Source organism: Fictibacillus terranigra, assembly GCF_030412265.1.
In the GTDB taxonomy this organism is placed as follows: domain Bacteria; phylum Bacillota; class Bacilli; order Bacillales; family Fictibacillaceae; genus Fictibacillus_C; species Fictibacillus_C terrinigri.
Window position 1 is genome coordinate 1,371,438 of the sequence record NZ_JAUHLN010000001.1, and the last position, 115,343, is coordinate 1,486,780.

Annotated in this window: 116 protein-coding genes, 1 other RNA gene, 7 pseudogenes, 1 riboswitch and 3 other annotated features (1 of these 128 only partly in view); of the genes and pseudogenes, 95 read left to right on the forward strand and 29 right to left on the reverse strand. The window is 42.1% G+C overall.

Annotated features, from left to right (window positions below; translation table 11 throughout):
- The 9 genes and pseudogenes from QYF49_RS06845 to yajC all read left to right on the forward strand — a co-directional run.
- A pseudogene (locus QYF49_RS06845) lies at window positions 1-430 on the forward strand (hypothetical protein); the annotation flags it as partial.
- Window positions 312-1,412, forward strand: a complete 1,101-nt coding sequence (locus tag QYF49_RS06850; protein ID WP_290398842.1) for a phosphotransferase — start codon at window positions 312-314, stop codon at window positions 1,410-1,412. The pseudogene QYF49_RS06845 and the gene QYF49_RS06850, both read left to right, overlap by 119 nt.
- Window positions 1,413-1,499: 87 nt before the next feature.
- Window positions 1,500-2,087 carry a YhcN/YlaJ family sporulation lipoprotein gene (locus tag QYF49_RS06855; RefSeq protein ID WP_290398843.1) on the forward strand — a complete coding sequence of 196 codons (588 nt, stop codon included), beginning with the start codon at window positions 1,500-1,502 and terminating at the stop codon, window positions 2,085-2,087.
- A 171-nt stretch (window positions 2,088-2,258) separates the two neighbouring features.
- On the forward strand, window positions 2,259-2,852 hold the full coding sequence (gene ruvA, locus QYF49_RS06860; protein WP_290398844.1) for a Holliday junction branch migration protein RuvA: 594 nt from the start codon (window positions 2,259-2,261) through the stop codon (window positions 2,850-2,852).
- A 13-nt stretch (window positions 2,853-2,865) separates the two neighbouring features.
- Window positions 2,866-3,864, forward strand: a complete 999-nt coding sequence (ruvB, locus tag QYF49_RS06865) for a Holliday junction branch migration DNA helicase RuvB (RefSeq protein WP_290398845.1) — start codon at window positions 2,866-2,868, stop codon at window positions 3,862-3,864.
- Window positions 3,864-4,061 (forward strand): DUF2905 domain-containing protein, encoded by a 198-nt coding sequence (locus tag QYF49_RS06870; RefSeq protein ID WP_290398846.1) that lies wholly within the window; start codon window positions 3,864-3,866, stop codon window positions 4,059-4,061. Before ruvB ends, QYF49_RS06870 begins: the two co-directional genes overlap by 1 nt.
- A 21-nt stretch (window positions 4,062-4,082) precedes the next feature.
- Window positions 4,083-5,117, forward strand: coding sequence for a tRNA preQ1(34) S-adenosylmethionine ribosyltransferase-isomerase QueA (queA, locus tag QYF49_RS06875; RefSeq protein WP_290398847.1), 1,035 nt, complete (start codon window positions 4,083-4,085; stop codon window positions 5,115-5,117).
- A 4-nt stretch (window positions 5,118-5,121) separates the two neighbouring features.
- Window positions 5,122-6,264, forward strand: coding sequence for a tRNA guanosine(34) transglycosylase Tgt (tgt, locus tag QYF49_RS06880; RefSeq protein ID WP_290398848.1), 1,143 nt, complete (start codon window positions 5,122-5,124; stop codon window positions 6,262-6,264).
- A gap of 33 nt (window positions 6,265-6,297) precedes the next feature.
- Complete coding sequence (gene yajC / locus QYF49_RS06885; RefSeq protein ID WP_290398849.1) at window positions 6,298-6,561, forward strand: preprotein translocase subunit YajC; 264 nt, start codon at window positions 6,298-6,300, stop codon at window positions 6,559-6,561.
- A gap of 81 nt (window positions 6,562-6,642) precedes the next feature.
- Here yajC and QYF49_RS06890 read toward each other — a convergent pair whose 3' ends face one another.
- On the reverse strand, window positions 6,643-7,005 hold the full coding sequence (locus tag QYF49_RS06890; protein ID WP_290399070.1) for a TIGR04086 family membrane protein: 363 nt from the start codon (window positions 7,003-7,005) through the stop codon (window positions 6,643-6,645).
- A gap of 205 nt (window positions 7,006-7,210) precedes the next feature.
- Between QYF49_RS06890 and QYF49_RS06895 the strand changes: the two genes are divergently transcribed.
- A complete protein-coding gene (locus QYF49_RS06895) occupies window positions 7,211-7,879 on the forward strand; it encodes a DUF421 domain-containing protein (RefSeq protein WP_290398850.1) in 669 nt (222 codons plus the stop codon).
- Between the two features lie 26 nt (window positions 7,880-7,905).
- Here the strand turns inward: QYF49_RS06895 and spoVB are convergent, their stop codons facing one another.
- Window positions 7,906-9,459 (reverse strand): stage V sporulation protein B, encoded by a 1,554-nt coding sequence (gene spoVB / locus QYF49_RS06900; RefSeq protein ID WP_290398851.1) that lies wholly within the window; start codon window positions 9,457-9,459, stop codon window positions 7,906-7,908.
- 137 nt (window positions 9,460-9,596) lie between these two features.
- Here spoVB and QYF49_RS06905 point away from each other — a divergent pair, with 137 nt between their 5' ends.
- From QYF49_RS06905 to QYF49_RS06955, 11 genes and pseudogenes are all read left to right on the forward strand, one after another.
- Window positions 9,597-9,842, forward strand: coding sequence for a post-transcriptional regulator (locus QYF49_RS06905; RefSeq protein ID WP_290399071.1), 246 nt, complete (start codon window positions 9,597-9,599; stop codon window positions 9,840-9,842).
- Window positions 9,843-10,015: 173 nt separating this feature from the next.
- Window positions 10,016-12,221: pseudogene (secDF, locus tag QYF49_RS06910) on the forward strand (protein translocase subunit SecDF).
- Window positions 12,222-12,282: 61 nt separating this feature from the next.
- Window positions 12,283-14,613 carry a single-stranded-DNA-specific exonuclease RecJ gene (recJ, locus tag QYF49_RS06915; protein ID WP_290398852.1) on the forward strand — a complete coding sequence of 777 codons (2,331 nt, stop codon included), beginning with the start codon at window positions 12,283-12,285 and terminating at the stop codon, window positions 14,611-14,613.
- A gap of 30 nt (window positions 14,614-14,643) precedes the next feature.
- Complete coding sequence (locus QYF49_RS06920) at window positions 14,644-15,156, forward strand: adenine phosphoribosyltransferase (protein ID WP_290398853.1); 513 nt, start codon at window positions 14,644-14,646, stop codon at window positions 15,154-15,156.
- A 158-nt stretch (window positions 15,157-15,314) separates the two neighbouring features.
- A complete protein-coding gene (locus QYF49_RS06925; RefSeq protein ID WP_290398854.1) occupies window positions 15,315-17,495 on the forward strand; it encodes a RelA/SpoT family protein in 2,181 nt (726 codons plus the stop codon).
- Window positions 17,496-17,518: 23 nt separating this feature from the next.
- Window positions 17,519-17,962, forward strand: a complete 444-nt coding sequence (dtd, locus tag QYF49_RS06930) for a D-aminoacyl-tRNA deacylase (protein WP_290398855.1) — start codon at window positions 17,519-17,521, stop codon at window positions 17,960-17,962.
- Window positions 17,963-18,020: 58 nt separating this feature from the next.
- Window positions 18,021-18,194 (forward strand): RNA polymerase subunit sigma-70, encoded by a 174-nt coding sequence (locus QYF49_RS06935; RefSeq protein WP_290399072.1) that lies wholly within the window; start codon window positions 18,021-18,023, stop codon window positions 18,192-18,194.
- 68 nt (window positions 18,195-18,262) lie between these two features.
- Window positions 18,263-18,500 (forward strand) — a binding site (T-box leader).
- A gap of 76 nt (window positions 18,501-18,576) precedes the next feature.
- Complete coding sequence (gene hisS / locus QYF49_RS06940) at window positions 18,577-19,845, forward strand: histidine--tRNA ligase (RefSeq protein ID WP_290398856.1); 1,269 nt, start codon at window positions 18,577-18,579, stop codon at window positions 19,843-19,845.
- A 14-nt stretch (window positions 19,846-19,859) separates the two neighbouring features.
- The gene (gene aspS / locus QYF49_RS06945) at window positions 19,860-21,647 is read left to right on the forward strand and encodes an aspartate--tRNA ligase (RefSeq protein WP_290398857.1); all 1,788 of its coding nucleotides are present in this window, start codon (window positions 19,860-19,862) and stop codon (window positions 21,645-21,647) included.
- A gap of 89 nt (window positions 21,648-21,736) precedes the next feature.
- Window positions 21,737-21,914, forward strand: a non-coding RNA gene (gene ssrS, locus QYF49_RS06950) — 6S RNA.
- A gap of 250 nt (window positions 21,915-22,164) precedes the next feature.
- Window positions 22,165-22,932 carry a tRNA threonylcarbamoyladenosine dehydratase gene (locus tag QYF49_RS06955; protein WP_290398858.1) on the forward strand — a complete coding sequence of 256 codons (768 nt, stop codon included), beginning with the start codon at window positions 22,165-22,167 and terminating at the stop codon, window positions 22,930-22,932.
- Window positions 22,933-22,970: 38 nt separating this feature from the next.
- Here QYF49_RS06955 and QYF49_RS06960 read toward each other — a convergent pair whose 3' ends face one another.
- Together QYF49_RS06960 and QYF49_RS06965 are read right to left on the reverse strand one after the other, a co-directional pair.
- Window positions 22,971-23,726 (reverse strand): RsfA family transcriptional regulator, encoded by a 756-nt coding sequence (locus tag QYF49_RS06960; protein ID WP_290398859.1) that lies wholly within the window; start codon window positions 23,724-23,726, stop codon window positions 22,971-22,973.
- A gap of 116 nt (window positions 23,727-23,842) precedes the next feature.
- Entirely contained in the window at window positions 23,843-25,177 is a 1,335-nt protein-coding gene (locus tag QYF49_RS06965; protein WP_290398860.1) for an AAA family ATPase, read from the reverse strand.
- 278 nt (window positions 25,178-25,455) lie between these two features.
- On the opposite strand from QYF49_RS06965, the pseudogene QYF49_RS26095 reads away from it, so the two are divergent.
- The 26 genes and pseudogenes from QYF49_RS26095 to QYF49_RS07095 all read left to right on the forward strand — a co-directional run bounded on the left by QYF49_RS26095 (window position 25,456) and on the right by QYF49_RS07095 (window position 48,308).
- Window positions 25,456-25,968 (forward strand): annotated as a pseudogene (locus QYF49_RS26095) (YczE/YyaS/YitT family protein).
- 15 nt (window positions 25,969-25,983) lie between these two features.
- Window positions 25,984-26,403: a cysteine metabolism transcriptional regulator CymR gene (cymR, locus tag QYF49_RS06975; RefSeq protein WP_290399073.1), complete on the forward strand. Its 420-nt coding sequence runs from the start codon at window positions 25,984-25,986 to the stop codon at window positions 26,401-26,403.
- 26 nt (window positions 26,404-26,429) lie between these two features.
- Window positions 26,430-27,569: a cysteine desulfurase family protein gene (locus tag QYF49_RS06980; RefSeq protein WP_290398861.1), complete on the forward strand. Its 1,140-nt coding sequence runs from the start codon at window positions 26,430-26,432 to the stop codon at window positions 27,567-27,569.
- Between the two features lie 38 nt (window positions 27,570-27,607).
- A complete protein-coding gene (mnmA, locus tag QYF49_RS06985; protein WP_290398862.1) occupies window positions 27,608-28,732 on the forward strand; it encodes a tRNA 2-thiouridine(34) synthase MnmA in 1,125 nt (374 codons plus the stop codon).
- Window positions 28,733-28,830: 98 nt separating this feature from the next.
- A complete protein-coding gene (locus QYF49_RS06990) occupies window positions 28,831-29,472 on the forward strand; it encodes a tetratricopeptide repeat protein (RefSeq protein ID WP_290398863.1) in 642 nt (213 codons plus the stop codon).
- Window positions 29,473-29,497: 25 nt separating this feature from the next.
- Entirely contained in the window at window positions 29,498-31,798 is a 2,301-nt protein-coding gene (recD2, locus tag QYF49_RS06995; protein ID WP_290398864.1) for an SF1B family DNA helicase RecD2, read from the forward strand.
- A 44-nt stretch (window positions 31,799-31,842) separates the two neighbouring features.
- Window positions 31,843-32,313: a PRC-barrel domain-containing protein gene (locus QYF49_RS07000; protein ID WP_290398865.1), complete on the forward strand. Its 471-nt coding sequence runs from the start codon at window positions 31,843-31,845 to the stop codon at window positions 32,311-32,313.
- A gap of 23 nt (window positions 32,314-32,336) precedes the next feature.
- Window positions 32,337-32,534, forward strand: coding sequence for a hypothetical protein (locus tag QYF49_RS07005; RefSeq protein WP_290398866.1), 198 nt, complete (start codon window positions 32,337-32,339; stop codon window positions 32,532-32,534).
- Between the two features lie 36 nt (window positions 32,535-32,570).
- A complete protein-coding gene (locus QYF49_RS07010) occupies window positions 32,571-32,735 on the forward strand; it encodes a hypothetical protein (RefSeq protein WP_290398867.1) in 165 nt (54 codons plus the stop codon).
- Window positions 32,736-32,790: 55 nt separating this feature from the next.
- A complete protein-coding gene (locus tag QYF49_RS07015; protein ID WP_354005802.1) occupies window positions 32,791-33,903 on the forward strand; it encodes an AI-2E family transporter in 1,113 nt (370 codons plus the stop codon).
- A 26-nt stretch (window positions 33,904-33,929) separates the two neighbouring features.
- Window positions 33,930-34,147, forward strand: a binding site (T-box leader).
- Between the two features lie 99 nt (window positions 34,148-34,246).
- Window positions 34,247-36,883 (forward strand): alanine--tRNA ligase, encoded by a 2,637-nt coding sequence (gene alaS / locus QYF49_RS07020; RefSeq protein ID WP_290398868.1) that lies wholly within the window; start codon window positions 34,247-34,249, stop codon window positions 36,881-36,883.
- An 84-nt stretch (window positions 36,884-36,967) separates the two neighbouring features.
- Window positions 36,968-37,240, forward strand: coding sequence for an IreB family regulatory phosphoprotein (locus tag QYF49_RS07025; protein WP_053357741.1), 273 nt, complete (start codon window positions 36,968-36,970; stop codon window positions 37,238-37,240).
- Window positions 37,240-37,668, forward strand: a complete 429-nt coding sequence (gene ruvX / locus QYF49_RS07030) for a Holliday junction resolvase RuvX (protein ID WP_290398869.1) — start codon at window positions 37,240-37,242, stop codon at window positions 37,666-37,668. Before QYF49_RS07025 ends, ruvX begins: the two co-directional genes overlap by 1 nt.
- Before the next feature lie 10 nt (window positions 37,669-37,678).
- On the forward strand, window positions 37,679-37,972 hold the full coding sequence (locus QYF49_RS07035) for a DUF1292 domain-containing protein (RefSeq protein WP_290398870.1): 294 nt from the start codon (window positions 37,679-37,681) through the stop codon (window positions 37,970-37,972).
- 168 nt (window positions 37,973-38,140) lie between these two features.
- Window positions 38,141-39,268, forward strand: coding sequence for an endolytic transglycosylase MltG (mltG, locus tag QYF49_RS07040; protein WP_290398871.1), 1,128 nt, complete (start codon window positions 38,141-38,143; stop codon window positions 39,266-39,268).
- A 62-nt stretch (window positions 39,269-39,330) separates the two neighbouring features.
- Window positions 39,331-39,987 carry an O-methyltransferase gene (locus QYF49_RS07045; RefSeq protein ID WP_290398872.1) on the forward strand — a complete coding sequence of 219 codons (657 nt, stop codon included), beginning with the start codon at window positions 39,331-39,333 and terminating at the stop codon, window positions 39,985-39,987.
- A gap of 23 nt (window positions 39,988-40,010) precedes the next feature.
- Complete coding sequence (gene udk / locus QYF49_RS07050; RefSeq protein ID WP_290398873.1) at window positions 40,011-40,652, forward strand: uridine kinase; 642 nt, start codon at window positions 40,011-40,013, stop codon at window positions 40,650-40,652.
- A 165-nt stretch (window positions 40,653-40,817) separates the two neighbouring features.
- Window positions 40,818-41,294 (forward strand): transcription elongation factor GreA, encoded by a 477-nt coding sequence (gene greA, locus QYF49_RS07055; protein ID WP_290398874.1) that lies wholly within the window; start codon window positions 40,818-40,820, stop codon window positions 41,292-41,294.
- 95 nt (window positions 41,295-41,389) lie between these two features.
- Window positions 41,390-43,123 (forward strand): peptidoglycan D,D-transpeptidase FtsI family protein, encoded by a 1,734-nt coding sequence (locus tag QYF49_RS07060; protein WP_290398875.1) that lies wholly within the window; start codon window positions 41,390-41,392, stop codon window positions 43,121-43,123.
- 87 nt (window positions 43,124-43,210) lie between these two features.
- A complete protein-coding gene (locus tag QYF49_RS07065; protein ID WP_290398876.1) occupies window positions 43,211-43,861 on the forward strand; it encodes a YrrS family protein in 651 nt (216 codons plus the stop codon).
- A 178-nt stretch (window positions 43,862-44,039) separates the two neighbouring features.
- Window positions 44,040-44,687, forward strand: a complete 648-nt coding sequence (locus tag QYF49_RS07070) for a class I SAM-dependent DNA methyltransferase (RefSeq protein ID WP_290398877.1) — start codon at window positions 44,040-44,042, stop codon at window positions 44,685-44,687.
- Between the two features lie 25 nt (window positions 44,688-44,712).
- Window positions 44,713-45,417 (forward strand): 5'-methylthioadenosine/S-adenosylhomocysteine nucleosidase, encoded by a 705-nt coding sequence (mtnN, locus tag QYF49_RS07075; protein WP_290398878.1) that lies wholly within the window; start codon window positions 44,713-44,715, stop codon window positions 45,415-45,417.
- Window positions 45,410-45,877 carry an S-ribosylhomocysteine lyase gene (locus QYF49_RS07080; protein ID WP_290398879.1) on the forward strand — a complete coding sequence of 156 codons (468 nt, stop codon included), beginning with the start codon at window positions 45,410-45,412 and terminating at the stop codon, window positions 45,875-45,877. Before mtnN ends, QYF49_RS07080 begins: the two co-directional genes overlap by 8 nt.
- 14 nt (window positions 45,878-45,891) lie before the next feature.
- Window positions 45,892-46,815, forward strand: coding sequence for a PLP-dependent cysteine synthase family protein (locus QYF49_RS07085; protein WP_290398880.1), 924 nt, complete (start codon window positions 45,892-45,894; stop codon window positions 46,813-46,815).
- A gap of 1 nt (window position 46,816) precedes the next feature.
- A complete protein-coding gene (locus tag QYF49_RS07090; protein WP_290398881.1) occupies window positions 46,817-47,950 on the forward strand; it encodes a bifunctional cystathionine gamma-lyase/homocysteine desulfhydrase in 1,134 nt (377 codons plus the stop codon).
- Between the two features lie 121 nt (window positions 47,951-48,071).
- Window positions 48,072-48,308, forward strand: coding sequence for a YrhC family protein (locus QYF49_RS07095; RefSeq protein WP_290398882.1), 237 nt, complete (start codon window positions 48,072-48,074; stop codon window positions 48,306-48,308).
- 49 nt (window positions 48,309-48,357) lie between these two features.
- Here the strand turns inward: QYF49_RS07095 and menA are convergent, their stop codons facing one another.
- Window positions 48,358-49,248 (reverse strand): 1,4-dihydroxy-2-naphthoate octaprenyltransferase, encoded by an 891-nt coding sequence (menA, locus tag QYF49_RS07100; protein ID WP_290398883.1) that lies wholly within the window; start codon window positions 49,246-49,248, stop codon window positions 48,358-48,360.
- Between the two features lie 556 nt (window positions 49,249-49,804).
- Between menA and QYF49_RS07105 the strand changes: the two genes are divergently transcribed.
- The 3 genes from QYF49_RS07105 to QYF49_RS07115 all read left to right on the forward strand — a co-directional run bounded on the left by QYF49_RS07105 (window position 49,805) and on the right by QYF49_RS07115 (window position 50,515).
- Window positions 49,805-49,954 (forward strand): hypothetical protein, encoded by a 150-nt coding sequence (locus QYF49_RS07105; protein ID WP_290398884.1) that lies wholly within the window; start codon window positions 49,805-49,807, stop codon window positions 49,952-49,954.
- A gap of 130 nt (window positions 49,955-50,084) precedes the next feature.
- Window positions 50,085-50,234 carry a YrzI family small protein gene (locus QYF49_RS07110; protein ID WP_290398885.1) on the forward strand — a complete coding sequence of 50 codons (150 nt, stop codon included), beginning with the start codon at window positions 50,085-50,087 and terminating at the stop codon, window positions 50,232-50,234.
- 110 nt (window positions 50,235-50,344) lie between these two features.
- The gene (locus QYF49_RS07115) at window positions 50,345-50,515 is read left to right on the forward strand and encodes a hypothetical protein (RefSeq protein WP_290398886.1); all 171 of its coding nucleotides are present in this window, start codon (window positions 50,345-50,347) and stop codon (window positions 50,513-50,515) included.
- Between the two features lie 2 nt (window positions 50,516-50,517).
- Here QYF49_RS07115 and QYF49_RS07120 read toward each other — a convergent pair whose 3' ends face one another.
- Window positions 50,518-51,246, reverse strand: coding sequence for a TPM domain-containing protein (locus QYF49_RS07120; RefSeq protein ID WP_290398887.1), 729 nt, complete (start codon window positions 51,244-51,246; stop codon window positions 50,518-50,520).
- The gene (locus tag QYF49_RS07125) at window positions 51,246-51,812 is read right to left on the reverse strand and encodes a LemA family protein (RefSeq protein ID WP_290398888.1); all 567 of its coding nucleotides are present in this window, start codon (window positions 51,810-51,812) and stop codon (window positions 51,246-51,248) included. Before QYF49_RS07125 ends, QYF49_RS07120 begins: the two co-directional genes overlap by 1 nt.
- Before the next feature lie 157 nt (window positions 51,813-51,969).
- On the opposite strand from QYF49_RS07125, the gene QYF49_RS07130 reads away from it, so the two are divergent.
- A complete protein-coding gene (locus QYF49_RS07130; protein WP_290398889.1) occupies window positions 51,970-52,173 on the forward strand; it encodes a CsbD family protein in 204 nt (67 codons plus the stop codon).
- A 175-nt stretch (window positions 52,174-52,348) separates the two neighbouring features.
- Window positions 52,349-53,644 carry an alpha/beta hydrolase gene (locus QYF49_RS07135; protein ID WP_290398890.1) on the forward strand — a complete coding sequence of 432 codons (1,296 nt, stop codon included), beginning with the start codon at window positions 52,349-52,351 and terminating at the stop codon, window positions 53,642-53,644.
- A gap of 42 nt (window positions 53,645-53,686) precedes the next feature.
- Here the strand turns inward: QYF49_RS07135 and QYF49_RS07140 are convergent, their stop codons facing one another.
- Window positions 53,687-55,075 carry an amino acid permease gene (locus tag QYF49_RS07140; RefSeq protein WP_290398891.1) on the reverse strand — a complete coding sequence of 463 codons (1,389 nt, stop codon included), beginning with the start codon at window positions 55,073-55,075 and terminating at the stop codon, window positions 53,687-53,689.
- Window positions 55,076-55,147: 72 nt separating this feature from the next.
- Window positions 55,148-55,384 (reverse strand) — a binding site (T-box leader).
- Between the two features lie 161 nt (window positions 55,385-55,545).
- Here QYF49_RS07140 and QYF49_RS07145 point away from each other — a divergent pair.
- Window positions 55,546-55,836, forward strand: a pseudogene (locus QYF49_RS07145) (carboxymuconolactone decarboxylase family protein); the annotation flags it as partial.
- Between the two features lie 4 nt (window positions 55,837-55,840).
- On the opposite strand, the gene QYF49_RS07150 reads toward QYF49_RS07145, so the two are convergent.
- Window positions 55,841-56,314 (reverse strand): CBO0543 family protein, encoded by a 474-nt coding sequence (locus QYF49_RS07150; RefSeq protein ID WP_290398892.1) that lies wholly within the window; start codon window positions 56,312-56,314, stop codon window positions 55,841-55,843.
- A gap of 432 nt (window positions 56,315-56,746) precedes the next feature.
- Window positions 56,747-56,862, forward strand: a riboswitch (SAM riboswitch).
- A gap of 73 nt (window positions 56,863-56,935) precedes the next feature.
- On the opposite strand from QYF49_RS07150, the gene QYF49_RS07155 reads away from it, so the two are divergent.
- Both QYF49_RS07155 and metC read left to right on the forward strand, forming a co-directional pair.
- Window positions 56,936-58,054 (forward strand): methionine biosynthesis PLP-dependent protein, encoded by a 1,119-nt coding sequence (locus QYF49_RS07155; protein WP_290398893.1) that lies wholly within the window; start codon window positions 56,936-56,938, stop codon window positions 58,052-58,054.
- Window positions 58,047-59,225, forward strand: a complete 1,179-nt coding sequence (metC, locus tag QYF49_RS07160; protein WP_290398894.1) for a cystathionine beta-lyase — start codon at window positions 58,047-58,049, stop codon at window positions 59,223-59,225. The genes QYF49_RS07155 and metC overlap by 8 nt, the downstream gene beginning before the upstream one ends.
- Window positions 59,226-59,350: 125 nt before the next feature.
- Here the strand turns inward: metC and QYF49_RS07165 are convergent, their stop codons facing one another.
- The gene (locus tag QYF49_RS07165; protein ID WP_290398895.1) at window positions 59,351-59,515 is read right to left on the reverse strand and encodes a hypothetical protein; all 165 of its coding nucleotides are present in this window, start codon (window positions 59,513-59,515) and stop codon (window positions 59,351-59,353) included.
- 60 nt (window positions 59,516-59,575) lie between these two features.
- Window positions 59,576-59,752 carry a hypothetical protein gene (locus QYF49_RS07170; protein ID WP_290398896.1) on the reverse strand — a complete coding sequence of 59 codons (177 nt, stop codon included), beginning with the start codon at window positions 59,750-59,752 and terminating at the stop codon, window positions 59,576-59,578.
- Window positions 59,753-59,920: 168 nt separating this feature from the next.
- Here QYF49_RS07170 and QYF49_RS07175 point away from each other — a divergent pair, with 168 nt between their 5' ends.
- From QYF49_RS07175 to QYF49_RS25690, 3 genes and pseudogenes are all read left to right on the forward strand, one after another.
- Window positions 59,921-60,424 (forward strand): YhcN/YlaJ family sporulation lipoprotein, encoded by a 504-nt coding sequence (locus QYF49_RS07175; protein ID WP_290398897.1) that lies wholly within the window; start codon window positions 59,921-59,923, stop codon window positions 60,422-60,424.
- A gap of 166 nt (window positions 60,425-60,590) precedes the next feature.
- On the forward strand, window positions 60,591-62,027 hold the full coding sequence (bcaP, locus tag QYF49_RS07180; protein ID WP_290398898.1) for a branched-chain amino acid transporter BcaP: 1,437 nt from the start codon (window positions 60,591-60,593) through the stop codon (window positions 62,025-62,027).
- A gap of 33 nt (window positions 62,028-62,060) precedes the next feature.
- Window positions 62,061-62,144 (forward strand): annotated as a pseudogene (locus QYF49_RS25690) (DNA mismatch repair protein MutT); the annotation flags it as partial.
- A gap of 103 nt (window positions 62,145-62,247) precedes the next feature.
- Here the strand turns inward: QYF49_RS25690 and QYF49_RS07185 are convergent.
- Complete coding sequence (locus QYF49_RS07185; RefSeq protein WP_290398899.1) at window positions 62,248-62,421, reverse strand: hypothetical protein; 174 nt, start codon at window positions 62,419-62,421, stop codon at window positions 62,248-62,250.
- Window positions 62,422-63,591: 1,170 nt separating this feature from the next.
- Here QYF49_RS07185 and speD point away from each other — a divergent pair.
- A complete protein-coding gene (speD, locus tag QYF49_RS07190; protein ID WP_290399075.1) occupies window positions 63,592-63,978 on the forward strand; it encodes an adenosylmethionine decarboxylase in 387 nt (128 codons plus the stop codon).
- Between the two features lie 46 nt (window positions 63,979-64,024).
- On the opposite strand, the gene mtnA is transcribed toward speD, so the two are convergent.
- Both mtnA and mtnK read right to left on the reverse strand, forming a co-directional pair.
- Window positions 64,025-65,089, reverse strand: coding sequence for an S-methyl-5-thioribose-1-phosphate isomerase (gene mtnA, locus QYF49_RS07195; protein WP_290398900.1), 1,065 nt, complete (start codon window positions 65,087-65,089; stop codon window positions 64,025-64,027).
- Window positions 65,082-66,296: an S-methyl-5-thioribose kinase gene (gene mtnK / locus QYF49_RS07200; protein WP_290398901.1), complete on the reverse strand. Its 1,215-nt coding sequence runs from the start codon at window positions 66,294-66,296 to the stop codon at window positions 65,082-65,084. Before mtnK ends, mtnA begins: the two co-directional genes overlap by 8 nt.
- Window positions 66,297-66,468: 172 nt before the next feature.
- Here mtnK and QYF49_RS07205 point away from each other — a divergent pair, with 172 nt between their 5' ends.
- Genes QYF49_RS07205 through QYF49_RS07220 form a run of 4 tightly spaced genes read left to right on the forward strand, consistent with a single transcriptional unit; the run spans window position 66,469 to window position 69,618 of the window.
- Window positions 66,469-67,689 carry a 2,3-diketo-5-methylthiopentyl-1-phosphate enolase gene (locus QYF49_RS07205; protein ID WP_290398902.1) on the forward strand — a complete coding sequence of 407 codons (1,221 nt, stop codon included), beginning with the start codon at window positions 66,469-66,471 and terminating at the stop codon, window positions 67,687-67,689.
- Window positions 67,686-68,390: a 2-hydroxy-3-keto-5-methylthiopentenyl-1-phosphate phosphatase gene (locus QYF49_RS07210; protein WP_354005803.1), complete on the forward strand. Its 705-nt coding sequence runs from the start codon at window positions 67,686-67,688 to the stop codon at window positions 68,388-68,390. The genes QYF49_RS07205 and QYF49_RS07210 overlap by 4 nt, the downstream gene beginning before the upstream one ends.
- The gene (locus QYF49_RS07215; RefSeq protein WP_290398903.1) at window positions 68,377-69,024 is read left to right on the forward strand and encodes a methylthioribulose 1-phosphate dehydratase; all 648 of its coding nucleotides are present in this window, start codon (window positions 68,377-68,379) and stop codon (window positions 69,022-69,024) included. Before QYF49_RS07210 ends, QYF49_RS07215 begins: the two co-directional genes overlap by 14 nt.
- A gap of 57 nt (window positions 69,025-69,081) precedes the next feature.
- Entirely contained in the window at window positions 69,082-69,618 is a 537-nt protein-coding gene (locus QYF49_RS07220; protein ID WP_290398904.1) for a cupin domain-containing protein, read from the forward strand.
- Between the two features lie 102 nt (window positions 69,619-69,720).
- Here QYF49_RS07220 and QYF49_RS07225 read toward each other — a convergent pair whose 3' ends face one another.
- From QYF49_RS07225 to QYF49_RS07240, 4 genes are all read right to left on the reverse strand, one after another.
- Window positions 69,721-69,945, reverse strand: coding sequence for an alpha/beta-type small acid-soluble spore protein (locus tag QYF49_RS07225; RefSeq protein ID WP_290398905.1), 225 nt, complete (start codon window positions 69,943-69,945; stop codon window positions 69,721-69,723).
- Between the two features lie 264 nt (window positions 69,946-70,209).
- Entirely contained in the window at window positions 70,210-70,425 is a 216-nt protein-coding gene (locus QYF49_RS07230) for an alpha/beta-type small acid-soluble spore protein (RefSeq protein ID WP_290398906.1), read from the reverse strand.
- A gap of 139 nt (window positions 70,426-70,564) precedes the next feature.
- Complete coding sequence (locus tag QYF49_RS07235; protein ID WP_290398907.1) at window positions 70,565-70,783, reverse strand: alpha/beta-type small acid-soluble spore protein; 219 nt, start codon at window positions 70,781-70,783, stop codon at window positions 70,565-70,567.
- A gap of 167 nt (window positions 70,784-70,950) precedes the next feature.
- A complete protein-coding gene (locus QYF49_RS07240; protein ID WP_290398908.1) occupies window positions 70,951-71,301 on the reverse strand; it encodes a hypothetical protein in 351 nt (116 codons plus the stop codon).
- Between the two features lie 295 nt (window positions 71,302-71,596).
- Between QYF49_RS07240 and QYF49_RS07245 the strand changes: the two genes are divergently transcribed.
- Both QYF49_RS07245 and QYF49_RS07250 read left to right on the forward strand, forming a co-directional pair.
- Entirely contained in the window at window positions 71,597-72,568 is a 972-nt protein-coding gene (locus tag QYF49_RS07245; protein ID WP_290398909.1) for a polysaccharide deacetylase family protein, read from the forward strand.
- A 283-nt stretch (window positions 72,569-72,851) separates the two neighbouring features.
- Complete coding sequence (locus QYF49_RS07250) at window positions 72,852-74,507, forward strand: hypothetical protein (protein ID WP_290398910.1); 1,656 nt, start codon at window positions 72,852-72,854, stop codon at window positions 74,505-74,507.
- Window positions 74,508-74,788: 281 nt separating this feature from the next.
- Here QYF49_RS07250 and QYF49_RS07255 read toward each other — a convergent pair whose 3' ends face one another.
- Entirely contained in the window at window positions 74,789-75,442 is a 654-nt protein-coding gene (locus QYF49_RS07255) for a YdeI/OmpD-associated family protein (protein ID WP_290398911.1), read from the reverse strand.
- Between the two features lie 206 nt (window positions 75,443-75,648).
- Here QYF49_RS07255 and QYF49_RS07260 point away from each other — a divergent pair, with 206 nt between their 5' ends.
- The 7 genes from QYF49_RS07260 (at window position 75,649) to QYF49_RS07290 (ending at window position 84,128) form a co-directional block, all read left to right on the forward strand.
- Window positions 75,649-77,010, forward strand: a complete 1,362-nt coding sequence (locus tag QYF49_RS07260; RefSeq protein WP_290398912.1) for an alkaline phosphatase — start codon at window positions 75,649-75,651, stop codon at window positions 77,008-77,010.
- A gap of 77 nt (window positions 77,011-77,087) precedes the next feature.
- A complete protein-coding gene (locus QYF49_RS07265) occupies window positions 77,088-77,768 on the forward strand; it encodes a DUF4352 domain-containing protein (protein WP_290398913.1) in 681 nt (226 codons plus the stop codon).
- Between the two features lie 412 nt (window positions 77,769-78,180).
- Window positions 78,181-79,683, forward strand: a complete 1,503-nt coding sequence (locus QYF49_RS07270) for a malate:quinone oxidoreductase (RefSeq protein ID WP_290398914.1) — start codon at window positions 78,181-78,183, stop codon at window positions 79,681-79,683.
- A gap of 796 nt (window positions 79,684-80,479) precedes the next feature.
- Window positions 80,480-81,622, forward strand: a complete 1,143-nt coding sequence (locus QYF49_RS07275) for an ABC transporter ATP-binding protein (RefSeq protein WP_290398915.1) — start codon at window positions 80,480-80,482, stop codon at window positions 81,620-81,622.
- On the forward strand, window positions 81,623-83,179 hold the full coding sequence (locus tag QYF49_RS07280; RefSeq protein ID WP_290398916.1) for an extracellular solute-binding protein: 1,557 nt from the start codon (window positions 81,623-81,625) through the stop codon (window positions 83,177-83,179).
- Between the two features lie 219 nt (window positions 83,180-83,398).
- Window positions 83,399-83,794, forward strand: a complete 396-nt coding sequence (locus QYF49_RS07285) for an OsmC family protein (protein ID WP_290398917.1) — start codon at window positions 83,399-83,401, stop codon at window positions 83,792-83,794.
- Between the two features lie 82 nt (window positions 83,795-83,876).
- A complete protein-coding gene (locus QYF49_RS07290) occupies window positions 83,877-84,128 on the forward strand; it encodes a hypothetical protein (protein WP_290398918.1) in 252 nt (83 codons plus the stop codon).
- A 132-nt stretch (window positions 84,129-84,260) separates the two neighbouring features.
- Here QYF49_RS07290 and QYF49_RS07295 read toward each other — a convergent pair whose 3' ends face one another.
- Window positions 84,261-85,133 carry a LysR family transcriptional regulator gene (locus tag QYF49_RS07295; RefSeq protein WP_290398919.1) on the reverse strand — a complete coding sequence of 291 codons (873 nt, stop codon included), beginning with the start codon at window positions 85,131-85,133 and terminating at the stop codon, window positions 84,261-84,263.
- Between the two features lie 188 nt (window positions 85,134-85,321).
- Here QYF49_RS07295 and QYF49_RS07300 point away from each other — a divergent pair, with 188 nt between their 5' ends.
- A complete protein-coding gene (locus QYF49_RS07300; protein WP_290399077.1) occupies window positions 85,322-86,530 on the forward strand; it encodes an MFS transporter in 1,209 nt (402 codons plus the stop codon).
- Between the two features lie 105 nt (window positions 86,531-86,635).
- Here the strand turns inward: QYF49_RS07300 and QYF49_RS07305 are convergent, their stop codons facing one another.
- The gene (locus tag QYF49_RS07305) at window positions 86,636-87,106 is read right to left on the reverse strand and encodes a DinB family protein (protein WP_290398920.1); all 471 of its coding nucleotides are present in this window, start codon (window positions 87,104-87,106) and stop codon (window positions 86,636-86,638) included.
- Window positions 87,107-87,235: 129 nt separating this feature from the next.
- A complete protein-coding gene (locus tag QYF49_RS07310; RefSeq protein WP_354005804.1) occupies window positions 87,236-87,394 on the reverse strand; it encodes a hypothetical protein in 159 nt (52 codons plus the stop codon).
- 183 nt (window positions 87,395-87,577) lie between these two features.
- Between QYF49_RS07310 and QYF49_RS07315 the strand changes: the two genes are divergently transcribed.
- Window positions 87,578-88,294 (forward strand): YrrS family protein, encoded by a 717-nt coding sequence (locus QYF49_RS07315; RefSeq protein ID WP_290398921.1) that lies wholly within the window; start codon window positions 87,578-87,580, stop codon window positions 88,292-88,294.
- A 212-nt stretch (window positions 88,295-88,506) separates the two neighbouring features.
- Here QYF49_RS07315 and QYF49_RS07320 read toward each other — a convergent pair whose 3' ends face one another.
- Complete coding sequence (locus QYF49_RS07320) at window positions 88,507-88,854, reverse strand: YflT domain-containing protein (RefSeq protein WP_290398922.1); 348 nt, start codon at window positions 88,852-88,854, stop codon at window positions 88,507-88,509.
- Window positions 88,855-88,999: 145 nt separating this feature from the next.
- Window positions 89,000-89,311 carry a hypothetical protein gene (locus tag QYF49_RS07325; RefSeq protein WP_290398923.1) on the reverse strand — a complete coding sequence of 104 codons (312 nt, stop codon included), beginning with the start codon at window positions 89,309-89,311 and terminating at the stop codon, window positions 89,000-89,002.
- 284 nt (window positions 89,312-89,595) lie between these two features.
- Between QYF49_RS07325 and QYF49_RS07330 the strand changes: the two genes are divergently transcribed.
- The 5 genes from QYF49_RS07330 (at window position 89,596) to QYF49_RS07350 (ending at window position 92,728) form a co-directional block, all read left to right on the forward strand.
- Entirely contained in the window at window positions 89,596-90,243 is a 648-nt protein-coding gene (locus tag QYF49_RS07330) for a hypothetical protein (RefSeq protein ID WP_290398924.1), read from the forward strand.
- 153 nt (window positions 90,244-90,396) lie between these two features.
- Window positions 90,397-90,528 carry a DUF4023 domain-containing protein gene (locus tag QYF49_RS07335; protein ID WP_290398925.1) on the forward strand — a complete coding sequence of 44 codons (132 nt, stop codon included), beginning with the start codon at window positions 90,397-90,399 and terminating at the stop codon, window positions 90,526-90,528.
- A 667-nt stretch (window positions 90,529-91,195) separates the two neighbouring features.
- Window positions 91,196-91,678, forward strand: coding sequence for a DUF2975 domain-containing protein (locus QYF49_RS07340; RefSeq protein ID WP_290398926.1), 483 nt, complete (start codon window positions 91,196-91,198; stop codon window positions 91,676-91,678).
- A 10-nt stretch (window positions 91,679-91,688) separates the two neighbouring features.
- Window positions 91,689-91,907 carry a helix-turn-helix domain-containing protein gene (locus tag QYF49_RS07345; RefSeq protein ID WP_290398927.1) on the forward strand — a complete coding sequence of 73 codons (219 nt, stop codon included), beginning with the start codon at window positions 91,689-91,691 and terminating at the stop codon, window positions 91,905-91,907.
- A 35-nt stretch (window positions 91,908-91,942) separates the two neighbouring features.
- Window positions 91,943-92,728, forward strand: coding sequence for a DUF817 domain-containing protein (locus tag QYF49_RS07350; protein ID WP_290398928.1), 786 nt, complete (start codon window positions 91,943-91,945; stop codon window positions 92,726-92,728).
- A 270-nt stretch (window positions 92,729-92,998) separates the two neighbouring features.
- Here QYF49_RS07350 and QYF49_RS07355 read toward each other — a convergent pair whose 3' ends face one another.
- Window positions 92,999-93,553: a spore coat protein gene (locus tag QYF49_RS07355; RefSeq protein ID WP_290398929.1), complete on the reverse strand. Its 555-nt coding sequence runs from the start codon at window positions 93,551-93,553 to the stop codon at window positions 92,999-93,001.
- A 599-nt stretch (window positions 93,554-94,152) separates the two neighbouring features.
- On the opposite strand from QYF49_RS07355, the gene QYF49_RS07360 reads away from it, so the two are divergent.
- The 3 genes and pseudogenes from QYF49_RS07360 to QYF49_RS07370 all read left to right on the forward strand — a co-directional run bounded on the left by QYF49_RS07360 (window position 94,153) and on the right by QYF49_RS07370 (window position 97,460).
- A complete protein-coding gene (locus QYF49_RS07360; RefSeq protein WP_290399078.1) occupies window positions 94,153-95,520 on the forward strand; it encodes an N-acetylmuramoyl-L-alanine amidase in 1,368 nt (455 codons plus the stop codon).
- Between the two features lie 339 nt (window positions 95,521-95,859).
- A pseudogene (locus tag QYF49_RS07365) lies at window positions 95,860-96,213 on the forward strand (sigma-70 family RNA polymerase sigma factor); the annotation flags it as partial.
- Window positions 96,214-96,593: 380 nt separating this feature from the next.
- Entirely contained in the window at window positions 96,594-97,460 is an 867-nt protein-coding gene (locus QYF49_RS07370) for a DUF1259 domain-containing protein (RefSeq protein WP_290398930.1), read from the forward strand.
- A gap of 479 nt (window positions 97,461-97,939) precedes the next feature.
- On the opposite strand, the gene QYF49_RS07375 is transcribed toward QYF49_RS07370, so the two are convergent.
- Window positions 97,940-99,106 (reverse strand): CdaR family transcriptional regulator, encoded by a 1,167-nt coding sequence (locus tag QYF49_RS07375; protein WP_290398931.1) that lies wholly within the window; start codon window positions 99,104-99,106, stop codon window positions 97,940-97,942.
- A 163-nt stretch (window positions 99,107-99,269) separates the two neighbouring features.
- On the opposite strand from QYF49_RS07375, the gene QYF49_RS07380 reads away from it, so the two are divergent.
- The 8 genes from QYF49_RS07380 (at window position 99,270) to QYF49_RS07415 (ending at window position 109,757) form a co-directional block, all read left to right on the forward strand.
- Window positions 99,270-100,394, forward strand: a complete 1,125-nt coding sequence (locus tag QYF49_RS07380; protein ID WP_290398932.1) for a glycerate kinase — start codon at window positions 99,270-99,272, stop codon at window positions 100,392-100,394.
- A gap of 36 nt (window positions 100,395-100,430) precedes the next feature.
- Window positions 100,431-101,297 carry a carbon-nitrogen hydrolase family protein gene (locus QYF49_RS07385; protein ID WP_290398933.1) on the forward strand — a complete coding sequence of 289 codons (867 nt, stop codon included), beginning with the start codon at window positions 100,431-100,433 and terminating at the stop codon, window positions 101,295-101,297.
- A 38-nt stretch (window positions 101,298-101,335) separates the two neighbouring features.
- Entirely contained in the window at window positions 101,336-102,808 is a 1,473-nt protein-coding gene (locus QYF49_RS07390) for a purine-cytosine permease family protein (RefSeq protein WP_290398934.1), read from the forward strand.
- 253 nt (window positions 102,809-103,061) lie between these two features.
- Window positions 103,062-103,544, forward strand: coding sequence for a PTS sugar transporter subunit IIA (locus tag QYF49_RS07395; protein ID WP_290398935.1), 483 nt, complete (start codon window positions 103,062-103,064; stop codon window positions 103,542-103,544).
- Window positions 103,545-103,556: 12 nt separating this feature from the next.
- Window positions 103,557-103,868 (forward strand): PTS fructose transporter subunit IIB, encoded by a 312-nt coding sequence (locus QYF49_RS07400; RefSeq protein WP_290398936.1) that lies wholly within the window; start codon window positions 103,557-103,559, stop codon window positions 103,866-103,868.
- Between the two features lie 25 nt (window positions 103,869-103,893).
- On the forward strand, window positions 103,894-104,913 hold the full coding sequence (locus QYF49_RS07405) for a PTS fructose transporter subunit IIC (RefSeq protein WP_290398937.1): 1,020 nt from the start codon (window positions 103,894-103,896) through the stop codon (window positions 104,911-104,913).
- Window positions 104,914-104,986: 73 nt separating this feature from the next.
- Complete coding sequence (locus QYF49_RS07410) at window positions 104,987-107,626, forward strand: glycoside hydrolase family 38 N-terminal domain-containing protein (RefSeq protein ID WP_290398938.1); 2,640 nt, start codon at window positions 104,987-104,989, stop codon at window positions 107,624-107,626.
- 151 nt (window positions 107,627-107,777) lie between these two features.
- Window positions 107,778-109,757: a BglG family transcription antiterminator gene (locus QYF49_RS07415; RefSeq protein WP_290398939.1), complete on the forward strand. Its 1,980-nt coding sequence runs from the start codon at window positions 107,778-107,780 to the stop codon at window positions 109,755-109,757.
- A gap of 320 nt (window positions 109,758-110,077) precedes the next feature.
- Here QYF49_RS07415 and QYF49_RS07420 read toward each other — a convergent pair.
- Window positions 110,078-110,247 (reverse strand): annotated as a pseudogene (locus tag QYF49_RS07420) (IS5/IS1182 family transposase); the annotation flags it as partial.
- Window positions 110,248-110,504: 257 nt separating this feature from the next.
- Between QYF49_RS07420 and QYF49_RS07425 the strand changes: the two are divergent.
- The 5 genes from QYF49_RS07425 (at window position 110,505) to QYF49_RS07440 (ending at window position 114,223) form a co-directional block, all read left to right on the forward strand.
- Window positions 110,505-111,086, forward strand: coding sequence for a YitT family protein (locus tag QYF49_RS07425; RefSeq protein ID WP_290398940.1), 582 nt, complete (start codon window positions 110,505-110,507; stop codon window positions 111,084-111,086).
- A gap of 182 nt (window positions 111,087-111,268) precedes the next feature.
- Window positions 111,269-111,817: a transposase gene (locus QYF49_RS25695; RefSeq protein WP_354005805.1), complete on the forward strand. Its 549-nt coding sequence runs from the start codon at window positions 111,269-111,271 to the stop codon at window positions 111,815-111,817.
- Complete coding sequence (locus QYF49_RS07430; RefSeq protein WP_354005812.1) at window positions 111,721-112,827, forward strand: Mu transposase domain-containing protein; 1,107 nt, start codon at window positions 111,721-111,723, stop codon at window positions 112,825-112,827. The genes QYF49_RS25695 and QYF49_RS07430 overlap by 97 nt, the downstream gene beginning before the upstream one ends.
- Window positions 112,820-113,569, forward strand: coding sequence for an IS21-like element helper ATPase IstB (gene istB, locus QYF49_RS07435; RefSeq protein WP_283889899.1), 750 nt, complete (start codon window positions 112,820-112,822; stop codon window positions 113,567-113,569). Before QYF49_RS07430 ends, istB begins: the two co-directional genes overlap by 8 nt.
- A gap of 324 nt (window positions 113,570-113,893) precedes the next feature.
- Window positions 113,894-114,223 carry a YmaF family protein gene (locus QYF49_RS07440; protein ID WP_290398941.1) on the forward strand — a complete coding sequence of 110 codons (330 nt, stop codon included), beginning with the start codon at window positions 113,894-113,896 and terminating at the stop codon, window positions 114,221-114,223.
- A gap of 161 nt (window positions 114,224-114,384) precedes the next feature.
- On the opposite strand, the gene QYF49_RS07445 is transcribed toward QYF49_RS07440, so the two are convergent.
- Both QYF49_RS07445 and QYF49_RS07450 read right to left on the reverse strand, forming a co-directional pair.
- Window positions 114,385-114,741: an ABC transporter substrate-binding protein gene (locus QYF49_RS07445; protein ID WP_290398942.1), complete on the reverse strand. Its 357-nt coding sequence runs from the start codon at window positions 114,739-114,741 to the stop codon at window positions 114,385-114,387.
- Between the two features lie 443 nt (window positions 114,742-115,184).
- Window positions 115,185-115,343, reverse strand: the end of a protein-coding gene (locus QYF49_RS07450) for a hypothetical protein (protein WP_290398943.1). The gene runs 1,497 nt beyond the window's last position; 159 of the gene's 1,656 nt are visible here — the last part of the coding sequence; its start codon lies off the right edge, out of view; its stop codon occupies window positions 115,185-115,187.

The following is a 115,343-nucleotide window of genomic DNA, read 5'->3' on the forward strand; positions in this document are numbered from 1 at the left end:
GATGGGCCAAGGAATGCAAGGCCAGCCATACGGCGGAAGCCAGCAGATGGGCCAAGGAATGCAAGACCAGCCATACGGCGGAAGCCAGCAGATGGGCCAAGGAATGCAAGGCCAGCCATACGGCGGAAGCCAGCAGATGGGCCAAGGAATGCAAGGCCAGCCATATGGCGGAAGCCAGCAGATGGGATATGGAAATTCAAGCCAGTATGGCAGTCAGCCGATGAGTCAGGGAATGCCGGCTCAACAAATGTATGGTGAATATCCACCTTCCCAAGGTTCACAGGGGTATGGGGATATGTCCGGGGGATCTTATGGCAGTTATCCATCACAGCAAGGGCAGATGGGCCAGATGCAAGGAATGCCGAATCCATACACACAAGCACAACAACGCGACGGCTCGTCAGACAGCCAAGATGAAGATGAAGAATAATTCATACGGAGACGGTTTCAGAAGAAAGCGTCTCTTCTTAAATAGCCTCACTGAAAAAGGCTTGGATGTAAAAAACCATTATTTTGTGAAATATAATGTCTGTATCATAGAAACAAAAGCAGGCGTTTATGTTTTAAAAGGGTTCTCACGGAAGGAAGAATGCCTGGAGCAGCTGAAACTGTCACGCTGGTATTCTGAGCAGCCGGATCCCATGATGGGAATTTATACCTCCTTCCCCATCGGAAGAAAAATACATTTTTATGATAATATGTATTGGGGGATCATGCCGTTTTATAAGGGCGATGAGCTGGATCTCAATGATGAAAAAGATGTAAGAGACGGCATCCACGCTATTCGGAGTTTCCACCGGCAGAGCATTTTTCAATCGGACGCTTATCTCTCTCTACTCTCCAGCTATTCTCTTATTGAAAAATGGACCAAACGTTACAATGCCTTTAAAAGAAATAGTAAAAAGCATTATGTGTCTGAAGAGATGAGTAGAGCTTTTCAGGAAATGATCGGTTGGGGGAAATGGTCTTTAAACCATCTTAACCGAAAAGAGCTGGAAAGAATGGAACACCAGGCAAGACAAAAGGGCGAAGTGTGTCACGGGGATGTGGCGCCTCATAACTTTATGCGCTTAAAGGGGGACAAAGTCATACTGATTGATTATGATCTGTTTTCTATTGTCCCGCATGATTATGATATTTTACAGTATGTAAACCGAATCATGCCATACTGGGATTGGTCTCCATCCATATTGCGAAAATGTGAAGATCCAGAGCTGGAAGCGCTTCTTCGAAAAAAATGGTTCTTGATCGCCTTGGTTTTTCCAACCGACCTCTATCGGGAATGGAATCGAGCATTTGAAGCAGGAAAAGAACAGATCAAAGAAATGACTACCTTCACAGAAGAGGACCTTCCGTTTCGGAGAAAATTTATCAAAGCTGTTCAGGAAAAATTGGTCATGTATCCCAGGTAATATCCAGAAATTATATGTCTTACCGGTATGTAACAGAGTAAAAAGAGCCTCCGATTGCCATTCTAGTGGTGAAAGGAGGTTTTTGCATTGAAATTCATACTAAGCGGAATGACAGTTCTAGCATTAACAGCTGGTCTTGTGGGCTGTAACAATAACAAAGGTGCACTTGACCGGAACGATAATGATGTTAGGCCAATCGGATATTATTCCAACGAGGGTGACAACCGCGGGGATTTGGACCGCAGCAAAGGCCCAGTGACAGACATGATGGATAATAACCGTACCGATCATAATGTAACGTATCATGAAGACTACGATGGTGCACTTGCCGAGAAGATCAGAAACAGGGTCAACAGTATGAACAATGTAGACGATGCTCACGTTATTTTGAATGATAACACCGTCATTGTCGGGATAGATACCAGTGAAAACGATAAGAGCGCTGTCGATAAGAGAGTGTATAGAGAAGTGAAAAAACTGGTTCCCAATCGGGATGTTCGCGTAACAACTGATGACTCTATCGTGAATCGAATCACTAACGTAGATAATAATCTGCGTGATGGCAAGACAACTGATGAAGTCAGCTCTGATATTAAAGGAATCATGGCTGATATCGGAAATGCCGGCACCAACTTAGGAGATGCAGTAAAACGTCCTTTCGAAAACAACCGTTAGAGAACAGATTTTTCTGTTCTCTTTTTTTATGTTTTATTTTTATTTCGATCAGCAGGTTCAAAAAAAGTTCACACTCCCCCTCGTTTTTTGTGTTAAACTCCCCGTTGGGACTGACTCTGTGATACAATACTGACAGAAACGTATGGTCGCTTTTTTAAGGAGAGAAATTGATTGATTGAACATATAAATGGAAAGATCGCGCACGTATCTGCTGAATATGCAGTTTTAGAAGTGAATGGAATCGGTTACCAGATTTTTTGTCCAAATCCATTCATTTATCGTCTCGGGCAATCTGAGACCATTTACACCTATCATTATGTAAGGGAAGACTTGATTGCGCTGTACGGTTTTAAAACTCGCAAAGAGCGTGATTTATTCTTAAAATTAATAAATGTATCGGGGATTGGCCCTAAAGGCGCCTTGGCCATCATGGCATTTGGACAGCCTGAGCAAGTCATCCGTGCAATAGAAGCAGAGGATGAGGGGTTTCTTGTGAAATTTCCTGGAGTCGGGAAGAAGACGGCCCGTCAGATGATTTTAGATCTTAAAGGAAAACTTTCAATTTTCACAGAAGAACCAATGGAAGGATTATTTGCGGGCCAGGTTTCCGGCACTACAGAACAGCTTGAGGAAGCGGTAGAGGCTTTAACCGCATTGGGGTATGCCAAGAAAGAAATCAATAAAGTGCTGCCTTCCCTTAAAAAAGAAGATCTGACAACAGATCAATACATAAGGAAAGCGCTGCAGAAGCTAGTGAACCATTAGGGGCGTGATCGCTTTGGACGACAGGATAGTATCGGGTGAAAGCTCAAAGGACGACTTTTTTGAATTAAGTTTGCGTCCGGAATATTTGCATCAGTACATAGGCCAAGAGAAAGTGAAAGAAAATTTAAATATCTTTATTCAAGCGGCTAAGCTTAGAAATGAAGCCCTAGACCATGTTTTGTTATATGGCCCCCCGGGCCTTGGGAAAACGACACTCGCTTCCATAATCGCTAAAGAAATGAACGTTAATTTCAGATCCACCAGCGGCCCCGCTATCGAGCGGCCGGGAGATCTCGCAGCCATCCTGACGGCCCTCGAACCCGGAGATGTGCTGTTTATCGATGAGATTCACCGGCTCTCCAGAGCGATTGAAGAAGTGCTGTATTCTGCAATGGAAGACTACTGCCTTGACATTGTGATCGGAAAGGGTGAGACTGCACGGTCTGTACGCCTGGAACTCCCTCCGTTCACGTTGGTAGGGGCAACTACCCGAGCAGGTTCGCTGTCTTCACCTCTACGCGACCGGTTTGGTGTGCTGGCACGTCTCGAATATTACACTAATGAAGAGTTAACCGAAATTGTCACACGAACGAGTGAAGTTTTTGGCATGAAAATCGACGTTCCATCTGCCCAAGAGATTGCACGCCGTTCAAGAGGGACACCGAGGATTGCCAATCGCCTGTTCAAAAGAGTACGTGATTTTGCCCAAGTTGATGGAACGGATACGATCAGTATCAGCCTGGCGGACAGGGCGCTGGAAATGCTTCAGGTTGACCGTTTAGGATTGGATCATATTGACCATAAATTATTACAAGGGATCATCCACAAATATAAAGGCGGACCGGTAGGCCTTGAAACCATTTCTGCTACGATCGGTGAGGAATCTCATACGATAGAAGATGTGTATGAGCCCTACCTGCTGCAGATTGGATTTATACAGCGAACCCCTAGAGGACGAGTGGTGACGGCCCTTGCATACGAGCATTTTAATATGGAGGTGCCAAATCCTTAATGGGGATTTCTCGTCTGTTGATACTTATGGGAGTTATTTTGATCATCGCTGGAGGTTTGTGGACGCTGGTCGGCAAGCTTCCAGGTGATATCGTCTTTAAAAAAGGAAACACCACTTTTTATTTTCCCATCGTCACATCGATTATCATCAGCATCGTACTGTCTTTGATATTCTATGTCATTGGGCGTTTTAAATAGTTAGAGAAACAGGAGAAGAAAATGGACATCAATATGTTTGATTTTGAATTGCCGGAAGAGCTGATCGCTCAGACACCGCTGAAAGACCGCACGGCTTCCCGGCTCATGGTGCTTGACCCGGTAACAGGACAGGTGCAGCACAATACGTTTAAAAATATCATCGATTATTTGAACCCGGGAGACTGCCTTGTTCTGAATGATACAAGAGTACTTCCGGCAAGACTGCTCGGGGAAAAACAAGATACAAAAGCAAAGATTGAAATTTTACTGCTGAAAGAAACAGGCAGCGATACATGGGAAACACTGGTGAAACCTGCGAAACGAGTAAAACCGGGCACTGTAGTTTCTTTTGGAAACGGTCTGCTCAAGGCCGTCTGCCTGGAGGAAACGGATCAGGGTGGGCGTATCTTTAAATTTCAATATGAAGGGATTTTCTATGAAATTTTGGATTCTCTAGGCGAGATGCCATTGCCTCCTTATATCAAAGAACAGCTGGAGGAGCGAGAACGGTATCAGACGGTTTTTGCCAAACACCAAGGGTCGGCAGCAGCTCCTACAGCGGGTCTTCATTTTACTGAGTCCTTGCTTGAAGAGATTAAGAACAAAGGAATCCATGTCGCTTTTATCACGCTTCATGTTGGACTGGGGACTTTCCGTCCTGTGTCGGTTGAAAACATTGAAGAACACGACATGCATGCGGAATATTACCAGCTGACAAAAGGAACTGCGGCACTTTTGAATGAAGTTAGAACAAACGGCGGCAGAATCATATCGGTCGGTACAACATCAACCCGTACCCTGGAGACCGTCGCTGGAAAACACGGTGAATTTCAAGAGGATTCTGGATGGACAGACATTTTTATCTATCCGGGATATACGTTTAAGGCCATCGACGGAATGATTACGAACTTCCATCTGCCAAAATCCACTTTGATTATGCTGATCAGCGCGCTTGCAGGCCGTGAAAATGTCCTGAACGCCTATAATGAAGCTGTGCGTGAAGGATACCGCTTCTTTAGCTTTGGAGATGCCATGCTGATTTTAGAAGGGGAGTAGAAACATGACAGCAGCTGTCCGGTATGAATTAATAAAAACATGTAAGCAGTCTGGGGCAAGGCTTGGGAAAGTCCATACGCCACATGGTGTATTCGAGACTCCGGTATTTATGCCGGTTGGAACACTTGCAACGGTGAAAACGATGAGCCCTGAAGAGTTAAAAGACCTCGGCGCCAATATTATTTTAAGCAACACTTATCATCTCTGGCTCCGTCCAGGACATGAGATCATCCGTGAAGCAGGCGGCCTTCATAAATTTATGAACTGGGATCGCTCCATTCTGACAGACTCCGGCGGTTTTCAGGTGTTCAGCTTGAGTGATCTGAGAAAGATCACGGAAGAAGGTGTACATTTCAGGAACCATTTGAACGGCGAAAAGCTGTTTCTTAGTCCTGAGGGTGCCATGGAAATTCAGAATGCTTTAGGCTCTGACATCATGATGGCATTCGATGAGTGTCCGCCGTATCCAGCGGAGTATGAGTATATGAAATCCTCGGTTGAGCGTACAAGCCGCTGGGCAGAACGATGCCTCGCTGCTCATGAACGCCCGAATGACCAGGGACTGTTTGGTATCGTTCAGGGGGGCGAGTATGAAGATCTTCGCCGCCAGAGTGCAGAAGACCTCGTCTCTCTTGATTTTCCAGGCTATGCGGTAGGCGGTCTTTCTGTTGGGGAACCGAAGGACGTGATGAACCGGGTTCTTGAGTTTACCACTCCTTATCTGCCTGACAATAAACCAAGATATTTAATGGGAGTCGGCTCACCGGACTCACTGATCGACGGGGCAATCCGTGGGATTGATATGTTTGACTGTGTGCTGCCAACCCGTATCGCACGGAACGGCACGCTTATGACCAGTCAAGGGCGCCTGGTGGTCCGGAATGCGAAATATGCCCGCGATTTTAGGCCGCTCGATGAAAATTGCGATTGCTACACATGTCGAAATTATTCACGTGCCTATATCCGCCATCTTGTGAAGAGCAACGAAACATTTGGTTTTAGGCTCACAAGTTACCACAATCTTTATTTTTTGGTAAACTTAATGGAGCAGGTGAAGCAAGCCATCCGAGAGGACAGGCTGCTTGATTTCCGAGAAGAATTTTTTGAACAATACGGATTTAATAAACCCGGTGCTAAAAACTTTTGACGCCTGTTTTACTAATAGAAAGGGGGGAAATTAATGGGTTCTTTAGGTTCTCTTTTACCGATTTTACTGATGTTTGTCATTTTTTACTTTTTGCTGATCAGACCTCAGCAGAAAAGACAAAAAGCGGTGAAAACCATGCAGAGTGGCTTGAAAAAAGGTGATCACGTAGTAACGATCGGCGGTCTTCATGGCACGATTGAAGTGCTGGAAGAAAACACGGTGGTTATTAAATCGAAGGACGGTTCAGCATTAACGTTTGACCGCAACGCGATTCGTGAAGCAAGAGACGTTCAGTAATATAAAAAATGGCAGAAGCCCCGTTGCTTCCTGCCATTTTTTTATTAGGTTTCTAGCTGTATCGGGAGATTGCGCCTCTTTCTATTTATGACTGCTGAAATTGACGCCCATGATCGCTCCCAGCATACAAAGAAGCAAGAAGATCCCGTGGTACACGTATTGCATCGAGGTGAAGGTGGTCTGATATCCTAAATATTGCACTAAAAAGACGAGCAAGGAAAAAAGCAGGGCGGTACCTGAACCAAGCATAATGCCTTTTTCTTTGCCCTTTTTCCCTGATAAGAATCCACCGATAAAAAGAGAGAGAAAGGATAGACCAGTCGTTACCCATTTTAATGAAGATTCTGTCAGAGAGGTGAAACGCAAAAGAAGAGAAAGAATAAGACTGCTTATGATAATGGCAACCAAAATCGTAGCAACACCTTTCATCATTGCCGAAAACATATGCCGAACAGCCACTTGAATTCGTCCCCCTTTACATACAAGCCTTCCTTATATCCATATTCACTGTCCCCCAAAATAGACGAACATTTTTTAGCTGGCCTTAAGGAAAATGACCATTATTTAATTCAATTACCAAAACCTTCGAGTCATGTTCTCCATCAGCTGGGTAAAACTAACTGTGATGAAAATGAAAGGAGGGAGAGCAATGGAATATTATACAATCATTCTGAGGACCATATTCGTTTATTTTATTTTGATCGGTGTATTCCGCCTGATGGGAAAACGGGAAATAGGCAAATTGTCTGTGCTGGACTTTGTTGTTTCCATCATGATCGCTGAGCTCGCGGTCATCTCGATAGAAGACCCACAAGTACCAATGCTCAAGCACCTAGTCGGAATTTTTGTTTTGTTCCTCATTCAAATTTTCCTTGCATTCCTTTCATTGAAGAGCAAAAAAGTACGGGAAATTGTGGACGGCAAACCTTCCATCATCATCGAAAACGGGCATATTAATGAAAATGAAATGAAAAAACAGCGCTATAATTTTGATGACCTGCTGATCCAATTAAGGGAAAATAATATTAAAAATGTGGCGGATGTGGAATTTGGCATACTGGAGGCGACTGGAAAGCTTTCCGTTATTACGAAAGATGATCCGGAAATTGATATGGAGGATGAACGCAGCCCGCTTCCTCTTGTTTTTCCTGTCATACTGGATGGCAAAATTCAAGAGGACCATCTGAAAAAGCTTGGTAAGACCTCCCTATGGCTCCGTCAGGAATTGAGGAAGATGGGAATACGAGATCCAAAAAACATCTCCATCTGTACGGTAAATAAAAAGGGTTTACTGTATGTGGATAAAAAAGATGAGTAAAAGCCTTCCTATGAGAAAGGCTTTTTTTATGCGACCCACCTTTTGATGAGCGGAAGATGAGTCAGATCTTCTCTTTTGATCAAGCGGAAAAATAGAAGCGTTAATAAATATACAATCCCGGTTAAAAGGAGGCAAAGGGACATACCGGATACCCTCGAAAAATGAGGGAAGACAAACGTATAGATGAGCTGAGAAACAAAACCAGTGATGATGATGGAGAGGAATCCGTAAATAAAATCCTTTGCTTTAATCGAATAACTGATGGCTTTGGCAACACTTGCGAAGTGAAGGAGAGTCACGACAACTATACCTAAAACGATGGCCAACGCAACCCCCATGATTCCGAACTCAGGCCTGGTGGCAAAGGCGAAAACTGCAGCCAGCTTTACGACTGAGCCGATCAAACTGTTCATCATGGCCGCTCTGGCGAGGTTCATCGCCTGAAGAACAGCCTGGAGCGGCCCCTGGAAGTATAAAAAGAAGAACAGTGGTGTCATAACCTTTAAATAAGACGCAGAAGCAGGAGAGTCATACATCAGATCCATAATTGGGACAGCGTAAACAAAGGTGATAACGGCTGCAATGCCTCCAGACAGCATCGAAAGGCGAAGGGATTGGTTGAGCCGGTGTTCAATAAGCGAATATTTTTTATTCGCGTTCGCCTCGCTGATGGCAGGGACGAGCGAAACTGATAACGAATAGGTTATGAAGGTCGGCAAGTACAGCAATGGGATAACGTATCCTGCCAGCTCGCCATATTGTCTTGTTGCAGCATAGATACTCACCCCAGCAATGGCCAGGCTCCGAGCCACGACGATCGGCTCAAAAAAGTAGGAAACAGAACCGATGAGCTGGCTTCCAGTGGTCGGAAGAGCGATTCCGAGCAGATCGTTCAATGTGGAGCGTCCGCCTTTCAACTGTTTGAAAAAGCCTTTTCGGACCTTCATGTTTTTTTTCAACTTAAACATGGAGAACATATAGATCAAGGAAGCAAGCTCTCCGATGATGACGGAAATCATCGCTCCAGCCGCAGCATATTCCACTCCATAAGGAAGAAAAAGTCCGGTGAGAAGGGCAACAAGAGTAATCCTCACAATCTGTTCAATGACCTGGGAGTAAGCAGACGGGCGCATGTTTTGAAGTCCTTGAAAGTATCCTCTTAGGACAGAAGAAACAGCGATAACGGGCACGACAGGTGCTATCGCGATTAATGGGTAAAAGGTTCTTTTGTCTGTAAAGAAATAATGAGACAATATAGGAGCAGCCGCGATCATGGCTGTTGTGAATATGACGCTGAGCACACCAGTAATGGCCAGGGAGACGATTAATATCTTTTTGATCCTTTGGCGGTCGCCTTTCGCATCGGCCTCCGCGACGAGTTTGGAGATGGCAATGGGAAGCCCCATTCGTGTAAGGGTGATAGCTAACAGCATGGTGGGTACAGCCATCATATAGAGGCCGACGCCCTCCTGTCCCATCACCCGGGCGACTACGATGCGATTAATAAACCCAAGGATTCGTGTGATCAATCCGGCGAGGATGAGCAGCAGTGTTCCCTGGATAAGGGTTTGTTTTGACATAGTTGGCCCTACTTTCTTGTCATAAGTGAATTTGACATCGGTTTTCTGTGTAACCCATTTATATGGAGAAAGTGGACAAAGAATGACAAGTTGTTTTTAATCACCAAAACAAATGAGAGGTGAACGAAACATTGGATGTGATAAGATTTGAAGACATGAAAACGGAGGTCGGACCGGCTCTGCAAAGTAAAGCCGAGGAGTTTCATTTTCTTGGGTACGAAAGTGTTTCGGAAGAAGAAGTATGGAATTGTGTCATTCGTAAGGCCCAAAAGAAAAAAGAGGAAGCCAAGCTCCATATACTCGTCGGTCTGATTCTAGGATTATCACTGACTGATTTTATGAATTGGCTGACACTCGAAGCGTTTAAAAGAGATGTACAATAAGTTCAATAAAAACCGCAGAATATTGGAATATGTAAAGTTTTACAAAGTTTCCTGATTGAAATTGACAGAAAAAAACAACAGTCGCTATAATGGGGAAGATTGCACTTTTCTATACATATTTCATTATCGTGGTAAAAAGTGTGTCGGCAGCATGAAGGAGGAAAGAAAGAATGGTGAAAAAGAGCAAGATACTTACGTTTTTTATAATCTTTGCCGTCATTGTCGGTCTGATCGGAATGACAACGAAGGGGATTGTAAAAAATATTAAGCTCGGTCTGGATTTACAAGGGGGATTTGAAGTTCTTTATGATGTAAAACCGGCCAAGGAAGGGCAAAAAATTACAGATGATGTTCTAAAAAGTGCCGTACAAGCCCTTGATCGACGGGTAAACGTACTCGGTGTTTCTGAGCCGAACATCACCATTGAAGGGAAAAACAGGATTCGTGTTCAGCTTGCAGGAATCAAGGATCAGAACAAAGCAAGAAAACTCCTTTCTACACAGGCGCAGCTGACGTTCCGTGACGTCAATGATAAGGTTTTGCTTGATGGCTCCGACCTTAAAGGGGGAGGTTCAAAAGTTACCTTTAACCAGCAAAATCAGCCGATCGTACAGCTGACCCTGAAAGATCCGAATAAGTTTGGAAAAGTCACCAAAAAAGTCATGAACATGGGGCCTGGACAAAATCAGCTCGTGATCTGGCTTGATTATCAGAAAGGTGATTCATATAAAGAAGAGGCAACAAAGAAAAACCCAAAATTTATCTCAGCCCCATCTGTTAACAGTGAACTTGATCAAAAAACGGTGGTTATCGAAGGCCGTTTTACCCAGGAAGAAGCGAAAAACCTCTCTGAGATTCTGAATGCAGGCGCACTTCCTGTTAAGCTGCATGAGAATTATTCAAATTCTGTCGGTGCTAAATTTGGTAAACAGGCTTTGAACGAAACAGTAACAGCCGGAATTATCGGTATCGCACTCGTCTTCCTTTTCATGGCTTTTTACTACCGGTTCCCAGGCTTGATCGCTATCGTAACTCTCAGCTTCTATATCTACTTAAATCTTCTCATCTTTGACTGGATGGATGCAGTACTGACTCTCCCGGGAATCGCAGCCTTTATCCTGGGGGTAGGTATGGCTGTTGATGCAAATATTATAACGGCTGAAAGAATAAAGGAAGAGATCCGTTCAGGAAAATCCATCGCTTCCGCTTTTAAGGCAGGTTCGAAGCGCTCGTTTGCTCCGATCTTTGATGCGAATTTAACTTCCATCATTACAGCCTCAGTTCTATTTGCATACGGAACAAGCTCCGTTAAGGGATTTGCTCTCGTACTTATCGTGAGTGTTGTAACGAGCTTCTTTACAAACGTGTATGTATCCCGAATTTTGCTTGGCCTCTGGGTAAACAGCAAATTCCTGAACAAAAAACCGGGTTACTTCGGAGTGAAAGAGAGTGATATACATGAGCTTTAGAAACCCGAATTTTCATTTTGATGTTGTTAAACAACGGAAGAAATTCTTTATTTTCTCCTCTCTTTTGACCATCATTGGGCTTATTTGCCTTTTAACTATAGGTTTAAAGCTTAGCATTGATTTTGAAAGCGGAACGAAAATAGAATTCAGCGGGAAGCAGTTAAATGCTGCTGAAATCACAAAGGACTTTGAGGGGATGGGCCTTAAACCGGACGGCCAGCCCGTAATCTCTGGCAAAAACAGTAACAGAGCAACGGTATCTTTTGTTGGTATGCTCTCTCGTGAAGAAGTCGCAAAAGTAAATACAGTGATCAAACAAAAATATGGAGATCAGCCAAATATCAATACGGTATCACCAACGGTAGGGCGGGAGCTGGCAAGAAATGCCCTCATCTCTGTGCTGATCGCCTCCATTGGAATCATCATCTACATCAGTCTCCGTTTTGAATGGCTGATGTCGCTGGCTGCTGTAATCGGACTGCTGCATAATGCGTTTCTGATTGTCGCGGTGTTCAGTATTTTGCGTCTCGAAGTCGACCTGACGTTCATCGCTGCCGTATTAACCATCGTAGGTTACTCTGTTCATGATACGATCATTACGTTTGACCGGATACGTGAGAACATGAAGTTTACGAAGGTGAAAAACGTTGAGACCCTATATAAGGTGATCAACGACAGTATCATGCAGACACTCACCCGATCGATTAATACGGTATTTGCCGTTGTGTTGACGGTAGTCGCATTGCTCATCTTCGGAAACCAGTCCATCATGAACTTCTCAATTGCACTGTTAATCGGTCTCATTTTCGGTACGTATGCATCCATATGTATCGCCTCTCAGTTATGGTTTGTTTTTAAATCCAGACAGCTCAAAAAGCTAAAATTTAAATCTGCCAATAATCAGGCCTAGGAATTCATTGTCACCTTGTAACCCATTTTGTATAATAAATAGGTTATGAGGTGATTTTTCTATGTTAAATGCACGAACGAGGTGGAATGTTCAAACTTTAGATGAAGATAAAGTGCAAGAACTGGCCTCTTCTTTAAAAATCCCGAAGTTGGTTGCCAACCTTTTAGTTGCAAGGGGATTGGAAACAAAAGCAAGTGCACAACAATTTTTATCCGCCGGAACGGAGGCTTTCCATGATCCCTTCTTAATGGATGGGATGAAAGAAGCTGTGGACCGGATTCAACAGGCGATTGCCGGTCAGGAAAAGATTCTTGTTTTTGGTGATTATGATGCAGATGGGGTAAGCAGTACATCTGTCATGGTTTATACATTAAAGGCGTTGAACGCTAATTTTGATTTTTACATACCTAATCGGTTTACAGAAGGCTATGGGCCGAATGAACCCGCATTGAGATGGGCGAAGGAACAAGGATTCAGTCTTGTAATTACAGTTGATACGGGGATTTCTGCCGTAAACGAGGCTCGTGCCGCAAAAGAGATCGGCTTGGATTTCATTGTCACAGACCATCATGAACCGCCACCTGTTCTGCCTGATGCGTATAGTATTATCAATCCCAAAAAACCAGGGTGTCCGTATCCTTTTAAAGGGCTTGCCGGAGTAGGTGTCGCTTTTAAAGTTGCGCATGCTCTGCTGGGAAATGCTCCTCTGCACTTATTGGATATCGCCTGCATAGGAACGATCGCGGATCTTGTTCCTCTCGTGGATGAAAACCGGATCATTGCAAAAGAAGGAATAAAAGCGCTGGAGAGAACAACCAAGACCGGATTAAAGGCACTCCTTGAAGTTGCTGGTTTAAAAGATACAGCGCTTAATGCAGAACATGTCGGGTTTGCGATCGGCCCCCGTGTAAATGCGGCAGGAAGACTTGATTCTGCGGTTCCGGCCGTGCACCTTTTTACGACAGATGACAAAGAGGAAGCTGCCATGCTTGCAGCTGAAATTGATCAATTGAACAAAACGAGGCAAACGATCGTATCCGAGATCACAAAGGAAGCCGTTGAAATGGTGGAACAGAAGTATCCGCCTGAAGAAAATAATGTACTTGTTGTAGCCAAGGAAGGCTGGAACGCAGGAGTCATCGGAATCGTTGCATCGCGCTTGGTTGAAAAGTTCTACCGTCCGACGATTGTGTTGAGCATTGATGAAGAGAAAGGTCTCGCCAAGGGATCAGCGAGGAGCATTGAAGGCTTTGATATGTTTGAGAACCTATCATTGAGCCGTGATATACTTCCGCACTTTGGAGGGCATCCTATGGCGGCTGGCATGACCCTGGCAGCGAGTGATCTGGAAGAGCTGAGAACCAGGCTGAACCGGCAGGCTGGCGAACAATTAACAGAAGAAGACTTTAAACCGGTCACGTTCATCGATCTGGAATGCTCCCTTGATGAGGTTACCATTGAAACGATCGAACAAATGAACAAGCTGGCACCTTTTGGCGTGAACAATCCGACTCCCCGCGTGCTCATTCCTTATGTTAGAATCGGTGAGATCAAGAAGATCGGCAGCCAGTCGAATCATCTAAAAATCCAATTCTCTGATGGGCAAAAAAAGCTCGATGCGATCGGTTTCCATAAAGGCCCTCTGATGGACGAGCTAAGCTACCATTCACCTGTATCGGCAGTCGGAGAGCTGTCGATTAATGAATGGAACGGATTTCGTAAACCACAGCTGATGCTAAGCGATCTGGCCGTTAAGGAATGGCAATTATTTGATCTCCGGGGAATTAGGGATGTTCAGAAAAAAATGGCCGGTCTTCCCAAGAACAAAGTGCTGTTCATTGCCTTTAATGCAGAAACGAAGTCACATCCAGCATTTTCGGACATGATCGATCAGATCCGCCTTTATCCGCAGGAAAAAGAGGATGTTCATTTTCAAGGAAAGTATGTAGTTTTCCTCGATGTGCCGAAAACAAGAGAAGAATTCTTTTATCTGCTCGAAAGCAATCCAGAACCGGAAAGAACCTATGTTATCTTCCATCAGGAAAATGATCAGTTCTTTTCATCTGTCCCGACAAGAGAGCAGTTTAGATGGTTCTATGCATTTTTAACAAAACGGAAAACATTTGATGCCGACAAGCATGGAGAAGAGCTGGCAAGACTTAAAGGCTGGTCGCGTGAAGCAGTGCCCTTTATGTCAAAAGTGTTTTTTGAGCTGGATTTTGTTACAATAGAAGATGGTGTTATTTCGATTAATGACCGCCCTGACAAAAAAGACCTGAAGCATTCATATACATATAGGAGTAAATTGGAACAAGCGGAGATTGAAAATCAACTTGTCTATTCTTCCTATCAAGATTTGAAGAACTGCTTTGATCAGTTTACAGGGAAATAATCAGGCGTTAATACAGGAGGAAAAAAGAAGATGGATTACAAAAAATATATCTCTGTTGTGGATGATTTTCCGCTTAAGGGCATTCGGTTTAAAGACATCACAACACTGATGCAAGATGGAGAAGCTTACGCTAAAGCGGTGGATGATATTGCTGATTATGCTAAGGATCTCAACATCGATGTGATTGTAGGCCCGGAAGCAAGGGGCTTTATTGTGGGATGCCCGGTAGCTTATAAATTAGGGCTTGGTTTTGTGCCGGTTCGAAAAGATGGAAAACTTCCCCGTGAAGTGGTAAAAGTAAGCTATGGTCTTGAATACGGCAAAGACGTCTTGACCATGCACAAGGATTCTATTAAACCTGGCCAAAGAGTTCTGATCACGGACGATCTTCTGGCAACAGGCGGAACGATAGGTGCGACGATTCAGCTCGTTGAAGAACTCGGCGGTGTTGTGGCAGGGATCGCTTTCATGATTGAACTTACGTATTTGGATGGACGCGAAAAGTTATCCGGATATGATATTTTTACGTTAACGCAATATTAAAAGATCGAAAGGGTGCTCACCGATGACGGGGTACTCTTTCTTTTTCATATGGAATTGTAAATAAAGGAAATTCGACAATTTTCGGTTTTTACTTTACAGCTTCGCATTTTTTCATGATAATAGAAGCAATATACAATTTTTGACGTTAGGTGATTTTCATGACCATAGATGAAGTATTAAAAAATGCGGAAACTTATCTTTCCGATGACGATATACAGCTTTTACGAAAAGCGTATGAATACGCAAAAGATGCGCATGAAGGCCAGTTCCGAAAATCGGGTGAACCATACATTCAGCATCCGGTGGAAGTTGCTGGTATTCTTGTCGATCTTCAAATGGATCCGGTAACTGTTGCAGCCGGGTTTCTTCATGATGTAGTGGAAGACACGCCGATTACACTGAAGGATATCAGCGATCGGTTCAATGAAGAAGTGGCCATGCTCGTGGATGGCGTCACGAAACTGAAGAAGATCAAGTTTAAGTCAAAAGAAGAGCAGCAAGCTGAAAATCACCGTAAAATGTTCGTAGCAATGGCTCAGGATATCCGCTGTATTTTGATCAAACTGGCTGACCGCCTTCATAACATGCGGACACTCAAGCATATGCCAAAAGAAAAACAGATTCAAAAAGCGAATGAAACGCTTGAAATATTTGCTCCACTGGCACACAGGCTCGGGATCTCCACCATTAAGTGGGAACTCGAGGATGTTTCTTTACGATACTTAAATCCACAGCAGTATTATCGGATTGTTAATCTGATGAAACAAAAGCGGGCCGAACGTGAGCAATATGTCCAGGAAGTCATGGGCGAGATCAGCAGCCGGCTGTCTGAAGTTCAGATCAAGGCGGATATTTCCGGACGTCCGAAGCACATTTACAGCATCTACCGAAAAATGGTGAAGCAGAACAAACAGTTTAATGAAATCTATGATCTCCTTGCTGTCAGGGTCATTGTTCATAACATTAAAGACTGCTATGCGGCTTTAGGCATCATTCATACGGCTTGGAAGCCGATGCCAGGCCGTTTTAAAGATTATATCGCTATGCCGAAAGCTAATATGTACCAGTCTCTTCATACGACCGTCATTGGTCCTAAAGGAGATCCTCTTGAGGTTCAGATCCGTACAAGCGAGATGCATAGGGTTGCCGAGTACGGGATCGCGGCTCACTGGGCATATAAAGAAGGATCAAAAAAAGCTCCGGTCAACACGTTTGAAAATAAGTTAACGTGGTTCAGAGAAATTCTTGAATGGCAGAACGATGTGGCGGACGCCGAAGAGTTCATGGAATCACTAAAAGTGGATTTATTTTCTGATATGGTGTTCGTGTTTACTCCAAAAGGAGATGTTATTGAACTTCCTGCAGGCTCGGTGCCGCTGGATTTTGCGTACCGCATCCATACAGAGATCGGAAACCGCTGCATAGGCGCCAAAGTAAACGGCAAGATGGTTACCCTCGATTATACCCTGAAAACCGGTGATATTATTGAGATCATGACGAGTAAGCATTCATACGGTCCAAGCCAGGACTGGCTAAAGATTACTCAGAGCTCTCACGCAAAAAATAAAATCCGCCAGTTTTTCAAGAGAGAACGCCGTGAAGAGAACGTAGCCAAGGGAAAAGAGATGATTGAAAAAGAAGTTACCGGACGGGGCTTCGAGCTGAAGGATGTATTTACGCAGGAAAACCTTCAGACGGTCATCAGAAAATATAATTTTGCGAACGAAGAAGATATGTATGCTGCTGTCGGATATAACGGAATTACGGGTGCACAGATCGCCACAAGGCTGACAGATAAACTGCGCCGCAAAAAAGATCAGGAACAGGAAAATAAAGAAATTCTTGAAGCGATCACCGAATCAAAGAGCCTGCCATCGGCCAGAAAAACGGATTCAGGAATTGTCGTAAAAGGAATCGACAACCTTCTTATCCGCCTTTCAAAATGCTGCAATCCTGTGCCGGGCGACGAAATTGTCGGATATATAACGAAAGGCCGCGGTGTCTCCGTTCACCGCAAAGACTGTGTCAACGTCAACACCGGAGATGCTCAAGTAAGACTCCTGCCTGTCGAATGGGAAGGCAGCATCGAAAAACCGAAGAGCTACAACGTAGATATTGAAATCAACGGATTTGACCGAAGAGGCCTTCTCAATGAAGTACTCCATGCTGTAGGTGAAACGAAAACGAATATTACAGCTGTTTCAGGACGTTCAGACCGCAACAAGATGGCGACGATCAGTATGTCCATTTCCATTCAGAATGTGAACCACCTTCAAAAAGTAGTAGAACGGATCAAACAGATCCCGGATATCTACGCGGTTCGCCGTGTAATGCAATAACGATAGACATAAAGGAGAGCGACATGCGAATAGTACTGCAGCGCGTCACAGAAGCTGCCGTTACGGTAGAAGACAACGTCGTTGGCCAGATCGGCCATGGCTTGATGCTTCTGGTCGGAGTGACGCATGAAGACACAGAAAAGGATGCGGCTTATCTTGCTGAGAAAGCTGTAAACCTCCGCATATTTGAAGATGAACAGGAAAAGATGAACCTATCCCTGCTGGATGTAGCAGGATCCATACTTTCCATTTCACAGTTTACCTTGTTTGGTGATTGCAGAAAGGGCCGCCGCCCGAATTTTATGGCTGCTGCCAAACCGGATCAGGCGTCTGTTTTGTATGAAAAATTTAATGCTCTGCTCCGTGAAAAAGGGATTACAGTGGAAACCGGAATCTTTGGAGCGATGATGGATGTATCGTTTACGAACAATGGCCCGGTAACACTCATCCTCGACAGCAAAGAATAAGCTGTTTTAAACTTTCGCCTTTTGGAAAAGATAAGTAAAAGGTGAAAGGAAGATGAAAATGCGGAACGGAGAAAAGGGAGAACATGTCAATGCCCATGTCAACCAGCTGATGGGAATTGATTTTCATGATTTTATACAAAAGGAAGCTTCTTCAAGCACGATGGAACTCGCTGAAGAGTTTGGTGTTCCTCTTCGCAGTGTGATCAGCCTTCGCAAAAAAATAAAACGATGACGTAAAGTTTTTTGTAAAAGGGATTGACATTGCTGTTTTTGATGAGTAAGATAAATAACAATTCAATGAAATCACCAGTGACGGAGAAAAGTAGGTAAACCCCACATGCCAAGAGAGGAAATGCCATAGGCTGCAAGCATTTCTGCATGATGATTTAGTGAAAGACACTCCTGAGGTTTCAATTCGAACGGAAAATGGACAATGCCCAGTAGAGTTGGACGCATGCATGCGTTATTTGCATTTTGTGAGCGGAAGCATGAGCTTCAACGAGGGTGGCACCGCGGGTATATAACTCCCGTCCCTATTATTATTTCGGATAATAATAGGGACGGGAGTTTTTTATTTTTTCATTGATTAACGAGGATTCAAGGAGGAATGAAGGATGGGTTATCAAATTCCGAGAGGGACCCAGGATATTTTACCGGGTACTGTTGAAAAATGGCAATTTGTTGAGGAGAAAGCGCGAGAAATCTGCAGCAGATACAACTATAAAGAGATCAGAACACCGATTTTTGAACATACGGAACTCTTTCTAAGAAGTGTAGGAGATACAACCGACATCGTTCAAAAAGAGATGTATACGTTCACGGACCGCGGGGAGAGAAGTTTGACACTGCGTCCTGAAGGAACAGCAAGCACGGTAAGGGCTTACGTCGAGAACAAGCTATTCGGCCTCGCTCAGCAGCCTGTAAAGCTATATTACATCGGCCCCATGTTTCGTTATGAAAGGCCTCAGGCAGGCAGGTACCGGCAGTTCGTACAATTTGGAATTGAAGCTATGGGAAGTGATGATCCATCGATCGATGCAGAAGTTATGGCACTTGCGATGGATGTCTATAAAGAGCTTGGGCTAAAGAGCCTTCGTCTCGTGCTTAACACGCTTGGAGACAAAGATAGCCGTAAAGCGCACAGAGAAGCACTCGTTGCACACTTTGAACCGCGGATTGGAGAATTCTGCCATGATTGCCAGAATCGTCTTCACACTAATCCGCTCAGAATCCTGGACTGTAAAAAGGACCGAGATCACGAACTGATGAAAACGGCTCCTTCGATCCATGATTACTTGAACGAGGAATCAAGGAAATACTTTGAAACGGTCAAATCGACCCTGACACAGATGGGAATTGATTATGTCATTGATCCGACACTTGTTAGGGGCTTGGATTACTATAACCATACCGCTTTTGAGATCATGAGTGATGCGGAAGGATTCGGGGCGATCACGACATTAAGCGGCGGCGGAAGATACAACGGCCTCGCTGAAGAAGTCGGCGGTCCAGCGACACCTGGAATCGGATTTGCGATGAGCCTTGAACGATTATTGCTTGCTTTGGATGCAGAGGGTGTTGAGCTGCCGATTGAAGATACGATTGACTGCTACCTTGTAACAATGGGGGATCAAGCAAAAGAAAAAGCTCCGTCACTTCTCTATCAATTCCGTAAAGCCGGATTGAAAGCAGATAAAGATTATCTGGATAAAAAGATGAAAGCCCAGTTTAAGGCGGCAGACAGGACAAAAGCCAAATTTGTAGCGGTGCTGGGAGATGATGAACTGGCAAATGGCGTCATCTCTGTGAAGGAGATGGAGTCCGGTGAACAGTCTGAAGTAGCACTCGATCAAGTTACAGAATATCTGCTGAAGCAAATTTGAGGAGGAATAACAACATGTCAGAAAGAACGCATAAATGCGGAACCTTAACAGAGCAGCACGTCGGGCAAGAAGTAAAACTAACCGGCTGGGTTCAGAAGCGAAGAGATCTTGGCGGTTTAATTTTTATCGACCTTCGCGATCGTTCAGGCCAGGTTCAAGTTGTATTTAACCCTGAGGTTTCCAGCGAAGCATTGAACATCGCTGATAAAGTAAGAAGTGAGTTTGTACTTGCGGTAAAAGGAACAGTTATTGCGCGTGACGAGGGGACAATCAACGAAAACGTACCGACCGGCAGAATTGAAATTCAGGGCAAAGAACTTGAAATCATCAACAGCGCAAAAACACCTCCTTTTTCCATCGCAGATGACAGTGACATCAATGAGGATGTACGCTTGAAATATCGTTATCTGGATTTAAGAAGACCCGTCATGCAGGAGACAATAAAACTCCGCTATCGTGTGACAAAAATGATTCGTGATTTTCTGGATCAGCAGGAGTTCATGGAGATAGAAACACCAATGCTGACAAAAAGCACGCCTGAAGGAGCCAGAGACTATTTGGTGCCAAGCCGTGTGCATCCAGGTCAATTTTATGCTTTGCCGCAGTCACCTCAGCTCTTTAAGCAGCTCCTGATGGTATCTGGATTTGAACGCTATTTCCAAGTCGTCCGCTGTTTCCGTGATGAAGACTTACGGGCGGACCGCCAGCCTGAGTTTACACAGATCGATATTGAGACTTCATTCCTTGGCCAAGAAGATTTGATGAGCATGATGGAAGACCTTATGGTTCAAATGGCTGGTGAGATCCGAGGTTTCTCGGTACAGACCCCGATGCCTCGCCTTACTTATGCAGAAGCAATGGAGCGCTATGGATCTGACAAACCCGATACTCGTTTTGGCATGGAATTGATCAATGTTTCGGAAATCGTAAAGAACTCCGGATTTAAAGTTTTTGCTTCAACCGTTTTAGATGGCGGAGAAGTAAAAGCCATCAACGTAAAAGGGCAAGCCGGCAATTACTCCCGAAAAGACATCGACCTGCTTACGGATTATGTGAAACGGTACGGTGCTAAAGGATTGGCGTGGCTCAAGTTTGAAGGGAACGAACTCAAAGGGCCGATTGCGAAATTCTTTACAGATGAAGAAAAGCACAGATTGCTTGCTGCTTTAGAAGGTGGAGAAGGCGATTTATTCCTGTTTGTCGCAGACAGCAAAAAGGTCGTTGCAGATGCTCTTGGAGCGCTTCGCCTGAAGCTGGGTAAAGACCTTGATCTCATCGACGAAAGCGTGCTGAATTTCCTTTGGGTTGTCGATTTCCCGCTTGTTGAATTCGATGAAGATGCAAACCGTTATGTTGCTCTTCACCACCCGTTTACGATGCCGAAAGAAGAAGATCTTGATCTGCTTGAGAGCAATCCTGGAGCTGTTCGTGCAAAAGCCTATGACCTTGTGTTAAATGGATACGAGCTTGGCGGCGGTTCACAGCGCATCTATCAGCGGGATCTTCAGGAAAAAATGTTCAAGACGCTCGGATTCTCTGAAGAGGCGGCAAAAGAAGAGTTTGGCTTTTTAATGGATGCCTTTGAATATGGCACACCGCCTCATGGAGGAATTGCTTTAGGACTTGACCGTCTCGTAATGATTCTTGCAGGAAGAAACAACTTGAGAGATACCATCGCCTTCCCGAAAACAGCAAGCGCAAGCTGCTTGTTAACGAATGCTCCTTCACATGTTAGTGATAGACAGCTGGATGAACTTCATCTTGCTGTAAAAGTCGAAAAAGACAACGGACAAAAGGCATAGGAAAGAAGTTTGAACTGTTAGAAAATTTAAATAACAGGTTGTAATTCCCTTGTTTTCAAGAAAATGATGTGGTATTATTTATACCAATAAGAGTCCTGATGTGTTCGTTAAGACCGAATGTTTTGAGCCAACACTTTTTATTCGGGAGCTAGTGTTTCTGCAAAGCGTGCAAGCCTTCTCGTAGAGGACGCATTAATTGCGGAACAGGGCACCCACCTGCGAGAGCAGGTTCAAAACTTAGGAAATGACGGCACAGTTGGGACTCTCATCCAACCACTTATATAATGTGTGAATATAGAAAAACCCGGGCGATGGCCCGGGTTTTTATTGTGTTATCCATAAGTTTTGAGTAAAGGTTGTACAAGACTGGGAAATAGTATATCCTTTGTAGGAAGTAAGCTGCAATGAAGCAAGGCCTGCCTTCAGCAGGCTAGGGCAGAAATAATATTAAGTGTTCCAGCGCTTGTTGGACTTAGCCAGTCACTTGCGCTTTTCTAGTTTCGAAAGGAGAAGGTTCATGTTACATCAGTTTTCAAGAAATGAGCTCGCCATTGGCGAAGATGGATTAGCGGCTTTAAAAGGAAGCACCGTTGCAATCCTTGGTATCGGAGGAGTCGGTTCTTTTTCGGCTGAAGCACTTGCTCGCGCAGGTATCGGCAAACTCATCCTGGTGGATAAAGACGTTGTGGATATAACGAATGTCAACCGGCAGATCCATGCTTTGCTTTCAACGGTCGGCCAGTCAAAAGTGGAACTTATGAAACAGCGTATCGCGGATATTAATCCCGAATGCGAAGTGATTGCATTACAAATGTTTTATACAGAAGAGACGTATGATCAGTTTTTCGCGTACGAACTGGATTTTGTTGTCGATGCTTCTGATACAATAACGTATAAAGTGCATCTTGCCAAAGAATGCCTGTCCAGAAATATTCCGATCATTTCAAGCATGGGTGTGGCCAACAAACTGGATCCGACCAGACTAAGGATTACTGATATTTCCAAAACGTCGTATGACCCCATTGCACGGGTAGTGAGACAGCGTCTCCGGAAGGAAGGTATCCATAAGGGAGTGACAGTCGTTTTCTCCGATGAAACACCGGTGCAGATCAGGGAAGATATTAGAGAAAAAATTGTTCCTGAGAATGCCCCTGGGATTAGAAAAGCCAAAATGCCGCCTTCCTCCAATTCGTTCGTACCGTCTGTATCGGGTCTTTTCATGGCAGGGCATGTGGTGAACAAGCTGCTGGAAACACATAAAATTTCCATCAATAGAATGAAGTAATCTAACGCAATAAAGAGCCGCTGTAATCAGCGGCTCTTTTATTTTGCAAGCTTTTCAAGGTTGCCGTTTTTGTCCATTCTGAAACTCTGGTTGTCGGCGGCATCATCCTGCAGCAGGACCATTCTTCGTGCCCGGTCCATGATTTGCAGCAGTGCCTGATAATCTTCTTTCATGGCTGCAAAATCTTTTTCCATCTTATTCAATTGCTCAGTCAGCTTCTGATTTTGATGGAAAAGCTCTTCGTTTTGTTTTTTCAGGGTGGCGTTTTCGCCCTCGATACGCCCATTGGCAAGGCCGTTTCTATTGATCTCTGATAAATAGGCAATGACATCATTGAGGCTTAAACTCTCTTTCTGCTGACTCGGATACGCCGGATGGACGGTTTGCATTGATGGTATGGATGCAGCAGTATAAGAAGGTTCCGCGATTTCAGGCTGCTGGACAGAAGCAGTGAAGGGCGTTCTGAAAAATTCTTCAGGATGATACACTTCATCATCTGCGGGTACAGCTTGCTTAACCGGAGTTTTTAAAGGTTTGCTTTGCTGCTGGCCTTTAGCGATCGCACGCTGCCTTTCTTTTCGCTGTTTTTTGGCGATCTTCAACGCTTGTTCATATTTTTTCCTTACGATGGCATTCCAACGAAAACCCACGGCAGCGCTTGTGCGCTCCAGTTTATCGCCGACCTCTTCAAAGGCATGAAGCTGCGTACTGCCTTCGCGCACATGGCGCAATACCGTTTCGGCCAGAAGCAGATCATCTTCTTCAGACCAGGCATCCTGTCTTACTTTTATCACATCTATCCTCTCCTTGATTCATAATATACGAGTTTATGTTCTCATTTTGAGCAAAAGGAGAGGATTCTATACGTGCAATGTAAAATTTGCTAGTTTTTTGTTAACAGAGTGCTAGATTAGGTTTCCCTTCGTTTTCTGTCATTAAAGTAGTCCAGCCTTTTCTGTATGCTTTTTTCAAAGCCTCTGACGGTAGGCTCGTAAAAGGTTTTATTCTTCAAGTGGTCCGGCAAATATTGCTGAACGACATATCCATCAGGAAAATTATGGGGATATTTATAATCTTTTCCATGACCCAGCTGGCTGGCCCCTTTATAATGCGCATCACGCAAATGAATAGGCACTTGACCGCTCTTTTCTTTTTTTACTGCCTTCATCGCATGATCAATCCCCATGATGACAGCGTTGCTTTTTGGCGCGGTAGCAAGATAAACAACGGCTTCTGCCAACGGAATCCGGGCTTCAGGCATCCCGACAAAATCAACCGCATACGCGGCAGCCTGGGCGACAAGCAGGGCGTTAGGATCCGCAAGGCCTATATCTTCAGCTGCATGGACATAAATCCTGCGGGCAATAAATCGAGGATCTTCACCGGCATAAATCATTTTGGCCAGCCAGTATAGGGCAGCATCAGGATCGGAACCTCGGATGCTCTTTATAAAAGCAGAGATAGTATCATAATGGTTGTCCCCCTTTTTGTCGTACTGCAGCACCCTTTGCTGGATGCTTTCTTCAGCAATTTCCAAGGTGATGTGAACCTGGCCGGAATCATCCGGTTTTGTCGTGAGAACTGCGAGTTCCAGGGCGTTCAGGGCAGTCCGGGCATCTCCATTGGCTACGGAAACAAGGTGGCCAAGGGCATCCTCTTCCATTTTAATATTGTATTTTCCATAGCCTCTCTCTTTATCTTCGAGTGTATGGAGGATGATGGAGCGTGTATGTTCATCGGTTAAATGTTCAAAACGGAACAGCCTTGATCTGGAAAGTAATGCCGGGTTAATCTCAAACATTGGACTTTCTGTCGTTGCACCGATGAGGATAACGGTTCCGTCTTCTACAAAGGGAAGAAGGGCATCCTGCTGGCTTTTATTAAAACGATGGATTTCATCAATAAACAGCACCGTTTTCTTTTCATCCATCAACAGCCTTTCTTTCGCTTCACTCGTTACCCTTTTGATATCAGCCACTCCGGAAGTAACGGCGTTTAACTGCTCAAAATAGGCAGAAGTGGAATTTGCGATGATTTTCGCCAATGTCGTTTTCCCTGTTCCGGGTGGTCCAAAAAAAATCATCGGGGTGAGCTGGTCCGCTTCAATGGCTCTTCTTAAAAGCTTACCTTCACCTACAATGTGGGACTGCCCGATAAATTCTTTTATGGATCGGGGCCGCATCCGGCTGGCGAGGGGGCCCATTGCTTTTTTTTCATGAGAGTGATGATCGCTGAATAAATCCATCTGTATCCTCCTATATCCGTACCATAGAAAAAAGCGCACGCATCCGGTTAAATCTATTCATTCTGCAACGCATTCTTCAGTAACCAAAAGGTACTATACCGTTCATATGAATGCAAGAATAAGCTGCTTCATGCTATAATAGTTTGGGTTTATGTGCAAAAACAGGCAAAGGAAAGGTTAAACTAATGAGTACCATCAACAGCCCCGCAAAACCTTTCTTTGTTAAATGGATTGTCTTTTTTATGGGGCTATTGATCATGTCGTTTGGAATATCGCTCATGATAAGAACCGATCTAGGCAATGCTCCGTGGGATGTACTACATATCGGTTTATATTATCAGTTTGGTTTGTCGATCGGTACATGGTCGATTACTATTGGATTTTTGATGATTGGTGCCACACGCTTACTAGAAAACAGCCTCAGGCAGGCGCCTTCCTGAACATGCTGTTTGTCGGAATATTTATTGATCGCTACTTAATGCTCACCGGATTCCACTGCAGACAGTCTGATCATGCTGGCTGCAGATCCGGCTATGAACGGAATGGGAATGGGGCTGTATATTGCAAGCGACTGCGGAGCAGGACCGCGGAACAGCTTAATGCTGGCCTTAACGGAGAAAACCGGCAAAAAACTTGCCAGCATCAGACTTGTCATGGAACTTTTTGTTTTGGCCGAAGGCTGGCTGTTAAAGGGACCGGTTTCCCTGGGAACCATTCTGTATTGTATATCCATCGGCATCATCGTGGGTTATACCTTGCCTTTCTGTAAAAAATCGTTAACTATTGGATAGAACGGAGTGTGTATGATGAAGATATCGACAAAGGGCCGTTATGGCTTGACCATCATGATGGCATTGGCAAAAAAGCACGGTGAGGGGCCAATCGCCTTAAAACTGATCGCAAAAGAACACAGTTTGTCCGAACATTATCTGGAGCAGCTGATTTCCCCGCTGCGGAATGCAGGGCTTGTTAAAAGTATAAGAGGTGCTTATGGAGGCTACGTTCTTGCTAAAGATGCGAAAACAATCACAGCAGGTGACATTATCCGTGTTCTTGAGGGACCGATCAGCCCGGTTGAGGTAATGGAAGATGAGGAGCCGGCAAAACGCGATCTTTGGATAAAAATCCGTGATGCTGTAAAAGATGTACTCGATAACACGACTTTGGACGATCTTGCGAACTATCAAGGTGAAGGAGAACAAGACTCGTACATGTTTTATATTTAGTGAATGAATAGAAAGCAGGTGATCTTATGGATCGCATCTATGTAGACCATGCGGCAACGTCACCCATCCATCCGGATGTTGTCCAAGAAATGCTGCCTTATTTTACGGAACACTTCGGAAATCCCTCTAGTATTCATCAATTTGGCAGAAAAACACGCCAGCTGCTTGATGAAGCAAGAGTGACAGCGGCAAAAAGCATTGGGGCTCAACCCAGCCATATTATGTTTACGAGCGGCGGAACAGAAGCGGACAATGCGGCCATTTTTGGCACGGCTTATGCGAACAGCGGACAGGGGAAACATATCATCTCCACACAGATCGAGCATCATGCCGTCCTTCACGCCTGCGAAGAACTGCAACGCCAAGGGTTTGAGGTAACGTTCCTACCTGTTGATGAAGCAGGGAGAATTTCCATCCAAGCTTTAAAAGAAACCTTGAGAGAAGATACGATTCTCGTAAGCATCATGTATGGAAACAATGAAGTGGGAACGATTCAGGATATTCAAACGATCGGGGAGATTTTGAAGGAGCATCAGGCCTATTTCCATACGGATGCTGTGCAGGCATACGGTGTTCTTCCACTGAACGTCCAAGAATTACAGGTGGATCTTCTCAGCGTTTCGGGACACAAGATCAATGGACCAAAGGGGACCGGTTTCCTCTATATCGGAGATGGTGTATCCATTGCACCTTCTTTTTTTGGAGGAGAACAAGAGCGGAAGCGCCGGGCAGGAACTGAAAACGTTGCAGGGATAGCGGGATTCGCCAAGGCCATTGCTATCATGGCTGAAGAAGGCCATCAAAGAGCAGAAAAATATGAAGGCTTTAAAAAGACGATGCTGTCCATCTTTAAAGAAGAAGGCATTGAGTATTTATTGAACGGTTCAGCCGAGCATAGTCTGCCTCATATTTTAAATGTCAGTTTCCCGGGTGTAAAGACAGAAGTGCTGCTCGTGAACCTGGATTTAGCCGGCATTGCAGCCTCTAGCGGTTCTGCTTGTACGGCAGGATCGATTGAGCCTTCGCATGTGCTCACAGCGATGTTCGGAAAGACTGACCGAACGAAGAATGCTGTCCGGTTCAGCTTTGGACTTTATAATACACAAGAACAGATCGAGAAAACCGCACGTGAGACAGCAAAAATAGTGAAACGTCTGCAAAAATAAGGTAAACTCTATTTTGAAAATGAAAGGGGGGTGAACGAATGTCAACGCGACAATCAAAATCACCTGAAGAAACACGCGTCGTCATTGGGATGTCCGGCGGTGTGGATTCTTCTGTAGCGGCGCTGCTGCTTAAACAGCAAGGCTACGACGTTATCGGAATCTTTATGAAAAACTGGGATGATACCGATGAATTTGGGGTCTGTACCGCAACCGAGGATTACAATGATGTGATTGCGGTAGCGAACCAGATCGGAATACCTTATTATGCTGTAAACTTTGAAAAAGAATATTGGGATAAGGTCTTCACCTATTTCCTTGAAGAATATAAAGCCGGAAGAACACCGAATCCGGATGTGATATGCAACAAAGAAATTAAATTTAAGGCATTTCTTGATCATGCCATGAGCCTTGGCGCGGATTATGTCGCAACAGGCCACTATGCCCGTGTTGTTGAAGAAGACGGAGAAGTAAAAATGCTTCGCGGTGTGGATGAGAACAAAGACCAAACCTATTTCCTCAATCAGCTTTCACAGGAGCAGATCGCGAAAACCATGTTCCCGATCGGCGAATTGAACAAGCCTGAGATCCGCAAGATCGCCGCTGAAGCAGGACTGGCAACCGCAAAGAAAAAGGATTCTACGGGCATCTGTTTTATTGGTGAACGGGATTTTAAAGAATTTCTCAGTAATTATCTGCCGGCAAAACCAGGTGAGATGAGAACACTTGACGGGGAAGTAAAAGGCAAACATGATGGATTGATGTATTATACGATCGGCCAGCGGCATGGCCTTGGCATCGGCGGAAGCGGAGATCCGTGGTTTGTGGTAGGAAAAGACTTGAAACAAAACGTTCTTTTCGTTGAACAGGGCTTTGATCATGAAGCGCTCTACAGTGAAAGTCTTGTAGCGGTGAAACCAAGCTGGGTCAGTTCGAAGCCGATGGAAAAAACATTCCATTGTACCGCGAAATTCCGATACCGTCAGCCAGATAAAGGGGTAACTGTCACTCAATTGGATAATGGCACCCTTGAGGTTGTTTTTGATGAACCCCAGCGGGCTATAACTCCTGGCCAAGCGGTCGTCTTCTATGACGGAGACGTTTGCCTTGGAGGGGCTACCATTGATGAGGTAATCAAAAACGGGGAACCTATTTCTTATCTATAAAGCAGACCAGTCCTTTGTATAGAAAAGGACTGGTTTTTTTATTAATGAAAACCATTCTCTGATATACTTTAATCAGAACAGATTTCAGGAGGAAAGCAGTGGAACAGGACTATTTTAAAAAGGGCAAATTAGAAGAAACGGCGAAAGCATTGGAAGAGCAGATTGAAAAGGACCCAGGAAACCCCGTGCCTTATATTAATTATGGAAACTTGCTGTCGGCTGTGCACGAGTATGAGAAAGCTTTGGTCTTTTTTGAAAAAGCGCTGGAGCTTGATCCGGAGGCTGGTGCAGCGGTTTACAGTATGGGCATCGCTTTCTATCAGATGGATAGATTTGAACAAGCCGGAAAGTTTTTTCTGAAGGCGCTCCAAAATGGGATACAGGAAGGCGACGTTCATTTTATGCTCGGAATGTGCTTTGTCCAAAAAGGAGAACATATCAGGGCCGTTCCGCATTTTCTGCGTGCATACGAAATGAACGAAAGCGATATAGAATCTCTTTTTCAATATGGTCTGTGCCTCGCTCAGCTTGAGCAGGTTAAACAGGCAAAGGACGTTTTTTTAACGGTGACGGAAAAAGATCCGGGACATGCAGATGCTTTTTACAATCTTGGTGTTGCTCATGTTTATTTTGATGAACCGGACGCTGCCCTAGAAGCATTCAGCCATGCCCTCAGCATTCAGCCCGATCATTACCTTGCTGCAAATGGGAAAAAGAACGTAGAAAACAAAAGGCAATAATTTTTAAAAAGTCAGGAGACCAAAGATGGATAAACAGTCTTCTTTCGATTTATTCGATGAACAGGCGAAATATATAAAAGGCTCACTGCTGACGACGATTTTTTTTAATCAGGATAACTTGTATACAGTCGCTCGAATCCGCATCCATGAGACGAACGAATCCTATGATGAGAAAGAGGCGGTCATTACAGGTACGCTGCCGCCGCTCTACCAGGACGAACGGTATATTTTTTTCGGGCATTTTAAAGAACATCCGAAGTATGGAAAACAGTATCATGTAACGCAATTCCGTAAAGACATGCCGCAGACGAAAGAGGGGATGGTTCAATACCTGTCAGGCGACCTGTTTCATGGGATCGGCAAAAAAACTGCAGAAGCAATTGTTAATCATCTGGGGGAGAATGCGATTTCTGCAATTTTGGAAAATCCGGATGTCCTAAACGGCATTCCCCATCTAAATGAAGAAAAAGCAAAGAATTTATACGGCGTACTCATCGAGCATCAGGGGCTTGAACAGGTTATGGTGACATTGAACCCATTTGGCATAGGGCCTCAGCTCTCGATGAAGATTTACCAAACGTATAAGGAAGATGCACTTCATATCATTCAGAATAATCCTTATCAGCTCATTTATGATATAGAGGGCATTGGTTTTCAGCGGGCCGATGAGCTCGGAAAGGGAATTGGGCTGTCCTACAATCATTCTGAACGAATCAGAGCGGGCTGTCTCTACATCCTTCAAGAGCGGGGAACCGATGCAGGCCATGTTTATCTTCCCTCAGAGCATGTGATGGAAGAAGTGAAAAAACTGCTCACGAATGGGGAGGCACCGCTAAGCGATGGAGATATTTTTCGTGAGATAGAAGCCTTGAGGGATGAACAGAAGATTGTAATGGAGGATGACAGACTCTATTTGCCGTCCCTTTTTTATTCAGAAAAGGGGCTGGCTGAATCAGTGACAGGCATTGCCGGCCAGGAAGAGTATAAGGACGCTTTTCCTCATTCTGAATTTCTGAAAGCACTGGGAGATCTGGAGGATCGACTGGGAATCGAGTATGCACCATCCCAAAAGCAGGCGATCGAGACTGCCATCTTCTCTCCTGTCATGGTGCTCACAGGAGGTCCGGGGACCGGGAAAACTACCGTAATTAAAGGAATCGTTGAGGTATATGCAGAACTGCATGGTGTCTCTTTGGATCCTTCAACCTATAAAAAAGACGAGCCATTTCCTGTCCTTCTTGTTGCGCCGACCGGGAGAGCAGCCAAACGGATGTCAGAATCCACGGGAATACCCGCGTTTACGATTCATCGTCTCCTGGGCTGGAAAGGCGGAGCCGGCTTTGAACATAGTGATGAAAATCCGTTGGAGGGTAAGCTGCTCATTGTAGATGAGATGTCCATGGTTGATATTTGGCTTGCTCATGCCCTTTTTAAGGCCGTTCCAGGCAATATTCAGGTAATCATCGTAGGGGATGAGGATCAGCTGCCGTCTGTTGGGCCGGGCCAAGTGCTGCGGGACCTGATCGCAGCCAATGTCATTCCGACCGTGGAGCTTAAAGATATCTACAGGCAGGCAGAAGGGTCATCCATTATTGAACTTGCCCATCATATGAAAAACGGCATGCTTCCGAATGATCTGAAACAGAGAAAGGCGGATCGAAGTTTCTTTTCCTGCCAGCCGCAGCAAGTGCTTGAGGTGGTTAAACAAGTGTGCCAAAACGCAAGGCAGAAAGGGTATACGGCACGAGACATTCAAGTACTTGCTCCAATGTACAAGGGCAATGCAGGTATTGACATGTTAAATCAATCACTACAGGAGCTCTTTAACCCCCCAGGGCCGCAAAAGCGTGAATTGAACATACAACAGTCGGTGTTCCGTGTCGGTGATAAAGTCCTGCAGCTGGTTAACCAGCCAGAAGATCATGTATATAACGGGGACATGGGGGAAATCGTATCGATCATCTATGCGAAAGAAACGACAGATAAGGAAGACCAGCTCGTGGTTGCATTTGATGAGGTGGAAGTCGTTTATACACGTTCTGATTTTCATCATATTACTCATGCTTATTGCTGTTCCATCCATAAGTCTCAGGGAAGCGAGTTTCCGATTGTCATTCTGCCTGTGGTGAAAAGCTACTTCCGAATGCTAAGGAGAAATTTGATCTATACGGGAATTACGAGAAGCCGGGAATTTCTGATTCTGTGCGGCGAGGAATCAGCCTTTGAGCTTGCAGTTCAGCGCAATGATGAATCAGCAAGATATTCAAGGCTCAAGGAAAGGCTCACCCAGTTTAACTTGGAAAACGTTTCAAGGATGAACCCATAAAGATCGTGGAATGATAAGAAATGTTCGGAAGGGTGGGGGTTACTTTGCGAACATTTTCTTTTTTAAAAGGACGGAGAGCTGTGCATGCCGCAAGCCAAAAATCCATCGGCAGGGTGCAGGACGTGGTGGCTGATTCTAAAGGAAATGTGCTTGGTTTCATCATAAGTGAAAATAAGCTTTCCTTTCGAAAGAAGTTTGTGCCATTCGCCTCGGCAGAAATGGGCAGCCGGGATTCCGTATTGCTTTGCAGCTGCAAACCGTACAAGATACCCTCCCGTAAAGAGGGTACTTTCACGATGATACAACATCCATCCTGTATCGTAAGACAGGCACTCCTTTCAAAGGAGGGTCATACGGAAGCCGTGGTTGAGGATGTATATTTCTCTCATGATTGGGGCAGGATTGTAGCAGTTGAAGTGACAAAAGGTTTGTTTTCCGATTGGACGGATGGAAGATCTCTCATCTATTCCCATGAGCCGTTAAACATAGGAAAGCAGGCACTTTTTGTACGATAAGTGCTATAAAGGAGGACCCCCTCATGCAATGCCCGAACTGCAGCTGCAAGGATATTGGCAAGATCGGTATCAATCAGTATTATTGCTGGAATTGTTTTATCGAACTGTCCATTGTTAATGGGATGCTATCCCTTCATCAAGTGGAAGAGGATGGCAGTCTGACGTCGCTCGATGATCTTTTTGAAGATCAAGATTTATCCATTAATGCCGATGCACAATAAATGTTACGCGATCTTAATGAATGGGTGGGTGACAACATGAACAGCTTTTTTAAACCCGTACTCGCTCTAGGTATCTGGGCAGCTTTCTACGGAATGAGATCATCCCGAAAAAACGGGATGAACTTAATGGGGATGAATGACCTTTTATCCTCTAAAAGAGTAAGAAAAATGCGCAAGAGACTGGCAAAAGCCATTTATTAAAGAATGAAGGTCCATGCTAAAAAAGCATGGACTTTTTTTCATGAAAATAGGGGTTGTGGCAACAATAAAGATGGAGGTGATTACCATACATCGGGAAAATTATATGAAGTGGATCATCCGCCTGTCCTTGCTGGTCCTTTTATTTCTTTGCGGCTGGCTGCTGCTGAAGCTCTCTCCTTTCTGGATGCCGGTGCTTAAAACGTTAAAAGCGGTCTTTATTCCTTTTTTTATTGCGGTGTTCATCACCTATCTGCTTCATCCGCTCGTTGAAAAACTGCATCACTGGGGTATGCCGAGGACGCTTGCAATTCTGCTCATCTATATTCTGTTTTTTGGAGGAATCGGATATGCGGTTTACAAAGGCATTCCATATATGGTGCTTCAAATACGGGAGCTCGTATCCAATATACCCGCTATATCAAAAACGTACCGAAGCTGGCTGCTTGAAGTAGATCATCACACCTCCCGCCTTCCTCGTTCCATCCATCTCCGCATCGAGGATTATATTCAATCCGGCGAACATTACCTGGAGAAGAGTGCAGCCAATGTGATCGCTTCAATAAAGAAAATCGTCGATTATTTCTTTGTGTTGATTATCATTCCGTTTCTCGTCTTTTATTTTCTTAAGGATATTAACAGCATAAAGCAAGTATGCTGGTATATAACGCCAAATAAGTGGAGAAAAGAGGGAATACACTTATTGAAGGATATTGACCGGTCATTGGGCGGGTATATCCGCGGACAGCTTTTTGTCGGCAGTCTGCTTGGGGCAGCCGCTGTGCTGGCTCTGTGGCTGGCAGGGATGCCCTATCCGATTATTTTAGGCATCATCATTGCCATTACAGACGTCATTCCCTATTTTGGACCTATACTCGGGGCGATCCCGGTTGTATTCATTGCTTTTACGATCTCTGTTAAGATGGTACTCATTGTATCGGGAATCATGCTGGTGCTTCAATTTATTGAAGGCAATATTTTAGGTCCCCTCATTGTTGGGAGGAGCCTTCATATCCACCCTGCGTTGATTATACTGGCTCTTCTTGCGGGAGGGGAGATCGGTGGAATTCTTGGTTTGATCCTCGCTGTTCCTGTGTTCTCAATACTTAAAGTCATATTGGTTCATATCCGCGACCACAGACTTACGGCAAAGATTGACAAAATGCCCTAGAAGGATTTATACTTACTGCAAGATATAGCAAAGCGATGATGGAGATAAGTACGTTCCAGCTCTTTTATAGAGAGGAGACCCCTGGCTGAAAGGTTTCTAAAGGTAGAGGAACGGAAAGCTACTCCCGAGTGCAGTTAATGCCTGCCGGTTAAACCCCGTTACGGTTTACATAAGGTGATGATTTCCCATGAGGTGAGATCATAACCAGGGTGGTACCGCGTGAATAACAACTCTCGTCCCTGATGCGAATCAGGAACGGGAGTTTTTTTGTTTTAAACGCGTGAAATATTTAGCTGCAGTGCAAATCGCTTACGCTTTTTAATGAAGAAAGGAGATCGGAAAGATGAAAACACTAACATCTGCTCAAGTAAGACAAATGTTTCTTGATTTTTTCCAGGAGAAGGGCCATAGTGTGGAGCCGAGTGCGTCACTCGTCCCTCATGAAGATCCGTCTTTACTTTGGATTAACAGTGGAGTGGCAACTCTGAAAAAATACTTTGACGGAAGGGTCATTCCTGAGAATCCGAGAATCGTAAATGCGCAAAAATCAATCCGAACCAATGATATTGAGAATGTAGGAGTCACAGCAAGGCACCACACGTTCTTTGAGATGCTTGGGAACTTCTCCATCGGTGACTATTTTAAGGAAGAGGCCATCTTATGGGCTTGGGAGTTTCTAACAGATCCTAAATGGATTGGCTTTGATCCTGAATTGCTTTCTGTAACCATTCATCCGGAAGATGATGAAGCCTTTGAAATCTGGAATAAAACGGTAGGAGTTCCTGCAGAACGAATCATTCGTCTTGAAGGGAACTTCTGGGATATCGGCGAAGGGCCAAGCGGACCGAATACCGAGATCTTCTATGACCGCGGAGAGAAATACGGGAATGACCCTAAAGATCCGGAACTATACCCGGGTGGAGAAAATGACAGGTATCTGGAGGTTTGGAACCTTGTTTTCTCCGAGTTTAACCATAACCCGGACGGTACCTATACTCCGCTTCCGAAAAAGAATATTGATACTGGAATGGGTCTAGAGAGGATGGTATCTGTCATCCAGGATGTTCCGACCAACTACGATACAGACCTATTCATTCCTGTCATCCAGCTGACTGAAAAGCTTTCAGGCAGCAAGTATGGAGAAAGCAAGGAAACGGATACAGCGTTTAAAGTCATTGCTGACCATATCCGTACCGTTGCATTCGCTGTCTCAGACAACGCACTGCCTTCCAATGAAGGCCGGGGCTACATTCTTCGCCGTCTGATTAGAAGAGCGATCCGATTTGCTAAACAGATCGGTTTAGATCGTCCGTTCATGTTTGAACTCGTTCCGACTGTTGCAGATATCATGGTTGATTTTTACCCTGACGTGAAGGAGAAAGTTCCTTTTATTCAGCGTGTGATCAAGAATGAAGAGGAACGTTTCCATGAAACGATTAATGAAGGGTTGGCCATTCTCGAAGAAGTCATCCAAAAAGAAAAAGCATCCGGCAGCAGTATGATTGCAGGGAAAGATGCGTTTAAACTGTATGATACATTCGGATTTCCTTTCGAACTAACAGAAGAGTATGCTGCTGAACACAACATGGAAGTGGACCTTGCCGGTTTTGAAAAAGAAATGGAAGCTCAGCGTGAACGTGCACGATCTGCGCGCCAGGATGTGGATTCCATGCAAGTCCAGGGCGGCGTCCTTAGCGACATTAAAACAAACAGTGAATTTATCGGCTATGAAGAAGAAAGAAGCACATCAAAAGTGCTGGAAACTCTTCAAAACGGTGAGCGTGTCGACCTCCTCAGCGAAGGAGAAGAAGGCCAGGTCATCCTGGACATCACTCCATTCTACGCTGAAAGCGGGGGCCAGGTTGCCGATCAGGGAACCATGATTGCAGAAGGCGCAGAGCTGCAGGTGAAGGATGTACAAAAGGCACCAAACGGCCAGAACCTTCATACTGTAACGGTGTTAAAAGGAACCCTGCGCAAGGGAATTGAGGTCGTTGCTCAGGTTGATGCTGAAAAACGTACGGCAATCGTAAAAAATCATACGGCGACACACCTGCTGCATCAGGCATTGAAGGATGTACTGGGAACTCATGTTAATCAGGCGGGTTCACTAGTTGCCCCGGGAAGGCTCAGATTCGACTTTTCTCACTTCGGCAGTATATCTGCTGAAGAATTGGAGCGCATTGAAGACATCGTTAATCAGAAGATATGGAAGACGATCACTGTTGACAAGATGTTGAAACCGATCGACGAAGCCAAAGCGATGGGGGCAATGGCTCTGTTCGGTGAGAAGTATGGGAAGGTGGTACGTGTGGTAAAGATCGGGGATTACAGCCTCGAGCTTTGCGGAGGATGCCATGTCCATAATACATCTGAAATCGGATTGTTCAAGATTCTTTCTGAAACAGGAATAGGAGCAGGAACAAGAAGGATTGAAGCAGTTACCGGACAAGAAGCCTACCAGGCAATGAAAGAGCAGGTTCAGATTCTAAGAAATGCAGCTGCTGTGCTGAAAACGAATGCGAAAGAAGTACCGCATCGGGTTGAAGCACTGCAAAGCCAAGTTCGTGATCTTCAGCGTGAGAAAGAATCCCTCTCCGCCAAATTAGGCAACTTAGAAGCAGGAAGCCTGATCAACGAAAAAGTAGAAGTAAATGGCGTTTCCCTTATCGTTAAAAAAGTGAATGCCACAGATATGAATGGATTACGATCCATTGTGGACGATTTAAAAAATAAACTTTCAAGTGGAATTGTAGTACTTGGAGCAGTAAATAATGATAAAGTAAACATTGTAGCCGGTGTAACGAAAGATTTGATCCCAAAAGGGTACCATGCCGGCAATCTTGTAAAGGAAGTCGCTACACGCTGCGGCGGAGGCGGCGGGGGCCGTCCTGACATGGCCCAGGCCGGAGGAAAAGATCCTGAGAAATTGGAATCTGCATTAGAATCGGTGATTGAAGCAGTGAAATCTGTTTGCTAATCACTGCATTAAGGGTACAATGACTGTATAAAGGGAAAAATACAGTCAGTCCAAAGGGAGAAGTTAGAGAAAGAGGTGTTGGCCGTGAGTTCTATGGATAAAACTATGAAGTTCAATTTTCATGACGATTCAATGGATCCGAATGTACAAAAAGTGCTTTTCTCCGTTTATGAAGCACTGCAGGAAAAAGGCTATAACCCGATCAATCAAATTGTCGGGTATCTGTTATCAGGAGACCCAGCCTATATTCCGCGCCATAAGGATGCCAGAACGATGATTCGTAAAATTGAACGCGATGAACTTATTGAAGAACTGGTTAAATCCTATCTTGATACAAAGGAAAAGGATTCTCTCTAATGACCAGAATTCTTGGACTTGATGTCGGTTCCCACACGGTTGGAGTGGCCGTCAGCGATGCCATGGGCTGGACGGCTCAAGGGATTGAAACGGTCAGGAGAAAACCGCATCAGCCCGACGAAGTCTTTGAACGTATTGGCGAGTGGGTCAAACAGTACGAAGTTGAAGAAATTGTAGTCGGTTTACCGAAAAACATGAACGGAACCATTGGTCCGAGCGGTGAAGCATGCCAAGAATTTGCCAGGGAGGCAGAAAAGCGGTATGAACTCCCCGTCGTTTTATGGGACGAGCGGTTAACGACTATGGCCGCTGAAAAAATGCTGATATCAGCAGACATCAGCCGAAAGAAGAGGAAGCAAGTGATCGACAAGATGGCAGCGGTTTTGATTCTGCAAGGTTACTTAGACAGCCGCCAATCAAAAAATTGAGGTGATTCAAATGGCAAACGAAGAAAAAGAACACATTATCATTCCAGGAGAAGACGGAGAAGAAAACCTGTTTGAAGTTCTTATGACGATTGACGGAAGCACTACTCCAACCGGCCATTCCTACATTTTGCTCGTTCCTGCTGGAGACGACCAGGATGACGAAAGCGATGAGCAGGAAGTTTTCCCGTTCCGTTTTGTGGACAAGGGTGATGGAGAAGATGATATCGAGCTTTTCCCGCTGGAAACTGACGAAGAATGGCAAATGATCGAAGAAACTCTTAACGCATTTCAAGACGAAGAATAGGAAATAAAGCGCTTAGCAGCTAAAGTTATACTTTAGCTGCTTTTTTTGTGTGCTTTAGAACATACTAAAGTCTTAATGGAAATTTGAAACCGCTTTTCTTAATTATGGAAGCTAGACATGATTTTTACTTATCAGTATAATTAAGCAGATGAAAGGAGAGAAACAAAAGTGTTAATACTGAACACGGTTTCCGGAGACCCGCTTGATTCCGGCCGGAAGAATAAGAAGAAAAAAACCGCAAGAGTTCTACTGCTGATATTTGTGCTAATTGCAGCAGGTGCTGTATATGGATATACATACATAAAAGATGCGCTTGGACCCTCAGATCCGAATAACGATAAAAAGATCACAGTCGACATACCGATAGGCTCTTCCGTTTCAACGATAGGAAGGATTCTGGAGAGCAAAGGGCTGATCACGAGCAGCTTGGTCTTCCAGGTGTATGCCAAATATAAAGAATCAGGTAATCTTCAGGCGGGTGTATATGACCTTAAGCCTTCCATGAATGTGGATCAGCTCATTGCCGCCTTAAAGAACGGTAAAGTTTTTCGCCATCCTGAAACATCCTTTACCATTCCTGAAGGATTTATTGTCCCTCAGATTGCCGAGACAGTGGCAAAAAACACGGGCCAAACTAAAGAACAAGTCATGAAGATCATGAATGACAGAGCGTTTGTAAAACAGCTTCAGGCCCAGTTTCCGATCATAGACAACAAGGTTTATGACAAGAAGGTCTATTATCCGCTGGAAGGATATTTATTTCCTGCAAAATATGAGTTTGATGAGAAACAGCCTGATGTAAAAGCTGTCGTTAAGAAAATGTTAGATAAAACGCAAAGAGTAATGGATACTTACCACGCTCAACTGCAAAAAAGCAAGAAGAAACCATATGAAGTGCTGACCCTGGCCTCGATGATCGAAGAGGAAGCTCAACGGCCGGAAGACCGTCCAAAAATTTCGGGTGTCTTTTACAACCGCTTAAAAAAGAAAATGACACTTGATTCTGATCCGACTGTTAAATATGCACGTAAAAACTTTAAAGTACAATTACTTTACAAAGAGTTGAAGTTCGATTCACCATACAATACGTACAAATACCCCGGGCTCCCCATCGGTCCGGTTGCTTCACCAGGTGAACAGTCCATAAAAGCGGCGCTGAACCCACAGCCATCCGGGTATTATTTTTTCTATGCTCGCCCTAATGGACAAGTGATCTATACTAAAACTTACAAGGAACATACGAAAATCGTTCAAAAATACCGGAATGAATGGCAGGCACACGTAAGGAAAAGCTAAAAAGAAAACACGATATGATGCTTTTATGATATAATATTCCGGTTAAGTTAGGAGGCATCGCCTTGATCACAAAAGTAATGCAGGAATATATAGAAGCATTGATTCCTGATCGAGATCCAAGAATTGTAGAAATAGAGGAGTTCGCAAAAGAGCACGGTGTTCCGATCATGGAACTCGTTGGCATAGAAGCCCTCCTGCAGCAGCTTCGGATCATTCAGCCGCAGAGAATTTTAGAAGTAGGAACAGCCATAGGGTATTCGGCAATTCGTATGGCAGAAGCTGTACCGAATGCGTCGATCGTTACCATTGAGAAAGATACGGAACGATTTGAGCAGGCTGTCGCCAATATAAAGAAATTTGAGCTTTCTGAACGCATTACTGTATTGCTGGGTGACGCCAATGAATTAACAGCAGAAGCGGAAAAGCACGCACCCTACGATGTTGTGTTTATAGATGCAGCAAAAGGACAGTACCAGCGTTTTTTTGAGAATTATGGAAAAATGCTTAAGCCTAAAGGCGTCATGATTTCAGATAACATTCTGTTTAAAGGATACGTCGCCGATGACAGTGGGGTAGGAACGAGGAGGCTTGCATCCCTGGTCAGGAAAATTCGATCCTACAATGAATTTCTTATGCACCACCAAGAGTATACTACCGCTATTTTACCTGTTGGAGACGGCATTGCGATCAGCGTGAAAAAGGATAAAGAGCACCGTTAGAGAGATTTGGAAGGAGAAAGAACATGGTACAAAAACCGATTGTCATAGGGGTAGCCGGGGGTTCTGGCTCTGGCAAAACCACAGTGGCCAAAGAAATCTACCGCCAGTTTGCCGATCAGTCGATTCTCATCATAGAACAGGATTCATACTATAGAGACCAATCCGATAAGACGATGGACGAGCGTCTGAAAACGAATTATGATCATCCTCTGGCTTTTGATAATGAATTGCTTATTCATCAAATAAATGAACTTTTGGAATATAAATCCATTGAAAAGCCGGTTTATGACTATACAGCACATACAAGAAGTGATAAAATTATCCCAGTTGAACCGAAAGATGTAATCATTCTTGAAGGTATTTTAATTTTGGAAGATGAGCGTCTTAGGGACCTCATGGATATCAAGCTGTTTGTCGATACGGATGCTGATGTGCGTATTATCCGCCGTATGGTAAGAGATACCCGTGACAGAGGGCGCACGCTTGAATCCGTTATCGATCAGTATACATCGGTAGTCCGTCCGATGCATAACCAGTTTATCGAACCAACAAAACGGTATGCAGATATTATTATCCCGGAAGGCGGACAAAATCGTGTAGCGATCGATTTGATGGTTACCAAAATTCAAACGATCCTTGAAGAAAAAGCGATCTTAAAAAAATGAGGCCAAGCCCTCATTTTTTCCGCATGGTTCGATTTTTTGAAGCCAATAAATTTGGCAAGCGCTTTATTTTTTAGTAAGGTGTAAGAATCCGATATACATATCAGATCTGTTTGACAACATATATAGTTATCAAGGGTACTGATTAATTGAAGGAGTGAATATAGGATGTCAGAAGAAAAAAAGCATTATATGACGCTGGAAGGCAAGCAAAAATTAGAAAATGAATTAGAATATCTCAAAACCGAAAAGCGCAAAGAAGTGGTTGAGCGTATAAAAGTTGCCCGCAGTTTCGGTGACCTCTCAGAGAACTCTGAATATGATGCAGCGAAAGATGAACAGGCATTCGTTGAAGCGAGAATTGTTCAGTTGGAAAAAATGGTCCGGGATGCCGTGATTATTGAGGAAAATAAAGCTTCAGGAGACAGTGTATCCATTGGGAAATCTGTCAAGTTCCTGGAACTTCCTGATGGGGACGAAGAAACATACATGATCGTTGGGAGCGCGGAGGCAGATCCGTTCGAAGGTAAAATTTCAAACGATTCTCCAATGGCGAAAAGCCTTCTTGGCAAAAAAGTGGGAGATCAGGTTACTGTGCAAACCCCAGGCGGAGAAATCAGTGTCAGAATTTTAGAAGTAAAATAATAAAAACGGCGTCCAGCGGACGCTGTTTTTTGTTTTGTCGGGATGCAAGTTTAATTACACCTGTCAGAGACCACACTGAAATCGAGGTGGTCTTTATGAATAACAATCAAAAACGTATCGTGATAGCAGGCTCTCTTTTCCTTGCAGGCTTGCTTTTTCTGGCAGGTCGGCTGATTCAGATTCAGCTCGTCTCTACAGAGTCCTTTTCTAAACATAAAATTAATCTTATCGACCAGAGTGTCAGGCAAAGAACTCATTCTTTTACGATCAATGAAGGGCGGGGCCTGCTGCTCGACCGGAACGGTGAGATGATATCTGCAGAACTTAGGCCAGCGGTTATCTTGTTTCCCTTTTTAAAGGGGGAGGAGGGAGCTATTGATGAAGTGGCAAATGCGCTGGGCAAAAGCCCTTCTTTGATTCGAAGGTCACTGGAAGAACATGAAGAGCCCTTTGTCATTTCAGACGAAAAAGATCATATTACATCAGAAACCATGGACAAAATCAATAAATTAAAGCTGCCAGGAGTCTATGCTCATTATATTGCCCGAAATAAGCATTCGGAGTTTGCAAGTGCTTTGCTCGGTGTAACGGGACAGGCTCCAGAGGTCGTAAAGAAAAATTATAAAGACAAACTGGATAAAGGTATTGTTTCAATTAATACAAAAATCGGAAAAACAGGATTGCAGCAGGCGTTTGACCCTTTTTTAATTTCCGAAGGAGAGACGAAGCTGATCTATCATGTCGACCGTTCAGGATCTCCTCTTTTTGGATTGGATGTTAAGTACCTTGCACCATCCAATCCCTTTTATCCTGTAAGCGTGAAAACGACAATAGACAGTGAACTGCAGCACATTCTTGAGGATGCGGTGGATAAAAGCGGCATAAAAAACGGCGGAGCTGTACTTTTGGACGTTTCGAACAATGAGCTGCTTGGAATGGTAAGCCGGCCATACCATACCGGGCTCAGTAAAAACCAGATGGTGGCCAGACACGCACCAGGTTCTATTTTTAAAGTTGTGACAGCGGCAGCTGCCATTGAAAATAAAGACCTTCAAAAGGGGAGGAACTTTGACTGTGACCTTGGAATCGATGGAAAAAGTGCGAAGCATCCTCTTGGAACTCTGGATTTTACAGCGAGTTTCTCGCAAAGCTGCAACCGGACGTTTGGAATGCTGGCTAATGAGATGATGGAAACAAATGACAAGATTATAGACGACTATGCCGAAAAGCTTGGCTTAACGATAAGATCCGGATGGCACGGTCAAGTTTATCATTATCCGGAATTTAAACAATTTCCTGAAGAGGAGCAAGGAACCATTTGGGGTGACCGCTATGATCGAAATCAGCCTCTAGCTGTCTCTCAAACGGCGATCGGACAAAAAAATGTACAAGTGACGCCTTTATCAGTCGCAAACATGATGGCCGGAATCGCACGCGGAGGAAAAATGGAGGAAGTAAAAGCTGCTACAAAAATCCTCTATAAAAATGGCAATACCCTGCTTTCTTTTCCGAATCACAAACAGGAAAAGGGAATCGAGCCATACACGGCACAAAAGCTGCAGATGCTGCTTCGCGGCGTTATAACCGATCCAAAGGGAACAGGCAGAGCGCTGCAGAAATTGCCCTATACAGTGGCGGGAAAATCCGGTACGGCGGAAAAGGGGGATTCGAACACTTCAAATAAATGGTTTGCCGGTTATTTCCCTGCCGATCAGCCGAAATATGCACTCGTTGTCGTGGATTTTGACTACACAGACGCCAATACAACGGTTATTTCTGCTTATGCCGACATCGTCAACAAGATTTACAAAAATGATAAAGAAAAATAATTTTCTGCTACACACTCAAAATCTCAAACTTGTCGAATTCGTTTATCGTGGTAAAATTGATATAGCAAAACTTTAGAGGAGGTTTGTATGAGCAGAAAACAATACCGTTCTCGCTTTGAAAAGCGAAAACAAAACCGAACGTTAAACATTGCAATCGGAGTAGTCATACTATTGATCATAGTAGTAGGTGCCAACATCTTCATGAATGGTGGCAGCAGCCAGACGTCATCCACCCCTGCTCAAAGTGATCAGGACAAGAAAGATAAATCCTCTTCCTCTAAGACGGATTCAAAAAAGAAAGAGGACTCTATTGTCGTAGAGGAAGATAAGAACAAAGATTCTTCTGATCAGGATCAAAGCACTTCTTCACCAACCAATGACAGTGAAGATAAAAATAATGATGCTGCGGATAAAAAAGAAGCCGATAAATCTAAAGCCGATCAACCTGAAGGCGGAGGGCCGGATGGCCCATGGGAGCCCGTAGGAACATCACAAACAGGCTCCCACACCAAATCCTATGATAAAGGCACTGCCGACTGGAACGAGCAAACAAAGGCACTTTCTTATGCAACTGGCATACCGGCAGACCAAATGACCATTCTATGGCTAGGTAATGGCGGAGCACCGGACCAATCCGTCGGCAGGGTCCTTTCAAAGAAAGACGGAAGCCGTTACGAAGTACAGCTAAAATGGGAAGATGGGAAGGGCTGGAAACCTACCAGCGTTACAAAAAATTAATACTCAAGCATTGGACAAGACCGGCTGAACGATTTTTCAGCCGGTCTTGTTTTATGAAGAATAGGAGGATGCCATTAATTGATTAATCCTCATTTCTATGGTATCTTGTAACCTGTAATGTTTTAATTCATAGTATGGTGATAGGAATTATATATTTTAAATAAATGGAGTGAAAAAAATGGGCAGAGAATTTATTTCATTATTTGATGAGTGGGCGGAATCATACGATCAATCAGTGACCGGGCAAGATAAAGAATACAAAGAAGTATTTGACCAATATGAAGAAATTCTGGAAGCCGTTGTTTCAAGAACCACTGGTACCGTTTTAGAATTTGGTGTGGGAACCGGTAATTTGACCGAAAAACTGCTCAATGCAGGCAGAACGGTCTATGGGATTGAACCATCGAAAGGAATGAGAGAAAAAACAAAGGAACGTTTTAACGAACTGCAGCTCTTTGATGGAGACTTTCTTTCATTTCCTGAGGTTCCGGAAGAGATTGACGCCATCGTAAGCACTTATGCATTCCATCATCTTACAGATGAAGAAAAAGACTCTGCCATCCAATTATATAGCCAGATTTTAAAGGAAAATGGTAAAATTGTATTTGCGGATACAGCTTTCATTAATGATGCGGATAGACAGGAAAGGCATCGTATCGTAAAAGAACAAGGTTTTTTAAACTTGCTGCAGGACTTGCAGACGGAATATTACACTACGCTGGAAGTATTGAATGAGCTTTTTCAGAAACATGGATTTGAAGTGTCATTTGAAAAATTAAACTCCTACGTCTGGCTGATGGAAGCTGTTAAAGTGAAAAAACAATAACAGAAAATATAATGGAGTTGTCGCTATGAAAATTGGAATTATCGGTGCAATGGAAGAAGAGGTCATCATTCTCAGGGATAAACTGTCACAAAGGCAGGACAAAACACTTGCTGGCTGTGAATTTTATACTGGAAAGATCGATGGCCTTGATATCATTCTCCTGAAGTCGGGTATTGCTAAAGTAAATGCCGCTATTGGAACTACACTGATGATAGAGATGTATCAGCCTGATTGTATCATCAACACAGGATCTGCGGGAGGCTTTCATAAAGACCTGAATGTTGGAGATGTCGTGATATCAACAGAAGTGCGCCATCATGATGTCGATGCAACAATCTTTGGCTATGAATATGGGCAGGTTCCGCAAATGCCTGCCTTTTATGCACCTGATGCTGATCTTGTTTCAATCGCTGTTAAGAGCGCAAAAAAGGTTAGCGGGATTCAAGTAGCGAAAGGACTGATCGCTTCAGGTGATTCATTCATGAGTGATCATGACAGAGTAGAATATATCCGGACCAAACTTGCGGGACTATATGCAGCAGAAATGGAAGCTGCAGCCATCGCTCAGGTCGCCTACCAGTTTGATGTGCCATTTGTCATCATTCGTTCTCTTTCAGATATCGCAGGCAAAGATGCACGTGTTTCATATGACCAATTTTTAAATACCGCTTCCAAGAACTCGGCTGAATTGATTTTATTAATGATAGAGGAGTTGAAACATAATGGTTAAAAAAATGAATGTAGAAAGCTTTAATCTTGACCATACTAAAGTAGCAGCGCCGTATGTGCGTCTAGCTGGAACCATCCAAGGAAAAAATGGGGATGTTATCCATAAATATGACATCCGCTTCTGCCAGCCAAACAAAGATCACATGGATATGGCCGGGCTTCATTCCATCGAACATCTAATGGCAGAAAATATCCGTAACCACCATGATTCAGTAGTGGACATCAGCCCAATGGGCTGCCAAACCGGATTCTATCTTTCGGTGATTAACCATGACAACTATGATGAGATCCTTGATGTGCTGGAAAAAACATTGCAAGATGTCCTTAAAGCGCAAGAGGTACCTGCCTGCAACGAAGTACAGTGCGGTTGGGCTGCTAACCACAGCTTGGAAGGTGCAAAGGAAATTGCTGAAAAAATGTTAGCGAAAAAAGATGAGTGGAACAAGGTGTTTGCTGAATAAGAGGAGTAAGTGCTATGACGGTTTATAAAAATATACATGAGTTGATCGGCCATACACCCATGGTCCAGTTGACTCAATTTCCATTGAGGAATGGGGTCCGGCTGTTCGCCAAATTAGAATATTTTAACCCTGGAGGCAGTGTAAAAGACAGGCTGGGCAAAGAACTGCTGGACGAGGCGTTCCGTACAGGAAAGCTTGTCGAAGGCGGTACCATTATTGAACCCACCGCGGGCAATACTGGGATCGGCCTGGCCTTGGCTGCGATAAACCGGGGAATTAATGTCATGTTTGTTATTCCTGAAAAGTTTAGTACGGAAAAACAGGATATTATGAGGGCGCTTGGTGCAACGATCATTAATACGCCAACAGAGGAAGGGATGAAGGGAGCCATCAAGGAGACCGAACAGCTTCTTTCAGAAATTCCAAACTCCTTTACTCCAGCTCAGTTCTCGAACCCCGCCAACCCCTCCACGTACTATAAGACGCTTGGACCGGAAATTTGGCAGGACTTAAATGGTGAAGTTGATATCTTTGTTGCCGGTGCAGGCACTGGCGGTACTTTCATGGGAACTTCACAGTTTCTGAAAGAAAAGAAACCTGAGATCAAAACGGTCATTGTAGAGCCTGAGGGTTCCATTTTAAACGGCGGCCAGTCAGGCCCTCATAAAACGGAAGGAATCGGTATGGAATTTTTGCCAGGCTATATGGATGCCTCATATTTTCAAGCGATCCATACGGTGACTGATACAGATGCATTTGCGAGAGTAAAGGAACTGGCACAAAAAGAGGGCATTCTTGCTGCGAGTTCTTCTGGGGCTGCTCTTCATGCCGCTTTACTGGAAGCTGAAACAGCTCCTGCAGGTTCGACAATCGTTACCATCTTTCCCGACGGAAGTGACCGATATTTAAGCAAAAAGATATATGAGGGGGGCATTTAACATGAAACGAAAAACCAAATTGATTCACGGCGGAATTCCGGGTGATCCGGCTACAGGCGCTGTGTCATTTCCGATTTATCAAGTAAGTACTTACAAACAAGAAGAAGTGGGAGTTCATAAAGGATATGAATATTCCAGAACAGGAAATCCGACTCGTTTTGCTCTTGAGGAACTCGTAAAGGATTTGGAAGAAGGAAAAAAAGGCTTTGCTTTTGGCTCAGGAATGGCAGCCATTACTGCTGTTATGATGCTGTTCAGTTCAGGTGACCATGTCATCCTGACAGACGATGTATATGGAGGAACATATCGCGTTGTATCCAAAGTGCTTAACCGAATTGGAATTGAAGCTACTTTTGTTGATACAACCGATCTCGATGCCGTAAAAGAAGCGATCAGGCCAAACACGAAAGCACTTTATGTTGAAACGCCGACAAATCCATTATTAAAGGTAACCGATTTAAAAGCCGCTTCCCAAGTGGCGAAGGAAAATAACCTGTTACTTATTGTCGACAATACATTCAGCACGCCTTACTGGCAAACACCAATTACATTAGGCGCTGATATTGTTCTTCATTCTGCCACCAAATATCTTGGAGGGCACAGTGATGTTGTTGCCGGTATCGTCGTCGTCAACGATGATAAGCTGGCTGAAGACCTTCACTTTGTACAAAACTCTACTGGCGGAATTTTAGGGCCGCAAGACTCATGGCTTTTGATGAGAGGAATTAAGACACTCGGTCTTCGTATGGAAGCCCACGAGGCAAATACCAAGAAAATTGTAGAGTTTCTATCCAGCCATCCAAGTGTTGAAAAAATTTATTATCCAGGTTTGGAAAGCCATCCGCAGCATAGCATTGCAAAATCTCAGGCTGGCGGTTTTGGCGGTATGGTATCATTCGATGTTGGAAGTCGAGAGAAAGCTGCACAAGTGTTGAAAAAGGTGCATTACTTTACCTTGGCAGAGAGCCTTGGAGCAGTAGAAAGCCTGATCTCTGTTCCAGCTCAGATGACCCATGCATCTATTCCAGCACAACGGAGAACAGAGCTGGGCATCACTGATGGTTTAGTCCGCATCTCAGTCGGCATTGAAGATGTTGAGGACTTGATTGAGGATTTGAAGCAGGCACTTCAATAGGATGTAAACTCCCGGCAGAGTTAAACCGGGAGTTTTTTCATATTTTTGTCAAATATTACGAGGCCAGCATCTCTCTGATATATGTTATTGTAAGATAAGAGGTTAGGAGGCTGGTTAAGTAATGGATTCAAAAGTTATTCGAGAGATTAAAGTTAAAATTCAGGATTATCAGCACTACGGAATTGTCCTTTTATCATTAAGTTCATTTCTTTATCTAGGAACTGTGATTCCTTTTGCAGGGAAAGATACGGCAGATGCGGTTGTCTGCGGCTCAGCTTCCCTGGCAGGCCTTGGTTTCACCGCTCTTATGTACTATCAAGCGAAGCGATTAAAGAAACGTTTACAGGAATACCAATAAATCAAAAATCTGGCAGCCATCACGGCTGCCGGATTTTTTCATTTAAATATTATGTTGATATACCTATGAATGTACCGATGCATAACAGAAGGCCAAAGCCTAAATGAAGCATTGCGGTAAGTCCAAGTGCTTTGTTGAGTTCTTTCGGCTCCCATGTGCGTGCAGCTATTCCTACTGCTTTTAATGCAATCGGCAGGGAAATAAAGGCGATTAAACTCCATGCGGGAAGCAGTGATGCGAAAACGAGCAGCAAGAGAATAATATACGTGCCAAGCATTAAGAGGTAATACTCGATTCGGGCTCCTTTTTTGCCAATCAATCCTGCGACTGTTATCTTATTGATCAGTTTATCCGTATCGATGTCTCTCAGATTATTGGCTTGCAAGATGGCCATGATCAAGAACGCATTAGGAAGGGAAATAAGTACGGTTTCCCAGTGTACGGTAAGCGTCTGGACATAGTAAGAGCCGAGTACAGCCAAAACACCGAGTGTCGTTCCGGAAGCGAATTCCCCAAACCCATTGTAGGCCAGGGCAAATCGGGTCGCCGTATAAAAGTACCCGATCATCAATGAAGGAATTCCAATATATAAAATAAAGCTGCCTGTAAGACCAGCTAAAATCAGCCCGACTAAACTTCCTAAACCAAAAAAGATGAGTCCTGTAATATGGACTTGCTCAGGAGTCATTTCTTTGCGGTCAATAACTCCTGAAGGGCTGAGTGAGCCAGGCTGGTCAGCACCTTTTTTATGATCAAAATAGTCGTTCACCAAGTTGGTTCCGCACTGCATGAATACCGCGCCAGCAAGTGTTAATAAAAAGATTCCCCAGTTGATCTCCGTCCACTTCATAGCAAGTATGGTACCGAAAATCACGGGTATGATAGAAGCCGTCAATGAAAATGGCCGGGTAGAAGCCAATAAAGTCTTAGGGCGTATCATAGTTGTTCCCCCTATCTTACGAATGACTAATTATAACGCATATCCATTATAAAACAAATGTTTGTGAAAAGGTACACATAATGCTCATTTCTTGTTCATGAAATAGAGTGAAAAATCCGCTGAACAACAGGTATCTTTGAGCACGATGGTGCATATAAATAAATTGTTTGGTAAAAGAGGTTTACAAGTTACCAGGTTGTGGTTATAATTACCATGTAAGAAAAATCAGAAATTAGCAAAGGAGGTCGGACACCATGATGCAATGGATGACAATTTCAGCAATGCAGCAATTGAATAAAATCTATCGATGTTCGGCCGTTGGACAGTAGTCTTTTTTAACGATTTTTTGGATAAAAAAGCGCCGCAGGCTGAACGATGCCTGTGGCTTTTTTGTGCCCATTTTTGGGTTGGTTGCAGGGATCTTGTACCTGCGGCTTTTTTTTATAAACATCGGAGTGAGGGAGGAGAGAAAAATGATGATAAGTATTGCTTTGTTGACCTGGTTCTCTTTGGAGAAGGATATGACTTGTTGAATTAAATTAAAGGAGGAATTTCATTGTTTACACTACAATTAATTTTTGGGACTGTTACCGTTACTTTTAAACGAAGAATGAGAACCCACATTGAACTGGCCCATCAGCACGCAGTGAATGAGAGATTTGAAGCAAGCCGGGATAAAGTAGTGAATACCGTACTAACATATTAGGTCTGTTAGACAAAAAATTGATGGAGGGATGATAAATGATGATAAAAAGACACCTGGCATTTCTAAATTGGATCTTAACGGAGAAAGATACGACCTGAAAAGATAACCAGGAAGGAAAGGAGGAACCTGAATGTTTACACTAAACCTTTTCTTTGCTACGATTACCATTTCATTGAAGAAGAAAGAAATGACGTACGAAGATTATTTGCACCAGCAAAATGTAAATGAGCTATTCCATGCTGCTCATGGAAAAGCGATGGACGCGAATTACATTCGATAATTGATCCTGAAAAGCCCTGCCATGCACAAATCATAGTGCGCGGCAGGGCTTTTACTGTAGAATGTAGATATAAAAGCTTAAAACAAGCTGATAAAAGGGTGAAACATTTCATGAACAAAAACATCCATTGCTGTGCAACCTGCATCAATTTCAAGGCTTCAAAAACAGAGCAGGGAATGAAATATGAATGTACAAGACTTGGGTACGAAACCAAGCCCACTTATCAATTTAACTGCTGGGAACCAAAGGAGCACGTTAAAAAATGGCTGGATAAAGCATAGCTTTACCAGCCCCTTCCGGCACCGCCTCCCCCAGAAGAACCGCCTCCACCTCCTCGCCGGCCGCCGCCTCCACCGCCTCTGGAAATGATAGAGAGGATCATGTAAGTCAGAAACCCATTAAAAAATTTCACATCCAAAAAAATGACCAAAGCGATGATAATAATGTAAAACCACGAAAAGGGATCTTTTTTCTTCTCTTCAGAGGGAGGGCCGTTCCCTTGCCCTTTATATTCTTGTTTGATTTCTTTAGCGATTGCTTGATACGTTTGTGTAACTGCCAATTCTGGCTTGCCTCGTTTCAGATAGGGAATGGCATTCTCGTCCAGAATTCTGCCGGCTTTTCCGTCAGGAATGGCTCCTTCGAGGCCGTACCCGACTTCAATCCTGATTTTCTTCTGTGACATGGCGACGACGAGCAGTACTCCATTGTCCGCTTTTTTTGTCCCCAGCCCATATGTTCGATAAGCCTTATTCGCATAGTCCTCAATGGGCTCGCTGCCAATCGAGTCAACGGTCAGTACAGCAAGCTGTGCGGTCGTTTCATCTTCCAGCTGTCTGCCTATTGACTGCAATTGGGACCGTTGCTGCTGATTTAAAATATGGGCGTTGTCCTGAACATAAATATCTCCCGATGGAGCCGGAATCTTTGCTGCTGATACCGGTTCTCTTGCTGTCAATATGGTGAAAAAGAGAAACACCATGAGAGAGAGGGAGAATTGTTTGGAAGACATTATCCGTTTCCTCCAAAGTCTACCTTTGGTGGCTCTTTTGCGTTGGCATTGGCTTTAAAGTATTCCTTTTCATCAAATCCTCCTATCCCTGCAATTAAAGCACCCGGAAATCGTTTCACTTTTTTATTATAGGAAGCGACCTCTTGGTTGTAATCTCTTCTAGCGACAGCGATGCGGTTTTCGGTGCCTGCAAGTTCATCCATGAGCTGTGTAAACTGTTTATCAGCTTTGAGGTTCGGGTACTGCTCCTGAATGACTAGAAGCCTGCTCAAGGCACCGGTTAATTGATCATTGGCTTGTGCTTGTTCCTGGGTGGATTGTGCACCGGCGAGGCGGGCACGTGCGTCCGAAATATCCTTTAAGACCTTCTTCTCATGTGAAGCATAGCCTTTGACCGTATTCACTAGGTTAGGCACCAAATCGACACGCCGCTGAAGCTGGGTCTCAATCTGCGAGTAGGACTGATTGACGTCCTCTTCCTTGTTGACAAAACCGTTGTAGCTTGCTGCAAACCAAATTCCGATAATACCTATGATGATTACAGGCCATATCCAGCTTTTCTTCATATGTACACTCCTTCAATAATTTTACATTAATTTTTAGTTTTCCCCTATCTTATGATTTAAAAACAGAAAATATGGCTTAGAATTAATCTGATTAACCTTGTTAAAAAGAGGGTAAACACCCTATGTAGACGGATAAATAACGAAGGAGGAATTGAAAATGAATGAAGACCAAACAAAAGGAAAGATGGATCAGATCAAAGGTGAAGCAAAACGAGGGCTAGGCAAGCTCACCGGAGATGAAACGACTGAAGCGGAAGGAAACAAAGATAAAGCAAAAGGTAACCTCCGTGAAGGTTTTGGAGACGCTAAAGAAAAAGCAGCAGATAAAGTGAACAGCCTTTTTGATAATCAAAGAGATTAAGAAAAAGGGAAACAAGGCCAGCGGTGAGCGGGCCTTGTTTTTTTGCAAAAAAGCGTGGGGACCGGCATTAAATGGGCTAATTATACCTAAAAATAACGAGCACTTCGTCTTATTGTTTTTCTGCTGATCCGTATGTAACATTACCTTATTAAGGAAATAAGGGAGGTACATACGTGTGGGTCGATTTATATTAAAATGCATCACATTGCTTTTCTTGCTCGCTTTACTCTATCCGATCAGTACGGTTAAAGCTGAAAGTTCAGTCAAACTCGTTTCTGATACTCCTTTAAATGAGCGTTTACATGAGATTGTTTTGAGCAGCTCGGCACTAGGCAAGGAAACCTCTTTACGTGTATTGCTTCCTTCTGGTTACGATGAGCATCCTGACGTCAAATACCCAGTATTATATTTGCTGCACGGCTGCTGCGGTGACTATAAGGCATGGACGGCTAGAACGGATATTGAGAAGTTTACGGAAAATATGCCTCTTGTCATTGTTATGCCGGACGCTGGAAAAGGAGCGAGCTATTCAGATTGGTATAATAATGGCGCTTATGGAACACCCCAATGGGAGAAATACCATATCAATGAATTGATTCCTTGGATAGAACAATACTATCATCTGAATACCACCCGGGAAGGACGGGCAGTTGCCGGCCTTTCCATGGGTGGATTTGGTTCCATGTCTTATGCGGCACGGCACCCTGATTTGTTTGCTGCAGCCGCCTCTTTTTCCGGAGTTCTTGATACGAATTTGGATCCGGATTTTTTGGATAAAACAATTTTTCAAAATCAAGAAAAAGTGCCCCCGGGGACCGTTTGGGGAGAACGAATTAGTCATGAAATCATTTGGAGGACCCATAACCCATGGGATTTGGCAGAAAACTTGGCAGGGGTGGATCTCTCGATCTATACCGGGAACGGAGAGGCAGGAGGCCCTCTGGATGGCGGGGTGGAATCCCCGGTAGAAAAAAAGGTCTTCAATATGTCTGCGAGTCTTCATAATCGATTAGAGGAATTGGATCTTCCTCATGTTTGGGAAAGCTATGGGAATGGATCTCATACATGGGGATACTGGCAGAGGGATCTGCACGAAACACTTCCGAGGTTTATGGAAAAATTCAGGAATCCCTCGAGCAGACCTGTCCCATTTTCATATAAGACAGCAGAGAATTCTTTTACTGTCTATGGTTGGCAGGTGAAATTCCAGAGGGAAGACATGGAGTTCGCACGGCTGTCTCAAGTCTCAAAGCAAGGCTTTAGTATTACCGGTTCGGGGGCAGCAACTATTACAACAGCTCCTTGGTTTAAACCTAATACACGATATAAAATTTATGGCATGAAGAAATACAGTGCGAAAATCATTACATCCGACCGTCAAGGAAGATTGCATCTGAATGTGGACTTCTCTAATAAGAAGCCAAAAGAAAAGAACAGAACCATTTCCATTACTTTTGTACCATTGCGGTAAACCCATAGAAAAACGCCCCCTAAATGGGGCGTTTTTTTATTTTTATTTGGATGCCTTAACAGCGAAATTCTCCAAGGATGTATCGCAGGAATGCACGGAACGTTTTTTAATGACGTACGTGCCTGTGATGATTAAATAGATAAAAAGTGTAACAAGAGTTATGACCACGGAGGTCGTATACATAATGCCGACGAGGATCGCGAATAAAGCAATAATGGCGATCCATGTCGTATAGGGAAACCATTTAACACGAAATCCCGAGATGCCGGTCTGTTTTTTTCTTGATTTGAGATGAGCGAAGGCAAGGGTCAGCCAGATAAATAGCACGGTATAACCTAAAGAGCCCATAAGATAATTGAACGTTTTGCTGCCGGCAAACAAAGAGATAAGGACACCCGCATAAAGTGAGGATGTGCAAAGCAGGATGGAATAGACAGGCACCTTATTAGCGGTGAGCTTAGCAAAAATTTTCGGAACCTGGCCATCTGCTGCCTGGTTATAAAGTACACGGGAAGAACCGTACAGCCCGGAGTTCATGGATGATATAATCGCGAGCAATATCACGCCATTCATCACGTGATCAGCTCCCGGGATGCCGATCATCTTAAATACCATGACAAAGGGACTTTGCTGAACACCGTTGACATCATTCCAGGGAATGAGACTGACGATAATAAAAAACGGAAATAGGTAAAAAGCAATGATGCGTGTTAAGGTGCTGCGGACCGCTTTCGGTACGGCTTTTTCCGGATTTTTCGTTTCAGCCAGCGTAACACCAATGATTTCAGTTCCGCCATACGAGTAGATGACCACCAGCATGGCCGCGATTAAACCTGAAGAGCCTTTGGGAAAAAATCCGCCGTGATCCGTCAAATGGGAAAAACTCGGAGCAGTATGCCCGCCGAACGATACGAACAAAAGAAATAGTCCGGAAAGAATAAAAATAATAATGACACTAATCTTAATCCAGGCAAGCCAATACTCCGTTTCTGCAAACAGTTTAACGGAAAGAAGATTGATAACTGTTACTGCTGCGGAAACCAAAAGGGCCAATACCCATATCGGACCATCAGGAAACCAATACTGAAGGAAAATGGCAGCGACCACTGCTTCAGCAGCGATGTTTAATACCCACATTTTCCAGTAAATCCAATCCAGAAAATAAGCAGGAAAAGGTCCCAGTGCAGACTGAACCAAGTCACGAAACGTCCTGGCCTGCGTGTTTTGTACGGCCATTTCCGCCAATCCCTTCATGATGAATAATAAAATGATGCCGCCGATCAGATAAGCGATGATTACAGATGGACCCGCCATATCAATGGCATCACTGCTTCCTTTAAATAGTCCTGCCCCAATACTTCCTCCCAACGCCATCATCATAATATGGCGCGATGTCATGGTGCGCTGCAGTTTCTTGCTGTTGTTCTCCATAACCTAATCTCTCCTTGAACCCATAATAGTTAATAAAAAAGGCTTACCGTCTCTTGCCTCATGAATAATGAGAAAAGAGACGATAAGCCTTATGACTAACCGCGGTACCACTCTAATTGATTCGCTTTGAACCCTGCTTTTTCATACCAGATAACGGTGGTTAGCCGTCAAAACTTAGGGAATCACTTGTTTTCCTCTGGTCCTACTGCTCCCGGGCGAGTTCAAAGTATTCATAGACTGCTTTACACCATACCGCAGCTCTCTGTGGCTATAAATTGAACTTTTACTGCTCCCGTTCCATGCGTTTTCATATCGACGTTTCAAATATTATTCCATACTATAAGCGCTGATAAGCAGTTTGTCAACCCTTCTTCACATGCAAGCATTCAAACAGAAACTTGAATTTATGTCACCAATGAATGTAAAGATCTGTCATAGCAGTGCAACGATAAAATGAGGAGGAGTTTAGCATGGAAAGAAGATTTTTATTAGGGATGGTGAATCCAGAGGGTTATGAGGCAATGTTAAAACTTGAACAATATGTGATGTCTGCAAGTTTGGACCCTAAGCTGAAAGAGCTCATAAAAATTCGTGCCTCCCAGATCAATGGGTGCGCCTACTGTATTGATATGCATACGACGGATGCACGTTTAATGGGGGAGACCGAACAGCGGATCTACTCCCTTAATGGCTGGCGGGAATCACCATTCTTTTCAGCTGTAGAACGAGCGGTTCTTGCGCTGACTGAATCGGTCACACTTGCGTTTAATGCCGGAGCTTTCGGAATGAGTTTATATCATCCTTTCTAGTAAGCAGCCGGTAATAGCCGTATACCAGAAAATAAGGAATCAAATAGGAAATAAATGTCCAATAAATTGTCCAGCCATGATCATAAACAATATGGTTTCTATACAACGAAAGATATTCTAAACCAGTCGTGCCTAAGGTGAATACAAAAATGAGAAGAAGATCATCGATTTTGGAAACAGAGATGAAATAAATCATGTATGAGCAAAGCACCGGAAAAATGCCCAGATTATACGGCATGGCAGAAATGTATTGATCCATAGAATAAGGCGCGACTCTCCAAAAATGAAAGTGAGTTCCCCAGCCATTAATGATGAAAGCGATGACTGAGGTAATGGGGGAAATCACTAAAATAAGTCTGTAGTCTTTATAGACAAGAATTAGAGCTGCAAGCCAAGGCAGAGCCATATATAACAGAACAAATGTAATCATGCTATCACCCAAAATATGACGTTGGTGATAGCATGTTTCATTCATCTGCCTTTCATTCCAAACGGAAAAACGACTATCCTAGTGAACGGAAGCAATATAAATAATTGTTCCTTTGAGTTAATAAACAATTGATGCAACGTTTTGGACTCCCTTAATATCAGTATTATATAAATATTACCATTGTTAATATTTTACGAAACTGATAAAAACATTTTAATATTTAAAAAAAACAGGTTAATGTTCTCTGCTTCATGTCCTGTATTATACCGACTATTTCCTTAGGTTTAAGGGACGGTTCTTAATGCTTTGTAAAAGGGACTTAACTCATGAAGTAAAAATGAAATAATCGCACGTAAAGTTTTTTGCGATTCCTATTGAAACATTCTGAAAACTAATGTAGAGTAATAAGTACAATTTGATACGTGATTTGTTTTCTTATCAAGAGAGGTAGAGGGAATGGCCCGATGATACCTCAGCAACCTTCAGCCGCGGATGGCTGAAAAGGTGCTAAGTCCATCAAGTTCGTGAATGAACTTGAAAGATAAGAAGAACGACAATTGATATTTCTCAAAAGTCTTCTTCTTAGAAGGCTTTTTTTATTTTATTTTTAGGAGGATTCCCATGTATAAAACGCAGACAAAGCTTGCACAGATCGGAAACCGAAGTGAAGACCGCACAGGATCAGTCAATCCACCCGTCTATTTTTCCACAGCTTATCGGCATACTGGAATAGGAGAATCAAGCGGGTATGATTACATACGCACCGGCAATCCAACACGGCAGCTGCTGGAGCAGGCAATAGCAGATCTGGAAGGAGCGGACCAAGGCTTCGCTTGCAGTTCGGGAATGGCCGCGATTGCCACCATTCTTTCCCTTTTTCAGTCAGGGGATGAATGGATCGTATCCAGCGATTTATATGGGGGGACTTATCGGTTACTGGAGGAAGGCTATAAAAAGTGGGGGTTGTCCTGTAAATACGTTGACACCGCAAATCCCCTTGAAATTGAGAAGGCAATAACAAAGAAAACAAAAGCCATTTTTCTTGAGACCCCTACAAATCCTTTAATGGAAACCTGCGATATCCAAGCGATAGCTGCTGTTGGAAAGGTACACGGCCTCCTCGTTATTGTTGACAATACGTTCTACACGCCTTTGCTTCAAAAACCGATCGAACTTGGAGCAGATATCGTCATTCATAGTGCGACCAAATATCTTGGGGGACACAACGATGTACTCGCAGGGCTCGTTGCTGCAAAAGGAGAGGAACTATGTGAAGAATTGTCCTACCAACATAATGCCACAGGTGCAGTCTTAAGTCCGTTTGACGCCTGGCTGTTGATGAGAGGAATGAAAACCCTCGCTTTAAGAATGAAAAAGCATGAGGAAAACGCCAGGGAGCTCGTCAATTTTCTCCGAGGACATGAAGCTGTCGCGGATGTGCTGTATCCCGGAAGAGGTGGAATGATCTCTTTTCGGCTTCAACGGGAAGAATGGGTACCTGATTTCCTAAAGGCGGTTTCACTGATCACGTTTGCGGAAAGCCTAGGCGGTGTAGAAAGCTTTGTTACTTACCCAGCTACTCAGACACATGCCGACATTCCGGATCATATACGCATCCAGAGAGGGGTGTGCAACCGTCTCTTGCGGCTGTCAGTTGGAATTGAAGATGAAAAGGACCTGATAGAAGACTTGACGCAAGCACTTCAAATCGTTCAAAAGGAGGCAATTACCCATGAGTGACTATTCCTGTTATAACTTTCAAACAAAATTGCTGCATCATAAGCATAAGACGGATCCTGTTACCGGCGCGGTCAGTGTACCTATGCATCTTTCCTCGACGTTCCACCAAGAGGATCTTGACCAGTTCGGAAAATATGACTATAGCCGATCAGCCAATCCGACAAGAGAAGCATTGGAAGAGCAGATCGCCCAGTTGGAGGGAGGCTGTCGGGGTTTCGCGTTCTCTTCGGGCATGGCCGCAATCTCAACCGCTTTTCTCCTCCTGTCACAAGGTGACCATGTTGTCATTTCAGAAGATGTTTACGGGGGAACTTACCGAATGGTTACGGAAGTGCTCACACGGCTCGGAATTACCCATACGTTTGTTGATATGACCGATTTGAAAGAAGTAGAGCAAGCCGTTCAGCCGAATACGAAAGCATTCTATATCGAGACACCGTCCAATCCGCTGTTAAAAGTAACGGATATACAAGCGGTGAGTGAGCTTGCCAGACAACAGGGAGCACTCACCTTTGTAGATAATACGTTCTTAACCCCTGCTCTTCAGCAGCCTTTATCGCTGGGAGCGGATATCGTTCTTCACAGCGCGACAAAGTTTCTTGCCGGCCACAGTGATGTTGTTGCGGGGCTAGCGGTTGTTAAGGATGAAGAGCTCGCAGAACGCCTTTATTTTCTTCAGAATTCTTTTGGAGCAGTACTGGGAGTCCAGGATGCATGGCTCCTCATGCGCGGGTTGAAAACGTTGTATGTCCGCCTTCGCCATTCTTCAGAGGCAGCTGGCAAACTTGCAGAGTATTTAAATCATCACCCTCTTGTAAAAAAGGTGCATTATCCAGGACTGAAAGAGCACTCCGGCTATCCATTGCAGCGCCGGCAGGCTGAGGGTCCTGGAGCAGTGTTTTCCTTTGAGCTGGAAAGCGAACAGCTGGTAAGACCTTTTACGTCACATCTGCAGATACCCGTATTAGCGGTGAGCCTTGGAGCAGTGGAGTCCATTTTATCTTACCCGGCAAAAATGTCACATGCGGCCATGCCGGAGCAGGAACGAAAGAAAAGAGGAATTACCAATACACTTTTCCGTTTTTCAGCAGGACTCGAAGACCCTGAAGACCTTATCGCTGATTTTGAGTTCGCATTGGCACAGAGCACAATTCAGGTGCTTGCAAAATAAAAGTACCGATCCTGGCTGTACGGTAAGTGGCAGGGGAGGGACAGAAACAGTGTTAATAAAAATTAATGGTTGACCTGATATACAGAAAACGGAGCAGGCATATAAATGCCTGCTTTTTGATTGATCTATCTGTTATTTTTACTTGTGAGCATCTGACTGGTCTCATCTTCCACAAAATCAGCAGAAGCAGACGGACCTGAATTTTCACTGGTTATTTTGTCTTGGCCCTCTTGCAGATTGGAGGCAAGAATTCTTTTCCGGCCATGAGTATCATGTTTAGGATTCATCATTTGTCCCCTCCTGACAGAATCGCATACCTGCTATAAATATCAGGTATGACTAAAAATGTCTTATTGATTATTGGACTGTTGTTGACTCTGTCCCTGCATGCCCATTCCCATCACATCTGAAGCAAGCGGCATCATGTTTTCCATTTTCCTGCCATTACCACTCATCATTTGATACGCCGCAATGCCAACTCCTACTGAAGCGATAATTGGTAAAATCGTATTCAAATTGGCTTTCATTACCTCACCTCTTTAAATTTTTGTCCATTTCTGAACCATATTATTTTGTCTAAAAACCATTGAATGAATTAAGTTGATTATTACCAAAACGGATCTTTTCCTCTTTTCATGCATAATACAGAATATTTTCCAAAAGCTAACGATATAAAGAAAGGAGAGAACCTCTGTATGAATAAGAAACTCAATCTGATTCAATTTATGGTTATCGTTTTCATGATCGCTGTTTTAACAGCCTGTACGAATGGCCGAGATGACAAGCAGGGAATGGATAACGCAAACAAAAATATGAGGAACATCAGTACTGACGAAAATACAGGCAACAATGAGAACCAAGATAATCGGCTGGATGTGGCTGATGAAGCAGCCGATCAAGTAGTCCAACTTAAAGAAGTGCGTCAGGCGAACGTCATCGTTACGGATGATAATGCCTATGTGGCAGCTGTTTTAGAGGATGGAGATAACGGCAAGCTGACAAAGCAAACCGAGAAAAAAATAGCAGACAGAGTAAAAAGTACAGATCCTGATATTAACGACGTATTTGTATCTACGAACCCTGATTTTTTTGACCGTGTTCAAAAATACGTGAATGATATTCAAGCCGGAAAACCTGTGACAGGTTTCGTTGAAGAATTCAGCGAGATGGTTCGGAGATTATTCCCAACACAAAGGTAAAAGGGGCAAATGCTCTTCTGTTTGCCAAACAATAATACTTGTTGAGCCACAAAAAGTGGCTTTTTTTATTTTAATATAATATTTTTCGAGTATTGCGAAAATTCAACAAAGTATGATAAAATTTTCGCATGTCTTAAAGATAACATCAGGAAGGATGACATAGTATATGAGCCTCTTTCGTACAAAAAGTATTGATCAGCTTATTCAAACGAGCCAGAAAGGACAAACGTTAAAAAAGGCCTTGGGTGCTTGGGATTTAACGATGCTTGGGATTGGCGCCATCATAGGTACAGGGATTTTCGTTCTGACTGGTAAGGGAGCATTAACGGCTGGACCAGGATTAATCCTTTCCTTTGTGATCGCAGCCCTTGCCTGTGGGTTTGCGGCACTGGCCTACGCGGAATTCGCATCAACCGTTCCCGTTTCAGGCTCTGTATATACATACAGCTATGCAACGATGGGAGAATTTATCGCTTGGATTATCGGATGGGATCTCATTCTTGAATATGCACTGACAACATCCGCGGTTTCAGCCGGGTGGTCTGGATATTTTCAATCCTTGCTTGGTGGATTTGGCATTCATTTGCCTAAAGTGCTGACTGCTGCTCCAGGTTCGATTCCAGGAGCGACGACTTACTTTAATCTTCCAGCCTTCATTATCCTTATTCTTGTGACTTTCCTCCTCTCAAGAGGTGTAAAAGAATCAACACGTATTAACAACATTATGGTCATCATAAAAGTGGCGGTTGTTCTGCTGTTTATCGTCGTTGGTGCCGGTTACGTTAAACCTGAACAATGGCAGCCTTTCACTCCGTTTGGTTTCAGCGGTGTGTTCAAGGCGGCGGCTCTCGTGTTTTTTGCCTATATTGGTTTTGATGCAGTAACATCAGCCGCAGAAGAAGTGAAAAACCCTGCAAAAGATCTTCCTAGAGGGATTATTGCTTCTTTATCCATCTGTACCCTTCTATACATTGTCGTTACGTGTATCATGACGGGAATCGTACCTTATGCAAAATTTGAGGGTATTGATCATCCGGTATCTCTTGCACTGCAGATGGCTGGCCAAAACTGGGTGGCCGGATTTATTGACCTAGGAGCCATCTTGGGTATGACAACGGTTTTGCTCGTCATGGCTTTTGGCCAAAGCCGAATCTTTTTTGCAATGTCCCGTGATGGTTTGCTTCCAAAAATGTTTTCTAATGTTCACCCTAAATATAAAACGCCATACGGATCGACATGGCTCGTAGGATTGGTCTCGGCTTTGGTAGGAGGGCTGATTCCACTAGGCCGTCTTGCTGAACTGATCAATATAGGAACGCTTTTCGCATTTACCCTGATCTCGATTGCGGTTCTAATCCTCCGCAGGACACAGCCGGATTTAAACCGCCCGTTCCGCTGTCCGGGCGTACCGGTTGTACCAATCTTGGCGGTCGCTTTCTGTGTGTTCTTAATGACACAGCTGGCGGCAATCACCTGGTATTCGTTTGCCATTTGGCTGGCAGTCGGCCTCATCATTTACTTTGCTTATTCAAAAAAGCATTCGGCTTTGAACACAGCGCAGCCAGAAGGAGTATCGATGAAGACAATGGAGAAGTCATTTTAATTAGGAAAGCGGCTCTGAAATTGGAGCCGCCTTTTGTTTGGGGGCAAGGTGGAGAAGGAGGGCGACTCAACCGATATTTTGGAAAGAACTCTTAGAAGAGAGATATATGAAGAAGTGGATGATATTATATGGATCACATAAAGGAAAATATTAGACGAGCAGATCAATCAGTCAAGATTCAGAGTTAGTATAATTACAGATGAGGTTATAAAAAGGCGGATTAAGGGCCCCCTCCGTCATATCGATTGTCGCCCATCAAATGATTAGAATCCTCGCCAGGCTTCGCACCAGGGTGGGTGGACCGGTTCAACTGATTATTATTTTTTTTGCGTCTCCAATCGATAAAGAAAGCAAAAAGCAGCAAGAAGAATATAAAGAGCGATAGCCCCATCATGGGTAAACACCTCCGTCTATATTTTTTGTTTTTTGGATAATTCTTAATCTCTCATAGCGGTCATCTTTTCCATCATATTTTAAAAATTTATCCTCACTATTCCCATCTGGCCGTATTACTTTTACTCTATTCTTGTGAGGACATTCCATCCCTTCCGCAGCCACTGATCAAAACGTACTTAAACAATAGAGGCATCATTGTCCTGGTCCATCTTTTCAATACATATTCCCTCCCTCTCTGTAAGGATATCTTTTATTATCATCCATAATATGGACATATGCCAAATAAAAGTACGTTGAAGGAAAAACGAATCTTAATGCTCAGAGCAACAACTTGCAAATGGGGTTGTTTATGTAGAAATGGCTACCACTATGGCAGCCTTCATTCAACACTACTTTTTAAAATTTTTTACGACCCTAAAGGATTGGACATTCACCGTTATATTTTTTCCCGATTGATCTTTAAAAATATACTCAGCTTTCCTCTGAAACAACGCCATTTTTTTCATTTTTATTTTTGGGATCTCCTCTAGTGAAAAACGGATACCTTCTTCGGTGAATATATCAATATTGAAAGTGTCTCTCCCATTCTCAGACATCAAATTCCCCTTTTAAAGAATTTTTTCGTGAACAATTTTAATGTATTTCAATCGCCTAAGAATTGTGTATGTACCCAATGGAATTATTTGCAACACGGCGATAGTCAAAATGGCTTTTCCGCAGCAATAAAGAAGATATTTAAACAATTAAGATTCATTGTAGAAAATAGAGTGTGCCAGCTATTTTGGCGGACAATCGTGCAAGTTTTCTTTCATGCCTTTCATACCTTTGGAACTGGGGTTTTCATGGCAGCAAAAAAGTCGATAAATGTCCACCATCGGATACTTCCAAAAGATTCTCTTATTTATTTCGCTTAAAAATAAGCTCCTGCAACTGCTTGTATCAAGAGGAAATGGACGATTAACAGCTTAAATACCGAGGATAAGGCGGTATTTTTGCGTTGGGCCATATCTGCTCATTTGCGGATTTTAAAAAAAATAAATGGTTGTCCAACCAAATCTAGTAAATCTGCATAAACTGTAATAATTAACTAGAAGGGAGAGGGTCATCATCATACAAGTAAAAGATGAGGGCTTATAAATTAATAGTATAGGGGGAAATGTAATTGGAAATGAAAGGGTTCCATATCATTATTGATGCGTTTAACTGCAAGTCCAGTATTCTGAATGACGCAAAGGAGCTTGAAAACCAACTGAATCTAACGGCGGAGCGACTGGAAATGACAGTATTAAATCGCTACTTTTACAGTTTTCAGCCGTATGGGGTGACAGGTACGCTTGTACTATCTACCTCCCATATGTCCATACACACGTGGCCAGAAAAGAACTATGCGGCTATTGATATTTACACTTGCGGAACAAAGAATCCATTTCTTGAAGTACAAAATGTCCTTAATTTTCTAGGTGCAGATTATGCTGTAGTACACGATGTTTCCAGAGGAGAAGAGTACATTGCGAACCCGTCGGTCCGTATTATTCGAAAAAACGGTGGTAGCTAAAATCAACTCCATCACAAAACCCGATTTCAACAAGAAACCGGGTTTTTTATTTTTTCTGTAATAATGGATGAATGGGAAGGTTATACTGCCCATGCTGATCTGGATGGACAATGCCTTTCTCGGTTATGAAGGCCGTTATCAGATGATACGGAGTAACATCAAAAGCAGGATTGTAAATCTTGATGCCTTCCGGTGCTGTTCGTTTTCCAAGAACTGCTGCTACCTCTTCTATGGGTCTTTCTTCAATCGGAATATCCAGGCCGGACATCGTCTGCAAATCAATCGAAGATGTTGGCGCAGCCACATAAAACGGGATATTATGAGCTTTTGCAAGGAGTGCAAGTCCATACGTACCAATCTTGTTGGCTGTATCTCCATTTGCGGCTACCCGGTCCGTTCCCACAATGACCGCTTGAATCCAGCCCTTTGCCATAACCATGGCAGCCATGTTGTCGCATAGAAGAGTAACATCAATATCCGCCTGCTGTAATTCCCATGCGGTTAAACGGGCTCCTTGAAGTACAGGCCGAGTTTCACCGGCAAACACCTTCAAATGCCATCCTCTTGCCTTGGCGAGATAAAAAGGCGCTGTAGCTGTCCCATATTTTGCCGTTGCCAAACTGCCTGCATTGCAATGAGTGAGGATTCCCATATCATCCTTAAATAATGTCAAAGCATGTTCACCGATGTTTCTGCAAGCTTCCTCGTCCTCCAACTGAATGAATAAAGCTTCCTCAAGCAGCGCAGCTTTTATTTTTGGCAATTGTGATCCTAGGGCTGTTTCTTGATAGGCTCTGTTCAAAAGTCGTTCTATTGCCCAGCATAAATTGACAGCTGTCGGCCTTGCTGTTGTTAAATATGCAGCTTTTTTCTCTAGACTTAGAAGAAAGTCATCTTCATGTTCTTTACTGTCCCTTACCCCTAAATATAAGCCGTATGCGGCTGCCATTCCAATGGCAGGAGCACCGCGTACTTTTAGTGTATGAATGGCCTCCCATACATCTACTATCTCGGTTAACTCGATATATACCGTTTGTGCGGGGAGCTGGGTCTGATCGAGTAATATCAATCGGTCATTATTCCATTCAACGGATTGCACAATCTTACCCATCGGAAGACACCTTTTTAGCTAGGGACGTGATATCCTTAATGTTCTGTATACGATCACCTTTTATAACGAGCTGCTGGCCAATACCGAGGGCTAGTTTTTCGCCCTTTGCTCGAGATTCGAGGTCTTCTATACTTTCAAGATCTTCCACATGCGCGAGGCCAATAACCCTGCGCAACATTTTACAACCTGCAAATCCAGACGCATCTTGAAGAATCCTCATTATATAATCGTCAACATACCCTTTTGCTGCTGCCGTTGGTTCTTTTGCTTGTTCCTTCCATAACGCTCTAAATTCCTGCTCAAAGGCTAACCAAACTTGTTCAATGGTATTTAGTAGATAGTTCTGATAGTCTTTGCGTTTGCGTTCTTCCACACTTAATGAATGCCCCACTTGTGAGGCATAGGAGAGCAGCAGATTGGCAAAAAGGGCCCCGACATCGAATCCCATCGGTCCATAAAAGGCAAATTCAGGATCGATCACTTTAAGGTCGTTCCCGGTAACCATGATGCTTCCTGTGTGCAGATCCCCATGAATGAGCGCCTGCGAATGAGTAAGAAACTTTTCCTTCAGTTTAGCGATCTGATATTTGAGCTTGTCATTTCCCCAAATTTTCTTCACTTCCTCATCCAGCAACGGGTTAAATCGGTTGGTTTCTGCATCATAATAGGGATCGGTAAACACGAGGTCTTCCGTAATTTTGCACATCTCCGGGTTTGAAAATTGGATCATTCGATTCTTTTTTTCGAGCGGATCCAAGACGATATCAGAAGTGAGCAGCAGTGTTCGGGCAAGAAAAGAACCGATTTGTTTTGCAAATAATGGATAGGCTGTTCTTGCCATTAACCCTTTGCGCAGGATGATATGTGTCGACAAGTCTTCCATGACTGTAAGGGCCAATCCAGGATCATAGTGATAGACTTTCGGAACCATTCCAGGGCACATGCAATGGTGAACGATCAGGGCTTCACTTTCAATCCTGGCCCTGTCCAAGGTTAACGGCCACGACTCCCCTACCACTCTTGCATAGGGGAGTGCCTGTTTGATAATCACTCCTGTTGCCGCTGATTTTTCTTTGATATGAAAAACGAGATTTAAATTTCCATCTCCAATTTCACGGCACACAAGAGAAGAATGATCAGGAAATATCCCCAGCTTGCCGACATACTCCATTGCTTGCTGTGAATTAAGAGGATAATAATTTGACATCGATCATCATTCCTTTGTTCTCTTTTGATCCAATCGCAATTTGATGATGTGGACAAACATTGTTTTTTTTGCAAACCCATACACCAAATCACTTAAACTATCATATGCTGATTCTATGAAAGAGGTGATGAAAGGTTAATAAATCCCTTTTTCTTTTAGGAGGTGACAAAGAATGGCGGCAGCAGTAGAAGATTATGTTTTGGCCACTTACTTGCTGCATGGCAATGTAAACTATCATAAAAAGGCTCACGATATCGCCATTGGACTCACTGTAGGTACATGGACCGAACTTACAAAGGAACAACAACAGAAAATGATGCAGCACAAAGGCAAGGTGTTCGACATCCATGAAATTGATTCCGAACCCAGAAAAGCTTTTATCACGATCGGATACCCAATCACCAATATGACCCCTGATCTGCCTTCCATCCTGACGACTGTCTTTGGAAAACTATCTATGGATGGCCAAATTAAATTAATGGACCTTGAATTACCAGATTCTTTTATCGCACAATTCCCAGGCCCCCGTTTCGGTATAAAGGGTGTCCGAAACTTGCTCGGTGTGAACGAACGCCCTCTGCTAATGAGCATTTTCAAGCAATGTATCGGTTTGTCATTGGTAGAACTGGATGAAGAGTACCAAAAACAAATCGCGGGTGGCGTCGATCTGGTAAAAGATGATGAAATCTTTTTTACCAGGGATCCAAACGATGTCGTTCAAAGAATTAAACAAATGGAAAAACGAAACAGAGAACTTCAGGAACAGTCGGGAAAAAAGGTCCTTTACGCCGTCAACCTGACGGGCCCAGTTACAGAATTAACCGAACGTGCCAAACGCTATGTGGGGGAGGGGGCTTCATGTTTGCTGTTAAATGTCTTTCCATATGGACTGGATATTCTTCACCGGCTGGCTCAAGATCCGGATATCAATGTACCAATCATGGCTCACCCTTCCTTTTCGGGGGCATTATATCCTTCAGCCGAGTTTGGTGTCGCTGCCCCCCTTCTGCTCGGAAAAATTATGCGATGGGCAGGCGCTGACATGACCCTCTATCCTTCCCCGTATGGATCGGTCACGATGCCAAAAGAGGATTCTCTAAAAATCGCAAGCCATTTACGTTCGGCCAATAAATATCATGTGCGAGCTTTTCCGGTGCCTTCTGCAGGAGTATATCCAGGGCTTGTCCCCCTTTTGTATCGGGACTTCGGAAATGAAGTGATTGTCAATGCAGGCGGAGGCATCCATGGACATCCACAAGGGGCAACGGCAGGAGCAAAAGCCTTTATTCATGCCATAGAAGCTGTTACAACGGGACGTTCCTTGGAGGAATACGCCCTGCAATCACCTGAACTTTATACTGCCATCCAAAAATGGGGAGTGAAGGCTACGTGACAACATCCTCCACGATCATGATCTTCTGTGATTTTGACGGAACAATCACGAAAATCGATAACATCATCCGCATCATGCGCCATTTTGATCCTCCAGGCTGGGAAATAATTAAAGACGATATTTTGAATCAACGGATAAGTATCCGTGACGGTGTTGGAACATTGTTTTCCTTGCTGGATACCTCACAACAAGATGAAATTGTTCGATTTGCGGTTGAAAAGGTTGAAATTCGCAGCGGGTTCCCAGAATTTGTGGCGTTTTGCGAGAAACGAAACATCGAGCTTTTGGTGATAAGCGGGGGCATTGATTTTTTTGTTTATCCGATCCTTTCCCGTTTTAACATTCCGCCGAAAAACATTTATTGCAACGTGGGCAGCTTTAGCGGGGAGAAGGTCAACATTGTATGGCCATATCCTTGTGATGAGCATTGTTCGAACGACTGCGGCCTGTGTAAACCGAGTATCATTCGTTCTTTCCAAAACCTTCCCGATAAGAAAACCGTCAAGAAAGTCGTCATTGGAGACAGCATCACAGACGTAGCTGCAGCGAAACAAGCTGACCTTGTGATCGCCAGAGAACTTTTGTTGGAGAAGTGTAAACAATACGCACTGCCTTACAGAGAATTTCATTCCTTTTACGATGTCATTGCGATCTTCCAACAATTATACAAGCGAGGTGATCTATTTGATGGACACCCTTAAAAATGTCACATTGGAGGATATTCAAGCCTCCTTTTCGCTCCTGCGTGAGATGAAGAAAACATTCGCAACAAGGGGCTGGTTTCCAGCAACAAGCGGCAATCTCTCGATTCGGGTCAGACCTGGATTGGAGATTTTTGCGATCACATCCAGCGGGAAAGATAAATCCATGGACACCCCGGAAGATTTTCTAATCATCGATGTGCAAGGAAAACCCCTCACAACGACAGCATTAAAGCCTTCCGCAGAAACGCTGATCCATACGGCAGTATATGAATCCATCCCTGATTGTGAAGCGGTTTTTCACGTTCATACGGTTCCAAATAATCTGATTTCCGAGCTGTATGGGGATGAGGGGGAGGTTATCTTTAAAGGACAAGAACTGATTAAAGCATTTGATCTATGGGAACAAGATGCCTCTATTTCGATCCCGATCGTAGAAAACTTTGCGGATATTCCTAAGCTGGCTGCAGAGATCAAAAAGAGCTTGAAGTTCGAGGTTCCCGGGGTATTAATTCGAAACCACGGTATATACGTATGGGGGGACAGTGATTTTAGCGCCAAACGCCATCTGGAGGCATTTGAATTTTTGTTTAACTATCACATCAGACTGCTTTCGATCCAACGGAAGGTCTAATGGTTCCGGCCCGAAAAAGCCGGCCAAAAAAAATCAATTGACAAGGGGATAGTGTAAATGGCAAACATTCGTATTCGAAATACAAATGAACGATTAACAACTGAAGAAAGTGTTCGGGAATTTCTCGAAGCTCAGGGAGTTTTATATGAACATTGGGACCCTGAGAAACTGCCAGAAGATCTTCGGGATAAATTTATCCTTTCCGATGAGGAAAAAGCAAAGATCCTGGAGACCTATCATGATGAAATTACGTCACTAGCCACTCGAAACGGCTACAAAGAATGGGATATCATCTCTTTGTCTGATGCCACTCCAAACTTGGATGTCCTTCTGAAAAAATTCGAACAAGTCCATGTCCACACAGAGGACGAAGTTCGTGCCATTACAGCAGGAAACGGCATCTTCACGATCAAAGGAGAAAAGGCGGGATATTTTGATGTGGAGCTGTCCGCAGGAGATGTCATCTCTGTGCCAGTTAACATCCCTCACTTTTTTACTTTAATGGAAAACCGTAAAGTCGTCGCCGTTCGATTGTTTATAGATTCCACAGGTTGGGTAGCTCATTCATATAACGATCCTGATTTTAAAGCGTAAAGAATAGAGAGGCATGTTTTGTCTCTTTTTTTGTTGTTAAGTAAAGCATAAAGGCTATCCTCTTAAAGGATAGCCTTTGCAAATAATATTCTGTTAAATGAATTAACGAGATCCTGCTCCGCCAAAACCTCCGGAAAGTTGCGATTGTGCTTGAGCAACAAGACGTTTTGTGATCTCACCACCTACTGAACCGTTCGCGCGAGAAGCTGTGTCAGCTCCTAGTTGAACACCAAACTCAGTAGCAATTTCATATTTCATTTGATCTAGTGCTTGTTGTGCACCTGGTACCAATACCTGATTACGATTTCCACCACTACGATTTGCCATTATGTAATCACCTCCTTTTTGATAACATCTCACCAGCAACAAGTTTTTATTCATATATTTGAAGTAATTGTTAAAGATTTACTGATTTAGTGTGAATATTTCTGTTTCCTTTGTTCATATTAAAAAATAGTGAGATTGGAATTATGTAACAGTGACATTATTTATAAAAAACGACTACCTACAAGTAGGTAGTCACAGCCATTTAGAAGTATTAAGTTGTAGGTACATTTTAATTAAATTCCCGTCAAAGTGGTCTGAAATGGATTAGCGAGACGAATCAGAACCCCCAAGTCCAGAAAGCTGCTGTTGAGCTGCAGCAACCAAACGCTTTGTAATTTCACCGCCAACTGAACCGTTTGAACGGGAAACCGTATCAGAACCAAGTTGTACCCCGAATTCCGTAGCGATCTCATATTTAAATTGGTCGATTACTTGTTGAGCCCCCGGAACCAGTAATTCATTACGACCTCGATTTGCCATATATCTCACCTCCCTATATAGTTATAATCCCTTTATGAAATCAAAACATGCCCTGAAATATATGGGATTACAGGGAGGTTAGATGGAACATATCAAAAAGGCTGCCTAAAATGTTATAGACAGCCTGATCCATTCCTATTTATTGTTGTTGTCCGCCAAATCCAGACAGCTGCTGTTGGGCAGTAGCTACTAGACGTTTAGTGATCTCTCCACCGACGGACCCGTTTGCACGAGAAGTTTGGTCAGCTCCCAGTTGTACTCCAAATTCAGTAGCGATTTCAAACTTCATTTGGTCGATCGCTTGTTGTGCACCTTGTACTAATAGGCGATTACGGTTTCCTTCACCACGATTTGCCATATTGTTCACCTCCGTTTCATTATTAAATTCTGAATATATGCCTCAATTAATACCATGAAATTTTTGTAAAAATACATGCTTGAGTTCATGGTATAAAGAGTTTGATTCTGGTTTTTATGGGTATTTGATAACAGGTAAAATGTTGTTTGCCAAAGCACTTCCTTCATTTATCCCTTAACCTCCTGTATCTTTAACATTAGAAGCAGCACCCATGGGTCAAATTCACGATTTTCGGACAAACGAATAGAGCAGCTGAGCATTTTATATAAGGTTACAAGGCTGTTGTAAATGAAGAACGATCCCCCCATACATGCAGGTGTTAACAACAACCAGTTCGGGACTTTCCTTCCCCGATCCTGGACCAATGCAAGCGCGAGCAGAGAAGCGGTCACCGATAAAATAGCGGTAAAGCCGATGCCATAATCGTACAGATATCTGCTGACTGCGCCGGCGTTCGTCTCGATGGAGGAATGGAGATCCTCAATCCCTTTACTGGTAGAGGGAAATGACAATTCCATTGGCCCAAAGCGTCTTAAAATCACATAGGGAATGAGCGCAAAAGACGCAGTATATCCCCATTTTTTTTGATAACCACCCTGTTCTTTTCTTCCTCATGGGAATCTCCTTTCTGATAATTTTGTTACTCATATTTTAGGGAACGAAAGTAAACAAGAGGTAAACAGCAGAGAAACTTCATCCCAATTTTGCAATGGTACTGAGTTTTATGTGTTTACATAATTTTAATTTGATTGTAATGGAGCCCTTCAGATTTCTCATTTACAATTAAACATTGTAAATAAAGGAGGAATCACGATGTATAAAAGAATCACCGGGTTATTAGCCATATTTTTAGTTAGTCAGCTTACGGCTGACCAGTATGCGGTGGCTGCATCCTACACCGTTCAGCAGGGAGATACGATTTCAAAAATAGCCGACAAGTATAAAACCTCTAAAGACAGAGTGGTAAACCTGAATAAATTATTTACTACTGGCCTGGAACAAGGACAAAGTTTAGAGATTCCTAATCCTGTGCAGCACAGGGTAATAGAAGGAGATACTATTCATAAACTCGCCGTTAAATATGGTGTTTCTACCACACAGATGAAACGAGCGAATCCCCAAATTACCAATTATCGAATGATTTATCCGGGACAAATTATTAAAGTGCCCATGAAAAACGAACCGGGTTACTATATGGGTAATACGAGCAAGAAGCAGATTGCCCTTACTTTTGATGATGGACCGGATAACCGCTTTACTCCACAAATTTTAAAAATCTTAAAAGAAAAAGGCGTTAAAGCTACTTTCTTTGTGGTTGGAGAGAGGGCAAAGCAATATCCTGACAGACTGAAGCAAATTTACAGAGAAGGACATGCTATTGGTAATCATACTTGGGATCATCCGAACATAACGCAACTTACAGACAAGGAACTAGAGAAAAACATACAGTCAACAAGCACAGAAATTGAAAAAATTACAGGTCTCAAAACAAATTTATTCCGGCCTCCGTTTGGTGAAATAAACGATCACCAGATAGACATGCTTAATAATCATCACTATCATTCTGTTTTGTGGACAGCAGATACCAAGGATTGGAATGGTACATCAGCTGAAGAAATTGTATCAGCGGTAAAGAAGAACGCAAGCCCTGGAGTTATTGTTCTTCAACATTCCTATCATGAATCCGGGAAATTCGAAACAGTTAAGGCCCTGCCTCAAATGATTGACCAATTACGAGCAAAAGGATACAAATTTGTTACCGTTCCATCCCTAATAGGTCAGTAGTAGGGAATTAAATCCAACAAAAAAACAGAGTAACCGTCCGATAACGGTTATTCTGTTTCTTTATTATAAATCCTTAAAAAAAGTTTACAGTCTATTTAAATCCTTCTATCAGGAAATGTTTTATCAGCTGTGGTGGGGAAACGCCAGAGTTATATAAGAAAAATGGTCAATTGTGGGCATGTTATAATGGTCACCGTATGCTCGGTACATACCTTTTCTTACAAATGTGCAATACTGTTAATCATTATCACACTCCACAATAAAAAATTAGAGGAGGAAGATTATGAAGCGTTTTCGGTTGTATTTCCTGCTATCTTCATTTGTTCTCAGCGTAATCTCCGGGTTTGCCGCACCCAAAACAGCGAACGCAGCAGAAACGGGAATCCCAGGAAACATTCTTGGAGATTATGCCGGGGTTATCCGCGAGACGTCACCCCGTTCCGATGGGATTTATCATATTGATACACCCCGTTCCATCGAGAAGATGAAAGAATTACATATCAACACCTATTATTTTCTGATTTGGCACGAAAAAACAGATTGGGATGACCTGAGAAACGAATTTTTACCGGCTGCTAAAAAGGCCGGAATCAATGTGGTCGTGTATGTTGTTCCCCCAACTGAATCAACCGGTGAGCGAAAATCCTATCCTTATACAACAGATTATCTTTCCTGGTCCAGAGAGATAGCGAAACTGTCTGTTGAATATCCTAACGTAATCGGATGGGCCATCGATGATTTTAATCATAACCTTACAACTTTCACCCCGGATTATTTGGATCAAATGAAAAAAACGTCCGAAGCGATTAATCCTGACCTGTTTTTCACTCCTCTAATGTATACCGATTCATTGAATGACTCTTTTCTTCAGACAAGGGGAGCATATATTGATGGGGTAATCATTGCTTTCAGGGATGGAATCTACCGGAATACCCAAGTATATGCATCCGAACAGGAACAAATCGACAGCGCTTATCGTTTGCTTAGCAAATATCATTTACCGTTATATTGGATGATTTACGCCTCTCAATTATCCAACACTCCTGCCAATCCTTCGGCAAACTATATTAGAGAAGCGACCCAAATCGCGTTGGAGAACATGAAGCAGGGAAAAATAAAAGGAACCATCTCCTATGTCCTCAAAAAGAATTTTGAGCCTGAGCCCAACGACGATAAGGCATATGATGACGCTGGATATTTAAACTTTTTTATTGGAAGCGGCGTCCCAAGTTCAGCCGGCAATTACACTCAGGCGACCCAACGTGTGAGGGTAAATAAGGCGGACAGCTATTCATTAACGTTTCAGACGATGAACCTTGGAGCAGACGTCTACGGTTACCATAAAAAACAGCTACTGGTGGATGGAAAGGTCGTCTGGGAACAGGATACCGCTGACATTGTTCCCGACCTCCTTTGGATCCCAGTGACGGTAGACCTGAAACCGTATCTGGCCGGCAAATCCTGGGCAGATCTATCGTTCCGTTTTTATGAGAAGAAGGGAGTAAATAACTTCTGGACGTACGCAGGTTTCGATGCACTGGAACCTGTTGGTTTTACCGTTAACAATGCAAATTTTGCCGATAGCAGCAGCTGGAATTTCTCATCTAACTATGCCGGAATCATCGGTGAAATTTTGCATTATGATGAGCAGAGACGCGAGCGCGCCTATAATCATATAAAGGTTTCCTATGCAACGTATGAATTGTATTCTTCCATTTTCTCTTCCGATGTTGAAGCTTCGACAAAAAGCAGCCTTCTTAAAAAGGCAGACAGCATCATGACCTGCCACTTTGAAGAGCAAAATGACAGGGCCATCCAGGGTCTTGACAGTTTACAAAACCAGATTGCTTCACTAAAAGGAAAGCAAATAACTGTTGATCAGGCTGAAAGCTGGGATGCCTTGATCAATGAGCTTGAGGGCTATTATTCTGCTCTATAGCCCTCTAGAAGCTTTGTCTGACTACATGATAAAACGAGCTGATCGCTGGTACATACTGGCGATCAGCTTTTTTACTGTATTTTCATCATCAGGTTTCCCAGTCCAAAGTCGATGCATTTTAATGTGGCAACCATAGGTTGCGGCAATATGCACCCATAAAGATCTTTACCTAAACATTCATGTGAGCCGCGAATCCGTTTTTAAAGGGTAGACTGGAAAGAATTATCTCGTTCGGATCCAATGTCAGAATAAACGTGAACTCTAACGCAGGTAGATAAGGCTTATTTCCTTTTTTGACGGAATAAGTCCATCGATTTATATCCTTGCGAAAGAATATCCACCATCTGGAGATAACGCTTATCCCGTGTCTGCTGTTGTTTAGCTGAGTAAATATATCGTGCCCAGTCTTTTTGATAGACTCGTGTTAACTGTTGGTAGAATTTCATTTCATTTGGATGGTTCGTTAGTAAACGTTCAACGTCTTTGATATGATCCTCATAATCCGCAACACACTGGCTTGCTGCTAAAGATTTTTTGATTTTCTTTTTCTCCCGTTTTAACCCAACAACAGTAAAAACCTCATCCATACTAACCATTCGCGCAAATTTGATATCACTGTCACCCACATATCCATCCTCTCCCACATTCAAGGCAGGAAACATTTCATCTCTATGGATAAAGGTCTTAAATCGTTTATTTCCCTTCTTCGGATAAGCAACAAAGAGATACCCGTTCTCTAGCAAAATCTGATCATTTTTCACAATGGCTTCAACATGTTGCACCATCTCATCTAACGTTTCCACAAAAATAAAAATCGCATCATGATCTTTAGACACAGCAGTCGATTGATCGGTAAAGATATGATATTCACTTAATTGATTAAGAACGGCCATGTTCTGATATTTTGTTAGCTTTAATTTATCAATAATCGTCATTGTATGCTCCTTATATATTTCAAACATTAATCTTATATCCAATTTACAACAATCTGCTGCGGAGGCGCAATACGGCCAGCCTGACACAAAAAAGTGGGGATTAGTCACAATATACTTAATTTACAATTTATTAATATCGGTTTAACGCTAGCTTAATAGTAAAGTTCTATATTGAAAAAGCTTGAGAAAATTTTTAGGGGGATCATATGTTGAAGAACAAGTGGATGAAAAAACTATTGCCATTAGCTGTACTCTCATCGGTAGGGATTGCAAGTTTAGCGAGTACACAACCAGAAGCAAATGCAGAGGAAGTAACAAAACCTGGAGAAATCAAAAATGTCATTTTCTTGATTGGCGATGGTATGGGTATTTCTTATACATCTGCACATCGCTATTTGAAAGACAACCCGGCCACTGAAACGCTGGAGAAAACCGAATTCGATAAGCACCTGGTCGGAACTCAGATGACCTATCCTGAAGATCCCGCACAAAACGTTACAGACTCAGCTGCCGCCGCTACTGCGATGTCCGCAGGTGTTAAAACATATAATGCAGCCATTGCAGTTGACAATGATGAATCAGAGGTTAAAACGGTTCTTGAAGCAGCAAAAGAAAACGGAAAAGGAACTGGACTCGTCTCTACTTCCGAAACGACGCATGCAACACCTGCTTCATTTGGTGCCCATGACATCAGCCGTAAGAACATGAACTCAATCGCAGACGATTATTATGATGAAAAGATCAACGGCAAACACAAAGTGGACGTTATCCTAGGCGGAGGAAGCAGCAACTTTGTTCGTCCAGACCGCAATTTGACTGAGGAATTCAAAGAAGACGGATACAGCTATGTAACAAACCGCGAGCAAATGACGAAGGATAAGAACGGAAAAGTTCTAGGATTGTTTGCTCCGGGAGGTCTCCCGAAAATGATCGACCGAAACGAAGAAACTCCTTCATTAAAAGAAATGACAAGCTCTGCCATCGAACGTCTGAGCAAGAACAAAAAGGGATTCTTCCTGATGGTTGAAGGAAGTGAGATTGACTGGGCAGGACACGACAATGATATCGTTTCGGCCATGAGTGAAATGGAAGACTTCGAAAGAGCGTATAAAGCGGCTATCGATTTTGCCAAAAAGGACGGACACACTTTAGTTGTTGCCACTGCTGACCATTCGACCGGCGGATATTCAATCGGTGCAAACGGAATTTACAACTGGTTTGGCGCTCCAATTAAAGCAGCTAAACGCACACCTGACTTCATGGCTGCAGAAATCACAAAAGGCGCAGATGTGGAAGCAATTTTAAAGAAATACATCGACCTTGAATTGACAACAGAAGAAATTCAATCCGTTAAAAAAGCAGCCGAAACAAAAAAAGAAACCGAAATCGATAATGCCATTGAGAAAATTTTTGATGAGCGTTCTCACACAGGATGGACGACGGGTGGACATACTGGTGAAGACGTGCCGGTCTTCGCTTTCGGTCCTGGAAAGGAACGGTTCTCCGGGCAGATTAATAACACGGATAACGCGAAAATCATTTTTAACATTCTTAAAAACAACCGGTAAGAATAGAACGAATCATACAGAAAAAAATATATCCCGTTGCTTAATAGGGCAACGGGATATTTATTGGGGGGTCATCAATGAGATCGGTAATAGTATTATTATCCCTTGCCGTCTTCCTATTCGGCTGTTCAACGAACGAACCGGCTAAAAATGAGCAGCCTGCCGAGACGAAGGGAAAAACGACAGGAACTGAAAAAAACAAACCTGAACGCAAAGGTGAAAGTAAAGATGTACACGTTCCGAATCCACAAGTCAGTGATGACCGAAACCTGACGAAAATCGGACAAACCATTGATGATTCAAAGGGCGAGATGACGCTGAAGGGGATAAAGAATGTCAATAAACATTACAATCATGAACCCATTAGCTTAACCATTAAAGATGTAAAACTTATTCATCACAAACCTGATAACAGCATGATTGACTTTTTTCATTCCTATACACACGAAGAAGAATTCGATTTCGTTAAGATTGCAGTGGAAATAAAAAATAACTCGGATAAAACGGTGAAGTTTGCTCCTGTTGCATTGATAAAAACAAGTGACGGCCAGAAAAAAATGTTCGATGAAGACATTTATCTGGAAGAGCTGGGCGGAGAGATGAAGGAAAACAGCACGAAAGAAGGAACCCTTGGATTTATTGTAGAAGAAGCAAAACAGCCGATCCAATGGGTTGAGGTTACTACAAGTGATGTGTTTAATCAAAATGATAAGTTAATCCACAAAGCCCAAACGATTAAGATAGATTTGAATCGATAATTAACTACATTTAAAAATAAACCCAAGAGATTTTTCTCTTGGGTTTTTCTGACCTGTCTGTGAAAGTTACCGGATCAGGCCTTGCCCTTTTGGAAGGAAACAATGAGCGAGGAATTATCAATGAAACGGAACCTGTATGAGGGACTAAATGCGAAATTTATAGTGTTCTTCAACTAGTATTTATAAGGGTTTTGGTGTTGCCAGGCGGCATTGGACGAACAACTCACTTTTACTAGCTTTTAAATAATTTATAATTATCATATAATAGTAGTAGATAATAAATAATTAAGATAAAAAATTGTAAGTGACATGGTTTTACCCGAGACAAAAAAGGTGTGTGACTAGGTGGCGCCTTAGTTTGGTGTGACGCCTGCATCTTTTCTGCAAATTTTAGGCGAAAAGGTTGGTAATAATGAGCAACAGAGAAGCTAAAACAGACGTTATCTTAATTGGTGCCGGAATCATGAGTGCCACTTTAGGGACTCTTTTGAAAGAATTAGTACCGGAATGGAATATTAAAGTGTTTGAGAAGCTCGACAAAGCTGGCGAGGAAAGCTCTAACGAATGGAATAACGCAGGAACGGGGCATGCGGCGCTGTGCGAGCTGAATTACACAGTCGAAAAACCGGATGGATCTGTAGATATTAGTAAAGCGATAAAAATTAATGAACAGTTTCAGGTTTCTATGCAGTTTTGGTCTTATTTGGTAAACAGCAAGCGGTTACAAAACCCACAGGACTTTATCATGCCATTGCCTCATATGAGTTTAGTACAAGGGGACCAAAATGTTACGTTTTTAAAGAAACGTTTTGAAGCGATGTCGAATAATCCTCTTTTCCAAGGGATGGAGTTTTCAGATGTTCCGGAAAAACTGTTGGAATGGATTCCGCTTATTATGGAAGGGCGTAAATTGGATGAACCGATAGCAGCTACAAAAATTGACTCTGGAACAGATGTCAACTTTGGTGCTTTAACCCGCATGTTGTTTGACCACCTAACGAGTAAAAATGTCGAAATCAACTACAAACACAGTGTTAATGATATTAAGCGTAAAAACGACGGCTCGTGGGAATTGAAAGTACGGAATCTCGACAGCAGTAGGATAGAAAGCCATACTGCAAAATTCGTCTTTATCGGTGGCGGAGGAGGGAGCCTGCATTTACTGCAAAAATCCGGTATTCCTGAAGGAAAACATATTGGAGGATTCCCTGTAAGCGGAATCTTTATGGTATGTAATAATCCGGATGTTGTAGCTGAGCATCATGCAAAGGTATACGGCAAAGCGAAGGTTGGTGCTCCGCCAATGTCGGTTCCGCATCTTGACACACGATTTATCGAAAATAAAAAATCATTGCTGTTTGGACCGTTTGCCGGCTTCTCACCAAAGTTCTTAAAAACGGGTTCATTGTTGGATTTAGTAACTTCCGTAAAACCGAACAATGTCTTAACGATGCTGGCGGCAGGCGCAAAAGAAATGTCATTGACAAAATACCTGATCCAGCAAGTGATGTTATCGAAAGAGCAGCGCATGGAAGAGTTACGGGAGTTTATACCGAATGCTAAAACGGAGGATTGGGATTTAGTGGTAGCGGGCCAACGTGTGCAAGTGATTAAAGATACAGAGGCTGGCGGTAAAGGAACACTTCAATTTGGTACCGAAGTGATTACTGCCGCTGATGGCTCCATCGCAGCATTACTGGGCGCTTCTCCAGGTGCTTCTACGGCCGTTCACGTTATGCTTGAGGTAATCAAAAAATGCTTCCCGCAACATACGAAAGAGTGGGAACCGAAAATCAAGGAAATGATTCCTTCTTACGGCGTGTCACTGATGGAAAACCCAGAGCTTCTGCAAAAAATTCATACTTCAACAGCGCAGACGCTTGGTTTTGGCGAAAAAGAGATGGTCTTTAGTTAATTCCTTAGATTTAAAAAAAAGTTGCGAACCTTCGATCTCTCTTTGGATTGAAGGTTTTTTTAATCACAAATCAAAAAAAGAAGGGTTCATATGAACTCCTTCGTTTAAAAATGCCTGCCGGAAAATTTTCCGATAAAGTATTTATCGACTTTCTTCCGGTAGCTTTGTATCCATTTATGTTGTCTTTTCACAACTACATTTACTTTTACATCATTAATGAACTTTTATAGTATCAAAAACGCCCTCGAAGTCTTCTTCGTCTTTTGTAGCGCCTATCATCTTTTAATGAATAAAATCAATTGTGGCTGTTTTCTTTTGACCTTTCCCGTCCTGAAATTCCGGTTTTAATACATTTAAACCGTTAAGGTCAAATTCATGATGATTGGGCACCTTCAAACAGAAGTCATATTTTATGTCTGATAGTTCTGTTCCTTTGACATGAGCCGACCTATTAATGTCGAAAATTAGAAAGTGCTGCTTGTTAATCTCTACAATGTTCACTCAACGATTTTTTAAAACACTAAGAATATTATTAATAAGTTCTAATTTCGTTAGTTCTAAATTAAGACGTGCAGAGTCTTTTTTTATTACTTCCTTCTTTGAAATAACATATCACACACCTCCGTGTGTAAAACTCTTAATTGAAAAACGAAAAGACACAGGATACGAATTTTATACAAACAGTGAAAAATATCAAAGGTTGTCTAAAAAACAGTTATGTGACGAATGATATAAAAGGGAATAAGTATGTTGCCGGTGGGAAATCAAGAAATAGATGTGAAAGAGGCGAGATTGAATGATTACCTTCAAGAATATCGGAAAAACCTATGCAGATGGATTTCAAGCGCTGAAAAATATTAACTTAGAAATTAAGGAAGGGGAGCTTGTTGCTTTAATTGGACCTAGCGGCTCCGGAAAAACAACAACTATGAAAATGATTAACCGTTTAATAGAGCCATCTCGCGGCGAAATTTTAATTAACGGAGAAAGCATATCCGAGAAAGACCCTGTCCAGCTGCGCAGGAATATTGGATATGTGATTCAGCAGATCGGTTTGCTGCCGCATATGAGCATCGGGGATAACATATCCCTTGTTCCCCGCTTAAAAGGGTGGAAAAAGGAACAGTATGAAAACAAAGTCGATGAATTGCTGGAATTGGTCGGCTTAGATCCTGAAACCTTCAGAGATCGTTTTCCTTCCGAACTTAGCGGGGGACAACAGCAAAGAGTAGGAGTGGTTCGAGCGCTGGCAGCTGAACCACCGATCATCTTAATGGATGAACCATTTAGCGCATTGGATCCGATCAGCCGTGAACAGCTTCAGGATGAGCTGGTTAAGCTTCAGGATACCATTAAAAAAACGATTGTGTTTGTCACTCATGATATGGATGAAGCCATCAAAATTGCTGACCGTATCGCTATTATGAAAGATGGTGTAATTGTTCAGTTTGATACACCTGAGAAAATCCTTCGTCATCCAAAGGATGATTTTGTGAAAGGGTTTATAGGTGAGCAGCGTCTGGAAGCTGGATTAAATGAACAGCTAACTGCTTCTGACCTTATGATCAATAAAGTTGTAACGGCTAAGCCAACAAGAGGATTGGCTGAAGCATTAAAAATGATGAAGAAATACAGAGTGGACACCCTGCTTGTCACCAATTCACAAAATGAACTCCTTGGAATTGCCACTGTGGAAAATGTAGAGCGCTATTACTATGAAGAAGATAAGACATTGCAAGATATTATGAACCAGGAAGGTCCAACTGTTCAGATTGACTGCCCTTATACGGATGTGGCAGAAGTATTCGCGACAGAAGGTGTTTCTCTAATCCCGGTTCTTCAAAATGAAAAATTGGTTGGTTTAATAACGCGTTCCACAATGATGAGAGGATTAGCGGGGATGAAACCAGCAGGACCAAGGGAAGGAGAAAATGTGTAAATGAATGATCAAGGCTTTTTTAGTTTATTATTAGATACATTTAAGACAAGATATCCAGAAATATTAGAAGGGTTGCAACAGCATTTAGTACTTTCGGTTGTATCCATTTTAATAGCTTCCATAATAGCCGTGCCACTTGGGATCTATATATCCCGGAGGAAAAGAATAGCTGAGCCTGTTATAGGCATTACTGCTATCTTTCAAACCGTTCCTAGTTTAGCGCTGTTTGGATTTCTATTGCCCTTATTCGGCATTGGCAGTACCACTGCGATCATTGCCTTAACGGTTTACGCCCTGCTCCCTATTTTAAGAAATACATATACCGGAATTACAGGTGTAGACCAATCTGCAGTGGAAGCAGGCAAAGGAATGGGAATGACAAAGAATCAAATTCTTAGAATGATAGAACTTCCCCTGGCATTGCCTATTATTATGGCAGGGCTTCGAACAGCCACTGTATTAACGATTGGCGTGGCAACTCTAGCGGCATTTATCGGTGCAGGAGGTTTAGGTGATTTAATTTACAGGGGGTTATCCACAACACGCAATGAGCTCGTATTAGCAGGTGCTATTCCAGCAGCTCTTCTGGCCATTATCATTGATTTGATTTTAAAACGTATCGAAATCGCTAGTGATCCAAAGGTTATGAAGAGATTTTCTTGGAAGAAGGCATCCTTCATTGCCATTCCTCTTTTAGCTCTTATCTTGTTTTTGGGGCTGAGAGGCGGAACTTCTGAGGATACAGTTGTGATCGCTGGGAAGAAATGGACTGAGCAATACATTCTTCCATACATTATTTCGGAATATGTCCAAGAAAAAACAAATTATAATGTCAAGGTGGAGGAAGGCTTAGGGGAGACCCCAATATTGACGGAAGCCATCAAAAAAGGGGACATCGACATGTTTGTTGAATATACAGGGACAGGATTACTGACCATACTCAAAGAAAAGTATTCTCCTGATTCGAGTGCAGATGAAGTTTATGACAAGGTAAAACAAGGCTATAGTAAAAAGTATCAGCTGGAGTGGCTAAAACCCTTTGGTTTTGAAAATACGTACGCATTAGCATTGAATCAGGACACCTATAAAAAAATGGGAGTCAAAACGATATCGGAGCTTGCTCCGAAATCTTCACAGATCACGTTTGGCGGTCCAACGGAATTTTATGAGCGTGAAGATGGTTATGACGCTTTTGTGAAAACCTATAATCTTAAATTTAAAGATAAAAGAAGCCTCGATCCAAATCTAATGTATTCAGCTGTAAAAGAAGGTAAAGTCGATGCCATCCCGGCTTACACAACAGACGGAAGAATCCTGCGCTTCAATTTACAAACATTAAGGGATGATAAAAAATTCTTCCCCCCTTATTATGCAGCTCCTATCGTAAGACAGGAAACACTGAAAAAGTTTCCTAAACTGAAAAAGACAGTAAATGAGCTCGGTGGGAAAGTCTCTGAAAAAGATATGGCCAAAATGAATGCAAGAGTTGATCTTGATAAAAAGGATCCAAGAGATGTGGCACGGGAATTCCTGAAGGAAAAAGGCCTGATTAAGTAAACATTAGAGTTGATGCCCTATCGTGCAAAACAAACCCGCTTTGTAATAAAAGCGGGTTTGTTAGTGTGGGTCCGCCTCCTGCCATTGAAGAGGGAGTATTTTCGTCCATTGACGCTAGGAGTTTTTATTGAGCATTACTTTTGTCATGCCTGCTGAATCTCTTTTTTTGTAAAAACAAATTGAAGTGATATACACTAATTAAAGAAGAGGTGATCAATAATGGAATTTTTAATGAAAGACAATGGGTTTCAGAGTCAATTTGAATATGGGACACTCGACATATCAGGGGATGAGCAATTTGGTTTCAGGCCTTATCAGTTGATGGTTTCGTCTGTCGCTGTCTGTAGCGGGGGAGTGCTGCGCAAAGTACTGGCAAAGATGAGAATAGAGGTTACTGACATCACGATAAAAACGGAAGTGGTCCGTAACAAGGAAGAAGCGGACCGGATCGAAAGCATTCACATGCACTTTATTTTAAAAGGCATAGGACTCATTCCAGAACGAATTGAAAAAGCTTTACGGGTTACGGAAAAAAATTGTTCGATGGTCCAATCGGTAAAAGGAAGCATAAAAATTACGGACTCCTTTGAATTATCTTCCAAGAAATCTCTCTGATATTCTGTGGCTGTCATCCGTTTAGCCGTATTGACGATTTTTATGGTCATTTTTGCGCTGCTTCGCGCGGAGCAACTGCCAGGTGAACGTCTTCGCTTGGGTAACACGTAATTCATCTACCTTTGCCCCAGTGATGCCGCTTTGTCTCGGCCGGTGGGACATTGTGAAATTTTATTTGAATGTTCATCCGGTCTGGATAGGAATGATCATTAATATCCTGACGATTATGTCTGCCAGTTTGATTGATAATGCCGATGAGTGGAAATGGAGTTTTTCTGTCAGCAGTTTCGCGGTCTATTTATTAGAGAAAGACGGTTCAACAGAAATTTCGTAGACGGTATAACACGTCAGGCGAGCCGGTTATTGTGAGAGAGGAGGAAGGGATGGAAATCCCTTCTTTTTTTATTCGAATCGAAATCGAACACACTCCAGGATCTTTGGAGCAAGAATAGTAGAAGGCCGATTGCTAGAAATGGTCCAAAACAAACTGTTTAAATTTTTGAGCGGCTGGTGATAAATATCTTCCCTCAACCCACGCAATCCCAATTGCGCGTTGGCACTGCGGGCTTTGGATGGGTATTTGTGTTATTTTACTTTGGTCTGTTCCCTTTAAATTCGGCAGAATTGAAATTCCCAGCCCCGCAGCGACAAGCCCGGCAACGGTGTCTGCTTCCTCTCCCTCAAATGTGATTCTAGGTGTAATTCCTGCTGCTTTAAACAATTGCTCGATGGTGATACGAAGGGAAAATCCTTTTTTTAAATGAACAAAAGGTTCATCTGCAATTTTTTCTAATGTGATCTTTTTAAGGTTTGCGTATTTATGGTCTTTAGGGACAATGACAAACAGTTCTTCATTCCAAAGCTGTTTCCACACAATGGGTGATCTAATCTCCATAGGGGCAATCAAACCCAGATCAAATTCCCCTGATTGCAGCTGATCAATTAGATGATGGGAAGGCCCTTGGCCGAGTCGAAAGTTGATTTTAGGATAACACTTACGAAAAGAGGAGAGTAAATCAGGTATATGACTTGTACTTAAAGTGTGCAGAAAACCAATCGACACTTCTCCCTGCTCAGGATCAAGCAAATCTTGAAGCTCTCGTTTGCCTTCATAGAATTCTTTCATCATATTATCCACACGCTTTAAAAAGATATGACCATATTGATTTAATCTAATGGATCGACCCTGTCGTTCAAATAAGGGCACACCTATTTCATCCTCAAACCGGGTAATCGAACGGCTAAGGGCTGGCTGGGAAATTGACAGGGCTTCCGCGGCATGAGTTACATGCTGCATTCGTGCCAGTGTTTGAAAATATTCAAACTGTTGCCATTCCATTCTTTAACACCACTTTCCATCGGATTTATTCATTACACAGATGCATAAAAAACATTAATATAATGAATTATACTACATAAGTAGTCGGTGGTACTATAAAAACAAGGAATCATGTTTTTCACTTAACATTTAAAGGGATGATTGATGATGCAACAAATGGGAAGTCAAACGAATGGAGCGATTGTAGGATGAGTTATATTCAACAAGGTACACCGATCTTTCGCAGAACCAGTATGGCTTTCTTTGCCGCTGGTTTTAATACTTTTGCCATTCTTTATTGCGTACAGCCTTTAATGCCCGAATTTGCTGAAGAATTCAGGATTACCCCCACTACGGCAAGCCTGTCTCTATCGATAACAACCATCGTGCTTGCATGTAGCATGCTGATTTTTGGTTCTTTGTCCGAAGTATGGGGCCGCAAGCCCATCATGGTCATTTCCATGTTCGCGGCTTCAGTGTTTTGTATTCTTTCAGCGTTCAGTCCTGATTTTCACTTTCTTCTTGTGTTAAGAACGATTGAAGGAATTTCATTAGCAGGCCTGCCCTCCATTGCAATGGCTTTTCTTGGGGAAGAAATAGAACCCAAGAGTCTTGGAGCAGCTATGGGTCTTTATATATGCGGCAATTCAATTGGCGCTGTTTTTGGCAGGGTATTCACAGGTATGTTGAGCGATTTCTTTAACTGGCACATTGCTATAGGGGGAATCGGGTTTATAAGCTTGGCTGCCACATTCGTTTTTTGGCATAGCCTGCCACCTTCCCAAAATTTCAAAGCTCGGCCATTAAAAATTGGGAAGTTAGTTCAATCTTTAATTGAACACCTGAAAGATCCCGGCCTCGTCAGTTTATTTTTAATGGGCTTTTTACTATTAGGAAGCAACGTGGCATTATTTAATTATGTCGCCTACGTTTTACTCGGAAAGCCCTATTCGCTAAGTCAAACATTTGTAAGTTCGATATTTTTAATCATGATCATCGGAATGTTTAGCTCTGTCTGGACAGGAAAGTTGTTCGATCGTCATGGTAAGCAAAAAATATTATTCATAAACTTATTGATTGCGTTAATCGGCGTCTGTCTGACTTTGGATACTATTTTATTAATAAAAATACTTGGGCTTGGAATGTTTACATATGGCTTCTTTGGAGGCCATTCGATTGCAAGCAGCTGGGTAGGACAACGTGCAACAAAAAATAAAGCACAAGCCTCTTCCTTATACTTATTTCTTTACTATACTGGCTCTAGTGTGGGAGGAACACTGGGAGGGTTATTTTGGTCCTCATTCGGTTGGGGAGGAGTAATCAGCATGAATGTTGGCTTTCTTTTCATGGGTTTTATCCTTTGGGCGTTCGTTTCGAAAATTGTGCAAAATTCGAAAAAAAATGCCGAGGTAGCCTAAATTGTTTTAATAAAATCATGTGATTCTGTGAAATAACCTATTCAGTAAGAAAAGTAACACGATTAGTGTTACTTTTCTTACTGAAAGGGAGTCATTTGTTTCGGTTCAGCGGTGGGATGGCCAGGACCCTTGCATTTTTCTGATTTGTATAATTTGGCCTGTATGGTATGCATCATGAAGCATGATGTCGATTAGCTTCGCCTCAAGGGAATTTTGGTCAAGCTCTTCGACGGAAGTATTACTAAGTATTTGTCTTAAACTGCGTTGAACGTCTTCGGCGCGTTCAACGACTTTTTTCCATTCCTTGTCGTCATTCGTTTGTTCGGTGAGAGAAAAGGTTTCATTACCGTCGAGATGATTTGTCCATTCACGGCCTTCCATGTTTGCTGCAAGTCTCTCTTTGTAATAGATGAGGTGATTAACGTTCTCCCAAATGGTTTTGGTCGCCTCTCCAGCTGGCCTCCAGTTAGCCTGTTCTGCCGTGATTCCCTCTATTGCATGCCTGAACGGCGCATACCAGCTCTCCTTGTCGAATGTTGTATCCAGCACGTTTAAGAGCAAGCCCCTTCGATTCAAAGTGATCTCCTCCTCGAAATAATCAATTTTCAGAGTTATAGGAGAAGTGTACCATTATGAAAGAAAATTTGGCAATATTTTCATGGGTGAGTCTCAGCATAAGACAAGACTTACCAGAGCTTATTCGCTTTATTCTCCATTGCTTTCAATCAGATTGACCATGTGGGCGTAGGCATCACCAGCTAAAAGAGCAGCTGTGACTAGAATCGCCTCTGACAGCTCTTCTTTTGCGGCTCCGGCTTTTTGAGCAGACGATGTATGGTCTCTAATGAGATGGTTTGACTTCAAGCGTATTCGGTCTGCATCCCTCAATTTAAAGAATATTTTACCTCTTCATTTTTACCCCTTAGGTTATAAAAAATCTGTCGAATATTATCCAAACAACACTCTTTTCGTTTTAAACACGAATAGCATCGTGTAAAGAAAACAGATCTGAAACTTTTGGAAAACTATTGTGATGAAGTGATAAAAGTGAAGGGGGATAATATGAGATCGAGATTTCAACGCCAAAAGAGAAAAAAGCTGCATGTAAGTCTGAACGCCTTGATTTGTATCGTATTGGTCCTAATATTTGTTGTAGCAGGAAATATAATATGGGGAGACAGCAATGAGGCATCAACCAATAACCAACAAAACCAAACCAGAAGTGAAAGTGAACAAAGTAACCAACAAAATAATGACACCACGATCCGAAAAGATAAAGAGACGGATTTAAAAAAACAAGATATAAAATTGAGGGAAAATAAAAAAACGAAAGAACAGCAAGAAGCTAAGAGAATCCAGAAAGATTCCGAGGAAGCTAAAAAAGAACAAAAAGCTCAAAAAGACAGAGAGGAACAGAAAGCAAAGGATGCCAGGAAAGAACGTGAGCAGCAAAGACCTCAAGACGAGAAGAGAGTGACAGGATCTGGGGCGTCGAAACCCATTGGAACGAGTCAGACTGGACCACATACTTCAAGTTATGTTAAGGGTTCAGTGGATTGGAACGAAAAAGTAAAAGCGATCCAAATGGCAACAGGTCTAGGGGACAACATGAACATCTGGCGTATTGAAAATGGCGGGGGACCGCAAAAATCGGTTGGAAAAGTGAGCCCTGATGGCGAAGATAGCTGGATGTATGTTGTAAATCTTGAGTGGGTTGATCAAAAAGGTTGGAAAATAACAAGTGTTAGTAAACAAAATCGATGATTTCATAAGGCGAATAAAAGACCTCTAATATCAAGTGAATATAGAGCAGTCATAACTCCAAGATTACAGCCGTGGCTACCCACAAACTCATCTTGTTGAAATGTCCTATTTTCTTGATAAACAAAAAGGAAAACTCCACCAGCGTTAACCGCGGTGGAGTTTGTTATATTTAAATTACCGGCTCACAAAGATGGAATGGCTAGTTTTTTTGGTTACCATCCGTCTGTTCTTTCATTGTCCGTACAAATGATTAAACCTTTCCCCTCCTCGAGTTTCTTCTCATATCTTTCTGCTTCGGTGGTTGAAAGACCCATTTCTTTAAGTTTTGATACCAAATGACCTGGGTTGCTATCGAACAATTGAAACATGCCGTTAATGCCCAATTGGCCCCTGCCAATGGTTTTGACTTCAGCTTCAGTTGCCAAACGGTTGACGTTATTATTTTGGCGGGTCCATATATAAATGCTATTTTTGTCAACACCACGGCTCTGTAATTCTCGAACGTCATTGACCAATTGACCGCTACTGTCATATTCACGTACGATTGGTTTGATATCCATGATTCTTCTCCCTTCTCCATTATCATCTTGTTTTCCAAAGATCTAAACAAAGTTCCAGAAAGTCAGAAGCAGGGTATGCCAACAGAATGGCCGCCAAGGGATGGTGGAAAAAGCATCAATCGGAGATTCCGGCAATTTTATTCTCTTATACATCAGCTTCTCTTGCCGGAATATAGAGAGAAACAGAATCAAGTGGATTCCAATTATTATCATACAATTGAAAATGAACCAGGCGGCCGTCCTCATTATAAAAAGAATGTCGGGACCCGACTATATTTCCGTTTGTATTGTAGAGATATTTCGTTATTGACACGATTTTTTGTTCTTTTATAAACTCTTCTTGTTCTCTATTAAGTGCATTCTCTCTGTACTCTTTCCACTTTTCTACCGGCAGTGTTTTTTGGTACAGTCTTCGATTGCTAGTATATACTTCTAATACGATGGAATTAGGAATCATTGTCTTTTCCTCCTTCCGTACATATCAATTTATAAATTCCCTTATTTTCCGAACGTCAAACGTGTTTGTCCTTACTTCCCTTATATTTTAATTAAGCTAGCTCAAAGGAGAACGAATTAGGCTATTATTATTAATGTCCATCCGATGCAAAGTCATCTCTTCCTCGAACTAAAAACCGTTCCTGTTCTCGATCGCCTTTTTTGTAGCCCTCCGTTCAGCTTTGGGTTTACGTTAACAGCCTTTGTGGTAATGGTGCAAAGAGACTTATAAGGAAGGCGTGTTAAATGTATAAATATTTGGCGTTTACTTTACCGATTGTGTTTACTGCCGTTTTGTTTACCGTTGATACCAGTGAAAAAACAAAATCTCAGAGAACATCACCCGCAGCCAATATGAATACAACCCAAGCTTCAATAAAAACGCTATCGAATGTGGTCATTTCAACCAATCAGCTTGCAGGAAGCGGCAAGGACATTTTGTTCGAACAGATTATTGCTACGGATGGAATATTCCCCAATCAGCGGGCATTGGAAGAACAGAGTCCAAATGATAAGCCAGCGGTAAAAAAGATGTCTCTGACTCCTCAAAATAGCAGCAAGTCAAGGGAGGGGAAGTCAAAAAAACAAAAGCCTATTATTGATGAAGATAAGCCGAAAAAAGAAAATAAACAAAAACAAATAAAACCGCCAAAATCCTCAGGACAAGCAGAGGAGAAGGCAATCAAACGGCCAAAACCTTCTGTTAAACAAGATAGGCCAATGAAAGCAAAGCCTCCGGTTAATCAAGGTAAGGCAGAAAAAGATAAAGAAGATACGAAAGCGATAAATTCGAAGAAGTCGGGAGTTCCAGCAGAGGAGAAGGCGAACAAACCACCAAAACCTCCTGATAATCAAGAAAAGACGAAAAAAGAAAAAAAGCGGCGAAGCCAATAAGCAAAAGTCGAATAAACAGTAGGAAGCAACCAATCTGAGGTAACCTTTGATGAGAATAAAATAGCATTGTTTGGATCAATAAAACATTCCTGAGTAATTTTGTTTCTAAATGGATAAAGTAACAAAGGAATATAAGAGAGGGGCTGTGAATTAGTGGAAAACACAAGTGATTTTGTAGAAAAGCTGCATGAAAACCAGGAAAAAGCCGAAAAAAATAAAAAGCACCAAGGTAAAGGTAATCCAGGGGCCAGGCTACCAAATAAACAGCACAGTACGAACAAGTAGCTTTTGTTGAAGAAAGACCATATCTAGACGGTCTTTCTTTTTTTATAGGAAAAATGGAGCCAGGAGTTAAAACAACTGGTTAAAGATGAAAAGCAATTAAAAGGATGTGGCTTAAGCTGTCACAAAAGCCCAAAAATTAGCTGAACTATTGGGAGAATCTGGTTCTTTCAAAAGATTCAACCTAGACAATAAATCTGGAACTTAGCTTCATAAAATACGACCGGGAAAAAATGGACGTGTTATGGCTTTCAATTCAGCTAAAAATAAGTATCTTTTTATGGCGGTGTTCTTTCTATTATGGTTTCCGCATTTTATTTATGTCCCCATTTTTTCTCAATCATTGGAAGGAAAGTATACATTTACCGGGATTGTATTGAGCTGCTACGGACTTAAGACAAGAGGTCTATCATTAGAACAAATAGAGCGCAACTTTTAAGGCTGTGTAGGAACTTAATTGGCACTGGGTGATAAAGTTATTCCACCTGAAAATTAAATAGTTTTAAAAGCAATGAAGCATTTCTGTGTAATGAGGAATGCTTTTTATCTTTGTCTTAAATCAAGGGATAGTTCTATAACAATAATAATATAATAAAAAACAATAATGTTTTATTGTGAAACGATAAATTCTGTGTTAAAGTAAATTGACGAAATAAGTGAGGTGTTTTTCATGAAACGCGGAACAACACTCTTTTTAAAGATAGCGGTTATTTTTATTGGAATTCCAGTTCCTGCATTGTGCATATTTTTGGTGCCTGAGATAGTAAATTATGCAGCAGAATTGTATCCGGATATTGCATATATGAAATATCTCGTCTTAATCGATTTGTATGCAGCGGCGATACCTTTTTACTTTGCTCTGTATCAAGCTTTTAAACTTTTAAGCTATATTGACAAGAATAACGCTTTCTCGGAGTTATCAGTAAAGGCTTTAAGGACGATCAAATACTGTGCAATCACAATCAGTAGCTTGTTTGTAGCACGGATGCCACTCTTTTTTCTCGTGGGGGATAAAGACGACGCCCCAGGTGTCATAGTACTCGGATTGGTCATTATTTTTGCTTCTATGGTGATTGCAGTCTTCGCTGCTGTTCTTCAAAGGCTTTTAAAGGAAGCCATTGATATCAAATCAGAAAACGTTTTAACGGTCTGAGGTGAATAACATGGCGATTATAATCAATATTGATGTGATGTTGGCTAAAAGGAAAATGAGCGTAACAGAACTTTCGGAGAGAGTTGGAATAACAATGGCTAACCTTTCTATATTGAAAAATGGAAAGGCAAAAGCGATTCGATTATCAACTTTAGAGGCGATCTGTAAGGCTTTAGAATGTCAGCCTGGAGATATTTTAGAATACAAAAGTGACGATGACACCCATTAAGCAGGATTCAGAAAAAAACTTTGGAGGCACAAATCATGAGAGCACTAGAACAACTCGTTCGTTTTGGCTGGGAACAGGCCCTATCTTGTTTGTTTCCTGTCGTTATTTTTGCCTCTCTGGCTTTTACGCAACACATGCCACTTCCTTTCCTGCCACGGTATGACTGGCTGCTCATCATCTGCCTTCTGATGCAGTGGTGGATGGTGCGTTGTGGGCTTGAAACATGGGATGAACTTAAGGTCATAACATTGTTCCACCTTATTGGACTTGCTCTTGAACTTTTTAAGGTAAATATGGGCTCTTGGTCTTATCCAGAGGAAGGTTATTTCAAAATTTTTGGAGTGCCTTTGTATAGCGGATTCATGTACGCAAGTGTGGCGAGCTACCTTTGCCAGGCATGGAGGAGGCTTAAGGTTGAACTGGTTAAATGGCCGCCGTTTTTGGTAGTTGTATCTCTTGCAGCTGCGATTTATTTGAATTTTTTCACCCACCATTATTGGATCGACATTCGTTGGTGGTTATCTGGACTTGTAATCATTGTCTTTTGGCAATCTTGGGTCACATATGAGGTCGATGGAACCCGTTACCGTATGCCACTTGCACTTTCTTTTGTGCTCATCGGATTTTTTATATGGATAGCTGAAAATGTCGCAACGTTCTTTGGAGCTTGGGAATATCCAAATCAAACCGATGCATGGAGTCTCGTTCATCTAGGAAAGGTGAGTTCATGGCTCTTATTAGTGATTGTTAGCTTTCTTATAGTTGCGACGTTAAAGCAGGTTAAGGGGAAAATTTCAGTAGGTACTAGTCAATTTTTATAAAGATAAGAATCCTCTTGCGTTTCTGCTAAAAATACAATTATGTTAACACTATAGGACTCATAGATATGTTAAAGAAATCCTATTAAACCCTTGCTTGTAAAACCCGGTCATATATGATCGGGTTGTGTGTAAGGGAGATTGTTTATATATGAGACAGCAATACTTATGATTTTCACTACTCACCGTTCATATAACTAATCATTGGCTCATAAGGTGTGGTTTCGGTAATAGAAAAAAACACCTGAACCTTCCTTCAGGTGTAATTTATAATTAGGATGCGTTTGATGCAATTAAAGTAAGAACTACGGTCAATACATTGGCCATCGTTTGAACCGCGATAGCAGCTTGTTCAGTTTCTGCTTCTATTCGAACGCCTCTTGAATTCTCAATACAAATGTTGTCGCGTGTCCTTTGTTTTTGTGCGAACAGTTGCAGGAAATCTGCTTGAAGCAGGTCATCATTCAGATCAAGGTTTGATAAAGTGGCTGTAATAACAACAGTGATCGCATTGATCATCGTTTGAACGACAATCGAAGTTTGTTCGGACTCGACTTCGACAAATACATCACAGGAATCCTTTATTGTAATACATCTTTCAGTAACTTGTTTCGCAACGTCAGCTTGGGCGAGGTCGAAATTAAGACCACCCGCATTAAAACCAGAAAGTGCGTTAAAAGCACTTACATTGCCGTTGCAGCACGGGTGGCATTTTCTAGCAGCTGCTTCTTCCTCTTCTCTTTCCGCTGCCGCCGCCTCAGCTCTTGCTGCTGCTGCTCTCTCAAATCTGTCTACATCTCTTGCAGAAATATTATCGAATAAACTCATTTTTTTTTCCTCCAATTTCAATTTCTTTTATTTCTTTATTACATTAGATGCGAGAATTGATAGCTTGGCATAGATAAACGTCTTGCAAACTCGCATTTATTTTGTATTTTTATTTTTCCTTTGCTGCGGGTACATTTGAGGTTACTCGGCCATCAAAGATTTTGCGAAAAACCCTTACCTATGATCCCTCTGAAAGAGGAGAACAGTGCGATGAATTCCCGTTTGCTTCTATCTATGAGGGAGCAGGGAAAAGGGAAGGAAACTTCTCAGTCGTTACATTCCTTATGCCGTTCAAGAGAGTCGGAACGCCCTCTTAACAAATTACCTTCGGAAAAGTTTATGGTAGATACCTACGGACAGGTACATTAGAGAAACGGTAATAAAAAGCCCCCAGATTTTTAAATCTAAGGTTTTTTTTATTACCGGGAACTGTTTTAGGATTATAGTTTGCTTATTTGCAAAGGTCTAGCATGGTTCCATAAATCTCTTGTTTACTTCCTTACTTTTTTGATTAGAACTCGACTTTTTACCCAAACCAACTATCATTCCTTAACATATGATATGGAAGGACAAGCGCTAGGGGTGATCAGAGATTGAAAGTGATAGTAATAGACCCAGGACACGGAGGCAGTGATCTTGGGGCGACGTTTAAAGAGTCTCAGGAAAAACTTTTCAACCTGAAAATAGCTTTGAGGGTAAGGGATTATATGGAAAAAACCTATACTGTTAAAATTATAATGACAAGAACTAGCGATAAGGCTTTATCCTTAAAAGAGCGTACTGATTTGGCGAATTCTACAGCTCCAAATTTTTATCTCTCCATACACAACAATGCAGGTGGCGGAAGCGGGTTTGAGAGTTATATTTTTAATGGTCATGTTCCTGAACAGACTAAAACCTATCAGGAAGTCATTCATGAAGCCATTATGAACCAGGTAAAAGTGAAATATGATATCACGGATCGAGGAAAAAAACGAGCAAACTTCCATGTGCTTCGAGAAACTAAAAGTCCTGCGTTACTTTTGGAAGTTTTATTTGTCGATAATCTAAAAGATCATGCCTTTCTTAACCAATCCTCTTTTATTGAGGACGTGTCGATCGATATTGCAGAAGCCATTGCCAAGGCATTAGATTTACCCGTTAAACCACAGCCGAAAATTTTTTATAAAGTAATTGCTGGTTCATTGAAAAATCGAACAAATGCGGAAGAAAGAGTCTCGTATCTGGAATCAAAGGGAATAGAAGCATTTATTGATCCAATTCTAATTTTAGGCGAACAGCATTATCGTGTGTTGGCCGGTGCCTTTTCCAGCAGAGAAAATGCAAAAGAACGTGTGAATGCTTTAAAAAGAGGTGGCATTACAGATGTATATATAGTGACGGAGAAACCTAAAGGTGCTCCTTCCCAACTGCCATCCAAACCAGAGGACAAGTTTACGATTAGAGGAGAAACCAGTTTAACCGATCAACAGATGGATTTCTTTGTTCAGATGGTAAATCCGAATGCTCCACTTCTTGGTGCCCTTTATCATAGGTTTGGAGAAATTTTCGGGGTAAGAGCAGATGTGGCTTTTGCGCAAGCGGTACACGAAACCAACTATTTTCGTTTTACGGGAATCATTCGCAAAGAACAAAACAATTTTGCCGGTATTGGTGCTGCAGGTGAAGGAAATCCAGGAGCGGCTTTCAAAACAGCTGAAGAAGGTGTACTTGCTCATATTCAACATCTTTTTGCTTATGCTTCTACAGAAAAAATCCCAGAAGGATATCTTCTCGTTGATCCGTTATTTAGTTTGGTGGATCGTGGCAGTGCGGTTGCCTGGACACAGCTGAATGGGAAGTGGGCATTTCCTGGTACATCGTATGGCCAAACCATTCTTTCCATTTATAAAAAAATGGTAAACTTTACGATACAACCGCTTGTAGAACAAAAACTAAAATTAGAGCAGATATTAAAAGCAATGTAAAAAGGTTTATCAAACATCAAAAACCACAGATTAACAGGAATCCGTGGTTTTATTTCTTATAACTTAACAGCTTTTTGATTCTTTATCGAAATACATATAACCGATCAGGTACGGCGGCTATTTGGACATAGCTTCGTTGCAAAATACTCAACGAGCACTGGATTCCTGCCAAGCGCGGGGCAAAAGTACATCATCGTGAGGAACAGTATTCTGCTCTACTTTTTTGGTGTTATGTTTATTGTAACAATGCAGAGCAATCTTTATTCCCTGGTACAGACACCTAACAAGCCCAACCGGGCATACAGATAAGAGTAACAAAAAAAGCCGGGAGGTGTTTGTATGTCCGGGTTGCTTGCCGTATTAGCGTACTTTTTTAAAGAAGTCATGCTGTTTGTTTCCTACGTAAAAAACAATGCATTTCCGCAGCCCCTCTCCGAAAATGAAGAGAAAGAATACTTAAAAGCGATGGCCGAAGGGGACCAGGAGGCCAGAAGCAAACTGATCGAACACAACTTGCGTTTGGTTGCACATATCGTAAAGAAATTTGAAAATACAGGGGAAGATACGGAAGACTTGATTTCCATCGGAACCATTGGACTGATCAAGGCGATCGAGAGCTATTCGAGAGGGAAGGGTACGAAGCTTGCGACGTATGCAGCCAGATGTATTGAAAATGAGATTCTAATGTCAATAGTGGTGCATGAAAAATACATTATAGGTAATGTGCACCCACAAGGATGGGTGCTTTTTTTATTTATATCTACTCTCCTGGTTTTGCTGGTCATGGAATCAGTTGGAGTGGTTTAGCCATGAGATTTCAAATTTAAGTAATAATGAACGGAAAAAATCTTAAGACTGGATACAGTAAATAAGACTACAGCTAACACAGAGCTTTTTCACTATCATTATGTGGGTTTTGTGACAAAATGGACTATACTTGTTCACTTATATTTTTCGATTGTAATAGGGAAGGAAATGTAAAGGGTTTGATTAGGACATATATACCTTTCAAAAAATGAACGAGAGCATATCCTAAAAAATAAATATGATTAGGAGGAAACCAAATTAGAAACATGGACATGAACCCATCAGATCTTTGCATAGAATTTGCAAGGATCCTCAATTCAACACCTAGTGTGGTTAATGGTGTTTGCTTGGCTACGCGGTCACGCACGAACATTCATCCAGTGGTTTTAGGAAGAAAGGCTGAGTCTTTTATGTTTGTTCCCCAAGCGTTTTCGTTCGAAAATATGGACGAAAAAGGGAATGCACTATGCCTAGGGGAGACTGTTATTCTTCAAGAAGAAATCAACCCATTTTTAACCAAGCTTCGCCAGTTTGGTATTATTGTTACTGCCGTTCATAATCACTGGCTTTTTGATAAGCCACGACTTATGTATATGCATTTTGAATCAATCGATCAACCACTTGGATTTGCCAGAAAAGTTAGAGAAGCTATGAAGGTTTTAATTACCCGAGATGTTTATGGTAACTGTGATTACGAAAAGAAAGTAATAATAGGTAATCCAGGTCTTTGTGATGAATTCAATGACATTCTTGGTGGGGCAATGCACACTTTTGAAAATGGAATTTGTACGGTAATGAAATTGCGTAACAATATAAAACCTGTTGTCCTTGGTAGACGAGGAAGGTCATTTTTACTCATTCCTCAAATGTTTACATTTGAGTCCATGACAAAAGATGGTCGTGCGCTTTGTAGTGGGGAAACTGTAATCCTTCAAGAGGAAATTAATCCCTTTATTAGTAAATTACGTGAACATGGGATTATCGTTACTGCGGTTCATAATCATTGGCTTTTTGAAAGTCCACGGCTTATGTTTATGCATTTTGAATCAATCGATAAACCACTGGCCTTTGCAAAGAAAGTAAGGGATGCATTAAGCGTGCTTACTACTAAAAAGGTCCGTGGCCATTGTTAATTAATAAATGCTTTAGTGATTTAAACATGCGATTCTCATAAAGAATCGCTTTTTTCTTTAACTTATAACTCCTAGTTTGAAAAGTTTCACCTTCAACTAAACTGCCACTTTAACTCAATAAAAAAGCCATTTCAGTGGATGAAAATATTCAATTGTTGAACCCTAACAACCTGAAAGAAACAAATAGAAGCATGAAACAAATGGATGGTTTTTAATTTTGTCTGAAATGTTATCAATTGATAACGACGCTGAAAGATTTGGTCGTTCTTGTCCAACATTTTTCCTTAGCTTAAAGAGCTGTATTGTATTGATTCTATTTCAGGTACAACTCCAAGGCATCTGTGTGGAACTCGGATGCTATTGGTCCAGACGGTCGCTTTCATCAGTTTCGTTGCCCTCACGCTGATTGTTTAGTTTTTATTCAACAAACGGGTGCATTCTTAAATAGAAAGCGCCTTTTTTTTGCATGATCCAATAGGTCAAACAGTTGCGTTTCTGTTTTCATTAATTTTTAAGAAAAACAGAAAAATTTTCAGTTGGACTGCATCATTGAAACGTTTTGGATTTAATCCCCAAAGCTGTTTCACCTTATCAAGTCGATAGTTTACTGTATTTCGGTGAACATTTAATTGTTTAGAAGTTAGTTCAACATTTAAATCCAAGTCTAAGAACATTTCAAGAGTATCTTGTAACTCGGAATCTAAATAAGAAGAACTTTGATGTGAAAATTCATTAAAATAGGAATTCATGAATTCCTCTGGGATTTTATCCAGTATTCTTGTAATGCCCCATTCATGAATGTGCATAACCTTTTTTGGATAATTCAACTTTTTTATTATTTTAATGCTTTGTGATGCCTCCTTGTAGCTTTCCCGGTATCCAATAATGGTTTTTTTAGAAGTACCAATGCCTATACAAACATCAAAATGCTCATTCCTTAATTTTTCATATATGCGCTCCGATAAATGCCTGATTTTAATCAAATCGTGATTATTTTTATCTTGAAATGCCATCATAAATTGATCTTTTCCAATGAAGGAAATGAAATGTGGAGTGAAATAAAGACTCATAAGCTGCAGAATTCGTTCCTGTTTTTCCGATAACTCGTCATATATTGATGTTTTATTGGTGAAGTCTCCCACTTCTACCAGAACAAACGTACATAATTGCGCTGTATTCATCTTAAGGAATTCAGCTCTTTTTTCTAAGTCAATGAAATTTGTGAAATGTGGGTTAACTAGGTCAAGAGCCCATTCCTGAATAACCTTCCTTTTTTGGTTGAGCTGCCCACTCAAATAATGTTGCTGTAAAAGAGCTTCGACCGTTATTTTAACAATGGAGGCGATATTATAAACTTCTTTAGGATCCCCCGTTATACCTACAGTGCCAATGCATTCATTTAGATATAAGATTGGTAAATTCACTCCTGGTTTAGTGCCCATTAAATTTCCACATTCAGAAGGATAGATCAAACGTTCCGATTTCATTTCCATGACTTCGATGGCACCTTGATGAACCTGATGAATCCTCTCTGAATCGCTGCTGGCAACGATGACACCGTCGGCATCCATTATGTTAATGTTACGGCCTGCAACTTTTGCTATTTTTCCAATGATCGGCTGTGCAAGTTCTGATGTAATCAACATCGATCTCAACTCCTTCAAAATAATAGTACTTCACTTTTTGTGCATTTGAACAAAAATTTTCCGATTTTGTGCGGTGAAATTTAGAAATATAGTTAATGAATTTATGTAGATTATTAGATAGATTAATAATATGACAATTTTGAATAGACAAAAAGCGAGGCTTATGATGCGAATAATAATAGCTCCTGATTCATTTAAAGAATGTCTTTCGGCAAGGGAAGTAGCAATTAGTATACGAAAAGGATTTGAATCTGAATTACCTGCCGCTAAGGTTGATATTTTTCCAATGGCTGATGGCGGAGAAGGAACGATGGATGCATTAGTTTATTCCACTAAAGGAAGAAAAGTGGAAATAAGAAGCACAGGTCCCCATGGTAAAGAGACAAATTCCTGCTATGGAGTTTTAGGGGATGAACAGACCGTAGTTATTGAAGTTGCAAATGTAGCGGGCCTACAGATGGTGATTGAAAGGAACCCGCTTATTACAACCTCATATGGTTTGGGTGAACAGATTAACCATGCGTTGAATGAGGGATACCGTAAATTTATCATAGGTTTAGGTGGAAGCGCCACCAATGACGGCGGGATGGGCATGTTACAGGCGTTAGGCGGGATCTTTCTTGATAAAAAAGGTACTATGGTTCCACCTAATGGAGGCGGACTCGAACAAATTCATTCTATTGACTTGTCTGGTATTAACCCAATACTGACAGAATGTGAATTAATCGTAGCGAGTGATGTTGATAATGTTCTCTGCGGTCCAAGCGGAGCATCCCATGTGTTTGGTCCTCAAAAAGGGGCAACACCTGAAGATGTTGTACGGCTGGATTTTGGTTTAAAACATTATGCTGACCTTTTGGAAAGAACATTAGGTGGGTCAATGCAAAACGAGGCGGGTGCTGGCGCCGCTGGGGGATTGGGATTTGCCTTTTTAGTACTCGGCGCCCAAATTCAATCGGGAGCCAAAATTGTAGCTGAGGCAATGGAATTGGAGCACCAAATAAAATCTGCGGATTGGGTTGTGACAGGCGAGGGAAAGTCTGATTTTCAATCTTTATACGGGAAAGTTCCCATTTATGTTGCGAAAATTGCTGAACGCTACAATGCCAAACCGTTATTAATTTCTGGATCGTTGGGAAGAGGGTATGAGCAATTATATGATTATTTTATTAGCTGCCAATCAATCACAAATGGTCCGATGAGTTTGCAGGATGCCATTAACAATGGTAAACAATTACTGATAAATACATCACGGGATGTAGCAAGGCTCATTAAGTTAATTAAATAGTGGGAATTAAAAAGTAAAATAGAGGAGGTTCTCAAATTGACAAAGGTCGCGATTGGACAAATTACACCAGTTACTGGTGACAAAAAGCAAAATTTAAAGAAAATGAAGGAGCTGACGCTTGAAGCGGTGGAGCAAGGCGCCCAATTAATCGTGTTTCCGGAACTAGCATTAACCGGATATAACTGTGGTGATGACTTTTTCGAAGTGGCCGAACCAATACCGGGAGAGGCAACATGTTTTTTTGAAGAATTGGCGCACAATCATGATATCCATATTATTTGGGGCATGCCGGAGAAAAGTATTAGCGGTGTTCTATATAATGCAGCTGCATTAGTAGGACCCAATGGATTTATTGGAAAATGGAGAAAGAATACGTTGCCAGGACACGCAACAGACCAAACAGGACCGGGAGCGTTTCCAGACCGCAGATATTTTAAAGCAGGTGAAGACTTACCCGTTTACGATACTGAAATAGGAAAAATAGGAGTATTGATCTGTTACGATATCTTTTTTCCTGAATTATCACGTGCACTTACGATGAAAGGTGCTGATTTAATCGTTGGAATTTCTGGTTCTCCCACATTTGAAAAAGAGATATTTGAGCCGATCGTCAAAGTTCGGGCAATGGAAAATATCATTAATTTTGTTTATACCAACCTGGTGGGGAAAGAAGGGGATACCGAGTATTGGGGTGGAGGCTGTATTGTAAGTGCCGGTGACAAGGAGACCAAGGTACCAGGGCATCCAATTCTCTGTAAAGCGCCATACGAGGGAGAATGTATCACTCTGGCTGAAATCGATATTCAAGCCCATCATAAGGTTCGGCCGTATTTTCCGGTATTAAGAGATCTAACAACACGAATGTATGAACAACTTGCTGATATCCATCGAAAATTGTCTTAATTATTGTTAAGAAAAAAATTGAAAAGGTGGGGGAAGGTATGAGTAAGTGGAAAGAATGGTTTCAGGGGCCTCAGGATATTACCAAAGCAGAAGCGGTAGAAGATTATGCGATAGGCCGTGTTCCTGCTCGTTACCGCTGGCCAATACCCGCAATTATTCTTGTTCTTTTAGGAAATTCGACGGCGATGTTTTTCTTTACTTATGGTGCCGAATTTGGTTATACAGTTGGCTGGCCGACCATGCTCATCCCTATTTTGTACTTTTTTATCGGTGCCACCATTATCGGTTCATGCACGATGAAGATTGCCAGCAAAGAAGGCCTGTCGATGAGTCTGTTAACAAGAGGGCTTGGTTTTGGGTACTTGGGCTCGGCGGTAACATCATTGATATATGCGATTAACTATATCTTTTATTTTATTTTTGAAGGAACAATCGTTACCCATGCTATTGCCAATTATGCAGGTATTGAAATTAATTCCGCTGGGGGAATAGCGATTTTTGCTGTTTTAGGTTTAATAACGATCTGGTTTGTGTGGAAAGGGATGACGTCCATGCAATTTTTGCAAACATGGGGAGTTCCTATCTTTCTTATTTTATTCCTTATTGGAATGTATCAGCTTTCGTTTAATTATGATATTGTTGGAACGGCTTCCTGGATGCCAAGAAACGATGTAACAGCAACTACGATGTGGACGGCAATGAATATGGCCAATGGCCAGCTTGTATTTCAGGGTTTATTGGCTACAGATTATGGACGTTTTGCGAAACCAAGTATAACGTATAAAGGAACCGCTACGATTATGGTCGGAATGTTAATTCCGATGCTTGCCGTTATACTTCTCGGGGCAATGCTCGCTTATACACTTTTGCCCAACCTTGAAAATACCACCTATTCGCTGGCTTCTGATCCAGGTTTTGTGTTCCCTTTTGTAATGGGAATAGTTGGTGTTGTGTTTGCGGTCATAACCCAAATAAGAATCAATGTCATGAATTTGTACTCCGGATCGTTGGCTCTATCCAATACGATGGACAGTATGTTTAATTATCGTCCTGGCCGACAATGGTGGATGATGTTGGTTTGGCTGTTAGGGGTCATATTTTACGCGGTGAATGTTCTTCAATATATGAATACTTTCCTGGCTATTACCGGTATATTAACGAACACCTGGGTTTTCATTATCCTAACAGATTATTATATCTGCAGAAAAGTGTTTAAACTGGCTCCCACTGAATTTGTGGAGTATCGACAGGAGTATCTTCGTTCCTGGAACCCGGCAGGTATTATATCTTTATCCGTAGCTGTTATTATTGGCACACTTGGTGTGTTTAATGTTTATCCGATTTACTACGCCTCCTTTTTAGCGATGCTTACTGGACCTGTGTTACATGTACTCATATCAGTAATGACAAAAGGGAAATACTATTTTTCGAAGTTTCCTGCAGATGTTGAAACCAACTGGTCACCGGGAGTTTCATATTCAAGTGCTGACAGGAGTTCAAGTACAAACTGATCTATATTTTTTGGATATGCCGTTTAATACAACAATAAGAAAGAAGAACCTGTTTTAATACATGGTTCTTCTTTTTTGTACCTGTGTGTAAGCGTTTCCTATGCACTTAGGAAAAGAGTTAATTTTTATTCTGTTAAGCACGGTTTTATAATAATAAGTGTAGTTCAATAGGAGGTTCCTTCACTAATAACTAGATAAGTAAACAAGAAATAAATCCGGATTATTTCTTATACCGCTACCAAAGAGAATGAGGGTGGAATTTTTGGAAATAACATCATTGATTAATGAAGACCTGATAGATCTCAAAATTGATGCTTCAAATCAACAAGCAGTGATTGAGTACCTGGCTTCGTTACTCGAAAACCAGGATCGCATTGAATCAAAATCAGCTTTTATTCAAGGGGTAATGGAAAGGGAATCACAATTCACAACAGGCTTTGGAAATGGGATTGCGATTCCGCATTGCAAAAGTGAAACCGTCAAGAATACGAGCATTGTTATTGGAAAAATGAAAAATGAAGTGGATTGGAAAGCAATGGATGATCGAGGAGTTTCATTTGTAATCATGCTTGCCATCCCAGAATCAGAAGGTGGAACCACTCATCTTCAAATTCTATCCACACTGTCTGGAAAATTAATCGATGATGATTTTCGGACAAGTTTAATGAATGCTGCACATAAAGAGAATGTATTACGTTTATTAGAAGATTGCGTTAGTAAAAAATCCAACTCATAAGGAGAGATTGTTATGAAATTGATCGCTATTACAGCTTGTCCCGCTGGTGTTGCACATACACATATGGCTGCTGCTGCCTTAGAAGCTTCTGCTAAAAAAATGGGTTTAAAAATTAAGGTTGAAAAACAAGGTGCGATGGGAATTGAAAACGCCATCAAAGAAAAAGAAGTCTCAGAAGCAGAAGCACTTATTCTTGCGGTAGATACGGCCATTGCAAAGTCTGAACGATTTAATAATATCCCAACCGTTAAAGTTTCAGTTGCAGAGGCGGTAAAAAATCCTCAAGGATTACTAAATCAGGCTATCGAACTTGCAAAGAAATAATCGTTGTTAGGAAAGGAAGGTCACTATGAAAAAGGTGCTAGAAGAAGCAAAAACACATCTAATGACCGGTGTTTCATATATGCTGCCTTTCGTCGTAGCGGGGGGATTGTTACTTACGATCGGATTACTGCTTGGCGGTGGAGAACAAGAAACAGGCTACGCTAAAAAAATAGTAGAAACCGGTACTCTCATTTTCTCTCTTATGGTCCCAGTTATGGCGGGTTATATGTCATACTCGATTGCTGACAGGCCGGGTATTGCTCCTGGAATGGTAGGTGGTTTGATTGCAAATGAAATCGGAGCAGGCTTTTTAGGCGGGATTGTTGCAGGTTTCCTTGCGGGTTATATCGTAGAGGGACTAAAAAAAATGCCTATGCATAGATATTTTGCTCAATTAAAACCAATCATTGTTATTCCTTTATTGGGCGCAGGAAGTGTTGCGTTATTAATGTATATTATAGGTCAGCCGATTGCTGCACTTTCAAAAGAATTAACCGCTTGGTTAACTTCATTAAGCGGCGGGAACTTATTAATTCTTGGGCTAATTATAGGTGCTATGATGGCGTTTGATATGGGAGGACCTGTTAATAAAGTAGCTTTTGCTTTCTGTGTAGGTATGTTGAAAGATGGTGTATATGCTCCAATGGCGGCTTGTTGGATCGGAATCATGACACCGCCTATTGGTTTAGCACTTGCAACCAGACTAGCTCCAAAGAAATTTACGTTAGCAGAAAGACAAAGTGCGCTTCCAAGTACATTCATGGGAGCAACAGGAATAACGGAGGGGGCTATTCCATTTGCAGTAAGTGACCCACTGCGTGTTATTCCATCGATTGTCATTGGTTCAGCGGTTGGCGGCGGGTTAGCGCTTTCATTAGGTGCAAAAGCCCCAGTCCCAAGTGGCGGTGTATTCGTACTGCCATTCTTCACAAAACCCATTATGTTCTTAATTGCTTTTACAGCTGCAATCCTTGTAACGGCTTTTATAGTAGCTGCCTTAAAGAATAATATTGAAGAAGAAATGCCGATTACAGAAGAAGCGTAAATCATAAATTTGAGAGGGGGGATCTAAATCATAGGTTCCCCTTGTTTTTCATTATAATAATGGAGGCATCTAAATGAACTTTCATGTTATTTCCCACACTCACTGGGATCGAGAGTGGCACCAAACCTATCAACAATATCGTGTAAAGCTTGTAAGGTTTATGGATGAGTTAATTCAATTGCTGGACAATAGTCCAAAGTATACATCGTTCATGTTGGACGGACAAACGATTGTATTAGAGGATTATTTAGAGATCAAGCCTAATCAACGTGAATCAATAGCAAAGCTGGTTAGAGAAGGCCGATTACTCATTGGACCGTGGTATATCCAACCGGATGAGTTTATTCCGAGCGGGGAATCTCTTATTCGTAACTTGTTAATTGGTCAGCAAATCGCTAATGAGTTCGGAATGGCCATGAAAATTGGCTATCTTCCAGATTCCTTCGGACAGGCTGCACAAATTCCTCAGGTATTAAATGGATTTGGTATTCATCACGCACTGTTTTGGCGTGGTATTACAAACGAGGAAACAGAGAAAACAGAATTCTGGTGGGAAGGACCGGATGGGTCAAAGGTGTTTACAACCCATTTGCCATTAGGCTATGGAAATGGAAGAATGCTTTCTGCTAACCTCGATCAAAATTTGAAAATCATTGATGATAATATGAATGATTTAAATAAAATGCTTACGTCCCCTAATCTGTTATTAATGTGTGGCTTTGACCAAAGAAGTGCAGTGAAAGAGCTTCCGGAAATCGTTGAAGAATTGAATCGTCATTTTTCTTCTCAAGGTTTAGATTATTCGATAAAAATCAGCCAGCTCATGGATTACTTTACAGCGGTAAAGAAAGAAACAGAAAACCTGGAAACCATTGCGGGAGAATTTAGAAAAGGTAAAAATATGCGCGTTCATGTAAGTATCGCATCAACCCGCTTGGACTTGAAAAAGGAAAACTTTGAAGTTCAAAACTTATATGAAAAGTACCTGGAACCTCTTAATTCAATGTCTCTTCTTCTAGGCAACAGTTACGACAATGCAATAATCAATAAGGGATGGAAATATACACTTCAAAACCATGCGCATGATTCCATTTGCAATGTTTGCACAGATGCTACGCATAAGGAAATGGAATTAAGGTATCAATTTGCTAAGCAAATCGGGCAGACTCTTCAAAATGACACAACGGCAGATCTAATTGATAAAATCCAATTTGATTACAACAAAGGCAACCCCCTTGTTGTGTTTAACACATTGGGTCACAAAAGAAGCAATATTGCAGATGCTGTTCTTCAATTAAAATCAAAGCATTTTGCCATTACGGATTCTGCAGGAAATCACGTTCCTTATCAAATTGTTGAAACCAAGCAAGAAAACTTAAACGATAAACAAATTGAGATTGGCGTAAAGAACGAAGATCACTTTGTATGGACGACCCATATCAAGTTTCTTGCAGAAATGAATGGCTTCGGTTATAAAACATTCTATCTCAAAGAGAATGAATCCACTGAGCATGATTCGTCTCTTGTTTATCAAGACGGTGTATTTTCAAATGATTATTTTCAAGCAGAAGTTCAACCAAATGGATCCCTTGCCGTTAAAGAACATTCAACAGGAAGGATATTTTCTAGCCTCAATGTATTCGAAGAGGGTGGGAATGCGGGAGATGAATATGATTTTTCTCCGCCTAGGGAAGATGAAATCATAACAACAAAGGACTCTGCTCCTGAGATATCAGTCGTTCATAATGGTCCTGTTTTTGCTACCGTAAGGATCGTTCATACTCTGCATTTTCCTGTGGATTCGGATGTTAACGGGCGTTCAAAGGAATTCAGAGTGTCCACGATTGAAAGCTTTGTCACGGTAAACCGTCATGAGGACAGAATAGATATAAGAACAGTTATAGATAACACGGTGAAAAATCATAGAATTCGTGCCCTTTTTGAAACAGGGCTTAAGGCAGGCACTCATATCGCTGATCAACAATTCGGAACCATTCGCCGTGATAATGTTCTGCCTCAAGTAGAATATTGGGAAGAAGAAAACTGGGAGGAAAAGTATTATCCAATCTATCCTCAACAAAAATTTGTCGATGTCTCAGATGAAAAAAATGGGCTTTCTATTTTTAATAAAGGACTGCCTCAATATGAGATACTGAGTGGACAAGAACCAACCATTGCACTTACATTGCTGTGTGGAACAGATTATATGGGTAACCAGGACCTAGTGGACCGCCCCGGAAGAAGATCAGGACTTCATGTTGAAACACCAGATAGCAGTCTGATAGGAAAGTATGAAATGGAGTATTCCATCGTCCCATATTCCGGCGGCAGTACCAGGGCGGAAATTGGAAGGAAGTCTAACGAATATGTAACTCCATTATTAGCGATTCCGGTCTATCATCAGTCTGAAACAGCAATGGTTAAAGATCAGAATGAATTCTTTAAAATTGATAACCCGCATATGGCTATCAGTGCTGTAAAAAAATGCGAAAATGATGACAGTATCATTGTACGAATATATAATACAACCGATCAGGTACTTCCGTTGGTAAAGGCTTCTGTAAACCCGGAATTCTTCAATAAAATTGAACTGGTGGATTTAAATGAGATTCTTATTTCTGAAGCAGATGAACGAATTCAATTAAATCATAACGAGATCGGAATAAACGATGTTGCGAGTAATGAAATTTTTACCTTGAAAATAAGTAAATAACGTCATCAAAAAGGGTGATTCCTTGAAACAGAGAGTTGGAAGACTCTTTTCAAGGTCTTCCTTTTAATGTATGGCATTTTTTTATCTAGCATGAAAAGCAAGTCAGATGAAATAATAGTAAGGATATCTGCTAAGAAAGGGGGGACACTTTTTGGATTTTTTAAACAATCGTCTAAAAGAAATAATTAAAGAATTACTAGCAAACGAAGAGCCTGTCACAAGCGGATACTTATCAAAGGTATTGGCGGTCACATCACGGACGATAAGAAATGATATATCTGCTTTAAATCATGAGTTGAAAAAAATCGGTGTGAAAATAGATGCTCAAAGAGGAATTGGCTACTTTATACAACCGACCCCCGACAAGAAAATCAGAGAATTAATTGAAGAATTGTTCCAGTTAAATCAACCATCGGAAGCACAAACCCTGCCTATTTTACCCGAAGAAAGAGTTCTGTACATTTTAAAAAACATCATTATGGCTGATGATTTTATAACAATTGAGCAATTAGCCAGGGAATTATTTGTAAGTAAATCAACGGTAGACAACGATTTAAAACAAGTAGAAAAGCTATTGAGTAAATTTGATGTCTCCATTTATAAAAAACCAAACTATGGAATAAAAATAGCAGGAAATGAGATGAACATTCGTTTTTGTTTATCAGATTGTTTGGCCAATATTAAAAATGAGCAAACAAAAACAGTGGAAAATAACAACCATTTTTTGGCCGAAGGAATAGATATTGATTTAATTGAAAACATCACAAAACAACATATTCAGCAGCTGCCTTTTAATATAGCAGAAATGCCGTTGAATAACTTAATTATGCATATTGCGATTGGAATACAACGCATAAAAAAGGGGAAAAACGTTGAACTTGATAAATTGGAGCTTAATCATCTAGAAGAAGAGAAAGAATACGTTGTGGCATCCAATATCGTAAAGTCATTGGAAAGGGAATTCTCCATAAACATTCCGGATGAGGAAATCGCGTATATTACCATTCACCTACTCGGAGCAAAGCGGTTTCGGGATGGAAATATATTACGAGATGATTTTATTGAATTAATCGGAAAAAGTAATTATCAACTAGTGATAGATATTCTAGAAGAGATAAACACAGTATATCGGATTGATTTAATGGACGATAAAGAACTTATTTATGGATTGGGATTGCATTTACGATCAGCTATGAACCGAATGAGATATAAAATGAACCTTCGAAATCCGATGTTGAAAGAAATCAAAAAAAACTACCCTTTTGCTTTTGAATTAGCCGTTGTTGCTTCTGACATCATTCTGAGAGAACACCAAATGAAAATAAATGAAGATGAGATTGGATACATTGCTGTTCATTTAGCTGCAGCAATCGAAAGTATAAAAAATAAGAAAAAGCGTAAGGTAAGGCGAGTAGCCATTGTTTGTGCTTCAGGTATGGGAACAGCCAAGCTTCTAGCTGCAAGCATTGAAGGTGAGTTTCCAGGATTAAATATTGTTGGAACGTATCCTTCTTATTCCTTAAAGGATATTGAAAATCAAGATGTTGATTTAATCTTAAGTACAGTTCCAGTAAAAGAAGAACGAACGATCCCGATTCTGCATATTAACGCATTATTAACAGAAAAAGACGTGGATATGGTCAATAACTATATTTCACGAAGGTTTTTAAATGATGACCAAGAGAAATCGTTTGAAAAACTCCGGAATTTATTTAGTGAAGAATTATTTTTCCCGGAGATTGAAGAAGAAGAACCGGCAGCCATTATTAAATCATTGGCTAGCGCATTAAATAGGAAGGGATATGTAGATGATTCCTACCTGGATTCTGTTCTTGAACGGGAAGATATATCACCCACTTCAATTGGCAATTTAGTAGCTATTCCACATCCGGTAAAACAAAATGCACTCGATTCATGCATTGCGATTGGGATTCTAAAAAAACCGGTGCAATGGGGAGGGAACCACGTCCAATTAGTGTTTCTCCTCGCTTTAAATGAAAAAGACAAGGAAGAATTCAGCACCCTTTTTGACCGGCTCTGGAAGGTAGTCCATAATAAGAATTTGGTTGAGGAATTTTGCAAAACCTCTAGCTTTACTGTAGTGATGACTAAATTAGGAAAAATTAAATAATGATAGTTAAGTTTAATTTTATGGCCGCAAGCAAGAAGAGGGGGCTGGGTGTTAAAAAAAATCGGCGAAATTGTTATTTGCCGTTCTGATGTTTAGTCGATTGTCTGCCAGAAAGTAAATCCTACAAAGGGGTTGAGATATACGGGATTACCAGCAGTAAGATAATACTCTCCTAATCAAGAAAAAACAAGGTGAATAAAAGCCATCTCTTCGTAAAGTTTACCCCATGTGAAGGACATTTTAAAAAAGGCTAGGATCACTTCATAAAAAATTAGGCACCTTCTTGAACGTTTTCGTACTAAGAAAGTGCCTATTTTCATTTACCTTTTTGTTGTTGCACCTTGTATTTCCATACCAAATAGACCCGCAGTTGATGCCGTATCATACCCTTGTCCATGTTTAAATTCCCTATTTTTTGCTTCAATTTTTAACGTGAACGTGCTAGTTCTTTAAACTCTTCACTGTTTTGGAATGCTTCCTGTTCCTTATGTACCCTATGTGTCTACACTATAGGGTACACATAATATAGGGGATAGGCTTTTTATTTGGCTTTTCGCTTATAAATACTCTTTATGAAACTAAGTAACAAGGTGTTTAACAAGATGCATTTTATCATGCATCTTATTTGTTATGTCTACGTAATGAAAATGAAAGGTATAGTTTCAATTGGTTCTGAATCTTTGTGGCGTATAATTATTTTTCCTGACCATATATATTCTATATATGATTTGGACAAGGAATGATTTCATGATTCGAAAAATTAAAATAACAGTTTTATCAAGCTTACTGATGGGAATTGGCATAAACGGGTTTATTATTCCGATTCACTTAATTAATGGAGGATTATGGGGCGTTAGTTTAATTCTTAATTATTTACTTGGGTTTAAGGTTGCCATTACCTTTATTTGCTTAAATGCTCCGATTTTTATAGTTGCCCGTCTATATGATAAAACCTATTTTTTTAACGGGTTGTTAGGGGTTTTAATCTCTAGTGTAATAATTTATTTGTTAACGCCAATTCAGTTTATGGTACACATGTCAACTTTATGTAGTGTTCTCCTTGGTGGTACCGCTATTGGCATTGGTTTAGGATTTATGTTGAGGGAACATATCAGTCCTGGGGGAATTGACTTACTAGCATTGATTATTTCGAAATTATTTTCTATAAATGTTGGAATGGCTTTGTTATTATTAGATGCCATTATTATTTTTATTGGAATCTTAACCCTTAGAGATGAAAGACTAATATATTCTTTGACAATCGTTATAATAGCTGGATTAACTGCAACAATTATAACCTCAATTAAAAGTATTAAGGTATACGTGTAGAATGAAATATCAGCCTCCTGATTACAGCCATTGAAATGTACCACGTCTGACATCTTATTTACCAAAGAGTGACAAAGAATTTACCAGTTGAGGACATGATACCGACCAAACAAATATAATGCCTCTATATAATTGATGTGCACATCCTCAGGTGTGACATCGATACATAGGAGGTATTTTTTATGCTTCAATATTCCAGGATTTTGAGGTTGAAGGAGGAAGGATTCAGCTTAAGAAGCATCGCGTCAAGCACAGGCAATTCGAGACAAAAAGTGACGGAGGTGATTGAGCGAGCAGAGAGAAAAGGGCTGAAAGAACCATTAGACGAAGATGTGACCGACAAATGGCTCGAGGAATTTTTGTTCCCTGAAAAATCTTTGAAGGCTTCAGGAAGGCAGCCCATCGACTTTGACCACATCCACAAAGAACTGGCCAAACCGAATGTCACGTTGTCGCTCCTCCATCATGAATATGAGACGGAGTGCCGTGTAAACAAGAAAATTCCTTACTCCTATCGGAGTTTTGTGCGCCATTACAGTAGTTATGCGAACAAACACAAGGCAACGCTTCGCATATCCGCCGCAAACCAGGAGAAGTCATGGAAGTTGACTGGGCCGGTTCCACCGCCTTCATCATTGACCGGGACACAGGTGAAAAAGCGAAAGCCTATATTTTCGTGGCGACCTTGCCGTGCAGCCAGTTGTCTTATGCGGAAGCCAGTTTGTCCATGAACTTGTCCGCTTGGATCACGGCCCATAACCATGCGTACTCGTACTTCGGGGGAAGCACACAGATTGTCATTCCAGACAATCTGAAAGCCGGCGTCACCAAACATACGTTGCGCGAGCTTGTCCTCAATCCGACATACAGGGAGATGGCGGACCATTACGGAACAGTGGTCATGCCCGCGCGAGTAGGGGCTCCGAAAGACAAGCCAAGTGTCGAAGGGTCTGTTGGTGTCATCTCCACTTGGATTATCGCCGCACTAAGGAATACTCACTGCTTCAGCATCGAAGAGTTGAACCGGGAGGTTCGCGGAAAATTAGAAGAGTTCAATCACAGATCCTTTACACGAAAGCAGGGTTGTCGATTCTCCGCCTTTGAAGAAGAAGAGAAGTTTGCCCTTTCTCCTCTTCCCGAAATACCGTACAAAATGTCTGAGTGGAGGACAGCTAAAGTCCGACCAGATTATCATGTCTCTGTCGAGAGCATGTTTTATTCCGTCCCTTATGAATACATCAATCGGCAAGTTGAGGTACGTCTCTCAGAAAATCTCGTCGAGATCTATTTCAACCATATGCGAATCGCTTCTCACAAAAGATTATATGGGAAGTTTGGACAGTTGGCCACGACCCATGACCACATGCCTGACAACCATAAACTCTATGTCGACCAGACACCAGAGAACGCTAAGGAATGGGCGGGCAGCATCGGTGGGAACACTTTAAAAGTCATTCACTACCTTTTGGACTCTTCGCAGACAGAAAAGTTGGCCCTTCAATCGATTTTTTCACTGAAGAAGACAGAACGGCGATACTCTAAGTATGAAATTGAGCGTGCCTGTAAGATGATCATCTCGATGACCGCCAGACCTACGGTCAAAGGTATCCAAACCTTATTGGCGAACAACAAAAAAAATGATGCCGAGCTAGAGCTGAAAAGAAAGGCAGAAAGCACCAACAACCATTATGGCTTCATGCGCGGAGCAGCCTATTACGGAGGGGCGGATACCAATGAATGAGCAAACGATGACCAAGTTGAATGAAATGAAATTAAATGGGATGGCCGAGGCCTATGCGGAACAGGCGTCCAATAGAGATTTTCAAAAAATGGACTTTGATGAGCGCTTTTCGTTACTCGTCGATTTGGAACATTCCCGTCGAAAAAACAATAAGCTGCATCGGCTGATCAACGCCGCCTCTTTCATAAATTCTAATGCCTGTATCGAAGATATTGAATACCACGCAGATCGCCGCCTGAACAAAGAGCAGATACTGAAGCTGGCCAGTGGCGCTTACATCTTGGATGGCCATAATCTGATTTTGAAGGGTCCGACAGGATCGGGAAAAACTTACCTTGCGACCGCATTTGGCGTATCAGCTTGTCGGCAATCCTTCAGAGTGCGGTATATCCGATTACCCGAACTGCTTGATGAACTCACGTTAGCGAAGCTGGCAGCTGACGGAAGTTATCGACGACTCATCAAAAAATACACAAAAGTGGACCTACTCATTCTCGACGAATGGCTTTTAACTGATCTGACGACTGATGAAGCAGCAATTCTGCTTGAGATTTCCGAGTCCCGACATAAAACAGTCTCCACCATCTACTGCTCACAAATCGATCCTAGCGGGTGGCACTTGAGATTAGGGAACGAAACCATCGCAGAAGCGATACTCGACCGGATCATCCATGACTCCTATCAGATATTGATTGATGGGGAGGTCTCTATGCGCGAGCGCCACGGATTAGCTCAGAGATAAACGGTGCCTGAGGCACCTTGAGGAAAGCAAAACGGAAGCCCTGCAGACCCAATGACTTTGGCCTGTAGGGCTTCCCTGTGTGAGATGGTCAGTAAATTGGCACAAAACGGTAAAGCATACGTCACTCAGTGGTAAATAAGATGGCAGATGCGGTAAGTTTTAATGGCTGTAATCAGCCTCCAAGGTGGTGCCGAGATGGCCTCTAACTTATGCTCTTAATTACTGGTTTGGTGGAAAAGTGGCTGGTGTACATCAAGATTGGAGTTATAGTTGTTTAATTTGTTACATATATATTCAAAAGTAAAAGAATAAGGAGGGGGTTCTGTGCACGAGCATGATATTGAACAAATAGAATGGAATGACAGAGTTCTTCATCGACATCAATATGCCACGGAAACGACGATAAATAACGGACATTCGCACAACGTTCAGGGAACAACAACGCCAGTAAATAACACCGTTGCTCATGTTCATTACTATGAGGGAAAAACCACTTTTGCAGATGGGCATGTTCATGGTTTTTCAGGAGACACAGGACCTGCTGTCCATCTGAGCGATGGGACACATTATCATGAGTTTTCTGGAACAACCACCTTTAATAATGGACACGTACATTATTACTCGGGAAGGACAGGAAGGAACATTAGCCCTTAGATTTTAAAAATCTAAGGGTTTTTTTATTGCTGAAGAACTCCCTTAAAGTGCAAGGTTACTGAATTTTTCATTGCTGTAGATTAATTCTGATTCATGTTGCAAAAAGCATATGAACTAAACCGATCTAAAGACCTAGAATTTTTCAAGATAAAAATTTTTTGCTAACTTGGACCCTTGATACCTTCCGCAGCTGCAGACAATGGAAGCACTACAAACCGTTCTTCTTTTATTGCTTTGACACCACTAAGTGCATGGTGATTTAATAAAAAGTTCTTTTTTTGTTCAAGAGTTGTTTCTCCGTAATCGATAAAAACAATAATGTCAGGATTGCGATTTAAAACTTCCTCCCAAGAAACGCTAGACCAGCCTTTTTCAATATCACCAAAAACATTAGGTTCGCCAGCTAATGTTATCATTTCATTTAATATGGTTATTTCGGCATTGCTTTGTTTAACTTTAAAACATTTAGCCTCATAGATTGCGTATATCGGACTTACTCTTAGCTCTTCAACTACCATAAAACATAATTCCTATAAAGAACTGTTTTTCGTAACAACTTTCTCTTACCCGGCTCTCTATATCCATCCACTTCTTTTCCGATAAAACAGATTGAATCCGATCCGCTTGATTACGCCAGACTCTTTTCTTCTCCATTGTGGCACGAATTCCAATTGAATAAAGGGTTTCGGAGATAGAAGATATTTTGCATTTCTAATTTAAGAACCTTACTGCGGGTAGTGACAGCTTCGCTGGTACTACCCCATTAAAGAAGTTAGCTCTAGATAACACCTTGAAGTAGCAGCATGGGTAATCCAGACGAAACGCATGAAAACGAATGTTGAACCAACGGAGAAAAAGGCCGATCGCCAGTGAATCACCAGCGATCAGCTTTTTAGTCACAAATATAAAGGCTTTTTAATAAAACACCGCTTCACCTCGTCATAACTTTTTAGAATAAACGCTATACAGCAGAATAATATTCCTTAAGTTCCTTAATCAAGGCCTCCCAGGCTTCAGCCTGATCAACAGATATTCCTTTTCCTTTTAAGGAAGCAATCTTGCTTTGTAAACTGTCAAGACCTTGAATTGCCCTGTCATTTTGATCTCCAAAGTGGTAGGT

Excerpts from the sequence above, each read along its gene's own strand:
- QYF49_RS07325 (WP_290398923.1), bottom strand. The coding sequence starts at position 89,311 with ATGATTCCTAATTCCATCGTATTAGAAGTATATACTAGCAATCGAAGA.
- QYF49_RS06870 (WP_290398846.1), top strand. The coding sequence starts at position 3,864 with ATGGGGATTTCTCGTCTGTTGATACTTATGGGAGTTATTTTGATCATC.
- mtnA (WP_290398900.1), bottom strand. The coding sequence starts at position 65,089 with ATGGGTAAGATTGTGCAATCCGTTGAATGGAATAATGACCGATTGATA.
- QYF49_RS07275 (WP_290398915.1), top strand. The coding sequence starts at position 80,480 with ATGATTACCTTCAAGAATATCGGAAAAACCTATGCAGATGGATTTCAA.
- QYF49_RS07090 (WP_290398881.1), top strand. The coding sequence starts at position 46,817 with ATGAAACGAAAAACCAAATTGATTCACGGCGGAATTCCGGGTGATCCG.
- cymR (WP_290399073.1), top strand. The coding sequence starts at position 25,984 with ATGAAGATATCGACAAAGGGCCGTTATGGCTTGACCATCATGATGGCA.
- QYF49_RS07120 (WP_290398887.1), bottom strand. The coding sequence starts at position 51,246 with ATGTCTTCCAAACAATTCTCCCTCTCTCTCATGGTGTTTCTCTTTTTC.
- QYF49_RS07320 (WP_290398922.1), bottom strand. The coding sequence starts at position 88,854 with ATGGATATCAAACCAATCGTACGTGAATATGACAGTAGCGGTCAATTG.
- QYF49_RS07010 (WP_290398867.1), top strand. The coding sequence starts at position 32,571 with ATGAACAGCTTTTTTAAACCCGTACTCGCTCTAGGTATCTGGGCAGCT.
- recD2 (WP_290398864.1), top strand. The coding sequence starts at position 29,498 with ATGGATAAACAGTCTTCTTTCGATTTATTCGATGAACAGGCGAAATAT.
- QYF49_RS25695 (WP_354005805.1), top strand. The coding sequence starts at position 111,269 with ATGCTTCAATATTCCAGGATTTTGAGGTTGAAGGAGGAAGGATTCAGC.
- QYF49_RS07085 (WP_290398880.1), top strand. The coding sequence starts at position 45,892 with ATGACGGTTTATAAAAATATACATGAGTTGATCGGCCATACACCCATG.
- QYF49_RS06895 (WP_290398850.1), top strand. The coding sequence starts at position 7,211 with ATGGAATATTATACAATCATTCTGAGGACCATATTCGTTTATTTTATT.
- QYF49_RS07345 (WP_290398927.1), top strand. The coding sequence starts at position 91,689 with ATGGCGATTATAATCAATATTGATGTGATGTTGGCTAAAAGGAAAATG.
- QYF49_RS07080 (WP_290398879.1), top strand. The coding sequence starts at position 45,410 with ATGGTTAAAAAAATGAATGTAGAAAGCTTTAATCTTGACCATACTAAA.
- QYF49_RS07350 (WP_290398928.1), top strand. The coding sequence starts at position 91,943 with ATGAGAGCACTAGAACAACTCGTTCGTTTTGGCTGGGAACAGGCCCTA.
- QYF49_RS07065 (WP_290398876.1), top strand. The coding sequence starts at position 43,211 with ATGAGCAGAAAACAATACCGTTCTCGCTTTGAAAAGCGAAAACAAAAC.
- QYF49_RS07005 (WP_290398866.1), top strand. The coding sequence starts at position 32,337 with ATGCAATGCCCGAACTGCAGCTGCAAGGATATTGGCAAGATCGGTATC.
- ruvX (WP_290398869.1), top strand. The coding sequence starts at position 37,240 with ATGACCAGAATTCTTGGACTTGATGTCGGTTCCCACACGGTTGGAGTG.
- QYF49_RS07130 (WP_290398889.1), top strand. The coding sequence starts at position 51,970 with ATGAATGAAGACCAAACAAAAGGAAAGATGGATCAGATCAAAGGTGAA.
- istB (WP_283889899.1), top strand. The coding sequence starts at position 112,820 with ATGAATGAGCAAACGATGACCAAGTTGAATGAAATGAAATTAAATGGG.
- QYF49_RS07280 (WP_290398916.1), top strand. The coding sequence starts at position 81,623 with ATGAATGATCAAGGCTTTTTTAGTTTATTATTAGATACATTTAAGACA.
- QYF49_RS07170 (WP_290398896.1), bottom strand. The coding sequence starts at position 59,752 with ATGAAAGCCAATTTGAATACGATTTTACCAATTATCGCTTCAGTAGGA.
- QYF49_RS07095 (WP_290398882.1), top strand. The coding sequence starts at position 48,072 with ATGGATTCAAAAGTTATTCGAGAGATTAAAGTTAAAATTCAGGATTAT.
- QYF49_RS07150 (WP_290398892.1), bottom strand. The coding sequence starts at position 56,314 with ATGATTACATTTGTTCTGTTATATATGGCTCTGCCTTGGCTTGCAGCT.
- QYF49_RS07155 (WP_290398893.1), top strand. The coding sequence starts at position 56,936 with ATGTATAAAACGCAGACAAAGCTTGCACAGATCGGAAACCGAAGTGAA.
- aspS (WP_290398857.1), top strand. The coding sequence starts at position 19,860 with ATGTCAGAAAGAACGCATAAATGCGGAACCTTAACAGAGCAGCACGTC.
- QYF49_RS07205 (WP_290398902.1), top strand. The coding sequence starts at position 66,469 with ATGGCGGCAGCAGTAGAAGATTATGTTTTGGCCACTTACTTGCTGCAT.
- QYF49_RS06890 (WP_290399070.1), bottom strand. The coding sequence starts at position 7,005 with ATGTTTTCGGCAATGATGAAAGGTGTTGCTACGATTTTGGTTGCCATT.
- QYF49_RS06935 (WP_290399072.1), top strand. The coding sequence starts at position 18,021 with ATGCGGAACGGAGAAAAGGGAGAACATGTCAATGCCCATGTCAACCAG.
- QYF49_RS07125 (WP_290398888.1), bottom strand. The coding sequence starts at position 51,812 with ATGAAGAAAAGCTGGATATGGCCTGTAATCATCATAGGTATTATCGGA.
- QYF49_RS07265 (WP_290398913.1), top strand. The coding sequence starts at position 77,088 with ATGAGATCGGTAATAGTATTATTATCCCTTGCCGTCTTCCTATTCGGC.
- QYF49_RS07175 (WP_290398897.1), top strand. The coding sequence starts at position 59,921 with ATGAATAAGAAACTCAATCTGATTCAATTTATGGTTATCGTTTTCATG.
- QYF49_RS07390 (WP_290398934.1), top strand. The coding sequence starts at position 101,336 with ATGAGTAAGTGGAAAGAATGGTTTCAGGGGCCTCAGGATATTACCAAA.
- QYF49_RS07340 (WP_290398926.1), top strand. The coding sequence starts at position 91,196 with ATGAAACGCGGAACAACACTCTTTTTAAAGATAGCGGTTATTTTTATT.
- QYF49_RS07225 (WP_290398905.1), bottom strand. The coding sequence starts at position 69,945 with ATGGCAAATCGTAGTGGTGGAAATCGTAATCAGGTATTGGTACCAGGT.
- udk (WP_290398873.1), top strand. The coding sequence starts at position 40,011 with ATGGTACAAAAACCGATTGTCATAGGGGTAGCCGGGGGTTCTGGCTCT.
- QYF49_RS06965 (WP_290398860.1), bottom strand. The coding sequence starts at position 25,177 with ATGGATTTATTCAGCGATCATCACTCTCATGAAAAAAAAGCAATGGGC.
- QYF49_RS07380 (WP_290398932.1), top strand. The coding sequence starts at position 99,270 with ATGATGCGAATAATAATAGCTCCTGATTCATTTAAAGAATGTCTTTCG.
- recJ (WP_290398852.1), top strand. The coding sequence starts at position 12,283 with ATGTTAAATGCACGAACGAGGTGGAATGTTCAAACTTTAGATGAAGAT.
- QYF49_RS07370 (WP_290398930.1), top strand. The coding sequence starts at position 96,594 with ATGGACATGAACCCATCAGATCTTTGCATAGAATTTGCAAGGATCCTC.
- QYF49_RS07285 (WP_290398917.1), top strand. The coding sequence starts at position 83,399 with ATGGAATTTTTAATGAAAGACAATGGGTTTCAGAGTCAATTTGAATAT.
- QYF49_RS07375 (WP_290398931.1), bottom strand. The coding sequence starts at position 99,106 with ATGTTGATTACATCAGAACTTGCACAGCCGATCATTGGAAAAATAGCA.
- QYF49_RS06925 (WP_290398854.1), top strand. The coding sequence starts at position 15,315 with ATGACCATAGATGAAGTATTAAAAAATGCGGAAACTTATCTTTCCGAT.
- menA (WP_290398883.1), bottom strand. The coding sequence starts at position 49,248 with ATGATACGCCCTAAGACTTTATTGGCTTCTACCCGGCCATTTTCATTG.
- QYF49_RS07215 (WP_290398903.1), top strand. The coding sequence starts at position 68,377 with ATGGACACCCTTAAAAATGTCACATTGGAGGATATTCAAGCCTCCTTT.
- QYF49_RS07445 (WP_290398942.1), bottom strand. The coding sequence starts at position 114,741 with ATGGTAGTTGAAGAGCTAAGAGTAAGTCCGATATACGCAATCTATGAG.
- QYF49_RS07355 (WP_290398929.1), bottom strand. The coding sequence starts at position 93,553 with ATGAGTTTATTCGATAATATTTCTGCAAGAGATGTAGACAGATTTGAG.
- QYF49_RS07060 (WP_290398875.1), top strand. The coding sequence starts at position 41,390 with ATGAATAACAATCAAAAACGTATCGTGATAGCAGGCTCTCTTTTCCTT.
- hisS (WP_290398856.1), top strand. The coding sequence starts at position 18,577 with ATGGGTTATCAAATTCCGAGAGGGACCCAGGATATTTTACCGGGTACT.
- alaS (WP_290398868.1), top strand. The coding sequence starts at position 34,247 with ATGAAAACACTAACATCTGCTCAAGTAAGACAAATGTTTCTTGATTTT.
- QYF49_RS07270 (WP_290398914.1), top strand. The coding sequence starts at position 78,181 with ATGAGCAACAGAGAAGCTAAAACAGACGTTATCTTAATTGGTGCCGGA.
- speD (WP_290399075.1), top strand. The coding sequence starts at position 63,592 with ATGAAAGGGTTCCATATCATTATTGATGCGTTTAACTGCAAGTCCAGT.
- mtnN (WP_290398878.1), top strand. The coding sequence starts at position 44,713 with ATGAAAATTGGAATTATCGGTGCAATGGAAGAAGAGGTCATCATTCTC.
- mnmA (WP_290398862.1), top strand. The coding sequence starts at position 27,608 with ATGTCAACGCGACAATCAAAATCACCTGAAGAAACACGCGTCGTCATT.
- QYF49_RS07410 (WP_290398938.1), top strand. The coding sequence starts at position 104,987 with ATGAACTTTCATGTTATTTCCCACACTCACTGGGATCGAGAGTGGCAC.
- QYF49_RS06980 (WP_290398861.1), top strand. The coding sequence starts at position 26,430 with ATGGATCGCATCTATGTAGACCATGCGGCAACGTCACCCATCCATCCG.
- QYF49_RS07230 (WP_290398906.1), bottom strand. The coding sequence starts at position 70,425 with ATGGCAAATCGAGGTCGTAATGAATTACTGGTTCCGGGGGCTCAACAA.
- greA (WP_290398874.1), top strand. The coding sequence starts at position 40,818 with ATGTCAGAAGAAAAAAAGCATTATATGACGCTGGAAGGCAAGCAAAAA.
- QYF49_RS07070 (WP_290398877.1), top strand. The coding sequence starts at position 44,040 with ATGGGCAGAGAATTTATTTCATTATTTGATGAGTGGGCGGAATCATAC.
- QYF49_RS07295 (WP_290398919.1), bottom strand. The coding sequence starts at position 85,133 with ATGGAATGGCAACAGTTTGAATATTTTCAAACACTGGCACGAATGCAG.
- QYF49_RS07250 (WP_290398910.1), top strand. The coding sequence starts at position 72,852 with ATGAAGCGTTTTCGGTTGTATTTCCTGCTATCTTCATTTGTTCTCAGC.
- QYF49_RS07240 (WP_290398908.1), bottom strand. The coding sequence starts at position 71,301 with ATGGAATTGTCATTTCCCTCTACCAGTAAAGGGATTGAGGATCTCCAT.
- metC (WP_290398894.1), top strand. The coding sequence starts at position 58,047 with ATGAGTGACTATTCCTGTTATAACTTTCAAACAAAATTGCTGCATCAT.
- tgt (WP_290398848.1), top strand. The coding sequence starts at position 5,122 with ATGACAGCAGCTGTCCGGTATGAATTAATAAAAACATGTAAGCAGTCT.
- QYF49_RS07330 (WP_290398924.1), top strand. The coding sequence starts at position 89,596 with ATGTATAAATATTTGGCGTTTACTTTACCGATTGTGTTTACTGCCGTT.
- QYF49_RS07035 (WP_290398870.1), top strand. The coding sequence starts at position 37,679 with ATGGCAAACGAAGAAAAAGAACACATTATCATTCCAGGAGAAGACGGA.
- QYF49_RS07260 (WP_290398912.1), top strand. The coding sequence starts at position 75,649 with ATGTTGAAGAACAAGTGGATGAAAAAACTATTGCCATTAGCTGTACTC.
- mtnK (WP_290398901.1), bottom strand. The coding sequence starts at position 66,296 with ATGTCAAATTATTATCCTCTTAATTCACAGCAAGCAATGGAGTATGTC.
- QYF49_RS07185 (WP_290398899.1), bottom strand. The coding sequence starts at position 62,421 with ATGATGGGGCTATCGCTCTTTATATTCTTCTTGCTGCTTTTTGCTTTC.
- QYF49_RS07405 (WP_290398937.1), top strand. The coding sequence starts at position 103,894 with ATGAAAAAGGTGCTAGAAGAAGCAAAAACACATCTAATGACCGGTGTT.
- queA (WP_290398847.1), top strand. The coding sequence starts at position 4,083 with ATGGACATCAATATGTTTGATTTTGAATTGCCGGAAGAGCTGATCGCT.
- QYF49_RS07235 (WP_290398907.1), bottom strand. The coding sequence starts at position 70,783 with ATGGCAAATCGTGGTGAAGGAAACCGTAATCGCCTATTAGTACAAGGT.
- QYF49_RS07300 (WP_290399077.1), top strand. The coding sequence starts at position 85,322 with ATGAGTTATATTCAACAAGGTACACCGATCTTTCGCAGAACCAGTATG.
- QYF49_RS07255 (WP_290398911.1), bottom strand. The coding sequence starts at position 75,442 with ATGACGATTATTGATAAATTAAAGCTAACAAAATATCAGAACATGGCC.
- QYF49_RS07245 (WP_290398909.1), top strand. The coding sequence starts at position 71,597 with ATGTATAAAAGAATCACCGGGTTATTAGCCATATTTTTAGTTAGTCAG.
- QYF49_RS07115 (WP_290398886.1), top strand. The coding sequence starts at position 50,345 with ATGAACAAAAACATCCATTGCTGTGCAACCTGCATCAATTTCAAGGCT.
- yajC (WP_290398849.1), top strand. The coding sequence starts at position 6,298 with ATGGGTTCTTTAGGTTCTCTTTTACCGATTTTACTGATGTTTGTCATT.
- QYF49_RS07165 (WP_290398895.1), bottom strand. The coding sequence starts at position 59,515 with ATGATGAATCCTAAACATGATACTCATGGCCGGAAAAGAATTCTTGCC.
- QYF49_RS06955 (WP_290398858.1), top strand. The coding sequence starts at position 22,165 with ATGTTACATCAGTTTTCAAGAAATGAGCTCGCCATTGGCGAAGATGGA.
- QYF49_RS07425 (WP_290398940.1), top strand. The coding sequence starts at position 110,505 with ATGATTCGAAAAATTAAAATAACAGTTTTATCAAGCTTACTGATGGGA.
- QYF49_RS06920 (WP_290398853.1), top strand. The coding sequence starts at position 14,644 with ATGGATTACAAAAAATATATCTCTGTTGTGGATGATTTTCCGCTTAAG.
- QYF49_RS07220 (WP_290398904.1), top strand. The coding sequence starts at position 69,082 with ATGGCAAACATTCGTATTCGAAATACAAATGAACGATTAACAACTGAA.
- QYF49_RS07110 (WP_290398885.1), top strand. The coding sequence starts at position 50,085 with ATGTTTACACTAAACCTTTTCTTTGCTACGATTACCATTTCATTGAAG.
- bcaP (WP_290398898.1), top strand. The coding sequence starts at position 60,591 with ATGAGCCTCTTTCGTACAAAAAGTATTGATCAGCTTATTCAAACGAGC.
- QYF49_RS06850 (WP_290398842.1), top strand. The coding sequence starts at position 312 with ATGGCAGTTATCCATCACAGCAAGGGCAGATGGGCCAGATGCAAGGAA.
- spoVB (WP_290398851.1), bottom strand. The coding sequence starts at position 9,459 with ATGTCAAAACAAACCCTTATCCAGGGAACACTGCTGCTCATCCTCGCC.
- dtd (WP_290398855.1), top strand. The coding sequence starts at position 17,519 with ATGCGAATAGTACTGCAGCGCGTCACAGAAGCTGCCGTTACGGTAGAA.
- QYF49_RS07140 (WP_290398891.1), bottom strand. The coding sequence starts at position 55,075 with ATGGAGAACAACAGCAAGAAACTGCAGCGCACCATGACATCGCGCCAT.
- QYF49_RS07400 (WP_290398936.1), top strand. The coding sequence starts at position 103,557 with ATGAAATTGATCGCTATTACAGCTTGTCCCGCTGGTGTTGCACATACA.